This window comes from Ignavibacteria bacterium, assembly GCA_016707005.1.
GTDB lineage: Bacteria > Bacteroidota > Ignavibacteria > Kapaibacteriales > Kapaibacteriaceae > UBA10438.
Genome location: JADJIQ010000005.1, coordinates 461371 through 576713 on the forward strand (window position 1 = coordinate 461371; position 115343 = coordinate 576713).

Annotated in this window: 87 protein-coding genes (2 of these 87 only partly in view); 32 read left to right on the plus strand and 55 right to left on the minus strand. The window is 52.9% G+C overall.

The annotated features are described in order from the left end of the window. Together IPI29_10380 and dnaK are read left to right on the plus strand one after the other, a co-directional pair. Positions 1–248: the 3' portion of an Hsp20/alpha crystallin family protein gene (locus IPI29_10380; GenBank protein ID MBK7412947.1), read on the plus strand. It extends 193 nt beyond the left edge of the window; only the last 248 of its 441 coding nucleotides appear in the window; the start codon falls outside the window, past its left edge; its stop codon occupies positions 246–248. Between the two features lie 34 nt (positions 249–282). Further along, a complete protein-coding gene (gene dnaK / locus IPI29_10385) occupies positions 283–2190 on the plus strand; it encodes a molecular chaperone DnaK (GenBank protein ID MBK7412948.1) in 1908 nt (635 codons plus the stop codon). Positions 2191–2323: 133 nt separating this feature from the next. Here dnaK and IPI29_10390 read toward each other — a convergent pair whose 3' ends face one another. Next, positions 2324–3277 (minus strand): alpha/beta fold hydrolase, encoded by a 954-nt coding sequence (locus tag IPI29_10390; protein MBK7412949.1) that lies wholly within the window; start codon positions 3275–3277, stop codon positions 2324–2326. Between the two features lie 316 nt (positions 3278–3593). On the opposite strand from IPI29_10390, the gene IPI29_10395 reads away from it, so the two are divergent. The 4 genes from IPI29_10395 (at position 3594) to IPI29_10410 (ending at position 11534) form a co-directional block, all read left to right on the plus strand. Further along, positions 3594–5480, plus strand: coding sequence for a T9SS type A sorting domain-containing protein (locus tag IPI29_10395; GenBank protein ID MBK7412950.1), 1887 nt, complete (start codon positions 3594–3596; stop codon positions 5478–5480). 157 nt (positions 5481–5637) lie between these two features. Then, positions 5638–6666: a hypothetical protein gene (locus tag IPI29_10400; GenBank protein ID MBK7412951.1), complete on the plus strand. Its 1029-nt coding sequence runs from the start codon at positions 5638–5640 to the stop codon at positions 6664–6666. Then, positions 6663–8657, plus strand: coding sequence for an AAA family ATPase (locus IPI29_10405; GenBank protein MBK7412952.1), 1995 nt, complete (start codon positions 6663–6665; stop codon positions 8655–8657). Before IPI29_10400 ends, IPI29_10405 begins: the two co-directional genes overlap by 4 nt. Before the next feature lie 21 nt (positions 8658–8678). Continuing rightward, positions 8679–11534, plus strand: coding sequence for an exo-alpha-sialidase (locus IPI29_10410; GenBank protein ID MBK7412953.1), 2856 nt, complete (start codon positions 8679–8681; stop codon positions 11532–11534). Positions 11535–11572: 38 nt separating this feature from the next. Here IPI29_10410 and IPI29_10415 read toward each other — a convergent pair whose 3' ends face one another. From IPI29_10415 to IPI29_10430, 4 genes are all read right to left on the minus strand, one after another. After that, entirely contained in the window at positions 11573–11890 is a 318-nt protein-coding gene (locus tag IPI29_10415) for a T9SS type A sorting domain-containing protein (GenBank protein MBK7412954.1), read from the minus strand. After that, complete coding sequence (locus tag IPI29_10420) at positions 11890–14343, minus strand: hypothetical protein (protein MBK7412955.1); 2454 nt, start codon at positions 14341–14343, stop codon at positions 11890–11892. Before IPI29_10420 ends, IPI29_10415 begins: the two co-directional genes overlap by 1 nt. A gap of 858 nt (positions 14344–15201) precedes the next feature. Continuing rightward, on the minus strand, positions 15202–16230 hold the full coding sequence (locus IPI29_10425; GenBank protein ID MBK7412956.1) for a two-component sensor histidine kinase: 1029 nt from the start codon (positions 16228–16230) through the stop codon (positions 15202–15204). Positions 16231–16281: 51 nt separating this feature from the next. Continuing rightward, on the minus strand, positions 16282–16983 hold the full coding sequence (locus IPI29_10430) for a response regulator transcription factor (protein ID MBK7412957.1): 702 nt from the start codon (positions 16981–16983) through the stop codon (positions 16282–16284). A 103-nt stretch (positions 16984–17086) separates the two neighbouring features. On the opposite strand from IPI29_10430, the gene IPI29_10435 reads away from it, so the two are divergent. Next, positions 17087–20602 (plus strand): hypothetical protein, encoded by a 3516-nt coding sequence (locus IPI29_10435; GenBank protein MBK7412958.1) that lies wholly within the window; start codon positions 17087–17089, stop codon positions 20600–20602. 28 nt (positions 20603–20630) lie between these two features. Further along, a complete protein-coding gene (locus tag IPI29_10440; protein MBK7412959.1) occupies positions 20631–22745 on the plus strand; it encodes a TonB-dependent receptor in 2115 nt (704 codons plus the stop codon). Positions 22746–22835: 90 nt separating this feature from the next. Here IPI29_10440 and paaJ read toward each other — a convergent pair whose 3' ends face one another. The 11 genes from paaJ to radA form a co-directional block, all read right to left on the minus strand. Then, entirely contained in the window at positions 22836–23318 is a 483-nt protein-coding gene (paaJ, locus tag IPI29_10445; GenBank protein MBK7412960.1) for a phenylacetate-CoA oxygenase subunit PaaJ, read from the minus strand. Position 23319: 1 nt separating this feature from the next. Beyond that, positions 23320–24075 carry a phenylacetate-CoA oxygenase subunit PaaC gene (gene paaC / locus IPI29_10450; GenBank protein ID MBK7412961.1) on the minus strand — a complete coding sequence of 252 codons (756 nt, stop codon included), beginning with the start codon at positions 24073–24075 and terminating at the stop codon, positions 23320–23322. Continuing rightward, positions 24072–24467 (minus strand): phenylacetic acid degradation protein, encoded by a 396-nt coding sequence (locus IPI29_10455; protein MBK7412962.1) that lies wholly within the window; start codon positions 24465–24467, stop codon positions 24072–24074. The genes paaC and IPI29_10455 overlap by 4 nt, the downstream gene beginning before the upstream one ends. Positions 24468–24728: 261 nt before the next feature. Continuing rightward, a complete protein-coding gene (locus tag IPI29_10460) occupies positions 24729–27032 on the minus strand; it encodes a hypothetical protein (protein ID MBK7412963.1) in 2304 nt (767 codons plus the stop codon). Beyond that, the gene (locus IPI29_10465) at positions 27029–27862 is read right to left on the minus strand and encodes a hypothetical protein (protein MBK7412964.1); all 834 of its coding nucleotides are present in this window, start codon (positions 27860–27862) and stop codon (positions 27029–27031) included. The genes IPI29_10460 and IPI29_10465 overlap by 4 nt, the downstream gene beginning before the upstream one ends. A gap of 142 nt (positions 27863–28004) precedes the next feature. Beyond that, the gene (locus IPI29_10470; GenBank protein MBK7412965.1) at positions 28005–39959 is read right to left on the minus strand and encodes a T9SS type A sorting domain-containing protein; all 11955 of its coding nucleotides are present in this window, start codon (positions 39957–39959) and stop codon (positions 28005–28007) included. Positions 39960–40431: 472 nt separating this feature from the next. Then, complete coding sequence (obgE, locus tag IPI29_10475) at positions 40432–41457, minus strand: GTPase ObgE (protein ID MBK7412966.1); 1026 nt, start codon at positions 41455–41457, stop codon at positions 40432–40434. Continuing rightward, positions 41454–42635, minus strand: a complete 1182-nt coding sequence (locus tag IPI29_10480) for a hypothetical protein (protein MBK7412967.1) — start codon at positions 42633–42635, stop codon at positions 41454–41456. Before IPI29_10480 ends, obgE begins: the two co-directional genes overlap by 4 nt. Before the next feature lie 48 nt (positions 42636–42683). Then, entirely contained in the window at positions 42684–43055 is a 372-nt protein-coding gene (locus IPI29_10485; protein ID MBK7412968.1) for a hypothetical protein, read from the minus strand. A 2-nt stretch (positions 43056–43057) separates the two neighbouring features. Further along, positions 43058–43666, minus strand: coding sequence for a sigma-70 family RNA polymerase sigma factor (locus tag IPI29_10490; GenBank protein ID MBK7412969.1), 609 nt, complete (start codon positions 43664–43666; stop codon positions 43058–43060). A gap of 39 nt (positions 43667–43705) precedes the next feature. Then, positions 43706–45070: a DNA repair protein RadA gene (radA, locus tag IPI29_10495; protein MBK7412970.1), complete on the minus strand. Its 1365-nt coding sequence runs from the start codon at positions 45068–45070 to the stop codon at positions 43706–43708. A 17-nt stretch (positions 45071–45087) separates the two neighbouring features. Here radA and IPI29_10500 point away from each other — a divergent pair, with 17 nt between their 5' ends. Beyond that, entirely contained in the window at positions 45088–46035 is a 948-nt protein-coding gene (locus IPI29_10500; protein ID MBK7412971.1) for a squalene/phytoene synthase family protein, read from the plus strand. On the opposite strand, the gene IPI29_10505 is transcribed toward IPI29_10500, so the two are convergent. The 17 genes from IPI29_10505 to IPI29_10585 form a co-directional block, all read right to left on the minus strand. Continuing rightward, the gene (locus IPI29_10505; protein MBK7412972.1) at positions 46026–46868 is read right to left on the minus strand and encodes a hypothetical protein; all 843 of its coding nucleotides are present in this window, start codon (positions 46866–46868) and stop codon (positions 46026–46028) included. The two genes, IPI29_10500 and IPI29_10505, sit on opposite strands and share 10 nt — an antisense overlap. A 6-nt stretch (positions 46869–46874) precedes the next feature. Next, entirely contained in the window at positions 46875–48248 is a 1374-nt protein-coding gene (locus IPI29_10510) for a hypothetical protein (GenBank protein ID MBK7412973.1), read from the minus strand. Beyond that, entirely contained in the window at positions 48248–48751 is a 504-nt protein-coding gene (locus tag IPI29_10515; GenBank protein MBK7412974.1) for a hypothetical protein, read from the minus strand. The genes IPI29_10510 and IPI29_10515 overlap by 1 nt, the downstream gene beginning before the upstream one ends. A 13-nt stretch (positions 48752–48764) precedes the next feature. Next, the gene (gene atpG, locus IPI29_10520) at positions 48765–49646 is read right to left on the minus strand and encodes an ATP synthase F1 subunit gamma (GenBank protein MBK7412975.1); all 882 of its coding nucleotides are present in this window, start codon (positions 49644–49646) and stop codon (positions 48765–48767) included. Between the two features lie 30 nt (positions 49647–49676). After that, a complete protein-coding gene (rfaD, locus tag IPI29_10525) occupies positions 49677–50636 on the minus strand; it encodes an ADP-glyceromanno-heptose 6-epimerase (GenBank protein ID MBK7412976.1) in 960 nt (319 codons plus the stop codon). A gap of 10 nt (positions 50637–50646) precedes the next feature. Further along, a complete protein-coding gene (locus tag IPI29_10530; GenBank protein ID MBK7412977.1) occupies positions 50647–52200 on the minus strand; it encodes a F0F1 ATP synthase subunit alpha in 1554 nt (517 codons plus the stop codon). Between the two features lie 42 nt (positions 52201–52242). Beyond that, a complete protein-coding gene (atpH, locus tag IPI29_10535) occupies positions 52243–52782 on the minus strand; it encodes an ATP synthase F1 subunit delta (protein MBK7412978.1) in 540 nt (179 codons plus the stop codon). A 7-nt stretch (positions 52783–52789) separates the two neighbouring features. Then, positions 52790–53284: a F0F1 ATP synthase subunit B gene (atpF, locus tag IPI29_10540; GenBank protein MBK7412979.1), complete on the minus strand. Its 495-nt coding sequence runs from the start codon at positions 53282–53284 to the stop codon at positions 52790–52792. A 165-nt stretch (positions 53285–53449) separates the two neighbouring features. Beyond that, positions 53450–53680, minus strand: a complete 231-nt coding sequence (atpE, locus tag IPI29_10545; protein MBK7412980.1) for an ATP synthase F0 subunit C — start codon at positions 53678–53680, stop codon at positions 53450–53452. A 49-nt stretch (positions 53681–53729) separates the two neighbouring features. Further along, positions 53730–54158, minus strand: coding sequence for a F0F1 ATP synthase subunit A (locus IPI29_10550; protein MBK7412981.1), 429 nt, complete (start codon positions 54156–54158; stop codon positions 53730–53732). Next, entirely contained in the window at positions 54155–54763 is a 609-nt protein-coding gene (locus tag IPI29_10555) for a F0F1 ATP synthase subunit A (protein MBK7412982.1), read from the minus strand. The genes IPI29_10550 and IPI29_10555 overlap by 4 nt, the downstream gene beginning before the upstream one ends. Next, on the minus strand, positions 54760–55134 hold the full coding sequence (locus IPI29_10560) for a hypothetical protein (GenBank protein MBK7412983.1): 375 nt from the start codon (positions 55132–55134) through the stop codon (positions 54760–54762). Before IPI29_10560 ends, IPI29_10555 begins: the two co-directional genes overlap by 4 nt. A gap of 6 nt (positions 55135–55140) precedes the next feature. Further along, positions 55141–55392, minus strand: coding sequence for an AtpZ/AtpI family protein (locus IPI29_10565; GenBank protein ID MBK7412984.1), 252 nt, complete (start codon positions 55390–55392; stop codon positions 55141–55143). Positions 55393–55438: 46 nt separating this feature from the next. After that, on the minus strand, positions 55439–56797 hold the full coding sequence (locus IPI29_10570; protein ID MBK7412985.1) for a hypothetical protein: 1359 nt from the start codon (positions 56795–56797) through the stop codon (positions 55439–55441). A gap of 2 nt (positions 56798–56799) precedes the next feature. Beyond that, positions 56800–57798, minus strand: coding sequence for an adenosine kinase (locus IPI29_10575; GenBank protein MBK7412986.1), 999 nt, complete (start codon positions 57796–57798; stop codon positions 56800–56802). 161 nt (positions 57799–57959) lie between these two features. Beyond that, positions 57960–58973, minus strand: a complete 1014-nt coding sequence (locus tag IPI29_10580) for a D-alanine--D-alanine ligase (GenBank protein ID MBK7412987.1) — start codon at positions 58971–58973, stop codon at positions 57960–57962. After that, entirely contained in the window at positions 58970–59650 is a 681-nt protein-coding gene (locus tag IPI29_10585; GenBank protein ID MBK7412988.1) for a uracil-DNA glycosylase, read from the minus strand. Before IPI29_10585 ends, IPI29_10580 begins: the two co-directional genes overlap by 4 nt. A 121-nt stretch (positions 59651–59771) precedes the next feature. On the opposite strand from IPI29_10585, the gene IPI29_10590 reads away from it, so the two are divergent. Continuing rightward, complete coding sequence (locus IPI29_10590) at positions 59772–60287, plus strand: hypothetical protein (GenBank protein ID MBK7412989.1); 516 nt, start codon at positions 59772–59774, stop codon at positions 60285–60287. A 90-nt stretch (positions 60288–60377) separates the two neighbouring features. Here the strand turns inward: IPI29_10590 and IPI29_10595 are convergent, their stop codons facing one another. The 6 genes from IPI29_10595 to IPI29_10620 all read right to left on the minus strand — a co-directional run bounded on the left by IPI29_10595 (position 60378) and on the right by IPI29_10620 (position 70426). Further along, a complete protein-coding gene (locus tag IPI29_10595) occupies positions 60378–62891 on the minus strand; it encodes an ATP-dependent Clp protease ATP-binding subunit (GenBank protein ID MBK7412990.1) in 2514 nt (837 codons plus the stop codon). Positions 62892–63016: 125 nt separating this feature from the next. Next, positions 63017–63913, minus strand: a complete 897-nt coding sequence (locus tag IPI29_10600) for a hypothetical protein (protein MBK7412991.1) — start codon at positions 63911–63913, stop codon at positions 63017–63019. A 31-nt stretch (positions 63914–63944) separates the two neighbouring features. After that, entirely contained in the window at positions 63945–64712 is a 768-nt protein-coding gene (locus IPI29_10605; GenBank protein ID MBK7412992.1) for an enoyl-CoA hydratase/isomerase family protein, read from the minus strand. A gap of 15 nt (positions 64713–64727) precedes the next feature. Beyond that, a complete protein-coding gene (locus tag IPI29_10610) occupies positions 64728–66689 on the minus strand; it encodes a S8 family peptidase (GenBank protein ID MBK7412993.1) in 1962 nt (653 codons plus the stop codon). Further along, on the minus strand, positions 66607–67542 hold the full coding sequence (locus IPI29_10615; GenBank protein MBK7412994.1) for a S8 family serine peptidase: 936 nt from the start codon (positions 67540–67542) through the stop codon (positions 66607–66609). Before IPI29_10615 ends, IPI29_10610 begins: the two co-directional genes overlap by 83 nt. A 1-nt stretch (position 67543) precedes the next feature. After that, complete coding sequence (locus IPI29_10620; protein MBK7412995.1) at positions 67544–70426, minus strand: S8 family peptidase; 2883 nt, start codon at positions 70424–70426, stop codon at positions 67544–67546. A 23-nt stretch (positions 70427–70449) separates the two neighbouring features. Between IPI29_10620 and dnaX the strand changes: the two genes are divergently transcribed. The 5 genes from dnaX to IPI29_10645 all read left to right on the plus strand — a co-directional run bounded on the left by dnaX (position 70450) and on the right by IPI29_10645 (position 75169). Then, positions 70450–72162, plus strand: coding sequence for a DNA polymerase III subunit gamma/tau (dnaX, locus tag IPI29_10625; protein ID MBK7412996.1), 1713 nt, complete (start codon positions 70450–70452; stop codon positions 72160–72162). Positions 72163–72166: 4 nt separating this feature from the next. Continuing rightward, positions 72167–72637 (plus strand): thioredoxin-dependent thiol peroxidase, encoded by a 471-nt coding sequence (gene bcp, locus IPI29_10630; GenBank protein MBK7412997.1) that lies wholly within the window; start codon positions 72167–72169, stop codon positions 72635–72637. Further along, positions 72634–74238: a TatD family hydrolase gene (locus IPI29_10635; protein ID MBK7412998.1), complete on the plus strand. Its 1605-nt coding sequence runs from the start codon at positions 72634–72636 to the stop codon at positions 74236–74238. Before bcp ends, IPI29_10635 begins: the two co-directional genes overlap by 4 nt. Positions 74239–74244: 6 nt before the next feature. Next, positions 74245–74865 carry a uracil phosphoribosyltransferase gene (gene upp, locus IPI29_10640; protein MBK7412999.1) on the plus strand — a complete coding sequence of 207 codons (621 nt, stop codon included), beginning with the start codon at positions 74245–74247 and terminating at the stop codon, positions 74863–74865. A gap of 88 nt (positions 74866–74953) precedes the next feature. Continuing rightward, positions 74954–75169 carry a hypothetical protein gene (locus tag IPI29_10645; GenBank protein MBK7413000.1) on the plus strand — a complete coding sequence of 72 codons (216 nt, stop codon included), beginning with the start codon at positions 74954–74956 and terminating at the stop codon, positions 75167–75169. Here the strand turns inward: IPI29_10645 and IPI29_10650 are convergent. From IPI29_10650 to IPI29_10675, 6 genes are all read right to left on the minus strand, one after another. After that, entirely contained in the window at positions 75154–76287 is a 1134-nt protein-coding gene (locus IPI29_10650; GenBank protein MBK7413001.1) for an aminotransferase class V-fold PLP-dependent enzyme, read from the minus strand. The two genes, IPI29_10645 and IPI29_10650, sit on opposite strands and share 16 nt — an antisense overlap. Positions 76288–76330: 43 nt before the next feature. Continuing rightward, entirely contained in the window at positions 76331–78268 is a 1938-nt protein-coding gene (locus tag IPI29_10655; GenBank protein ID MBK7413002.1) for a hypothetical protein, read from the minus strand. Next, the gene (locus IPI29_10660) at positions 78265–81930 is read right to left on the minus strand and encodes a choice-of-anchor D domain-containing protein (protein MBK7413003.1); all 3666 of its coding nucleotides are present in this window, start codon (positions 81928–81930) and stop codon (positions 78265–78267) included. The genes IPI29_10655 and IPI29_10660 overlap by 4 nt, the downstream gene beginning before the upstream one ends. A 64-nt stretch (positions 81931–81994) precedes the next feature. Further along, on the minus strand, positions 81995–82774 hold the full coding sequence (locus IPI29_10665) for an ATP-binding cassette domain-containing protein (GenBank protein MBK7413004.1): 780 nt from the start codon (positions 82772–82774) through the stop codon (positions 81995–81997). Further along, positions 82771–84564 (minus strand): ABC transporter ATP-binding protein, encoded by a 1794-nt coding sequence (locus IPI29_10670; protein MBK7413005.1) that lies wholly within the window; start codon positions 84562–84564, stop codon positions 82771–82773. Before IPI29_10670 ends, IPI29_10665 begins: the two co-directional genes overlap by 4 nt. Positions 84565–84594: 30 nt before the next feature. Then, the gene (locus tag IPI29_10675; GenBank protein ID MBK7413006.1) at positions 84595–85887 is read right to left on the minus strand and encodes a hypothetical protein; all 1293 of its coding nucleotides are present in this window, start codon (positions 85885–85887) and stop codon (positions 84595–84597) included. Positions 85888–85903: 16 nt separating this feature from the next. On the opposite strand from IPI29_10675, the gene IPI29_10680 reads away from it, so the two are divergent. The 4 genes from IPI29_10680 to IPI29_10695 all read left to right on the plus strand — a co-directional run bounded on the left by IPI29_10680 (position 85904) and on the right by IPI29_10695 (position 91591). Continuing rightward, positions 85904–86410, plus strand: a complete 507-nt coding sequence (locus IPI29_10680; GenBank protein ID MBK7413007.1) for a hypothetical protein — start codon at positions 85904–85906, stop codon at positions 86408–86410. 104 nt (positions 86411–86514) lie between these two features. Further along, positions 86515–88359 carry a DUF839 domain-containing protein gene (locus tag IPI29_10685; GenBank protein ID MBK7413008.1) on the plus strand — a complete coding sequence of 615 codons (1845 nt, stop codon included), beginning with the start codon at positions 86515–86517 and terminating at the stop codon, positions 88357–88359. A 91-nt stretch (positions 88360–88450) separates the two neighbouring features. Continuing rightward, positions 88451–90397 (plus strand): hypothetical protein, encoded by a 1947-nt coding sequence (locus IPI29_10690; GenBank protein MBK7413009.1) that lies wholly within the window; start codon positions 88451–88453, stop codon positions 90395–90397. Between the two features lie 21 nt (positions 90398–90418). After that, positions 90419–91591: a hypothetical protein gene (locus tag IPI29_10695; protein ID MBK7413010.1), complete on the plus strand. Its 1173-nt coding sequence runs from the start codon at positions 90419–90421 to the stop codon at positions 91589–91591. On the opposite strand, the gene IPI29_10700 is transcribed toward IPI29_10695, so the two are convergent. After that, entirely contained in the window at positions 91588–93423 is a 1836-nt protein-coding gene (locus IPI29_10700; GenBank protein MBK7413011.1) for a TonB-dependent receptor, read from the minus strand. The two genes, IPI29_10695 and IPI29_10700, sit on opposite strands and share 4 nt — an antisense overlap. Further along, positions 93424–94398 carry a deoxyhypusine synthase family protein gene (locus tag IPI29_10705; protein MBK7413012.1) on the minus strand — a complete coding sequence of 325 codons (975 nt, stop codon included), beginning with the start codon at positions 94396–94398 and terminating at the stop codon, positions 93424–93426. 45 nt (positions 94399–94443) lie between these two features. On the opposite strand from IPI29_10705, the gene IPI29_10710 reads away from it, so the two are divergent. The 5 genes from IPI29_10710 to IPI29_10730 are packed head-to-tail and all read left to right on the plus strand — an operon-like array spanning position 94444 to position 97746. Then, positions 94444–95520 carry an AI-2E family transporter gene (locus IPI29_10710; GenBank protein ID MBK7413013.1) on the plus strand — a complete coding sequence of 359 codons (1077 nt, stop codon included), beginning with the start codon at positions 94444–94446 and terminating at the stop codon, positions 95518–95520. 9 nt (positions 95521–95529) lie between these two features. Next, positions 95530–96216, plus strand: coding sequence for an ATP-binding cassette domain-containing protein (locus tag IPI29_10715; GenBank protein ID MBK7413014.1), 687 nt, complete (start codon positions 95530–95532; stop codon positions 96214–96216). After that, positions 96213–96953, plus strand: coding sequence for a 4-hydroxy-tetrahydrodipicolinate reductase (gene dapB / locus IPI29_10720; GenBank protein ID MBK7413015.1), 741 nt, complete (start codon positions 96213–96215; stop codon positions 96951–96953). Before IPI29_10715 ends, dapB begins: the two co-directional genes overlap by 4 nt. Further along, positions 96950–97345, plus strand: a complete 396-nt coding sequence (locus IPI29_10725; protein MBK7413016.1) for a hypothetical protein — start codon at positions 96950–96952, stop codon at positions 97343–97345. Before dapB ends, IPI29_10725 begins: the two co-directional genes overlap by 4 nt. Further along, entirely contained in the window at positions 97342–97746 is a 405-nt protein-coding gene (locus IPI29_10730) for an EVE domain-containing protein (protein MBK7413017.1), read from the plus strand. The genes IPI29_10725 and IPI29_10730 overlap by 4 nt, the downstream gene beginning before the upstream one ends. A 152-nt stretch (positions 97747–97898) precedes the next feature. On the opposite strand, the gene dnaA is transcribed toward IPI29_10730, so the two are convergent. After that, positions 97899–99326 (minus strand): chromosomal replication initiator protein DnaA, encoded by a 1428-nt coding sequence (dnaA, locus tag IPI29_10735; protein ID MBK7413018.1) that lies wholly within the window; start codon positions 99324–99326, stop codon positions 97899–97901. Between the two features lie 417 nt (positions 99327–99743). On the opposite strand from dnaA, the gene tatC reads away from it, so the two are divergent. Genes tatC through IPI29_10760 form a run of 5 tightly spaced genes read left to right on the plus strand, consistent with a single transcriptional unit; the run spans position 99744 to position 104399 of the window. After that, on the plus strand, positions 99744–100493 hold the full coding sequence (gene tatC / locus IPI29_10740; GenBank protein MBK7413019.1) for a twin-arginine translocase subunit TatC: 750 nt from the start codon (positions 99744–99746) through the stop codon (positions 100491–100493). Beyond that, a complete protein-coding gene (locus tag IPI29_10745; GenBank protein ID MBK7413020.1) occupies positions 100490–101473 on the plus strand; it encodes a polyprenyl synthetase family protein in 984 nt (327 codons plus the stop codon). The genes tatC and IPI29_10745 overlap by 4 nt, the downstream gene beginning before the upstream one ends. A gap of 21 nt (positions 101474–101494) precedes the next feature. Next, positions 101495–102196: a Bax inhibitor-1/YccA family protein gene (locus tag IPI29_10750; protein ID MBK7413021.1), complete on the plus strand. Its 702-nt coding sequence runs from the start codon at positions 101495–101497 to the stop codon at positions 102194–102196. A 22-nt stretch (positions 102197–102218) separates the two neighbouring features. Continuing rightward, positions 102219–103055, plus strand: a complete 837-nt coding sequence (locus tag IPI29_10755; protein MBK7413022.1) for a tetratricopeptide repeat protein — start codon at positions 102219–102221, stop codon at positions 103053–103055. Positions 103056–103058: 3 nt separating this feature from the next. Beyond that, positions 103059–104399 (plus strand): LptF/LptG family permease, encoded by a 1341-nt coding sequence (locus IPI29_10760; protein ID MBK7413023.1) that lies wholly within the window; start codon positions 103059–103061, stop codon positions 104397–104399. Here the strand turns inward: IPI29_10760 and IPI29_10765 are convergent. From IPI29_10765 to IPI29_10790, 6 genes are all read right to left on the minus strand, one after another. Continuing rightward, the gene (locus IPI29_10765; GenBank protein ID MBK7413024.1) at positions 104387–105376 is read right to left on the minus strand and encodes a DUF4424 family protein; all 990 of its coding nucleotides are present in this window, start codon (positions 105374–105376) and stop codon (positions 104387–104389) included. The two genes, IPI29_10760 and IPI29_10765, sit on opposite strands and share 13 nt — an antisense overlap. Then, positions 105370–106533, minus strand: coding sequence for a 5-(carboxyamino)imidazole ribonucleotide synthase (locus tag IPI29_10770; protein ID MBK7413025.1), 1164 nt, complete (start codon positions 106531–106533; stop codon positions 105370–105372). Before IPI29_10770 ends, IPI29_10765 begins: the two co-directional genes overlap by 7 nt. Positions 106534–106590: 57 nt before the next feature. Next, on the minus strand, positions 106591–107082 hold the full coding sequence (locus tag IPI29_10775; protein MBK7413026.1) for a DUF664 domain-containing protein: 492 nt from the start codon (positions 107080–107082) through the stop codon (positions 106591–106593). Beyond that, positions 107082–107459 carry a holo-ACP synthase gene (gene acpS, locus IPI29_10780; GenBank protein MBK7413027.1) on the minus strand — a complete coding sequence of 126 codons (378 nt, stop codon included), beginning with the start codon at positions 107457–107459 and terminating at the stop codon, positions 107082–107084. Before acpS ends, IPI29_10775 begins: the two co-directional genes overlap by 1 nt. A 92-nt stretch (positions 107460–107551) precedes the next feature. Further along, positions 107552–108625, minus strand: coding sequence for a peptide chain release factor 2 (gene prfB / locus IPI29_10785; GenBank protein ID MBK7413028.1), 1074 nt, complete (start codon positions 108623–108625; stop codon positions 107552–107554). Between the two features lie 62 nt (positions 108626–108687). After that, positions 108688–111150: a carboxypeptidase-like regulatory domain-containing protein gene (locus IPI29_10790; GenBank protein ID MBK7413029.1), complete on the minus strand. Its 2463-nt coding sequence runs from the start codon at positions 111148–111150 to the stop codon at positions 108688–108690. Positions 111151–111332: 182 nt separating this feature from the next. Here IPI29_10790 and IPI29_10795 point away from each other — a divergent pair, with 182 nt between their 5' ends. The 3 genes from IPI29_10795 (at position 111333) to IPI29_10805 (ending at position 114323) form a co-directional block, all read left to right on the plus strand. Further along, entirely contained in the window at positions 111333–111929 is a 597-nt protein-coding gene (locus tag IPI29_10795) for an outer membrane beta-barrel protein (protein ID MBK7413030.1), read from the plus strand. Positions 111930–112040: 111 nt separating this feature from the next. Then, positions 112041–112661, plus strand: a complete 621-nt coding sequence (locus IPI29_10800) for an outer membrane beta-barrel protein (protein ID MBK7413031.1) — start codon at positions 112041–112043, stop codon at positions 112659–112661. 90 nt (positions 112662–112751) lie between these two features. After that, complete coding sequence (locus IPI29_10805; GenBank protein MBK7413032.1) at positions 112752–114323, plus strand: T9SS type A sorting domain-containing protein; 1572 nt, start codon at positions 112752–112754, stop codon at positions 114321–114323. Here IPI29_10805 and IPI29_10810 read toward each other — a convergent pair. Continuing rightward, positions 114307–115343, minus strand: partial view of a cation:proton antiporter gene (locus IPI29_10810; GenBank protein MBK7413033.1) — the 3' portion only. The gene runs 727 nt beyond the window's last position; only the last 1037 of its 1764 coding nucleotides appear in the window; the start codon falls outside the window, past its right edge; it ends in the stop codon at positions 114307–114309. The two genes, IPI29_10805 and IPI29_10810, sit on opposite strands and share 17 nt — an antisense overlap.

Below are 115343 nucleotides of genomic sequence, written 5' to 3' on the forward strand. Positions count from 1 at the left end.
TGAAGATCACGATCACCGACGGCAACGTTCTTACCATCCGCGGTGAGAAGAAGCGTGAAGAACATCACGAAGAGAAGAACTATATGCGCGTTGAACGCAGCTTTGGCACATTCGCACGGTCATTCACCTTGCCTGATAGCATGCGAACGAACTCGGTGAATGCAAGCTTTGAGAACGGCGTTCTCACGATCACGATCCCGAAAGAAGAACCTCTTGCTCCGCAGGAGCAAGAGATCACCATTCAGTAATTGAACAACACACTAGACCACACAAGGAACCTCAATGGGTAAGATCATTGGAATTGACCTCGGCACAACGAACTCGTGCGTAGCCGTGATGGAAGGAACAACTCCGGTTGTGATCGCGAATGTCGAAGGCATGCGCACCACACCGTCAGTAGTTGCCTTCACAAAGAGCGGCGAACGCCTCGTTGGCCAGTCTGCCAAACGTCAAAGCGTTACGAATCCGAAGAACACCGTGTATTCGATCAAGCGCTTTATGGGACGTCAGATGTCCGAAGTGTCGGACGAAGCCAAGAGTGTTCCGTATGCAGTTGTAGCCGGAGACAACAACACGGCGCGCGTTGACATCGACGGACGACTCTATTCGCCCCCTGAGATCTCGGCGATGACGCTCCAGAAGATGAAGCAGACCGCCGAAGACTATTTGGGCGAGAAGATCACAGAAGCTGTGATCACTGTTCCCGCATACTTCAACGATGCACAACGTCAGGCAACCAAGGACGCCGGCGAGATCGCAGGCCTTACTGTCCGACGCATCATCAATGAACCAACAGCAGCTGCCCTTGCCTATGGCCTCGACAAAAAGGGTCAGAACCAAGTTGTAGCAGTTTACGACCTCGGCGGCGGCACGTTCGACATCTCCATCCTGGAGATCGGCGACGGTGTGTTTGAAGTGAAGTCAACCAATGGTGACACACACCTTGGCGGCGACAACTTCGACCAGCGCATCATCGACTTCCTTGCCGACGAATTCCAGAAGCAAGAAGGCATCGATCTTCGCAAGGATCCAATGGCACTCCAACGTCTGCGCGAAGCAGCAGAGAAGGCCAAGATCGAACTCTCGCAGATGCTGCAGACCGATGTGAACCTTCCGTTCATCACCGCAACAGCAGACGGTCCGAAGCACCTCAACATCAACATCACTCGTGCTCGTTTTGAGCAGATGTGTGTTGATCTCTTCGACCGTTCCCTCAAGCCATGCGAAGGCGCTTTGAAAGATGCCAAGCTCACCCCGTCACAGATCGATGAAGTGATCTTGGTAGGGGGCTCCACACGCATCCCAAAGATCCAAGAACTCGTGAAGAATTTCTTCGGCAAGGAACCAAACAAGGGTGTAAACCCCGATGAAGTGGTTGCCGTAGGTGCTGCCATCCAAGGTGGCGTACTCTCCGGTGATGTGAAGGATGTGCTTCTCCTCGATGTTACACCGCTTTCGCTCGGTATCGAGACAATGGGCGGCGTGATGACACCGATGATCCAAGCCAACACCACCATCCCGCACCGCAAGACAGAGACCTTCTCCACGGCATCGGACAACCAGCCGTCGGTTGAGATCCACATCCTGCAGGGCGAGCGCTCCATGGCTGCGGATAACAAGACACTTGGCAAGTTCCACCTCGACGGAATTCCGCCGGCTCCGCGCGGTATCCCGCAGGTTGAGGTAACATTCGATATCGACGCCAACGGCATCCTTAGCGTAACTGCGAAGGACAAGGCATCGAACAAGGAACAGAACATCCGCATCACCGGCTCAAGCGGTCTGGACAAGAACGAAGTTGAACAGATGAAGCGCGACGCTCAAGACCACGCTGCAGAAGACAAGAAGCGCAAGGAAGAGATCGAGATCCGCAACCAAGCCGATCAATTGGTCTACAGCACAGAGAAGCAGTTGAAGGAATTCGACGAGAAGCTCGATGCCGACACCAAGGATCGTATCAACAAAGCCAAGGATCGTCTCGCAGACGCCGCCAAGAACAATGCCGCCGACATCCGTCCGGCAATGGATGCCCTCAACCAGATCTGGAGCGAAGCCTCCACAAAGATGTACGAGCAAGCATCCCAAGCCACACCACCAGACGGCGATCAACCAACTGACGGCGCAGCCCCTGGCGAACCAGACGGAAACAAGGTTGAGGATGCGGACTATACGATCGTTGACGAGAAGTGATTCGCGAATAGCGAATAGCGAATAGCGAATAGCGAATAGCGAATAGCGAATAGCGAATAGCGAATAGCGAATAGCGAATTCTAAGGAGCCTGTGTTGGAGAGATCCGGCACAGGCTTTTTTTATGTAGAAGCATCACTTTGTATGAACCCATCCGAATGCGCGTTGAATGGCGGCATCATATCGTTGCGGATCGGAATCCCTGAGACCTACGTGGCCTGCGTTAGGGAATACAACGAATTCTCGTTGATACGGCGATGGCGACATTGCCTGTGCAATGCGTTCACCATGAGCAAGTGGGACACGTTCATCCATGGATCCATGGAGAACGAGGAGGTGGCACTTCAGTTGATGAACAACATTCATTGGGGCTATTGAGACAGGCTCAATGCCTAAGATCTCGCAACTCCGGTCTAAAGCCCACGTGCCAACGAACGGGATACGATACCCTGTTTTCGATTTCACGAGGTCATCAGTAAGACTCCACACGTCTGAATATCCACTTTCCTCAATAACGAGATCCACGATGCGATGATCGGATCGTCCATCTAGATCCGCAGCTAGGATCGCGGTTACAGCACCCATGGAATTCCCCCACAATATCACAGGACGATTCTCCGGAAGCGGCTTTAACGATCTCATGATCGTGAGAAGATCCATACTCTCTCGATATCCATAACTGCAGGTGCTTCCACTGGATCTGCCATGACCTCGTTGATCGAACATTACTACCTCAAAGCCCTGCTCTAGAGACCAAGCCGCAGCACCAAGGCCCCCTTCCTTTTGACTGGCGATACCATGAACAACTATGACTCGCCCCACAGGCTCGCTTTCTATCGGTCTGAGCAATCGAATCTCAAGAATAGTGGAATCATCTGTCCGTAAAACAAATGTCGAATCGAATCTCGATTCAGGAAGTGCCGCTTCTGCTTGTGCTATCCATGTTGCCATCGCAACAGAGTCAGGCCTCATTGGGTGAACGATTCCCCATGGTAGTTCATTAACAGCATATGAATGGAGTTGAAACACCCCATAACCAATGAAGGCAACAATGATCCCGGCTATAGTGATGGCAGTTTTGTGTTTCATAGAAGTCCAATATGCTACTAGAAATCCACGAAATCTGCCATGAACCCCGTAACTCTGTAACTCCGTATCTCCGTATCTCCGTATCTCTGTTAAGGTTTTGTCAAGGTGCACCTGAGTTCCCAACCCCCGATGTTCATGTAGCAACATCTGTTCACACTCTCTTGGTAATGGTATGAATCAGTCGGTACGGTTGGTGATTTGTGTTTGTGCATTCGTTCTTGGGATGATCTCTCTTGGCGCACAAACGAATGATACTTTGGTTTACTTAAATATGTACCGAGTTTTTGAGTATGATTTTCGAATTGAGAAGGTGCGGATGAACTTTGCATATGTCGACAGTACGTTCATTTTTGGACTTTATGATGATGGGACCATCTTGTCCGGTCCGGCAGATGCTCGGGTTCAACGAACGTTACTCTCTCCAACTGCCTCGGTCTTCGTACCGGATACTGACACGCTCCTTGCCCTAGATTGTGGCGGTCTGTGGCTTCTGCCTATTGGATCCGATGAGCCCCGTACTCGCATCATGACCGTTTCAACAGACAGCAGGTTTGTGACGGCGATCGATCATGGTTTTGCATTGAGACGTGGGGGCAAGGTCTATGTCCACCACGGGTACGCTTCAGAACCGAGTGATTCAATTGAACATCCGGAGACCGATGACTATTGGTCTGTTAGTGCAGACGGGAAGAGATCTGCATCATGGGGGTTGGGGCCTACACCGGCAACCGTGCAGTGGTCTGTAGGTGATGTAGAAACTGTTGATCTGTCTACCAATGGATACACGAGATGTGCTGTGCTGTCGGATTCCGTGATCGCAGCCTGGAATTCGAACCTGTTTATCTCCCGCGACCGCGGGCTTACATGGCACCACTACAGAGCACCGGAGATCGATCCATCATTGCCAGCCGAGGAGATTACCTATCGATCGTTCCGCAGCATTGAAGTGAGAGGCACGGATATCTATGTGGGGTTTGTGCCGGAAAAGCTAACCGAGATGTATCACTACTTCTCTTCTGATCTTGGCCTCACATGGCGGAGATACACTCCTGCAACAGCGCCCGTCCACAACAATGCCATTCCATACAGGGCCGGCATTGCCTCTCCTCGCAATGCTGCAGGCGTCCGATTAGTTACCGATACAGATGGTACACGCATCGTAGAATCATTGTGTGAGATTCATGAAGCTGAAGGTGCCTGGAATGAGTACTCCATCGTGGAGCAGCGCGTGTCCGTAACGGACACACTCTATACCTGGAGCCACACACTTGACTCCTGCATTGCCTTTGACCCGGGTGCAGACAGCACAACGTCATGGATTTGGTTCAACAATGGGATACTCCTTACGAAACAACACTCTGAAACCATCTTCACTGAACGTGCCCTCCCAACTAGCCCCCTTCTCTCATGTTGGGTAGTTGATTCTGTAACAGCGATCATCAAGGGTGAGGAAGGGGCGTATGTAACACATGACGCAGGAGCAACGTGGACGGCAGATTCCACCTATGATGGACTGCTTGCCTTTACGCCACTTATGAACGAAACACAACTCAGTCTCTGGCGCACGGCAACTGCCGGACTTGAGATCCGCTCATCGGATTCGATCTCACCGAATGGCACTCTTGTTGCCAGCCTTCCCAATACCGAAGCATCACAATTCATGATATCCAGGAATGGGGCTTCTGGTTGTGTGGTTCAGGCCGTAGGCGGTTCTGAATGGACCAGTCTTTCCATCGAGAACTTCACAGATCCAGGGTCGAACGAGCAGTTCTCAGACCACATGGTCCGATTCGCAGACAGCCTCACATCCAGATTGGCCACCGGACCGCAGCTCAATGAAACAACCATCATCCCTCGGATCCACGAAGAACATGGATGGGTATTTGGAATCTCAAACGACGCCGAAGTCGGACTTCGGCAATACGCCATCCCCGTAGGAGTATCTGAATCAACTTCTATAGAGTCAGCATTGTCCATCTTCCCCAACCCAGCAAAAGACCTGTGTGTTATACGGTCCACGGACGGTACAGAGATCACATCGATACAGGTGTATTCTTCGATTGGCACCCTTGTGCTTTCTCAAACTCCTAACGGTTCGGAAGCACAACTTGACACCTCCACTCTTCCGGCTGGTGTATACCACCTCTCCGTCATCGGTCCGGTCATCGGGCACACCTCCTCCCGAATCTGCGTAACCCCGTAACCATGTAACCCCGTAACCATGTAACACCGTAACCATGTAACACCGTAACCCCGCCACATCCCAACACCGGGCGAGGCGGGGCCTCGCCCCTACGCCGTAACCCCGTAACCATGTAACCCCGTATCTCCGTATCTCCGTATCTCGGTATCTTCCCGATATGGCTACTACCCGTACGCGCGTTGTTGAACTCTCTGAGCACACACCTGCCCAGGTGATGCTTTTTGGACTGATGTCTATCACGTGTTCCGTCCTGCTGTTCACGCTTGTGGCGGCGCCGGCAATGGATGCATTCTTCGCTGCGTTTCTCCGAAGTGACGTGATCCGTGATGGGTCTCAGGTAACGTATCGGATAGCGGAGAACCGCGACGATGAGGTTGTCACAACCGGCACCTTCTCTACGTGGGCACTGGTCGATCCACGCGAACGTAAGACGATCGATGCAGCACGCGCCACGGTACCTGCAGGCACATCAACAGCCCGGTATCATGCAGAATATGTCTTCACTCCGGCCGTTGCTCTAGCACCATTGGTGATCGTAGGGGGCTTTGTGATCGCGGCCCTTCTCACAACGTTGTTCGGTGGCTTGGCCGGATTTGTCCGCCAGAAGATCGAACGCGAAGTGCTCAACGCCATGGATAGGCTTGCCATCAGCCAATACGGCGATCACACGCCGGAGGAGATCAAGTCCATCACACGCGACATCCTGAATGCTGATCTGCGAAGACTACATGATCTGGCGGACTCATATGAGATTCCGTTCTTCGATCTTGAGATGTTGCGTAATGCCCTTCGGTGGCGCGATTCAAAAGGTCTCACGCGGCTGATGCGCACACATGACGCCATCAAGTTCTACATGCGCGAGTATTTTACCGACCGTTACAGTAATGCTGTTCTTGGTTTGGTCTACATCGGCGCAGCCATCCTCATCATCGTCATCGGCATACGTGGTTTGAAGTTCCTCCCGGCAACGGATCCCTCGGTTGTCCTTGGTGCTCTTGGCCTTGAGTTCATGCTGCTCATCACATATGCGATGGTGCTCATGTATGGTCGGACGGAAGAAGATGTAGCAGATGCCCATCGCGAATCCCGTGGCCATGGAAGTGCAACGGATGCCGACGCGGAGCATCTGCTTCGCGCGTTCCTGGCCGTGCCTCGTGCGTCCAAAGACGAAGGGGAGCGTAAATGATCGCGGTTCCTGCCGGACGTGAGAACGTATGTTCTGCTCTTACCAAACGTATCGATGCATGGAGCACGGGCTCAGGCGGCGTAGTGGTGATCTCAGCTGAACCGGGCATGGGCAAGACAACCCTGCTCGATTGGATGGAATCAAAACTTGCCAGTGATCACCCTGGCGTTGTTGTCCGCGTTGATTGCCGTCCTCCTATTGGCGCTATCAATACAAGCGCCATACAGCCCCTTCAACCGTTCGGGGCAGCAATTGAGAAACTCTATCTTCAATCTGGTCAAGCAGCACGCAAACGTCTTGCCGTGAACATCGGCATGAGCGTTCTGGCTTCCATCCCTATCGCCGGCGATCTGTTCTACGCGGTTAAGGCCATCTCGCAGGATGTGAACGAATACAAGCGCGAAACGGCTGCGATGCAGGAGAAGAAACGTTCTGCTGTAGCGGAATGTGTGACCACTCTTCGCACTATCGCCGAGAAGTCGCCGTTCATTCTTCTGGTCGACGAAGCCCAATGGTCGGATTCGCAAAGTGTAGAGGTTATCCGCCAGCTCGTGAACACCCTGGGCTCAACGCCGCTGTTGATCGTCTGGTGCGTGTCACCTTCCATGGCACAACGGTCCAATCTTCCGTTATCCATGTTGCTTCGCTCCGATGACATGCGTGCAGCAACGATCAACCTAGAGCCGATCGGGCAGGAACATGTGGCCGCTGTTGTTCAACAGATACTCCCGACTGCACAGATACCCGACACTGTCCTCAAGACCATTTTCGATCGCTCGGGAGGCAACCCGGGTATCGTGACCGAATATGCTCGATTCCTGCAGGGGGCTGGCCATCTCCGCCCGGATGGGACGATCGATGAGCATGTGTTTGACTCGATCAAGATCGACAGTACGGATCACCCTGCAACGGATGTGATCCTGCGCGACATCACAGAAGACGATGCCGTCCTCCTCTCTCTCTGTGCAGCAGAGGGTCAGGAATTCACGGCGTTTCTGCAAGCAGCACTCTCAAACACTGATGTGCTGTCGATGATCCGCTCGCTTCGGCGACTACAACGAACCACCGGACTCATCCGCAGTATTGGCACCCGCGCGCGCTATGGCGTTAAGACCACAGCGTACGAATTCGAACAGAGCTTCCCGTATACCTACTTCCTGCACCGTCCGGAATACGAAGAGCGCAAGAACATCCATCAGCGTATTGCCGAGATCTTGTCGCGAGAATATGCGTCAACACAGATCGATGAGTTACGCGGACAACTTGCTGCGCACATCGCAGCACATGGCGCAGAAGCAGAGGACAACGTCATGGTAGAGCGTATGCTCACCGTGATGGCTGATGAAGCTGAACGTTCTGGTTCGCACGACATCGCCTCATACATCCACTCAGAAGTCCTGCCACCATATGCTGGACTGATGAGCAGCGCCGCTGTAAAGGGTGTGGACGTCAAAACAGGTGAAGATGATGCGGAAAGTGATGGATCTGCCTACTCAACCGGTCAGCCCCTTCCCGTTGTTGTTCGAGAGATCTCGGATGCCATCGTGCAAGGTAGGGCCAATGAGGCGCGAACGGCAGCCATCAGAACGTTGGAGACACACGGTGGACTCTCTCGTCACGAACGCGTATTGCTGACGTGTCTTGCTGCACGTGCATGTGTGGATCTTGGGATGCTTGATGATGCCGATACCTTCATGCGATCTGTGGCTTCTCTTTCCGACGTCTCTCCGTCAGATCACTGCTACATGAAGAACGTAGAGGGGGCTATCGAGCTCGCTCGTGGTAATAGTGCCGCTGCCTCTACCTGTTTTCATGAAGCTGCACGCCTTGCCGAGAATCTCCCGGTCAACGTGCGCGTGATGACGCTTGGCAATATCATTCTGCATCTGCGTGCAGCCAATGATCGATCCGTTGATCGATATGAACACACTGTGCGCCGTCTTGCATCCGTGCATGGCTGGCCCGGTGTTCGCGCAGATCTTGGTCTTTGAACGATAATCTTTGAGTTCTCTATGAATCGAACCCTGACGCTTCTTTGCGCCACCGTATTCCTCGTTGTCTCTGCATTGTCACAGACTGACAATCCACATGCACGGCATATGGAGCGCGCTCATCCAACGCCGCTTCGCAACGTGAACTACGATGGTCTCACGTACATGGTGCCGATGCTCACGGAGAAGGTCTATCCAAGCCTCTTCCTCAACGTGAACATGATCGTTGAAGAGACAGATCCGCTTCCGGCACAGAACGAATCGTCCATCGCCGTCAACCCACGCAACCCACGTCAGCTCATTGGTTCGGCTGTAGACTACCGGCTCAGCTCCTCTACATGGGCCTACTACTCAACTGACGCTGGTGCAACGTGGGAGAATATCACACTCGGCACTGCTCGTATCGGTTGGGCATCAAGCAATGACCCATCTGTGTGTTTTGATCATAACGGCAAGGGATACCTTGTCTACGGTGGTTTCAAACGCGAAGGCAATGTGCAGTTCGGCGAGAATGGCGTCTTCATCAGCTCCACTACGGATGGTGGAAAGACGTGGGGCATGAAACACACGGCCGTGATCATACACACCGGTCCACAGACGGCCGACTCAACATTCGAAGACAAGTACTACATCCACGCCGACACAGCTGCTACATCACCGTATCGTGGTCACCTCTACATTCCGTGGAAACGTGTTGTCAACCGCGACTCTTCAACACAGATCGTGATCTCGAAAAGCACGGATGAAGGGGCTACATGGTCCACCCCCACCTACGTTAGCGATCGGTTCCCGCGTACATCTGAAGACACTACTTTCGGACAAAGTTTTCCTCTTGCACGCACAGGTCCCGATGGTTCTGTGCACCTTGTTTGGAACAGTGGAACAGAAGACGCGCTTCGATACGCACGATCTGTAGATGGTGGTGCTACATGGTCAGCACCGCGGATCATTCACACCTACAAGCCCTTTGGTACAAAGAGCACGATCAACGGTCAAACCAACTCCCGTGTAAAAGGTGTTGTGCGAGCGGAGTGTTATCCAACACTAACCATTGACAACACCGGCGGCGCTCGCAACGGATGGTTGTATCTGACGTGGGCAGCAGACAACTACCCCAACGTCTACTTCTCGCGTTCAACAGATAATGGTACTACGTGGTCACCTGCTCGGATCGTGCATAGCGACACCACGAACGACCAATTCTGGTCATGGATCTCTCTCGATCCAACCTCCGGAGAGATCGCCATCATGTATAGTGACAGTCGCGATGACGTAGACAACATCCTCGTCAACACCTACGTGAGTTGGTCATCAGATGGCGGTACCACCTGGCTTGATCGTCGCATCGGCGATGATGTGAATGACCTACGTCGCAACCCATTCCAAGGCAACACCTTTGCCGGTGACTATTCCGGCTGCGACTTCTACAACGGCGTTGTCTATCCATCGTGGGTGGATATGCGCAATACGTATGTGAACCCTGCCGACAACGATGTCTTCACAGCCATTGTAGATACACGAGCACCAGGAGCCCCTTCCACTTTTGCTGCTACAACCATTCCCAACCGTCCAACACAGATCGACCTCACGTGGTCTGCTGTAACATCACTTGCGTATGGTCAGCCCCTTCCCCCCGATGCACGGATCATCATCCGCAGAGACGGATCACCGATCGATACACTCGGCGTAACGGCTGTAGCAATGACCGATACGGGGCTCATCAAGTACCAACTCTACACCTATACACTTACTGTTGTTGCAGGGGGCAGATCAAGCACACCACGCGTTGCATCGGCATATGCAGGGGGCTCCAAGGAACTCCAGGCGCCACGATTGGTCTCTGCGGTAGGAAGCACAAGTCGAGAGACCGAGATCGTTGTTGACCTGCCGAAACTTCGTCTCGACAATGTGACACAGATCATCAACCTCGCTGGGCTTGAGTCTGCGCTGACCGAGCAAAAGTTCGCAAAAGCACTTGCCGTGACCGACACCGGTACTCGCACAACGCATCTCGTTACGCCGTCAGAGGACGGTTGGTATCGCGTGCAAGAACGAGTCCTTGATTCAGAAGGCAATACGAGTCCGCTCAGTGACTCACTTTGGATCTACACCGGATCGTTGCAGAGCGATGCGCAGAACTTCACCACAGAACCGCGGTACCACAAGATCCTCGGCAATTGGGGCAATGCAACCAACTTCTATCGGTCTGCTCCGGCATCGTATGCGCATAGTCCTAGTGGTGCATACCTTCCAAACAGACGGGACACCGTGCAGATATTTCCGTTTGCCGTTTCGTCGGCCGTGATCCCTGAATATCCAACTCCGGCGCTAACGGTTTCCGTTGCAGCCTTCATTGATCCAAGCGACACGATGTTCCTTGAGGTATCAACCAATGGAGAGCGCGGTTCCTACTCAGTGCTTGAATGGTGGAACTCCTCGCGAGATGCGCGCTGGAGCGATACTACCAAGGGCGAAGACGCATGGCGGACATACACAATGGTTCTGCCATACGAGCAAAAAGACGACACACTTCACTTCCGCCTGCGCTTCCGAAGCAACGCATCACGGCAATCAGATGGCTTCTACATGGATGATCTTGCTTTTGACTACATCAACAGCGTCGACGAAGAACAGTCAGCTATCTCCACCATCGCCCCCATTCCAACCTCGGCATTTGTGAACGTCACCTTGCAGAACGATGCACCCGTCACACGCTGCGTGGTTGTTGATGCCCAAGGCACAACCCACAACGTTTCGTGGTATCAGTCGGGCCTCTCCCTTATTGCTAACGTTCAGCACCTTCCCCAAGGTGTCTATACTATCGCTATCGATCGTACTTCGTCTACGTCCCACTCCCCATTCCTCATTCTCCGCTAACCCTATCTAACATTCTAACACTCTAACCCTCTAGCACTCTAACGCACCTTCACCGTCTTAATTGTGTTCGTTTGCTTCCCATCAGACACAACAACGAGATACATTCCTTGTGCCCAATCTGCACAGTCGACCACATACTCCTGTCGCCCTTCAATAGGGCGGTATCGTGGAAGAAGGTCAACAAGGCGAACACCGCTTGTAGATACAACTTCGAGCTGTTTAACATCTTGTTCTGAACCGCGCATTACTGAAACCGAAACAATGAGTGTTCCGTCAAACGTTCTAGGCTGTGCATCAACTGCGATACCCGATTGAAATACCGTCATTGCCACGAGTATTTGCGTAATGAACTGCATTATTCTGCTCCATGCACCGAGATGAACGTTTCTCCTGTTCGTGAATTCGTAAGTAGGTAGATCCCTTGCATAGATGATTCTGGCGACACAACACTTCTACCGAGAACATCGTACATGGCAATGACGTTCTGATGCCACATTGAGAGGGCCTGATTCCACGGAATACAACGCAATACTACTTTGTTCAGCAACTCACTACTCTCGTTAACCGATGTTGAGTTTGATGATCGGAAGCACCCAGTAGTTGTATTCAAATACAAGATATCATTAGAGCCATTGTAGGTCATGCTTATGACTTCTCCAAGTGGCTGGGCAGAAGTAGGCTGAAAGTCTCGCCATGTGCTACCTAGGTCGTCGGAAGCGATGATGCCGGTAGGCATGGCGAGTAAAACTGTAGAGTCTGACAATACAACTCCATCCCCTCCCGTGAATGTTAGTCCTCTCGACAAGGACTGTCGATGGGTTTCATTCCAGTCGTTCCCATCTATGTCGAACACAGTGACAGCTGCATCGTCAATAGTGTGATTCACTGATTCAGGGTCAAGAGGGGTTGGTATGAAGGACGTATCACGAATAACACGAGAAGAAAGAGTCGCGATCTTTCCGTTCGGTAAGGCTACCGAAGTGACGAAGTAGGACAAGTCCCTAACTTCTTTGCGTAAACGCCATGTGCTTCCATTGTCTGAGCTTGCAAGAACGTATCCACTTAACACAATCTTGGCTTCAAGAGTCTCAGCATCGCGTACATTAAGTCCAGATACAAATGCTACCAGCCTTCCATTGCCCGCATTAATAAGAGACGAAACGTACCTCGATTCTGCCCGCTCATTGATTGGCAGAAGATCTCCAAGACTAAAGGATGAGGTTAGTGTCCGTCCTTCAATTCTCGATATGCCACCCTTTACACCAAAGACGATTGATCCGTCGTCACTAACAACCACTGACGACGTTGTGTCTTGGAAGAGAGTATCATACTGTAGCTCCATTGGCTCGATCATACGAAGTTTCGTTCCTGGAGTCAGAATCTTGCTGCCGAACGCTACCATTTGCCTAAAGCCAAGCGCAGTGTAGTCATATGGGCCATTAGTAGTTTTATCACGAACAAACCCGCTGACAGATCGGTCCTCCAACAAGCCCACACCATTAACAGATCGAAGCAAACAATCTGTTACCAACTTACAATGCACAACTCCATCTTCAGTGACAACAGAATTCAGGATCTGTTCTGGACCGAGCACATCAACGTCGTTTAACAATGAAGCTACACTCACATATCCGAATGGGTTAGCTAATACCAGACACCTACTCATTATTAAAAGTATATTCTGCGGAGCAAGCCTCCGCACATCGGTAACGTGCGGATACATAAGTTGAGAGGAATCCGCAATTCGAATCATTGGAGAGCTCGCTGGATCGATCTCTACTATACTATTACCCCAACGGCTATTGGATGAGGGCTTCAAGACCTGAGATTCTGCCACGTCAGATGGAGTGTAAGTGATATCTGGTGCACTTCCATACTCCATCGGTGTCATACTTGGTCCGAACTCACCCCCTGCAATCCATCGATGAAAACTAGCCGGGCTCGTAGTTGAGTTCCTCATAAAAACGATGCCATTGCCAGATGAAATGATTCTCATGCGGGAACGATTAAACTCATGTTGAACACCATCAATAGCAACACTTGTCTTGCACGAAACAGATCCTTCTGCCAATGATCCGAAACATAAGGTATCCGGTTCTTGCCCCTTTCCATTCTTCATCACTAATATGGATTCCATACCCAATAGTGCGATCGAATGAACACTGCCACTACCTGCATCTAGGTATGGGGCGTTGTAGACCTGTCCATTTCTGACGATCAGAAAGTCGCGCAATGCTTGGTTGCTCAATAGTATTGCACTTCGCAAGGATCGGTTACGATCACCGTAACCGTTCATCTCTATCCAATTGTCACCACAGTCTGTTGATATAAAGCTAATGGGCATTGTTGTATCTGGCGCTTCTTTGTGACGGCCGTACGCATACATAAGTCCCGCGCCATGCAGTACAACTTCAGTGATTACATACGGAGTATTCCGAATCTGTGTATGTACTGTGCCCGCTCCCGTACGTGGGATAATGACGTATCGCCGCGCATCAAAGCCCTCTTGAACGACAACAACGGAACCATCTTGGCAATCGGACGGCTTGTTTTTTTCGAAAGCAGGATCATTTACAATGCCATTAACCATTGAAAGCCTGAGGTGTGTTGCGTCAAGCCTCATTGGGGCGAGACGTTGCACAATCAACGGTATGTTATCATCAAACTGCGATGGCATTAACTCAACGGCTGTTCCCGTACCAACAATCATTCGTTGCTGGTAATGCACTTGAAAGTCAATTTGACTTACTACCGCCGTGTTGCCTATTGAGAGACAAGCAAGCACAGCGAGCGTCAGCCCGATGTTCATCGGGCTGACGCAAGCTTTTAGGCACATCATGGTGCACAATCCGGATCTGTGTTACAACATTCAAGCCTCCTCGGGCAACTTTCAATAAGGAAGCATGGCTCGTAGCAGGATGAGTTAGAATAATCACATTCATTATAATCTGAAACAAAGCAACAGCCATTCGCAGCCCTCTCCCAGCCAGTCTCAATAATACAACAGCCATCGCCGCACCTCTCAATGCAATTGGTGGTGCTATTGAAACTCACACATTTGGGGAAGATCACACTCCAGCAGTAAATCGATCCCGTTGCCAATGGCACGTTTGCACCTAGGTAGCCAGGATTCTTACACGGATCAAACCTGCACAGAATTGCCTCAAACACTAGCTTGACGTCCAAAGGGGAGGGAGGTGGATCTATAAAACACACCTTTGTGATGTGTGTGTATTGATTCATTTGCAGGTTGGAACAGAGACCAGGTAGCAATTGACCAATTCCAGGCCTTGTTAGACAACCAAAAATCTCAATCTCATAATCACGGCCATCAATGCAGATCGTCAACTGACCCATTGAGGCAGGTTCATCACAATCACAGGCACTTGTCATCGGAGATTCTACGGCAGATCTGATCCCTAGCCCAACTACACTTAATGCGCCTGGTTGGCTATGCCATGCGGCGGGGGGGGTAATAGAATACGCCGTCATTATGCACGACGTAGCAATGAATACGGCCAGAGTAGCTCTGGCTATTACATGAAACCCTTTCATGGGTCCCTCCTCAATAAAGTAGAAAATGTATAAACCGCGTTCAGCGGCATCTATCAATAAATTTCTAGGGTAGGCAAATACAAAATAGAAAAAACTCGATTCCATCAAACACCTAATTCTCCAACACAAACGATATCTCCGTCCCCCTGCCCACCCCGCTGTCTACTGCTATCGGCGCATGATGCGCTTCGAGAATATGCTTCACGATCGCTAGACCCAGACCGGTGCCGCCAACGGCTCGCGAGCGGTCTTTGTCAACGCGGTAGAACCGCTCAAAGATGCGTGGGAGTGACTCTTCGGGAATGCCGATGCCTGTGTCCCGAACGCTTATCCGCAGGGTAGTGTCAACATGTTTTGTGCTCACGTAGACATCTCCACCATCAACATTGTATTTGATGGCATTCTCAAGGAGATTGGTCATCACCTGCGTGAGACGTTCTTTATCGCCGTACACCGTTGAGTTCTCTGCGATGTCACAGTGCACGGTAACGTTGCGCTGCGCAGCGCGGATCTCCGTAGTGTGAACGATGTCGCGCAGGAGTTCTCCGATATCGAAATAGCGGAAGGAGAACTTGAGCTCACCGCTCTCGATCCGAGAGATATCGATAAGGTCGCTCAACAGAGCATTGAGACGGAGAGCATTGTTGTAGGCTTTTTCGAGGAACTGCAGCGACACCTGCGGATCGTCCATTGCACCATCGAGCAACGTCTCCAGATATCCCTGCACACTGAAGATCGGAGTGCGGAGTTCGTGAGAAACGTTGGCAACGAATTCCGAGCGGACGCGTTCGAGTCGACGCATTTCGTCGATGTCCTTCGCTGCCTTGTGTGCAAGTCTGTTGATCGCATCAGCAACACGGACAACATCAAGCAATGCGTTCTTGCCGAGTTCGATCCTACCGCTCACGGCACCGTCAGTGATGGCATGTGTGATCTCGATGATCCGATCAAGGGGCTCAACGATCCTTGTACGTTGGGACCGCAGGAAGATCCAGACACATGCCGCGCCCCCTCCCGAAACAAGGAGAATGAAGAGGAGGATCCGAGGTGCACCGATGCCGGAAACGTCTGTTCCGGTAATTGCCAATACCACAAGAGCTGCGAGGTTCACGCCGACCAATGAAAGGGTCAGCCAGAACATCGAAAACCGAGTTATCGTGGGTCTAATTGACGTTGGCGCCATGAGCGCAAGTTAGACCTGTTCGGAGAAACGGTAGCCAACACCTTTTACCGTTTCTATCCAGGCACCGTAGGTCCCCAACTTCTCGCGCACCTTGCTGACGTGCACGTCCACGGTACGGTCGATCACATAGACGCTCTCGCCCCAGATGCGACGCAGGAGCGCCTCGCGGGAGAACACCTTACCACGGTTCGACGCAAGGAAGGCGAGCAGTTCGAATTCCTTCTTTGGGAAGAAGATCTCCTTGCCGTCCACTCGCACCGTGTAGTTCTGACGGTTCACTTCCAGAGCACCCAGACGCAGGATCTCAGGGGCAGCAATGGTTTCGGTCCGGATCTTCTCTTGGCCGCGACGGATGATCGTTTTTACTCGGGCAAGCAAGACGCGGGGAGAGATCGGTTTCTGAATGTAATCGTCGGCGCCAAGCTCAAGTCCGAGGATCTGATCGATCTCACTTGACTTGGCGGTCAGAAACATGATAGCCGTTGTTGACAGCGAGGTATCCTGACGAAGGCTGCGGCAGACTTCAAAGCCGTCCATACCCGGCATCATGATGTCTAGGATGACCAGATCCGGACGTACGGTGGTAGCCACTTCAACTGCCTGGGTGCCATTGGAGGCCGTAAAGACCTTATAGCCCTCCTTGCTGAGGTTGTACGAGATCAGGTCCACGATGTCCTGCTCGTCGTCCACTACCAAGATCTTCTTTTCCATGGAACAAACTTACCCCCTCAAAGCTTTACAGGAAGGTTAAAATCAGGTAACGTCACGGGGTAGTGCGAGGGCGAACCTTCACTATCTTTCACGTGGACCCTCTATGTCCAAGCAACCACGATACGGCTCCGGGGGGAGATCGCGCGTCGGCAGCACCCTTGTGTACGCCGCGGTGGCATTGGTCTGTGTTCTTCTTCCGTCGATCACGGTAATTGCTCAGCCCCTTTCAACGATGAATTGGTACTTCGGTCAAAGGGCCGGAGTCACGTTTCGCAATGGATCCATCGAGGCCGTTGCGGACGGTCAGCTCAACACGAGCGAAGGGTGCGCAACATATTCCGACCCACTTACCGGTGAGCTTCTCTTCTACACAGACGGAGTGATGGTTTGGAATCGGATCCACGAGATCATGCCAAATGGTATGGGGCTTGCCGGCGATCCGTCAACCAGTCAAAGTGCATTGATCGTCCCGGCACCCGGACGTCCTAATATCTACTACGTCTTCAATGCTGCTCCGGTAACATCATCCAATGTTGGAACGCGCTGTCTTTGCCTGTACTACAGCATCATCGACATGCGAGCCGATGCCGGGTTCGGAGATGTTGTGAAGAAGAACGAGGTCGCACTCAACGATATCACAGAACATCTCACGGCAACGGCAGATTGTAATGGAGATGGATGGTGGATCGTTGTTCGAAGCAGATCAACGAGACATTTCTACAGTCTGCATCTCACAAGAGATCAACTCGCACCTACTCCTGTTGTTTCAGATGCAAGCAACCCAACGTTGATCGTACGAGAAGCGGGTCAGATGCACATCTCGCCCGACAGCCGACAGCTCGTGATCACATCCGCTACAGGCAACTCGCAGTTGTATGACTTTGATGCGCAGACAGGAAAGGTCACCAACGGCATCAATCTCTTCAAGACAGAGATCTTTGGCTCACACTACGGAGCAGCATTCTCTCCCGACAGCAAGAAGGTCTACATCTCTGTAGCGAATGAGGGTCCGATAACTCCCACGCGCGTCTACCAGTTTTCGATCGGCGTGAAGGATGCCTCTACCATCACGGCTTCGAAGTTTCTTCTTGGCGAGATCTCCGGTACCTATACCTGGACGCCAATGCAGCTTGCCCTTGATGGACGTGTCTACATCGGCATATCCGGTAAGCCCTGGCTGGCACTGATCGATGCACCAAACTCAGACAGTTCGTTGGCAGCGCTTCAAGACACAGCGATACGGTTGTCCGGCGTATGCAGATCCGGGTTACCAAATATCATCGGTTCAACGTTGATCGACCCGGCACTTCGGCTAACGGCGTGTAGCCTTCCTCGTGCAAGCTTTGACTACCCTGCCGACATCTGTGAAAAAACGTGCATTTCGATCCGTGATGCCAGCACCGGTTCTATCGATTCGTGGCAATGGTACTTTGAAGGGGGCTCCCCTTCTTCATCCATCGAGCGCAATCCGCAACGGATCTGTTACGAGAGTTCAGGTGTGTATTCTATCCGGCTCATCGTATCAAACGGATATGGCTCGGATACGGCCTACAGTTATGTGACTGTGATGCCTAGACCTAGCGTCAGCATCGATAGTGTTGCAGAGATCTGCCCCGGTACACCTATTCAGCTGCGGGCATACGGTGCCGATTCCTACGTATGGTCACCGGCCAATCAGGTCAGCGACCCGCTTCGTTCCGATCCCGTCGTTCGTCCGCGGTCAACGACACGATACACCGTGATCGGCACAAACTCGTATGGATGTAAGGACACAACAACCATCCTTGTTCGCGTAACGGATATGTCTGCAGGATCCGATGTCTCCATCTGTGTTGGCGCATCGGCACAGCTCACCGCACAAGGAGCTGAGTCGTATTCATGGTCACCCATAGACGGCTTATCCGATCCGCTATCTGCCGAGCCGATTGCCTCGCCGGACCGCACAACCTCGTATGTGGTTACTATGCAACGCGGACAGTGCATCGTTCGCGATACCGTTGTTGTAACGGTCGTTGACTCCTTCAACGTCAAGATCGTTGGCCCGGACAGAACCTGTATCGGGGATACCTTGATACTCTCGCCCTCCGTTGGTACATCGCACGTTTGGTCGGGCAATGGCGTTATCGACCCTACATCGACCGTTGCTCGTGTTGTAATGGGCAACTCTCCTACCATGATCCGTTTGATCGCACGAAGTGGAGATTGCCTTGCGTATGACTCACTTATGGTACAACCGGTGTTCGGTCCACCGATCGAACTTGGACCGGACGTGCGTGTCTGTCAGGGTGAATCAACCGTTCTAACGGCACAAACGGCGGCCACAGATGTTGTCTGGTCTCCGTCGGACGGCCTCGACCGCACTCTTGGCAACACGGTGATCTGCCTGCCATCCGCTACAACACGGTACATCGCTTCGGCAAGGGGCGATTCCGGATGTGTGAACTTCGATACGATCACCGTGGTAGTACTGCCTCGTCCAGATGCCCACGCCGGTGCTGATACATCGATCTGTGCCGGAAGCTCTGTACAACTCAACGCATCAGGTACTGCCGATCGATTTGAGTGGTCTCCTACCATTGGACTCGATGATCCTACAGCATTGCGGCCAATTGCCTCCCCAGTACAAACAACAACGTATGTCCTTCGTGCGTTGACCGGCACCTGTGAAAGCTTCGATACCGTAACGGTCTTCGTCTCAACACTCAACGTTGGCATCTCTGCCGATACGGTGATATGCAAGGGTGAAGCAACAATGCTTCGTGCGTCCGGTGCATCAACCTATCAATGGACTCCACCCGCCGGACTCAGCGATCCGAACAGTGATACGCCCCTTGCCAGCCCTCAAACAACAACCACCTACACCGTCCGCGGGATCGATCAGTTGGGATGTGAACAAACCCGTTCTGTTACGGTCAGGGTCCGGGACACGGCATCCATCAGACTCATCGCCGGCAGTGTAACAGCAGCAGCCGGTTCTGAAGATGTTGGCATTCCTGTGTTCGTTGAGGTGCCGGCTTCGTTGTTGCCACTCACGATCCGTGAGCTGCGCGCCACGCTTGTGAATAATGCCAGTGCATTCTTGCCGGATTCCACAGATCGCGGTGCGCTTCGCACGAGCCTACGTGGTGAGGATCGACTCTCATACCTGTTCGTTGAGAATGTGCAGGTGATCTCCACCCGTCAAAAGATCACAGAGGTCAGGGGGCTGGTCTTGGCCGGTACCATCGAGACAGTTCCTCTCACATGGGAAGATGTGTCGTGGCAAGGAGAGGCATGTCCTACTATTCGTTCGACGAACGGACTACTGTATATCTCGGGATGTAATCTCTCAGGGAGAGCATTGCGCAACTTCCTTGCGTCAACCGTTGGTGTCCGCGCCTTGCCGTCCGAAGATAGGATCGCCATTGATCTCCAGGCGAACATGCCGGGACCATATCATTTGCAACTCGTTGGTCTTGATGGTCGCGTATTGTGGACGCACACGATCACTCGCACCGAGCGTGATCTCGGTGCTGCTCCACTGCAGATCGATATGTCTGCAATGAGCACAGGAATGTATGTGCTGCATGTTGTACTTCCGGCGAACTCGGAGACCATTCCATTCGTATGGGTCCGATAATTCGAAGCACAAGCGGTACTTTTGTATGATGGATCGACGATATGCCCACCTCTTGTGGGCTTTTTTCATTGCGACAACGATCGTTAGTGCGCAGACCCCGAAGCGCGATACGCTTCGAACACGCCACGTAACCGATAGTCTCCGTACGTATCTCAAGTCACAGGTTGTTGTGACCGGGACGCGCAATGAAGTGCGTCTCAAAGACTCACCCGTTCGTGTTGAGGTGATCGGCAAGGAACGGATCTCCACAACGGCAATGACGGACATCGGAGATCTCCTCCGTGAGCAAGCCGGTATTGTGATCACCGGTGCCGTACGAAACGGGATACAGATGAATGGCCTTGGCCCTGACTACACACTCATCCTGATCGATGGACAGCCCGTAGTAGGACGTGTGGCCGGTGTTGTAGACCTCTCTCGTATCTCTGTTGGGAATGTAGAGCGCGTTGAGGTAGTGAAGGGGCCAATGAGCAGTATGTATGGAAGTGACGCCCTGGCCGGCGTTGTGAACATCATCACCAAACGTCCGGCCAACGGATTCAATGGGACCGTCATGGTTCAGGGCGTTACAAGAGGCCCCCTCGAAACTCGTATTGAAGGTGGCTGGGGCAGTGATTCGATAGAAGTCTCGGGATTCCTTGATTACAAGAACCAACCGCAGTTCTCACTCCCGCTTGATACAATGTCCATTCCGTATGCGGGGTTTCAGGATGGCACGCTGCACGGCAAGTTTCAATGGAAGTTTGCCAAGGGGTGGACCACTCGTGCTTGGCTCAGACTTTTTGGGTCGGAGACGCGCGGATCATTCATTGAAAGTGTTGCCGGACAGATCGCACAAAACACAGGATCGGTGCAACAGTGGGACGTTTCCAGTACGGTTGGCGTAGAGTACCAAAGCGGTCGCGCACGACTCACCATGAACGCCTACGGGTCTTCCTATAACGAACGATACAACTTCGATTCTTCTCAGGGGGCTGCTGGTTCAACTGATGATCTGTTGCGGCGCATTGGTCGACTCTATGCGCAATACGACGTGCAGCTTGGAGCTGCCAACAGACTCACGATGGGCGGAGAGTTCCTCTACGATGACATCGATGGATCTCGATACAGAGACTCAACCGGCGCACATCCGTTCTATCGCACCTATGTGGCGTTCGCCCAATGGGAGGGAATGCCAACGGATTGGATCTCGTATGTGGTGAGTGGACGATTTGACGGCAACAGTGTCTTTGGTTCGGCGCTGAGTCCGCGCCTTTCGTTGTTATGGAAGCCAGGCGAGAACCTACGCGCGTCCGGATCCATCGGTACTGGATTCAAAGCCCCCGACTTCCGTCAGCTCTACGTAACGTTCTCCAACCGGCTTGCCGGTGCAGGTTATGACCTGATCGGTGCCGAGCGCCTGGGCAATACGTTGGAACCCGAACGCAGCGTCTCGTATGACCTCAGTCTACGCTATGAAGATGGTCAGCGTCAGCTCACGGATGAGCTATCCCTTCTCTACAGTGCTGAGATCCGCGCCTTCCGAAACGATCTGCGAAACCTGATTGAGTTTTACTTCGTGGAGTCTGTTGAGGGCAGAGATGTGTACTCGTATCGCAACATCTCGCAGGCCTATACACAAGGGATCGAGTGCAACCTCCGTCTCGCACTTGCCATCGACAACGTTGGCGTCTTCAGTGCACTCGGCGGATATCAATTCCTCGATGCAAAGGATGTGCAGGTTCTTGAGGCGATCGACAATGGTGAAGCCGGCACCATCGATGGACTTCTCACGCGCGAAGACTACCATGGACTGTGGGGTCGGTCTCAGAACAGCGGATCGCTCCGCATTCAGTACGACTCTCCCGACCATGCTTGGAGCACCAACGTTCGCTTTCAATTCATCGGACGGTACGGCGATGAATCTCTGGACAAGAACGGTATCGTGATCTCTGATCCGCCGCGCAAGGTCCTCGACCGCGATGACGAATTCGTTCAAGGCTACGTTGTTGTCAACCTTGCTCTCACACGCTCATTCATGCTCAACGAACAACGTCTGCTCATCGGTACCGGCATCAATAACCTGCTCGATGAATTCCACCCAACACTCATTCCGGGATTGGTTGGGCGGCAGTTCTACGTGCAGGCAAGCATCAGCTTTTAGTTACGTAGTTACTCAGTTACATAGTTACTCAGTTACGTAGAAACTTTGATACTCTGTAACTCTGTAACTGCGTAACTGAGTAACTGCGAGTTAGACCGGCTTAAATCCTTCAAACGCCTGCAAGCACTTGTTGCAGTAGTGAAGGGAGCGGCAGAGAGTTGGTCCGAACGGGCTCTTGAGCGTGGTGTCACGTGAACCGCAGAATGGGCAGGCCACGTTGTTCAGCACATCAAGCTTCAGTGTGAGCGTATCAAAGGGCTCTGGTGGAGCAAGGCCATGTTTTAGCAGAGCGGCTTTACCCGCTTCGGTGAGGCGATTGGTAGTCCATGGTTGATCAAAGGTGACACTTACCGTCACGTTCGAAACACCAAGCCCCCTAACAGCCGATTCAACGTCATTACGCATCACAGTGATCGCCGGACATCCAACGAATGTTGGCGTCATGGTAACGTGGACCTCGTCATCACTACGCACATCAACGTTTGTGATGATCCCCATGTCCACGAGAGAGATCGTTGGGATCTCCGGATCGTGCACATTGAGAAGTGCATCATAAACATCTTGCTGCGTCATCTCACCACTCCGCAGACGGATCGATGCGATAGACTTCCGTCATCTCATCAAGAAGCGGTTTGAGGTGTTCTGTATGGTGTCCCTTACGTCCACCATACACTGGAGTGACATTTGTCGGGATCACGAGTGTTGACGTTTGCAGGAGTTCCTCAACAAGTTCAACCCAGCGTTGCTGAGCGGCTACTTCTCCAATGAAGATCCCATCGGCTATCAATGCATCCTCATGTTCTCCGGGCTCGAACATTCCCAACGCATATGGCCATGCGACATTCAGGGCCGACTGCATTCGTGCATGGGACTCTTCGTTGCCATTGGCACCAAGTTGTACCATCCATGTTTGAGCATGATAGAGATGGTACTTCAGTTCGCCGTGGATCTTGCGGGCAAGGTTGGCAAGGGGCTCTACAGAGCTCTGAACCAATGCCGTCCAACGAACATACTCTGCCACGTCAAAGAGGAAGTGTCGTACGAGTGAGAAGTCATATTCACCATTCGGCAACTCGACGAAATGCGAGCAGCGCATCTTGAGTTCATCGCGCATGAAGGCTGCGGTGTCCGCATCCGGCCCTCCGCCAAGTTCGTGCATGATGGTGTAGAGAGCTTGAGCGTGACCGAGTTTGTCTTGCGCGATCGAAGAAAATGCAATGTCTTCTTCCAAGAGAGGACCAAGTCCGGTCCACTCCGAATGCCTGTGCGCAAGGATCAGTTCGTCATCCGCCATGCGGTAACAAAGGTCGTTCAGTGCGTTCGTATTCATTCGGCAGAGCCTTCCGTATTCTGTTTCTTAAAGGCTTCCACCTTGTTGCGGACCATGTAGGCCGACACTTCCCGGTATTTCTTCTCGGGAGTTGTGGCGAACACATCGGCATCTTCTGCAGACATCGTGAACACGTCTCTTGTGTTCACCACCCACAGATTCACCGTTTGGCCACGCCGAGCATACTGCTCCTTTGCCAAAAGGAGAGCTAGCTCGTGGTTGGGTGCGTGAACACATCCAACGTGCATGTGGTGTGCACCACTCTTGCCCTGGTGGAAGACCTCAAAGGTCTGAAACTGATCGAGCTCCGGTTTTGGTTCCAGCGGGTCTTTCCGCTCCGGATCGATCTGCATCCGCGTAACACGCGGGTCGAGGGATATGATCGTCGCCATGAGGGCAAATTTACGAACTTTTCAGCCCCCATTGTCCTGATTAAGACAGACGGTATGAGAGGTAGAGAGAGTAGACGGGACGTTGACGTTATGACGGTATGACGGTATGACGGTATGACGGTTATGACGTTATGACTGGTAACTAAGTAACTGCGTAACTGAGTAACTGAGTAACTGAGTAACTAAGTAACTGCGTAACTCTGTAACTGAGTAACTGCGTAACTGCGTAACTCTGTAACTGCGTAACTAGTAACTGCGTAACTAGTAACTAGTAACTAGTAACTGACTTACCCCCACCATCTCCCCATTGGCCATTACCGTAAGCGAATAGGGTCCTGTTGGCAGACCGTTCACGTTGAGGGTGATGTCTATTTCACCGTCCGGAACGCTGCGGGCAGACGAGTAGCCCATCACGCGTCCGGCAACATCATGCAGGGTGGCTGTTAGGTCCGCAGAGGGCCCCTGAACGTGTTTTACTGTGATGGTTAGAGAAGTAGAGGCCGGAACAGGAAAAGGGGCTGAGAGTCGCCACGAGGAGCCCGCACTGATCACGAGTGCGGCCACACCTACATCGCAGCGAGATGAGCCGGTGAACGCGATGGGAAGCCCCTTACTTTGAATTGGGATCTTCCCAACAGAGCAGGTGTCGGGGAGGGCAAGAGTATCTTCTACAAGGCCTGTATCAATGGCCGAGGCACAGAGGGTGAGCTCGCCGATCTCACCGGGAGCGATGTTGATCGGGAATTGCGCTTGGGGCATCGAGAAGTAGACGTTGCCCACGAAGAACGGACGGGAGATCACCAGCGGTTCGTTGGTTGAGATGTTTCTGATGCGGACTGTGCGGCAAGCCAGGGTACCTACGTTGTGATCGTTGACGATGATCACGCCGCCGTCGCCGGGGCTGAATTGCACGTTCGCCTTGTTGCGGGTATCGAGCTTGACAACACGCGTGGTGTCCGACGTGCCAATACAGCCATTGTCGTCCACCACCGTCACCACATAATCGCCACCCTGATCCGTTGTGATCGAGCTGCTTGTTTCGCCGGTATTCCACTCATACTTGCGGAAACCGGGAGGTGCCGTTAGAGTGATCACGTCATCGAGACAGATCGTGAGTGACCGGTTTGCTTGGATTGTTGGTCTAGGACGGGGGTTAACGGTTACGGTGATCTCCGACGTGGCGGTGCAGCCGGCGGAGTCGAGGGTTACACAGGTGTACTTCCCACTTGTCTTCACCACCGTGGACTGTGTTTGGTCACCATTGGACCACAACCAGGAGTTGATCGGCCCATCCACACTGAGGGTGATAGAATCTCCCTCACAGACAGTCTTCGGGATGGAGGTGATACGCGGTTCGAATGTGCTTTTCAAAGCAACTCGTATGGTATCCTTGGATTCGGCACATGTTGCTCTGTCATAGACGGAAACGATGTACCTGCCAGGTTCAGTCAGGTACCTGCCCGGGGACTTTACGCCATCGCTCCATGAATAATTGTCAACGGCAGAACGCGCTTCTACAAAGGCACTATCTCCCTTGCAGATCATGATAACCTCATCAGCGGGGACGATGGCAACCTTTGGTCCGGCTGCATTGAAGTTACTTCTGTACACACCCTGACCAACGGCCCAGCCGAGCGTGTCGTTGATGAAGAAGATATCGTCGATGTTTCCTCGGATACCACAATTACGGTTGGTCCAAGACTCCCCCGCATCGTCGGTATACAACACAGCCCTATCGTTGCCCACGCCCCATCCGCGACGTTCATCGAGGAGGAAACTGCCGAACATGTTTGCGCCGGTCTGATATTCTCGCCAAGATCGACCAGCATCGTTGCTATATCTAAGAGAACCGATTCCGCTGGCATTACCATCACACGTGTTACCGGCTGTTGGGATCAGCATGGCATTGCCGGAAATGGCGAGCTCCTCTGACCAGACCTTGCTGCCTGTTCGGGAGTAGATGCTCCATGACCGACCGAAGTCTGTTGTGCGCCACAGAACTCCGCTGCTCACAGCGAATCCACTTCCGTTACGGAAGATGATCCCGTCACTCAGTCCGCTCATCGGCTCGGTCCCATAGGACACCGTCCAGCTCTGTCCGGCATCGGTCGTCCGGTAGAATGCCTGTATACCTGATGCGCAGCCACCAACGAAATACAGACCTTCGTTCTGATTGATCCAGTAGGAGCCCCATCCCTTTTCAAAATTGGGATCGAAGGGTGAGATGTCTCGCCAGGTTATCCCGCCGTCATCGCTGCGAAAGACGCCGGCATGACCTGACACGTAGCCGATCGAAGGCGTCAAGAACTGGACATATTCGAGAAATGCCCCTGGGATAGTAGAACCGCGCCACGTGGCACCGCCATCCGTGGTACGAATGATCTCACCATTCATCCCGCACACCCAGCCTAGATTCTGATTGCCGGGCAGGAAATAGACGTCGAGATAATACCCTTGATCATAGGGAGGTGGCAACAATGCTTCCTTCCATTGCGCAGCAAGCGGTGCCGTTAGCGAACAGCAGAGCAAGACCAATGTTGCGATATGACCAAAGGTTCTCTTCATCGGATGATGATCGCACGTCCCTTCATCAGTTTACGGTTGGAAGTGATCGCAACAACATACGCCCCTTGAGGCACTTGGGAACCATCGTTGCCTCTGCCATTCCACGTATAGCGGAATGATTCGCCGGAAGCAATTGCATTGTCCGATGCTACAATAGCACCCAGATGGTCAAGGACGGTGATCTGTAGTTGTTCGTTTGCCTGGGTAGGTACGGTCATTGACACCTGGTCGTGGGCAGGCACCGGTGAAACCACAACATCTACATCGGAGTACTCATCCACGGAATTGGGGAGTCCGACAACGACCTCCACCACAGGCATGCGATTCCATTGATCGATGGTGCCGGCACTGCCATCTCCGTTCACGGCATTGCCAATGGCCCGAAGATAATAGGTACCGGGTTGGGAGGGGGCTGTCCAGGTAAAGGTAAATGACGCCTCGTTGTCGACCAATGGTTTCGGCGTAGAATGAGTGAGTTCACCGGCAGAGAGTCTCAACCCCTGACCAGTCACGATCCCGAGGGTACCTGCGTTCGTGGTCCCTTGTTCGGTGGACTTTACGGCTATTCCAACTCCCGCAGCTTGTCGTGAAAGATGGGACACTACTACGGTGAGGGTAATGGTCTCCCCACTCACGGCAGAGAGCTTTCCGTCTACAGCTTGAACAACGCGCAATGTAGTGGCTGGGTTCGCTGAAGATGCGGCTCCATGACATCCCGAACCTGAACAACCGGGAGAGTTCAGGGCTGTGCGTCCTGCCTGACCAGAACCGCTGGCGAAAAGTCCAGTGGATGCAACGATCAAGATCACAAGAGTAGAGAAGATCCGCATTCAAAAGTTCCGTTTAGAAATGAACATCGTGGTGAGTGAGTATGATAGCTCAAAGAGGTCAACTGTTACGGACTTGGCCAAAATAAAAAGCGGGGACGCACTGACGTGCGTCCCCGCTGAAATGTGAAGCTGGCTGGTCGAATTAACGACGGACCAGACGGACCACCCAACGTTCGCTACCCGTGGTGACGACCACGTTGTAGACACCGTTGGCGAGGATACCCATGTCGACCGACGTGCGGAATGCACCGCCGTTTGCGGCCTCATTGAGTGTCATCACCAGCTCGCCGACTGCATTGACAAGTTCAATGCGAACCGGACCAGCTTGTGTGATCGTTGTTTCGATAGAGAACTGACCATTCGATGGATTCGGGAAGACGCGGAGTTCGGCTTGACGGCCGGCTACTACATCTTCATCGACATCCGTGAGGATAACATCGAATGCTTCAGAGACCGAGGCGCAGGTGTTGTTATCTGCGATCTCAACACGGTACGAGCCTGGCAGAGCCACTGTGTACGTCTTGGCCGTAGCTCCAGCGATCATTGTTCCGTTGCGGAACCACTGCCACGACTGAGCAACTGCTGAGTTCGCGGTGAGAACATCACCCATGCGGGAGATCGTAGGAATAACAGGCAAGCTGTTCACCGTTACCACTGTCTTAGTTGAGTTAGCAGGGCACGACGTGTTGTTCGTGACCGTAACCCAGAACTCGCCACCATTTTGCACCGTGATCGTGCGGCCAGTTGCGCCGTTCGACCAGATGTATGATGCGTAGCCAGCAGGTGCAGTAAGTGTTACAGCACCACCTTCGCAGAACGTGGTTGGGCCGTTTGCTGTGATGACAGGAGGAGCGACAGGAGCGACCGTGATACCAACGGTATCGGACGAACCAACGCAACCATTCACGTCAACAACTTGGCAATAGACCGTATCCGTTTGACGGATGATGATCGAGCGAGCTGTGCCGTAATTCGTGCCTGAAGTAGATACCCATGTGTACGATACGAAGCCAGCCGGTGCGCGTACTTCAACGCTGTCACCTGAGCAGAGATTCGCAGAACCAATGAGTGTAAGAACCGGTGCAGGTGTTGGATTCACAACTACGTCAACTTCCGTTGATGTGCCTGTGCAGCCATTGTTATCAGCAACAGTTACAGTGTACGAGCCAGATTGTGTGACCACGATCGATTGCGTTTGAGCGCCGTTCGACCAGAGGTACGCATTGAATCCGGAAGGAGCTGTAAGTGTTACGCTACCACCTTCACAGAACGTTGTTGGAGCATTGATCGCGATGATCGGCAGCGTGCTTGGGAATACGTTCACTTGGATCGTATCCGAGCTATTAGAGCAACCGTTTTCATCCGTCACTGTGCACCAGTACTTGCCCGTTGTGCGAACAACGATGCTACGTGCTGTTTCACCTGTGTTCCAGATGTACGAAGAGAAGCCGATCGGTGCGCTGAGAGTCACATCTCCACCTTGGCAGAATGTCGTCTGGCCAGAAGCCGTCAGAACTGCGTTTGGAAGAGCGTTGACTGTAACGTTGATCGTATTCAGAACCGTGCAAAGGAAGCCATTCACTTCTGTAACCGTCAGTGTAGCAGCACCCGGGAGTGTCCACTCAACTGTTACGTTCGGTGTGCCTTGACCAGCACGGATGATGTTGCCACCAGAAACTGCCCAGCTATAGGTGTTACCAGGGATACCCGGTGTGCTATAGTTCTGAAGCGAATTCTGGCAAGCAGACCTTGGACCAGAAATGACTGGGTTCGGAAGCGGATTGATCGTTACAGACAGCGATCCAGTTGCTGAGCAACCGAAGCTCGATGTATGTGTGACCGTGAGGTTACCCGTGATCGGTGTAAGACCAGAGTTAGCCCACTGAACACCGATCGTGAGTGTTCCTTGACCCGAGACGATAACACCGTTTGTTACAGTCCAGCTTGGCTGAAGGCTACCTGAGCCCGCTGTGATCACAGGGATGCTCGATGTATACGTTGCCGTGTTGATGGTTGCTGGCGAATCTGAAAGATCCGTTGCGCAGACCGGTGATGGACCTGTGATCGATGGTGTTGGAGGAATTGGACGGATTGTGACGTTGAGCGTGTTCACACCGAAGCATGTGCCTGCAGGGAGAACATCAGCAACATCTTCACGAACGCTAACCGTAGCAGCTGTCGTGTTCGGCCAAACCGGAGCACTCCACGTTACACGGATCGTGTTCGGAGCAAGGTTCACATACGTGCCGCCAACAACGGTCCATGTATATGCATTACCCGATACGAATGGTGTTGTGTAGTCTTGAACGCTGTTGCCACATGGATTGACTTGACCTGTAACGACCGGCGTTGGCGTCGGACGGATCAGGATCGTGTCAGTATCCGTTGTGATACAGTCAGAACCAGGAACAGTCTCGGTGCAAGCGATGGTACCGTTACCGGCAGCACCCCAAAGAACCGTGATCTGATTTGTGTTGCTACCAGCAGTGATCGTACCACCTGTTACAACCCACTGGAAGACATTTCCAGGTGTTGGTGTTACAGAGTAGACGTGTGTGCTGTTGTTGCAAACGATACCCGGACGGCGTGTGATCGGATTACCGTAGCCCGTTGCAGACTGGATGTCTGGCGTTGGGATCGGGTTAACGCGGATGTTCACCGTTGTTGTTGTGAAGCAGAAGCCACCAAGAGCTGTTTCTGTCACACTCATTGTGTGAAGACCAGGCTGGATCCAGCGAACTGTGATCGTGTTGCTTGTTGGATATCCTGCGATCGTAGCGAAGGCGTTCGTTGGTGTGATCACCCAGTTATAGGTGCTACCTGGAACGGCTGGCGTAGAATACGTGTGTTCCTTGTTGATACAGACAACTGTCGAACCTGTGATGTTCGGTGTTGGCGTGTAGCTCACAGCAACATTCTGCGTAACAGTCTTGAAGCACGGCGTTCCCGTCGTGGTTTCTGTTACTGTCAGCGTGTTGTTGCCGATCGTCTGCCACGTTACCGAAACAGTGTTAGCTGTTGCTGTACCGTTGATAACACCACCTGTTGCAGTCCAGAGATACGAGCTCGTGCCAACGAATGGCGTTGAGTACGTGATCGTTTGACCTTGGCAAGCTTGGTTTACAGCACCACCCGGTGTTACGCGGGAGATGGCTGTTGCTGTTGGTGTTTGCTGAACAGTGACGTTCAGTGTTGCACTGCGGAAGCAGTTACCAGAGACGTTTGTCTGCGTGACGCCAACAGCATATGTACCAGCGTTATTCCATGTGACGGTTACGCTCGAACCAGTGATGGAGGAGACGATCGTGCGATCGGCTGCCGTACCACCAATTGTCCAGTTGTACGTGTGACCAGGAACTGCTGTTACTGAATATGTCTGCGTTGTACCAGAGCAAACTGGTGTGCCACCAGAGATGACTGGGTTTGGCTGCTCTTCAACCGAAACGTTGAGCGATGTTGTGCCGACGCAACCGGTGTTAGCCGTTGCTGTCTCAACAACTGTCAGCGTTTGATTTCCGAGTGCTGTCCAGTTCACTGTCACTGCATTTGCATTGTTGACACCAGTGATCGTACCGCCCGTTACTGTCCAGAGGTACGTTGTACCGCCAAGGTTCGGAGTGGAGTACGTGATCGTCTCATCCAAGCAAGCTTGGTTAAGAAGACCAGCTGGTGAAGTACGTGTAATGACCGGAGTTGGCTTAGCAGTTACTGTAACGTTCGCTGTAGTTGTGACGACACAAAGACCAGCTGTTTCCGTTACCGTAAGTGTGCGTGTACCGGCTGTGAGCCAGAGCACTGTGATCGTGTTGTTCGTTGTACCAGAAGCGATCGTACGATCCGTTGCTGTGCCCGAAACCGTCCAAGCATATGTGCTGCCAGCTTGTGCCGGTGTGCTATACACTTCTGTTGAGTTCGAACATGCATTGAGATTGCCGGAGATCGTTGGCGTTGGCATGCGTGTGACAGCAACATTCTGAGTCACAGTCTTGAAGCACGGCGTTCCCGTCGTGGTCTCCGTCACTGTGATCGTGTTGTTACCAACTGTCTGCCATGTTACCGAGACAACGTTTCCTGTAGCCGAACCGTTGATCGATCCACCAACTACTGTCCAGAGATATGAGCTTGCGCCGTTCGCTGGTGTTGAGTAGGAGATCGTTTCACCGTTACATGCTTGATTGAGCGGAGTACCAGAGACACGCGAGATCGCAGTGGCTGTTGGTGTCTGCTGAACCGTCACAACAAGATTTGCTGTGCGTGAGCAGTTACCGGAGTTGTTCGTTTGAAGGACCGACACCGTGTAGGAACCGGCGTTGTTCCACGTTACGGACATGCTGCTACCAGTTACACTCGTGGTGATCGTGCGATCTGCTGCCAGACCGGTGATCGACCAGTTATATGTGTGACCAGCGACGGCTGTTACCGAATACGTTTGTGTTGAACCGGAGCAAACAGGTGTTCCACCTGAGATAACCGGATTTGGCTGCTCTTCAACCGAAACGCTGAGCGAAGTTGTTCCGACGCAACCGGTGTTAACCGTTGATGTCTCTACAACCGAAAGCGTTTGGTTTCCGATAGCTGTCCAGTTGATGGTTACAGCGTTCGCATTGTTTACACCAGTGATCGTTCCACCTGTTACCGTCCAGAGGTACGTTGTGCTACCACCGTTTGGTGTGGAATACGTGATCGTCTCATCCAAGCAAGCTTGGTTAAGAAGACCGAGCGGAGATACACGTGTGATGACCGGAGCTGGCTTAGCAGTTACTGTGACGTTCGCCGTGGCCGTTGCTGTGCAAAGACCAGCGGTTTCAATCACTGTAAGAGTGCGAGTGCCGGCTGTGAGCCATTGAACTGTGATCGAGTTGTTTGTCAAGCCCGAGGTCGTGCGATCTGCAACTGTACCCGACACAGTCCAAGCATACGTGCTACCGGCCACTGCTGGTGTGCTATATGTTTCGGCGCTATTCGAGCATGCGTTGAGATTGCCCGTGATCGATGGTGCAGGCATGTACGTTACAGCAACGTTGAGCGTAGAAGTAGCCGAGCAAAGACCCGTTGCTTCCTTCTCAACAACTGTAAGTGTCTGCGTGCCGATCGTTGTCCAGCGAACTTGAACTGCGTTCGTTGTTGCGCCAGAAACGATCGTTGCACCAGTTACCGTCCACTGATACGTTGCTCCAATGTTGTTAGCAACAGAGTAGGCAACGTTACCTGGGTTTGTGACCGCGTTGTATGCGCACACTTGTGTTGGACCAGTGATGGTCTGCACTTGTGGCTGATAACGGATCGTGACGAGCACTGTGGCCGAACCTGTGCAACCGCTCAGAGTATTCGTTTCTGTCACTGTAACGTTTGACGACAGTGTAGAACCAACACCTGGATTGGTGAACTTGATCGTGAGGGCATTAGTACCCGAGCCACTTACGATCGATCCGTTAGAGAAGCTCCACGAATACGTGTTGCCCACAACGTTCGGCGTGCTGTATGTAGCGATCTGCTCACCGCACACGTTTGTCGGACCAGTGATGGCCGGCGCAGGTGGGTTCGTGATCGTTACGTTCTGTGATACAGTGGTTGTGCACTGTGATGATGTGTGCCACTTAGCAAGAGTGATCGTGCCTGTACCTACAGTGTTCCACTTGACATAGACAGTAGTGCCATTGTCCGGACCAGGATTGTTACCTGTTACATCCGAGATAATGCCGCTTGTAGCTGTCCACTTGTACGAGAACGTACCAGCAGTTGGATCTGTCTGACCATACTGGATCACTTGGTTAAGGCATGAGCCACCTGTTGCACCACCTGGGGTGAGACGCGTGATCGTCGGAGCCGGTGTTGGAACGATCGTGATCGTGCGTGTTACCGTCTTCGAGCAAGTTGTAGCGTTTGTTGTTTCAACAAGCTGGAGCGTGAACGAGTTGCCACCGCCGATAGCGCCCGTAAGGACCGTTGCTGTTGCCTGATTGGCACCAGCTGTGATCGTTGCGTTACTACCGCCGAGCATTGTCCATGCATAGCTGTTAGCAGGAGCATTGTTTGCTGTGCTGTACGATGCAACGGCATTGTCGCACACTACGCCTGGGCCATTGATGACCGGGTTCGGCGTTGGGTTAACGTTGACGTTGAGAGTTGTACGGTTGAGGCAACCAACAACACTTGTTTGTGTAAGCGTGATCGTAGCATTCGGGTTAGGAGTTGTACCCCATGTTACCGTGATGCTATTGCCATTCACTGCTGTGATCGTCGATGGGTTACCAACAACACCTGTGCCTGTTGCACCACCTGGTGTTGTGATCGTTCCACCAACAACATCCCACTTATACGTGTCGCCCGTGAAGAGCGTGGCCGTGTAGATCGAAGTCGACGTTGGTGAACCAGTTGAATTCTGGCAAACCTGCGTTGGACCTGTGATCACTGGCTGTGGTTGTGGGTACACCGTCACGTCATACGTGAGGTTCGTCACGCAACCACCGTGTGACGGTGGAAGTGTTACAGCAAGCTGGATCTGACCGATGTTCGTGCCGCCCGTAGCGTGCCACTCTGTAACGATCGATGTTGTGTTTTGACCGCTGCGGATCACACCGACAACAGGACCAGTTGGCATGTTCCAGAGATACGTTGTTCCGGCAGGGAACACGCAACCAGGTGCACGTGCTACTGTGTACGTTGTGAGGTGCTCTTCGAAGCCACCATAGATACATGCCGTTGTTGGACCGCTGATCGTAGCATCTGCAACAGTTGGGTTGATCGTCACCGTCACAACCGCTGTGTCAGGGCATCCGAAGACGTTCGTTTCGATCATGCGGACCTTCACAGGCAATGGATTGTATACACCATTGCATGAAAGAAGGTGGGTTCCCCATGTTGTGACGAACGGATTAAGCGTACCAAAGCCTGTGTTGTTTCCAACGAGTGGAGTTGTACCTGTTGGAGGATTTGTTGTTACCGGAATCTCTACGGTGTTGTCGACAACACCAAGGATCTTCCAATCATACGTTGCAGCCCATCCACCGAAGGAAGGAGTTGCAGCCGTATATGTACCAACCGATGGACCACATGCTGGGTTTGAACCCGAGAATGAAGCAACCGGCTTAGGATTGACGGTAACGTCCGTACCCGGAGCATCTGATACAGGGCAAGCTGAAGCTGGGATCGGACGAGCATAAACTCCTGCACCGGTGCGCAGTTGAGCGCGCACTTCGAAGTTTACGATCGTTGGAACGGCTGGGTTTGTCGGAAGAACGCTGAGAGCTGGAATCGAGATCGGACCGATCGCGCCACCAGTACCATTGAAGGTAACAGCAGGAGCCATCGAAACACCGTTGCGGAGGATCTCATACGTTACACCGTCTTGTGAACCAGCCTGGGTGAAGATCACCGGCTGTTCCCAACAAACTGGGTTCGGTGTGTAGCTATTCGCTTGAACAAGCGGAAGAGCGAAGACCGTAGCTGTTGGATGCTGCGTGAGGATCACGAAGCAAGCAGGCGGATTCGTGTTCGACGTTGCAACTACTTCATACTCGTAGTTCGCAGCGGCAAGCAGTGGATAACCACCAACTGGGTTTGTGTTGTCGGCAAGGAGGAGTGCTCCACCTGTACCTACAGCGCTAATACCAGTTGACACGAATGCTGCCGGTGGCAATGCTGCACCGGTTGCATTGTCGCGGATCTGACGACGGAAGAGTTCATACGTTACCCAGTTCTCAGATCCAGCTACTGTAACGTTTACGAGGTCACCAAAGCACACAGGCGTTGGAGCGATCGTTACAGCAAGAGCTGCATTCGGGATCTGATGAACATTAACTGTGGCATCACCTGTCGAAACGATATACGGTCCGCATACCGGAGCAAGATTAGATGCTACAACACGGAACAGATACACCGTAGGTGCAGGAGCAACAGTTGTGAAGGCAAGATCTGCTGTAGGAACAACAAAGTTCAGAGCAGCACCAGTACCATTTTGAGCAGCAACCGTTGCGTTAGCCCATGTACCACCACCGTTGGTTGAACGTTGGACTTGATACGAGTAACCAACTTGCGAGTTTGCAAGCGTGAGTGGTGCCGTTTGGGCACCCGTGTTGCAGATGTCTTGTGGTGTAACACCAAGAGCATACTGAGTTGGGATAACATTGAGTGTGACGTTGTAGTCAGGTGTCGTTGCACCGCAACCACCAGGGTGCACTTCCGTGACCTTGATCTTTGCAGGTGACGCACCATAGAATACAACACGCACGCGTGATGCATTCAATGTGCCCGGAAGAAGCTGGCTAGCAACCGGAGCTACGTTACCAGCGATCGTTGTGTATGCACCACCATTGTTCGTTGAGTACGCAACGATATAACCATTCGATATCTGCCACGAGTACGTGTTGCCAAGTACTTGTGGAGTAGCGAAGTCATATGTGTACGTGAACGGACCAGCGTGTGGCATGCCAACCGGATCTACCAAGTTCTGGCAGACAACGTTTGGATTCAAGCCAGCAGTAGGAACATTGATAACGATCGATGGAGTTGGAACCGGGTCAACTACGAAGTTTGTCACTGTTGACGTTCCGCAACCCGAAATAGCATCAACCCCTGTCACTGTAATTGACTTCGGACCTGCACCACCAAGATTTGTGATCTGACGTGTGAGGTCGGGAGCTGGTCCAGCCGCATTCAGAACTATGCCACCACCTGGAACCCAAACATAGTTAACTCCCGGTTGGCCTGCCCCACCGTTTGTTGCCACTGCAACATTGATCGGTACCGGTGTATTGACGCAGAATGGAAGAACCGGAGCAAATGTGATCGGAGCCGGTGCAGGACGTGCATAAAAGGTTGTGTTGGTTGAACCAACCAAGCTGACGCAGCCTGCTGCCGATGTGAGTTGTGCATTGATCGTCACGACAACGCTCTGTGGTACAAGTGCCGCGTTTTGTGGCAATTGACCCCATGTGATCGTACGTGCGACGGCACCAACTGGCTGAGCAAAAGGACTGCCAGTTACAACTGTTCCAACCGGAGCGCCAGTTACGTTAACTGCAAGCGAACCAGCCTGAGCCGTTGTGATCGTGTAGTTCGTCGTAGAAACTGGGTTCTGCGGGGAAGCTGCACACGCTGTTGCCACCGGTGTGATGACCGGAGCTGAAGGCACCTGGTTGATCGTGAACGCCTGCGTCACAGTTGCTGCACAAGTGGTTGTTGTGTTTGTTACTGTAAGTGTAAGCGAGTACGAAGATGTAGCAGCCGGAGGATTCGTGAATGTCACGATCATCGTTGGATTGTTATTCACGCCAAGCGTACCGATACCGTCTACGTCAAGGGCTTCTGCCCACAAGTAGGTAGGAGCACCACCACCATTGACAAGTGCCAATGTTGAGAACGTATGCGCTTGATTACCGCAAAGCGTTGGAGCTGGTGCACCAATGCTGAACGTAGGATTTGGGTTGATCGTGATTGTGTAGGTCTTTACAGCCGCACAACCACCTTCTGTGTATTCATGAGAGATGGTACCGGTTCCGGCAGCACCCCACTGAACACTAAATCCACCAGGACCAACTCCAGTAACGCCCGGACCACCAAGAGCATAGCCACCAACGAATGGGGCTTGTGGTGTTCCACCTGAAATTGTAAACGAATGGGACCCAGCACCTGTTGCGGTATACGCGACTGGTGCTGCTGGTGACGCACACGTTGCAAGTGCTCCAGTGAGTACAAAGGCTCCTGTAGGAGGAGTCGCAATAACAGTCACATTAAGCGTCGAGCTAGCGTTACAGCCAAGGGCAGTACGCTCATCAACGGTAACTGTGCCTGCACCTGGGGCTGACCACTGAACAGTGATAAGCGATACACCAAGATTGACGTTTCCAGGTGTTGTTGTAGATGTTGCAGGAAGAGCAGTTGTTGTTGCTGCATTCGCTGCGACGATCGTTCCACCACCACCAGTGACCGCCCAACGATAGCTGTTGCCAACTGTGACCGTATTGAGCGTGTATGAATACTGAATTGGGTTTGGAGCCGATTGGTATGAAGGATTACCAAGTGTGGCAGGTACAAACTGACAAGGTGTGTTCGAACCAACGATCGATGGCGTTGGGAGCGGGTTAACCGTTGTTGTTGTGCTATACGTGCGTGTGCAACCACTAGCAGTTGTTTCAAGAACAGTCATTGTTCCTGTACCAGCTGCCGTCCAGTTAAGCTGACGCGACTGATTTGCAACAACGTTTGCCGCAAGTGGTGTTCCGTTTGGATATCCGGCTGAACCGCCAGTATATACAAATGGAAGACCTGAGGCCGTGTATGTATATGTATTACCCGCAACACCAACAAGGCCAGTTCCGCCATTGTTCGTGATGGAGTACGTCATATTCGTACCGGCACAAACACTCGCAACTGAACCGGCTACCGCATTTGTTGGCGGAAGTGGGTTAACAGTAAAGGATGTCTGCAACACCGGTCCTGGGCAGAGATTGCCCGGCCCGTTGAAAGCCTGCACTTGGACCGTTACTGTTGCAGCCGCGGCCGGTTGTACCGGTTGATTCGTTACGGTGACGACCTTTGTGTTCGTGCTACCTGCAGGGAATGTAGCTCCGATGGTGTTCGTTACGAACGCCCATGCATAGGAACCATAACCAGCAGGAGTCGAGTAAGTCACATTGTTCGAGCCTGTTGCCACCGCACAGATAGCACCTGGTGCTACTGTAAGAGGTCCAACCGGAACCGAATAGATCGTTACACGATTAACGAACGTGCTGATCGCTGAGCAGTTCGTTGGTGCCGGACCAGTTTCTGTTACCTGGATGTTGTAGCTCGTACCGGCGTTCGATCCGCCAGCAGGATACTGGATATCCGCGATCTGGTTCTGAGCACCCGAAAGGATGATCGTGGCACCAGGTGCTGTTGTCGACCATGCCAGTGTTGATGTAGCAATAGATGGTACAGCTACATATTGAACAGTTGCACCTTGGCAAATGTTCTGAGTACCTGTGATCGAGCCAATTGCTACCGGTTGGGCATTCGCAACAACTGCATAATCCGCAGTTTGAACCGTTGTACAGTTATTGAGCGTTGTGATACCATAATAGTACCACGTACGATCCACCGTTGCGGCAGGAAGGGCTGTAACGAGATCCCACGTAGGTCCAGCGCCGCCAATTGTTCCAAGTGCTGTTCCACCTGCACCTACGCAAGGCACATTTGGAGTTGGGCAGCGGAAGAAGGCTGTTTGTGTGCCAGCGAGTGCCAGCGGACCAGGAACCCATGAGTATACTTCATTGAGGAATGGACCGCCAGCGCCAGGACGTTGGTCTTGACCAATCGTTGCTTGCGGTGGCTGACAAAGCGAGAGAAGACCGATCGTGTGTTGGTCTTGAGCTGCTTGAACGTTCAGAGCGTTGTCGTCGATCTGCTCTACGAAGATGTCGATCTGACCAGCATCTGCGTCACCTTCAAGGTGAAGGACCAGCTGAACAGAGACTGTTGCAGGATTTGGAGCACCCGGTGGGATCGGTCCCGGTGGGTTTGGATAGAAGTACGGAACATCGTCAAACGTGACGATGAGCGTTGTACCTACGAGTTCATACCAGATCTGTCCGCCAACCTGTGGCGAAAGGTCCGTATTTGCCAGGTAGATAGCATCATATGTAGCACCTGCACCCGGAGCGGCCAGATTGCGCGGGGCGATCTGAACTGCGAGTGGGTCGTTGCGGAACGTGATGAAACCATTCGAGCCTACATAGAAGCCGTCAACCGCAAGGTCAATGAGGCGTCCATGAAAACGGAATTGGCCGGCAACGTTCTGCTCAGCAGAAACTTCGTCGTCGTCCAATGCCAGATTAACCTCGGCGCCGCCTGGTGCGGCGAATGCGTAGCCAGGTGCAGCACCGTTAACAGCATAACCGATATTGATACCGGGAGCTGTCAGGGTGGCCCGAAGTGTTGTGTTCTGTCCTGCACAGACCGGGTTCGGACCCGGACTGGCCAACAGATCAACGGTTTGCGCCTTCACCGAGATGCCTGTTAGCAACCCGGCGGTCGTAATGACCGTCAACAACAGAGCCTGGAGCCAACGCCCCACACTCCGTTGTCGCGAAGAGAACGCGGAATCGAATCGATTCATACGATCCTCCAAATGAGACTTTGAAATACTGTTACTCTTACTGTTATTCTTCATAGTTGACGTGGTCTGTTCCCCATTCACAAACACCAATTGGCGCCCGAGGCGCCTTGATTTTTCAGATTGTGCATTGTCGCGTAGAGTCATAATGTCCTTCCGAACCGTTGGATTGAAACGGCACGGCGCACAACACCCCCGTTGCCAGAGGCGTGTACATCGTCGCGAAAATAGGTCGACGGAGCGGTTCCACCAAACACGACTTTGCCACAAAGCATCATATATGCCATGGGACTAGCGTTTTTCGCGAATATGTTCTGCGTCGTCTGAGTCATTGTCTTCGATCAGCGTTGTTTTTATGTGTTGCTACGTGGTTCTACGTAGACAAACCTGTGAAACAGATTCCACACCACCAAGGACATTGGACCAGATCACGGTGGGTCACCCCCCGAAATCCAGCCCACCTTGATGGCAGGAGCTATTCCACAAGCCCCGTGCCAAATTCCTGGGAGTTACGCATATCGTGCACGTATTTCCATAGGTCTTCGATGAGTTCGGTGATGCCTTCTTGAGCAACGGCTGAGATGATCTTTGCCTTGTGCTTCTTTACAAACTTGCCTTTAGCCAGTTCTGCGAGCTCGTCAGGGGTGAGGGTGTCGGCCTTGGTGAGTCTCACAAGCCATGGTTTCTTGAGGAGCGACGCGGAATATTGGCCCAATTCATTACGAAGGGTCTTTAGGTCCTTTTCAGGATCCTCAGACATCACGTCGATCATAAAGAGGAGAACTGCGGTCCGTTCGATGTGACGAAGGAACTGGATCCCAAGCCCCTTGCCCTCATGAGCCCCCTCGATCAGTCCAGGGATGTCAGCAACGGTGAAGCTGCGATACTCACCTGCCCGCACAAGCCCAAGGTTGGGCACCAAGGTTGTGAACGGATAGTCTGCGATCTTGGGCCGCGCTGCCGAGATCGTGGCAATCAGCGTGCTCTTGCCGGCATTTGGGAACCCTACAAGACCAACATCTGCCAAGATCTTGAGTTCGAACTCAATGTCTCGCTCTTCCCCTGGCGTTCCGGGGTCTGACATACGGGGCGCCTGGTTGATCGATGTCACAAACTCGGAGTTGCCCCGACCGCCCATGCCGCCATGGGCAACAGTAACTCGCTGACCCTGCTGGGTTAGGTCGGCGATCTGCTCCTTTGTCACCTTGTCGCGTATCACGGTCCCTACCGGAACACGGATGACCACGTCATCCCCACTCCTGCCTGTACAGTTGCTCTGTCCGCCTCGTGCCCCACTCACGGCCTTGTAGTGCCTGCGGTACGTAAAGTCAAGCAGCGTACCGAGTTGACGGTCGGCCTCGATGATGATGGAGCCACCTTTCCCGCCGTTTCCGCCGTCGGGACCACCCTTGGGGACGTATTTCTCGCGTCGGAATGAGATGTGGCCGGGACCACCATCACCGGCCTTGACGTTGATCCAGGCGGTATCGATAAAGTTCATACAAAGCTCCTGTGCAGGGCCTGGGCAAATTCCATGGCTGCCGTACTGTCCGGCGCCACTCCCTGACGGGCAAAAAATCTGTCGACTACTCCGGCTGCTTCCTTCCACTCGGCACACCTGAGCACGTCGGAAACCACCCGTGAATACAACTCCGCGTCTTTATTGAAGACTTTCTTGATCACCCGTTCCTTTGAGCTGACATCGAGCATGGTTCTGAAACGCTCTTCCCTGCCGGCGTGTACATCCGGGATGTCTGGAACCTCGGGGATCTCGGCCGTTATCTCGGTTTCCACGAGTTCAGGAACCGGCTCTGGTAATGGTTCGGGTACAGGTTCGGGCACTGGTATCGGGTCAGAAGGCGCTGGTGTGATCGCTTCGGGAACGGTCTCTTCGATGTTGGCGATCACGGTATCGATCACGTCAAAGAACTTGAGGCGGGTAAGGGCGCGGAGCTCTTCCCGATACAGCAGGCGCTCCAGAGCTTGGGAGATCGGGACAGCCCCTTTATCATCGAGGAAGATGATCACGGCCTCGGTAGGGACGGATTCAGGTGGTAGGTCGGGGTCCGCCTCCGCAAAGAAGGCATAGATGCCATCGAGCAGGCGGACAAACTCGTCCTGAGACAGATCGAGGATGGCATCGTTGTCCACCTTCTCTACGATCCGCTCGAACTCCACAACGCTGAGGATCTCGTTGGCCGAGGACTCTGCCGGACGTGCCTTGGCCCATTGGCGGATGCCTTCCAGCAGGTAGGTGTTATCTGTGAGGTAGTTGAGCCGGAGAAGGATCTCGTAAAGGGGCTTGGTGGGCTCCCCACGGAAAACGAACCACTTTAGGGTGGTACGCGGCCGTACGAGAAAATTCAGTCGGGTCTTAACAGCAGCATCGATCGTGGCGGTCAGTTCCTCATGATCGAACCTGGCGGACTTGATGTAGAGATCATCGAGTTTGGGGAACATGGCACGCAACGCCTCATTCCCGGTATCGAACCGCGGATTGGACGAACGGATTGCCCTCTCTTCATGGAGCCACCACTCGGCTTCCGCACGGAAATACGCGCGGTAGGCGGGATGAACGTTCTCATTGGCCAAGATGGCCGAGAGGGGGATGCTGGGCTGACGCGTGTCGAGCTGTTGTTTCAGCTGTTTGCGGACACGGTCAAGTTCCTTTTCAAACATGGAATCTGTATCTCTGTGCTAGCACGCAAGATACGACATACCAAGCGCTCAATGCCCAGCTACGCCAAAGCGTGGCTCTTGGGTCTTCTTCTTTCGCAGTTTCTCGTAACGCTTGTCAACCTCCACCGGCACGGGCGGAAGATCATACAGATCCACGGTTGGGGACTCGATCTGGTTCACCGCACGAACTACCGTGATGTTGGGCTGAGATGTCCACCACACCACGCCTCCAAGCAACCCAAGAACTGTTGTGGCAACGATCAGCAACCTATAGACGGCCCCGCCGCTGCGGGCCTTCTTTAACACCTTGTCCTCAAAGGAGACCGGTGTTTCGATCGGCGGCAGTGAAGACAACAACGAACGCAGATAGACAACGCGCTCAAAATCGTCGGGAGGTTGAACTGGGGATAGAGTAGACATCACTATTCCTGCGAGGGAAAGACCTCATTGTAGAGATCGCGTAAGAGTTCCTGAAGCTGTGCACGACCTCGGTTGATACGGCTCTTCACCGTTCCCATCTCCGTTTTCGTGATCTCGGCTATCTCCTCGTAGGTGAGCTGCTGAACATCCCGAAGGATCACCATTTCACGATAGGTAGGAGACACACTCAATAAGGCACGTTGAACATCCTGAACGATCCGTGTTCTATCGACTTGATCATCAGGGCGATATGTTTCATCAGGGATGTCCCAAACTGAATCATCTTCGCCCACACTGAATTCCTCGCTTAGGCTTGTACCGAATCTTCTGCGATATCGCTTCAGCTCCGTACGAGCAAGATTGGATGCGATCGTATACAGCCACGTCGAAAACTTCACTTCGCCAACAAAGGTGTGGCCAAAACGATACAAGCGCACAAACGTCTCCTGCGCAACGTCGACGGCGTCGTCGTAGTTACCCAAGAATCGGTAGGTGTACGTCGTGATAGGCTCCTTATACCGGCGCATGAGTGCAACGAAGGCCGCTTCGTCACCCTCGAGATACCGTTTCAGAAGATCTTCATCAGTGGCGTTATGTCGGACCGACTGCATTGATTCTGCAGTTATACCATTACCTGACATGTTTGTTCCCTATCTGAACAACGCACTGAGTACATGCGACAATCGCTCTACTGGTACGATGTTCTTTGAAGGGGCTTCTGCAGACGTTGGAGCATAGATCTGATCCAGTCCCAACCGCACCGCTTCGCCCACTCTCTGATCAAGATAGGCAACCCTACGTACCTCACCCGTTAAACCTAGTTCCCCAACAAAGGCAACTCCCGAAGGAATAGGTCTATCAGTTACGCTGCTCGCAATGGCTACCGCCACTCCGAGGTCGATCGCAGGGTCTTGCACGGCGATCCCACCAGCCACATTGACAAACACGTCACTCTGACGCACCTGCACGCCCCCTCGCTTCTCAAGAACGGCAAGGATCATCTGGAGTCTCTTCGTATCGTAGCCAGTGCTCACACGCTGCGGAACGCTATATCCGGTTGGGGAGACCAAGGCCTGTACTTCTACGAGGAGTGGACGTGTTCCCTCCATCACAGCTACAACAGCAGTGCCGGGTTCGTCCATACTCCTGTTGGAGAGCAATACTTCACTTGGATTGTGCACCTCACGCAGACCGCTCGAGGTCATGTCGAAGACGCCGATCTCATTCGTTGACCCGTAGCGATTCTTCAATGCACGCAACACGCGATACGAATAGGTGCCTTCACCTTCGAACTGCAACACGGCATCGACCATGTGTTCAAGTACCTTCGGTCCGGCAATGAGGCCATCCTTGGTAACGTGACCGATGATGATGATCGGAATACCACTGCGTTTTGCGATCCGCGTTAGAAGCGACGTACACTCGCGAACCTGAGCCACACTGCCGGCCGATGACTCCATGAGATCGGTCGTGATGGTCTGCACGGAATCCACCACAACAAGCGATGGCGTTGTGTGTTCGATCAAGGCAACGATGCGTTCAACATTCGTTTCTGACGCTACAATGATGCCGTCACTCTTCACACCTAGTCGTTCAGCACGTTGCTTGATCTGATGCAGACTCTCTTCACCAGTCACATACAGACATGCACGGTCAGGTACAAGAGCTCCCGCATGGGCTGCAAGCTGCAACATGAGCGTACTCTTCCCCATTCCCGGATCGCCCCCTACCAGCACGATACTCCCTGGTACGAGTCCGCCTCCTAACACTCGATCGAGCTCATCCATTCCGGTGTGGATGCGGGGCGCTTGATCTGCCATCACACTTGTAAGGGGCGTAGCAGCTCCCGCAACAACATCGATCGATGAACGATTGGATCGCCCCTTACCCTTGGAAGTCTGTGCATCAACTTCTTCGATCATGGATTCCCATGTTCCGCAAGCCGGACAACGGCCAAGCCATTTCGGAGCTACATGTCCGCAGGACGAACAGCGATAGACGGTGCGTATCTTCATTGGTGTTTCGTTTGTGAATCTCAAAGCTAGGGAATGTTCGTCGCGTGAACTCTTCAAACATCTCCATACACGATGCCTACGAAGTGTGTCGCAAGGTCACCTACATCCATGCAAAGACCTTCTACTTCGCATCGCGCTTCATCCCGCTCAATAAACGGAATGCCTGCTATGCGGTGTATGCATTCTGTCGGTACGTAGACGATCTCGTAGATGTGGCAATGGAGCAGGGAAACGTGACGCGGGAAGATGCCGTGCGTCTTGTTTCTCAGTGGAAGGCGGACTTGGACTCCGTCTACGCCCGCTCTCTAACCACTATACCGGACGCAACCGAGCGCAGCGCCATCCTTCTTGCATGGGATGACACACTTACTCGCTTCCACATACCGCGCGGCTTACCTGATGAGCTGATCGAAGGCGTCTTAATGGATACGTCCATCACACGTTTTGATTCCTTCGATGATCTATGGACGTACTGCTACAAGGTAGCATCTGTTGTTGGACTCATGACGTCGGAGATCTTTGGGTATTCGTGCAAAACGGCTCTTCCTCGAGCAGTGGACCTCGGCATCGCTATGCAACTCACGAATATCATCCGCGATGTTGGCGAAGACGCGCAACGGGGTAGGATCTATCTTCCGCAAGAAGACTTGGATCGATACGACGTGAGTGAGGATGACATTCTCAGCCAACGATTCACTCCGAACGTACGATCACTGATACGCAGCTACGTAGAGCGCGCGCATGAATACTACGAAGCGGCGGAACCTGGCATCGCAATGCTTTCCAGCGACAGTCGGATCACGGTGCTGCTGATGAGCAGAAACTATCGACGCATCCTGCGCGTGGTGGAGTCCATGGACTACAACGTGTTCCTACGCAGAGCAAGTACATCGATGTATGAGAAGATCCTCGCCATTCCATCTGCGTACTTAGAGTCGCGCAGAATGCCACGTGTTCACTCGTAGTAGAACACAACGTCCGTAACGTTGAACTGGCCGTATTCAAAGTCCCCCGAGTCAAGATTCCACACGAAGTCAACCTCCGTTGGTATCATCACACCATCGATCTCGCGGTAGTTCCTGCAATGCAGCGTAAACGTTGCTTGTTCGAATCCGCTCTTATGATCGCGATACTTATCACCGGTAACGATTCGGTCTACTTCACCAATATCGTTCACATGGAACGTTGCCTGAACCTGCGTCTCCCCATCCGTGATAACAGCACGAGCAGTTGACGCGTCGATCTCTTCCCAACGCAAGGTGTTGGTTGGCAAGAGTCCGGTTGGCAACCATACAAGTTCGCTCAGGAATCGGAACAGCATTGAGGTATCTGTCTCGGGGCCTTCATACTCTTGCAGCGTGAGCGCTCCAAAGAGCTTCAAATGTCCGTGACCTGTTCCGTGCATGTAGCTGAGTTTTGCCGTGCGCCACCATGCGGCATTGTGTTTCAGAGTGGCGTCCCACACGAATCCTGGTTCCATACCCGACAACACTTCCTTGGCCTTCACAGTGAACCACGGACTGCCCGGGCGATGTCGGAATCGTGCCGTCTGCTGTAACACTGCATACCGGATGTTCGCCTGTCCTTCCTTCAGTGCATAATGCAGATATCTCCGCACCGGCTCCGGAAGTTTACGCGCTAGTTCCGATGAGAAATGCGGAAGGGGCTCCTTCCCAACCGAGTTGATGAGCTTGCGGATCGCACTTGCAACGAAGATGCGTGATACAAGTGCACTGAGTGACACCAAGACCACGATCGTACCGATGGAAGCAAGAAGGATGACGAGGATCTTAGGCATGATTCATCAGGACGTGCGTCCTGCCTCCCACTGCATCAGACTGCGTGATGCACGCTGAAGTAATTCTGTCCCTGCAACATACACGAAGATGAGTGGTATCACCTTAAAGAGTCCGCGGCGCAACGTCTGCTCAACTATCGCCGCACTGAATATCGTCCCCACAAACCAAAGTCCGAGGAAGACAACACCGATCCACATAAGTGGTAGCAATGGTCCTGTCTTGCGAGTTACAACCACATTGCCGACAAAGACCACAGCAAGCAAGAGGAATGAACCCGCCCATAGCCCCTTATCGATAACGACATTTGAGAAGGTGCTTGTGACAACCTGTATGAACCGAGCTCCATCAAAGCCGATAAGTTGTTCCGCCGTAGACGGGCGTACCGGGAGATAGGCATTGAAGAACAGAACATGCCAAATGGCAAAGACGCCAAGAGACGCAACAGCTGCCACCGCTGCATACGTTGCCGCCGAACGCCAAGAGAACGCGCGTGCCACGAATGGAAGAGAGGCAGCAACGCCGATCGCAACGAGCAGGATTGACTCCGTACGAGACCAGCATGCCCCGCAGAGCATGATCACTGACAACCACAACAGGGCTTGTTGATTCTTGGCGATGGCTTGCCAGATCAGAATGGCGCCAATAGCAAAGAATGCGGCGTTGATATGATCCGTCTGAACGAGATAGGAGTACCCCAGCATCTCAGGCGTGAGAATATAGAGGATCCAGAGAATGCCGGCGATGAATGGATGCGCAAGTTCACGTAGCACCGACCATAGAAACCACGCCAGTGCACATGCGACTATTGGGACCCACAGCTGACCATAGGCGAATCCAACAAGGCGGAACATCACCTGCAGCAACATGGCGAATGGGGCGTAGAATGGCTGGTTGGACAGTTGGCCCGCAAGAGAAGGATCAGTGAAGACACGATTGACGATCGTGCCTTCTTCAACCGTCTGACGAGCAACGAGATCGATGCCTGCCATCGCATCGAACGGTGTAACCGGCCAATACCATGCAGCCCATGTAGCGATGAACGCAACATAGAGGGCAACACCAAGCGGTATCATGTCATAGAGCGTGAGCGTCCAGGTCGGCTTCGAGAGGAGTCCGCTATAGAACGCTGAAACATTCTTCCACCACACATGCGGCAGCAATGCAACAACAGCACCGGAGATCAATAGCGTTCCGGTGGACAACGGAATGTTCAGCAGCTCACAACCAAAGAATGCGACCGTATGTAAGAACATGCCCACAAGCAAGGCCAGCGGGATGGACATTGACCTCGGCATGGCAACGCGCAATGCTCCCAGTGTAGCAAGTCCTGCTATCCACTGAAGGCCGATCATCATGAAGAACGGGATGCCGACGTTCATTATCGCCCCTTCCCGTATTCGATCAATAACGAATCGATGTTCGTTTGCCCACCGCGACGTGCGATCCAGATCTGGTTCTCATTGAGCACAACAAAAGCGTTCGCTGATGAACGACGTGTTGAATCCGCCCAGGTAACAATGTTCTGAAAACCAACCATCCAGGTGAAGATCCGCGCGTCGGTCCATATCGCGTTCGATGTCATATATCGTCCGGCATACGACATCGGAGGAAGAAGGACGACGTCCGTTGGACGCATGTGGTTGACGATGTATGTAGGGATCTCCACGTTCGCTACATGTCTCATGAAGAGACGTTCCTTCCACGAACGGATCTTGTTCAGCGAGTCGAGCTTATCTCCATAGAGACCGATACGAGCATCATACGCCGTAGCATACGTATTGAAGCCGTTGAATTCGGCTGATATCAATACTGTAATGATCACCACCATGATGATGGCGAGGATGAGACCACGCAGGGAGAAGATCGGCGGGCGCTCGTTCATTGCAACCTATGGATCAGTTGCCGGACAGTGCCTCGGCACCACCCACGATCTCCAACATTTCCTTGGTGATCGCTGCTTGACGTTCGCGGTTGTAGATGAGTTGCAGAGACTTGATAAGGTCGCGGGCGTTGGTAGTAGCATTCTCCATCGCCATACGACGAGCAGCATGTTCGGCTGCATTGGAATCAAGGAGGGAACGCCACACTTGAAGCTTCACATACATTGGGAGAAGCGTATCAAGGATCTCCGCACGTGTAGGTTCAAAGATGTACTCAACGTTGTGCTGGGACTTGTCAGGCTTCACATCAGGAATGATCGGAAGCAGCTGCATTCTCCGCACTTCTTGGCGCATCACAGTAACGAACTCATTGGACATCAACTCTACCTGATCGAAACGCTGAGCCAGGAATGAATCGGAAACGAGTTCGGCGATATCTACGGCAGTACTGTAGTCGAGCTTCGTGAATACGTCGTTGAACTCACGGACCACGTCCTCCGAGCCCTTACGAGCAGAGTTCACGGCACGCTTTCCAACAGGGATCACGTGAATGGTTGCAGCAGGATGCTCCTTATGCAACTCCGCCATGCGAAGTCCGGCGGCACGCAACAGGTTCGTATTGAACGCACCGCAGAGGCCACGGTCCGACGAGATCACGATGATCGCGATCGATGTAACGGTCTTGCGGGTCTCGAAGAACGGGTGCACGAACTCTGTATCTGCCGACGACAGATTACCAAGGATCTTCTGCACTTGTTTTGCAAAGGGGCGGGCAGCGATGATCGCATCTTGGGCACGACGAAGTTTCGCCGTTGCCACCATGCTCATTGCCTGGGTGATCTTCGACGTATTCTTGACCGAGGTTATGCGGTCGCGTGTTTCACGTAGGGTTGCCATCCGTCTGTTTCCGTTCTAGTCAGTTGGTTTTCACAAATACGGCCAGTCCTTGAGCAAATGCTCTTGGACGTAGTCGGCAACGGTTGATTCAAGGGGACCGAAGTGTACATCAGGCAACGCTCGTTGCATGGTGGACATATCGGCCAGCGTAAAGTTCTGGTACTGTTTCGCGAGACCTTCCGGCATATCCGTATACACGATGTTCGGTTCTCGACCCATGGCAGTGAACACTGCGGTCATGAGGTCATTCCATGTTCGTGCAACACCGGTCCCAAGATTCATGATCCCGTTCACATCAGGCCGTTCCAACAGCGTCATCATCACCTTGCAGACATCTTTCACGTAGACAAAGTCTCGCATCTGTCCGCCGTCTGTATAAGACGGATCGACACTCTTGAATAGGCTCACACTTCCCGATGCATGGATCTGAGATACGGCTTTGAATACCATGCTGGACATACTGCCCTTGTGATATTCATTTGGACCGAACACGTTGAAGAACTTCAAACCAACACAAGAATCTGTGAGGTTCTGTTCTCTGATCCAGCGATCGAACAGATGCTTCGAATACCCATACATGTTCAACGGACGCAGATCCGTTGAGCCGTCTGTATAGCCTCGTGAGCCACTGCCATACGTTGCAGCACTGCTTGCGTAGATGAACCGTGCTCCGCGTTCGATCGCGAATTCCGCGACGTCGATGCTGTAGAGGTAGTTGTTGTCATAGAGGTAGTCCGCATCTGTCTCCGTTGTGGAGGAGCAGGCACCCATATGGACAACAGCCTCAACGTCTTCTACGTCGCCAACGGCCATCATATCCCTGAATTCTTCCTTGCCAACTATGCCAATGAACGTCCGATCAACAAGATTCTTCCACTTGTTCCCGGTACCGAGAGAGTCCACGATCAGAACATCCTCACGTCCTGCGGCATTGAGCGAAGCAAGAAAGCAACTCCCAATGAAACCCGCGCCGCCAGTGAGGACGATCATCGTTGGAACCTTAGACGAGTGCCGCTGCGAAGCGCTCAGTGAAGCTCTTGAGCGTTGCATTGAGATTCGCAACGATCTCGTCTGTAAGGGCCTTCTTCACGCGCAGACCTTCGATGATGTCAGCATGACCGGCATGGACGAACTCAAGGAGTTCCGTCTCATACTTTTTGATGCTCTCCACCGGAAGCTCGTCCATGAAGCCTGTGGAGGCTGCATAGATGACAACGATCTGGTCTTCAACGGGAACAGGCGAATACTGTGGCTGCTTCATCACTTCAAGGAGGCGTGCGCCTCGACGAAGTTGCTGGAGCGTTGTCTTGTCGAGATCGGATCCGAAACGTGCGAATGCTTCAAGAGCACGGAACTGAGCAAGATCCAGCTTCAACGGTCCGGCAACCTTCTTCATGGCCTTGATCTGAGCATTACCGCCCACACGAGACACCGAGATACCCACGTTAAGAGCAGGACGTACACCGGCATTGAAGAGGTTCGGTTCGAGGTAGATCTGACCGTCCGTGATGGAGATCACGTTCGTAGGGATGTAGGCAGATACGTCACCGGCTTGTGTTTCGATCACCGGAAGTGCAGTAAGCGAGCCGCCACCTAGTGCGTCGCTGAGCTTAGCTGCGCGTTCCAGAAGACGTGAGTGGAGATAGAACACGTCACCCGGATACGCCTCGCGTCCTGGTGGACGACGAAGGAGCAGAGATACTTGGCGATACGAAGCAGCTTGCTTGGAGAGATCATCATACACCACGAGTGCGTGGCGACCTGAGTCGCGGAAAAACTCGCCCATCGAGCAACCGCTATACGGTGCGATGAACTGCAATGGTGCAGGGTCAGAAGCAGTGGCGCAGACCACTGTTGTGTACGCCATAGCGCCATATTTCTCGAGTGTGGCCACAACATTGGCTACCGTGGATCCCTTTTGGCCAATGGCTACATAGATGCAATACACAGGCTTGATGCCTTGATCGGCAGCTTCCTTTGTATGTGTGAAGCGCTGATTGATGATCGCATCAAGGGCAACAACCGTCTTTCCTGTTTGGCGGTCTCCGATGATCAACTCACGCTGACCGCGACCGATCGGGATGAGTGCATCGATGGCCTTGATACCCGTTTGAAGCGGTTCGGTCACCGGCTGGCGGTCGATCACACCAAGAGCCTTGCGCTCGATCGGATAGAAAGCGGATTCCTTGATCGGCCCCTTACCGTCGAGTGGTCTTCCCAGCGGGTCAACAACACGTCCGATAAGTCCTTCACCAACAGGCACAGATGCGATCCGGCCCGTACGGCGTGCTTGATCACCTTCCTTGATAAGGGAGTCCTCACCGAACAACACAACACCAACGTTGTCTTCTTCGAGGTTGAGAACCATGCCCATCACACCATTCGGAAACTCAACGAGCTCCGAAGCCATCACGTTGGTGAGGCCGTAGATGCGAGCAACACCGTCGCCCACCTGGAGAACGGTTCCTACTTCATAAATATCGGTCTCCTTTTCGAACCCCGTCAGCTGGCGACGGAGTATCGCAGAGATCTCATCGGGACGTACTTCAGACATCGTTGTGATTCCTTGAGAGTTTGTTCATGTTCGGGGAGAGGGTCACGCGCTGGCCAGTTTTTCCTTCAGCACACTCAATTGGTGCCGAAGAGAGCCGTCCAACACTTCATCGCCAACTCTCACAACAGCACCACCGAGAATGGTGGGATCTACGTCGTAGGTGGCGATAACGGTCTTGTTGAGTCGTTGGGCAATCGTCTTTTCGATTTGTACTCGTTCCGGGTCTGCAAGATCCACGGCCGACGTCACGCGGATGCGTTCGATGTTCTTCACATCATCGAGCATTGCTCCGTATTCCATGACGATCTCGCGCCAGAGATGCCCCCTACCCTTATCGAGGATCAGCATCATGAAATCGAGGGTCAGTGGGTTCAGTTTGGCGCTGAATATATCACGAACGACTTGCTTCTTGACACTCACATCGATAATGGGGCTTCTCAGCATTGCACGAAGATCCTTGGACGAGTCACCAACCTGACCAAAGTACTCCATGTCCTTTGCCACCTCATCTGCGATCTTTCGTTCCACCGCAGTTTCGAGGATGGCCTTTGCATACCGGCGAGCGATTTTCAGTGTTGACATTGTAGGCTCAGTTCTTCGAGAGTTCGTTCACATAACCATCAACGATCCGCTTGTGATCGTCGCCCTGAAGGTTGCGTCCAAGAAGCTTTTCCGTTGCATCAACAACAAGGGTTGATACTTCAGTACGAAGCGCCTTGATCGCATCGTCTTTCTGACGTTCGATCTCACGGGCAGACTCCGCAAGCTTCTGCTGCTTCACAAGTTCTGCCTCATCAGCAGCCTTGCGCACCATAGCTTCTGCTTGCACCTTGCCTTCGCGAACGATGGCCATCATTTCCTGTTGGGCACCGGCGATCTTCTCCTTGCTCTCACGCAAGATGGAGAGTGCCTCGGTGTTTGCCTTGTCGGCATTCGAGATCGCTTCAGCGATAGAATTCTCGCGAGCTTCAAGCCCTTGGCGCATCGGCTTGTAGAAGAACTTCGCAATGATAAAAACGAAGAATCCGAAGTTGATGAGGGTCCAAATGATGAGACCCGGGTTCATCTCTAAGAATGATGGCATGGTTTTTCAGTTACGGAGTTTGAGAGATACGGAGATACGGAGATACGGGGTTACGGGGTTCGTCATCTCGAGCGAAGTCGAGAGACGAAACTCATCGGTCGTAGTTCCCAAACATGTTGAGGACTACGACCGGCCCCGACGTGCGGGGCCGTGTAGTGTCGTCGCTTAGCTCTTGACAGCCAGCAGGATGCAGATAACGCCTGCGAGAAGGGCAACGCCTTCGATCAGAGCCGCACCGATGATCATCGTTGTGCGGATGTCGCCTGCATTTTCAGGTTGACGGCTCGATGCTTCGAGAGCAGCAGCGGCCAAACGGCCGATACCGGTACCAACACCAAAAACCGTAACGCCCACGCCGAGACCGGCAGAGAGCCATGCGAATGCTACTGGATCCATAGTCAAACCTCCTTGAATAGTGATGTGAATTGGTTTCGAAAGAATGACATCAATGTGCGTGAGCGTCTGCATGGTGATGACCATCGTCTTTGACGTGATCACCAAGAGCAAGACCCACGAACACGGACGTCAGCATAGCAAAGATGTATGCTTGAAGGAATGCAACAAGAAGTTCAAGGAGGTAGATGAAGACCGAGAAAGAAACACTTACCGGCGTCACCAACCATGACTTGAAGAAGAAAATGAGTCCTACGAGAGACATCAGCACGATGTGTCCGGCAGTCATGTTCGCGAACAAACGGATCATGAGTGCGAACGGCTTCGTGAACAGCGAGATGATCTCGATCGGCACCATAATCGGGAACATGTACCAAGGAGCGCCACCAAGAAGGTGATGCAGCCATGATTTGATACCGGCATCCTTGATGGCAACGTAGTTCACGAGAACGAACGTGGACAGAGCCAAGGCAGCTGTCACTCGAGTGCACCTGTTGCAGCGTGGCAACCCGGAAGTAGACCAACAAGGTTCAGCGTCAGAACAAAGAAGAAGATCCCAAGAACGAACGGCATGAGTCGATGCGTACGCTTGATCGTTCCAACATTCGGACGGACGATCTCATCACGAACGTAGAGAACCACGGACTCGATCACGTTCTGAATACCCTTTGGCGCTTCGAGCGGCTGCTTGATATATCTGCCGCGAGCGATCGCAAGCAGAATGGTCACGATCGCCATGGCGATCCACTCGTATGCCACGAAGTTCGTGACCGAGAGATCAAGCATTGGCGATCCACCATCAGACACGCGAACGGGATGGCCTGTGTGAAGCGAATACACACCGGCTTCTTCCATCGCGTGTTCGTTGGCGTAGACGTGTAGCCCATTATCAACGAAGATCACCGGCAAGACCGGCAGATGATTGAAGAAGATGTTCAACTCGTGGTGATCACCAAGCGAACCGAGGAGGGTGGTAAAGACCTCACTGCCTTGTGGGCTGGCATGCGGATCTGCGGCGTGTGCCGTAGTGTCATGCGCCCCGTGGCTGGTGCTGTCGTGAAGCGTTTGTGTTGTGTCGTGACTCATGGAGTGCTTATTGCGAACGTCAGGTCAGAGGTTTTTTTTTTAAGTAGGTCTGTCACCGGACGCCTGGTTTGGCGCTTGGCGACCTCGTACGATCGATGAAAAAAAAGGATCTCTCCCAGCAAGAGTACAAAACATGCCACTGCAAATGTGAGAGCGAATCCCACTTGATGCATCTGCACGATGCTGAGAAAGTACCACGCCGCAGCCATCACGAAGATTGATCGGATACCAAGACTACCGAAGACAAGTGCGAGAAAGACGTTCAGGTCCTTGCCAAATGCGGCACGCGAAACAACGTACCCAATAGCTGTGTTCACCACACAGATACCGAGTGCCGTTAGCACACCAACAAGTGGCCCCTTCACATCCACGCGTACTTACTCCCGTTCGTTCTGATCAAGCTTTCGTTGTTTTTCTTCGTCGCCCAGTCGTTGAACCGAGCGTAAGAACTGAACAAGGCCAACAACACTCCCTACCGATGCACCGATGATGAGGATCACCGGTTCCGTTGAGGCAATGGAATCGATCCACCACCCTATTCCGCCAAGCACTATCACCGTGGCCGCCATCTGGGTTCCCAGAAGGAGGTAGGGTGCAGCCTGTCGCATGGCAGAATCAGTAGACTGCATTATTGAGCCGAGTTGAAATGGCGCGCAAAAATAGGTCGATATGGGGCTAAAAACCCAATTCTCGCAGTGCATTTAGCACTGCATCCGTGTAGATGTTGGATGTTTCGCCATACCACTTCCCCTCGGGCACGAATCTGATGGCTCCGTAGGTTGAGGGATTAAGGGGCTGAATAGGACTTGTGGCTACGACAGTTGTCTCATCGATTCGGAATTCGTTGTCAACGTCGTAGAGGGCGATCGTACACCCCAACTCGGTCAAACTGCGCTCGTCAATTGGAGCCTTTTCGTACCCAAGGAGTACAAAAGGAACTCGGACCTTGACGACGTAACCGTCTACGCGGGGCGCAGTTACCACTCGAACGAGTTGCACGGCTTCTTCCTGGGCAGGGTCGAGTTCATCGGTGGTTTTGACCTTGATACTTGGTCTGCGATCGGCAAAATCACCGATGCGAACGGAGAAGGCGAACAGGCCAGAATCGCTGCTTGACCGAACAACAAGTTTGTTCCGATCGACCTTTGAGATGTACCGATTGCCCCCTACTTCCTGGGCCGGGGTCACATCCAACCAAATATCAAGTTTATCTGCGGCGCAGGTGTCGCACCACCCGGTAATGATGCTGGAATCTCGAACGGCGATGCGGAAATACAGAAAATCGTCATCGTATACCACTCGCGCACGGAATGATGCATCCTCCTCACCTTGCCACCAGAAGGCTCCATTCACAACGTTTCGAACAGCTCCGATCCCTACTTCAGGGACGAAACCTGCAAAGACCTGCCGGCCTCTGCTGTAACAGGGAATGGTTAGGTACTCTGCCGCAAAGGCCGGATCACCCTCGGAGGTGAGGAATCTCTCGCGCGTCTCGAGGGTCTTATAGGATCGGAATGTTTCGTGACCGAACGATTCGATACGGTCGCTCACAAACTCGTCAACGAGGATCACACTTCCCTCTGCAAACCGATATCCGCGGATGGTCCAATCCTCTGCCCTGCGCTTCTGGGTAACGTACGCCGTTACCTCCTTGATGACCACGCCGATCTCGAGCGGGAGATCGATGTACTGCAATGGCATCTTCGAGATGTTTACAAGGAAGCCCTCATTGTCAACGAAAAGATAGACCACACACTCACGTTTTCGAGTGCCGAGGATATTCACGGACATGGCAAGATCGTAGAAGCCATCTCCGCTGAAATCACCAACGTCCCATCCCCAGATCCGGTACTGGGAGCCTTGTGGCATTGATGACCGAACGTCCGCGATAAGGTCTTCAGCAAAGTATGGATCGATCTTACGGGCGAACTCATCAAACTCCATCCCAGACTGCGCTGAGAGAGAGAGGGGGCTTGCCATGGTTATAGCAAACACACTGAGAACAGAGGCAAGAATGATCGGCAGAGATTTCACGTTCAAATGGTATCGGCTGAAGAGAGGACGATGTCCCTCACTTCGATATGGTCTGCCTTAAGCCGTGCACCATATTGAGCAACGACCTGTGCAGACGCATACGATGCCAACCTACCGGCATGTTCCGGATGATGGCGATGAAGCACACCATAGAGGAAGGCACCGGCATACATGTCTCCGGCACCGGTGGTATCAACGGAGGTAACCTTATAGGCCGGCACTTCAACATCGAGTCCATTCCACCGTACCCGAGATCCATGGGGTCCGGCCGTCAGAACAACATTCGGATACCGATCGATCAACTCGCGGTATGCTTCGTCCACAGTCTCTGTGCCGGCAAGAGAGGTCCCCTCGCGTTCATTGCAGAAGACGAGGTCCGCATTCTTGAGAACACTGCGCAGCCTATCTCCGAATACATCAATGATGAATCCGTCAGAGCAGCTCACAGCAACGTTTGTACCGTGCTTACGCGCATAGAACATCGCAAGGTCCACTGCCTCAGCACCGTTGTCATCGGTGAGTTTGTAGCCTTCTACATAGATCCACTCGCTCGCCTTGATCAGGTCTTCGCTGATGTTATTGCGAGAGAACTCGGTATTCACTGCAAGAGTGGTATTCAAAGTCCGCTCACTGTCTGGCGTAATGAGAACCAGGCACGATCCCGTGCTTGCCCCCTTCACCTGTTCAGCAGCAAGAACGATTCCCAGGTCCTTGAACTCCGAAGCGTAGAAGTCACCGAATCGATCTGCACCAAGTAAGGAGCTGTAGGCACCACTTCCGCCGAATTGGGCGAACGCAATGATGGTGTTTGCGGCCGATCCACCACTGCAATGATGCGCTTCCCGGTCACCCAGGGCCGTGATCATCTCTTGCTGACGAGCGGTGTCTGTTAATGTCATCGCGCCCTTTGTCACTCCGAACTGTTGAAGCTCGGCATCGGTAACGCGGTATTCGAGGTCTACAAGGGCATTTCCAACCCCTGTGAGAAGGATGTTTTTCACAGTGCGAAAATAGCTATTCCTGAATAGCGAATTCAGAATAGCGAATAGCGAATTCAAGATTCGTTCTCTTGATGTTACCTCTCTGAACTCAGAACTCGCTATCCGCTATTCTGAATTCGCTATTCGCTATTCGCTATTCGCTATTCGCTATTCGCCATTCGCTATTCCGAAAGGCGTATAATCTCCTCGCACAATTCCCCGAACTCAATTCCGGCGGCACGGGCGGCCATGGGGACTAGGCTTGTCTCGGTGAAGCCAGGGATGGTATTCACTTCCAGGCAGTAGGGGATGTTGTCTTCGGTCAGACGGAAGTCGATGCGGCTGTAGGCGCGACACCCAAGGATGTGGTGGGCAGCTACTGCGAGATTCTGGACGTGATCCTGAACTTCCTCTGACAGGTCTGCGGGGCAATGGTACTCTGTCTTGCCCTTGGTGTACTTGTTCGCGTAGTCGTAGTACCCTTCCTTCGGCTCGATCTCGATGATCGGCAAGGCTTCGTTCCCCAGTACGGCAACAGTCAGCTCTCGACCCGGGATATACCGCTCCACAAGGATCGATCGTGTGAACTGTCCGGCAAGCCGAATGGCAGCGGCCAGATCGTCCTCGGTCACGCGATGGAGGATCGTCATCCCGACAGTAGATCCCTGGTCATTTGGCTTTACGACCATAGGGCCGTTGATCTCCTTGATCACCTCGCCGAGCAGATCGCTATCGTCAGCTTGCTCCGGCGTTACACTCACCCAATAGGGGGTTGGAATCCCCGCAACTTGGAACAACATCTTGGATAGCCCCTTATCCATAGCGGCTGCACTGGCAAGCATTGTGCTCCCGGTGTAGGGAATACCGCGCAGATCGAGGAGGGACTGTACATAGCCGTCTTCGCCGTATTGCCCGTGTAACAGGAGGAAGACGAGGTCGATGTTGTTGAACTGGTCAGAAGTAATACACTCCATCAATCGGATCGGACTGAAGGACGCTAACTCGTCGGATGTGACCTCGCGAGCGGTAGCTGCCTGAAGCTCATCATCGGTCACTATGCCGTTTGCACCGCGGGCAGGGTCGATCGCCACAACGGTATGACCACGGCCCCTCAACGCAGACACAGCTGCACGACCACTGAGGAAGGAGATGTTTCGCTCGGGACTAAGCCCGCCAAGGAGAACGGCTATGTTCATGGTGCATCATATAGGTTTCGAAGAAGCTTCACGTCTTCCCATGCGAGCTTCTTCCATTCTGGATTTCTGAGAAGGGCTGCAGGATGATAGGTCACGAGCATGCGAATGCCTTGATAATCGTGGATCTTCCCGCGCAGGTTCGTCATTGATTCTTTGTTTTTCAACAAGGTGTTGGCTGCTGTAAGACCCAATGCAAGGATCAGCTTTGGTTTCACGAGCTCGATCTGTTTCCAGAGATACGGCTCGCACTGGTCCGTCTCCATTACAAGGGGCTTACGGTTATTGGGTGGACGGCACTTGAGGATGTTGCAAATGTAGACCTCATCCCGACCAAGTTCGATGGCTTCGAGGATCTTTGTGAGCAGCTGTCCGGCCCGCCCAACGAATGGCAGCCCCTGCTCATCCTCATCTGCCCCAGGTGCCTCACCAACGATCATGATATCAGCGTTCTCATTCCCACTGCCGAACACAAAGGAGTTTCGTGTGTGTCCAAGGGGGCACTCTAGACACGTGTGGATCTGGTCATGCAAGGATGCAAGCGAGCCCGCAGATCGCCAAGCTGAGGGATTTGATCGAATGGGCATTGGTTCAGCCTCTACGAATTGCGGTATTTCTTGACCTATGCGTTCCGTCATGACAGTTTCTGCAGGAACGACGTACATTTCGGTGCCGTACATCTGTATCTGTTGTTTGAGATACCGGACGAGTATTTCTTGTTGCGTAGACACAGCGCGAAGATACCGGTTCATGGCGTTAGGTTGTCCACGATTCACTCATTCACCTTGAAGGGATATTCACATGAACATTGTTTCGCGCCTTCTTTCGATGGTATTGATCGCTGCATCCGTCATCGCGGTGTCCTGCTCCAGCAGCGACAGTCCAAGTGACCCGAACACCTCTTCAGGAGAAACGTTTACATTCACAAAGAGTGGCGGTCTCACCGGCAACTCGAACTACTCGTCGTACACTCTTGCAAGCTTCAGCACAGAGAACAACGTCACATATGTCCTCGGGTCCGACGTAGCCGTTACAACGGGTCCATCGGCCAATATGGTCGTTATCACCGTACCGGGGAAGACCACAGGCACGTACGCACTTGGCGATAGTGAGTGCACTCTCACGATGTTCGCAAACTCCGTCCCCTACCTCGCTACATCCGGTACTGTTGTGGTTTCCTCGTTCGGAGCCGTGGGTTCACAGATCAAGGGCACATTCTCCGGCACAATGGTCAGCGCAACGGGCGGAGCCGGTGTGACCATCACGAACGGCGTCTTCGACGTCAAACGTGATGCCGATGACCTATACACAGAGTAAACTCTCTCTCCTTCGCTATTGAACCATAAACGAAAAAGCCTCTCCCGTTCATTCGGGAGAGGCTTTGTTTCTTGTAGCGATGTTTGAGTCTCACTCCTCGTGAGCTTCGGCCTCTTCGGGTTCCTCTTGGGTGTCACCGCCCTTTGACTTGCCTGCGGTGAAGACAAGGAGCCCCGTTTTTTTATCGAGCTTGCCCTTGATTATAGCCCCATCCGTGAAGTGACCTCTGAGGAGTTCTTCTGCAACCGGATCTTCAACGAAACGCTGGATCGTTCGGCGAAGGGGGCGAGCACCATACTTCTCATCAAAACCCTTGTCTGCGAGATACTCTTTAGCAGACTTCGCAAGTTCAATGGAAATGCTACGAGACTCGAGTCGCTTGAGAACACGTTTCAGCTGCAGATCGATGATCTTGTACATGTGCTCCTTCTTGAGGGAACGGAAGATCACATACTCATCGATACGGTTGATGAATTCAGGATTGAAGAGACGTTTCATCGTTTCTTCGACCGTGGACTTCATGTTTTCATAGTCATCCTCAACGGCGTCCGTGGTGAAACCGATCTTTCCACCGGCTTTCACGTCTCGCATACCAACGTTCGAGGTCATGATGATGATGGTGTTCTTGAAGTCAACGCGCCTGCCAAGACCATCGGTCAATTGGCCATCGTCAAAGACCTGCAGGAGGATATTGAAGACATCAGGGTGCGCCTTTTCGATCTCATCGAGCAGGATGATGGAGTATGGCTTGCGCCGCACTTTTTCCGTGAGTTGTCCGCCCTCTTCATACCCAACGTATCCCGGAGGAGCACCAACAAGTCTGGAGACGGAGAACTTCTCCATGTACTCGGACATATCGATGCGGATGAGAGCATCTTCGCTGTCAAACATGTACCGAGAAAGTGCCTTGGCCAATTCCGTCTTTCCAACTCCTGTTGGTCCGAGGAACATAAATGAACCGATCGGACGATTTGGATCCTTAAGTCCGGCACGAGCTCTGCGGATGGCCTTTGCAAGGTGCTCCACAGCTTCGTCCTGACCGATCACCTGCGTCTTGAGTTCTTCGGCCATCTTCAAGAGTTTGGCGGTCTCCCCTTCTGCGATTCGGTTCACAGGGATCCCGGTGATCATGGCAATCACGTCGGCAACATCATCTTCCGTTACATCAAAGACAACATCTCCAGCCTTATTCTCCCAATCTTCCTTTGCGAGCTCAAGATCAGCTTGATGCTTCTTCTCGAGGTCGCGGAGACGAGCGGCTTCTTCAAAGTTCTGAGACTTCACAACGCTGTTCTTTAACACGCGTACTTCTTCGATCTTCTCTTCGAGTTCCAGTACCTCTTTCGGTACATGGATGTGCGCCAGGTGTACACGTGCGCCAGACTCGTCCATTACATCAAGAGCCTTATCCGGCAGGAAACGGTCTGTGATATACCGGTCTGCCATAAGTACACATGCCTTAACTGCCTCATCAGAGTACCGCACGCCATGATGCTTCTCGTACCGATCCTTCACATTTGTAAGGATCTGTACAGCCTCATCTGGAGTAGGGGGCTCAACGATGATCTTCTGGAACCGCCGGTCAAGCGCTCCGTCCTTCTCGATGTACTGGCGGTACTCATCAAGCGTGGTGGCACCGATACATTGGATGTCACCTCTGGCCAGGGCCGGTTTGAACATGTTTGATGCGTCGAGAGAGCCACTGGCGCCCCCTGCCCCAACGATGGTATGCAACTCATCGATGAAGAGGATCACGTCCTTTGCTTTCTCGAGTTCGTTCATCACGGCTTTCATGCGCTCTTCGAACTGGCCGCGGTACTTCGTGCCTGCCACAAGAGCAGCAAGGTCAAGAGTGACGATACGCTTGTCAAAGAGAACCCGTGAGACCTTGCGGTCGATGATGCGTAAGGCAAGACCTTCAACGATAGCTGTCTTGCCAACACCCGGTTCACCGATGAGGACGGGGTTGTTCTTTTTTCGACGTGAAAGGACCTGAGCCACCCGCTGAATCTCCTTCTCACGGCCGATGACCGGATCGAGTTTACCTTCGAGAGCTAGCTTTGTAAGATCCCGACCAAAGTTGTCTAACACGGGTGTTTTGGCCCGTTCCGGTGCGGATTTTGCGCGACCGGCACCCTTTTCTGGGCGCTGAGGACCAGAGCTCGGCTTCCCGCTGAGGTAGGCATCGAGTTCCTTGCGCACTGCATCGTAATTCACTGAAAACTGGCCTAGGATCTGGGCGGCGATGTTATCCTCGTCTCGCAAAAGCGATAGTAGAAGATGCTCTGTGCCGATCACGTCAGATTTGTAGAGCTTGGCCTCGAGATACGTGATCTTGAGTACCTTTTCAGCCTGCTTGGTAAGCGGGATATTCCCGATCGTTAGAGGTCCACTCATGGACCGTACGGTATCTTCAACCGCACGTTTGAGCTTACTGAGGTCTACGCCAAGGTTGCGAAGGATCTTTACCCCAATACCTTCGCCTTCGCGAATGATACCGAGGAGCAAATGCTCCGTACCGATGTAGTCATGTCCGAGTCTCAACGCTTCTTCCCGGCTTAGCCGGATAACGTCTTGAACACGGTTGGAAAAGTTGCCTTCCATGGCGGATGTCCTTGGAACGTGATCTGTTCCTCTTAAAGACGAACACCGCGGTGTTCTGTTACTTTTTGCCCGAGAAATATACTGCCGCTGACCCTCGCCCATGGGGAGAGGTTATTCACAGGCACTCAATCGTAGAGCTTCTTCACCTTGCCGATCTTGACGGTCAGCGTAGGGATATGTGCCGCTGATGTGACTGGGATCTCCGCCGGCGTGGTTGCCTTGGAAGCCCCCTTCTTTGACTTCTTCGATTTCTTGTCGGTGGCTGCAACAGGTGCCGCAGCAACAGGTGTTGCTGAGATCGGCAGAGGAACGTAGACATACGAAATGCGAACATCTCCGGACTTAACGTCTTTCAACATTTGCTTGACCGATGAGATGCGGTCCTGAACTAGTTGAATGTTCGGATCTGCCGGATCAGCAGGTCGAATAGGTTCTTCAGGTGGTGTTTGCCCCTTCTTCACCTTCTTGACGGCCTTTGCCCAAGCGTCGTGCTTTTTTTTGAAGTCAGCGTCGGATGCTGCCTTGATTGCTGCAAGCTGATCTTCATCAGGAGCAATGTTGACAACGACATTCATTTCCTGATTAGCGCGCAGAATATCAGCGAGTTCCGTGATCTGTTTCCGTCCGGGCTCTGAGAGCGCGGGAACATTCTTTTCAAATCCGTGCTGAACAACGCCTAAAGAAGCCCCTTCTACGAGTGTCCGCACGGTGATGTCATTCTTGATGATGCGATACTTCTGTGCTACCGGGATCTCAACATTCACTTCCTTGCGGTAGATGTTGTATCCGGAGAGCGCAAGCTTGTGTGTACCTGCTTCTGATAGCGTTTGGAGGTATGACCCGTCCTTGGAGTTCGAGGAGATCGAGATGCGCTTACCGGATGGTGTAAAGATGAAGATCTTACACCCTATCGGTTGGCCAGTGACCTCATCTCTCACAAAACCTTCGAGATTGAGATTGGCTTGCTGTGCCGAAGCAATGGATGAAGCCAAGGCGCACACGGCCGCGGTTACAACGAACATTCGTCGAATTGATGTTTTCCCTACCACAACTTCATCCCTTTGGTGATTTCAGAAACGTTGCGATACCTTGTTTACAGTCATCCGTCTGACGTGCCAAGGCGTTCATTACTGTTGCATAGTGTAATCCTGCATCGAGCGACATGCCTTGCACGGCACCCAGCATCATCTTGCTCATGGCCATCGCAGAACTGCTGTTCTTTGCGATCTGACGGGCCATCAACATTGTTTCGGCCTCCAGATCTTCGTCGTTCACAACCTTCGTTATGAGACCGAGGCGCAGAGCCTCTTCAGCATTGATATTCTCGGCTGTAAGAACCAATCGTCGAGATTGAGTGTCCCCGATCTTCCGCACGAGGTAGACAAGCACAATTGCGGGAATGAAGCCGATGCGCACTTCAGAATAGCCAAAGAGCGACTTCTCACGACCAGCGATCACAATGTCGCATACCGTAGCTAAACCGCATCCGCCGGCAATAGCGGCACCATGAACCTTGGCGATGACGGGTTTCGGACAATCCACGATCGACTGCAGCATGTCTTTCAAGGCTGTGGAATCAGCCAAATTCTCCAACGGCGAATTCTCCGTGATCTGCTGGAGATAGGCCAGATCCGCTCCGGCGCAAAACGCTGATCCCTCGCCTGACAGAACGATGACCTTGACCGACTCGTTGGATCCCATCTGCAGAAAAGCCGCATGCAGACCTGCCACGAGCTCAGCGCTGAGAGCATTTCGCTTGTCCGCACGATTCATCGTGATCGTACCAACGCCATCTGCTGCCGATGTAAGAACAATATCCATACCGTCAAAGATACTCTACCGAACAACAACGAATGACCAGGTCCAAGATCGAAGATCGTCTGAGAGACGGATCTCATAGGTCCCAGATGCCAGTTCACTCACATCGATCGGCTGAATGAAGACAGAGGTTGCAGTCTCCGCATCGAATTGGCGCACGATCTGACCCAACGAGTTGTAGATGGTAAAGACCGCCGTGCCCACCGGAACGTCTTCAACAGGCACATAAAGCACCGTAGACGAAGGGTTCGGAAAGACACGTGTTCCCGTCGACGTGAAGAGAGTGTCCACCGGAACAGCATCGAGATCACTCTGAGAGGCGATATCCATTGCCAGCTCAACAGTTGTGTCGATCGCAATAACATGGCGGAATGACCTGCGATGTCCGGTTGGAATGGGGCTTGTGAATCTCATACCCACGATGGCCGACACATCATTCTCACCGTCATACTGCACTGTATCGGGATTCCGGAAGATGTTGAGCTTCATCTCCGTGGTGAATCCGCCATAGGTGGTTGTATTGTCCAGACCGCAGTGGATCGGCCTAGCATCTTGATATCTCGACGCAGACCGCAGGACCACTACGGGTTCGGAACCTTGCGTTGACGCAACGATCTGTGACCCATCACCGCCGAGCCAGGTAGTGTTCTTGGCGGGCTGTGTGCCCAGATCCCAATCATAGAACCATGCAACCGAGAGATCATGCAAGGTCTCTGCGCTGGTATTGGTAACTGTGGCATCGATGACGAGTACCGATGTCAATGTATCGAGAACAATGTTCAGCTCTACCTCAACACCGATCTTCAATGAATCCGGAGCATCATCATCACGCACGATCCCGCGATGTTCATCCGGTGCAACGAATCGTTTTACCGGTCGGAAGTGGTCGTTCACTCCTCGCCGCGCCCGCACGGCGTCTACAACGCGACCATTGGCATAGACCATCAAGCCCCCTTCATAGAGCTGACCGCAGAACTGGCCGTAGGTAAGCCCTGCACCTTGACCGCGTTGTAAGTCTGTGTTGCCGATACGCCCCCTATCGCCGATGCTCACAAGCATACGCGGATTGTACAACGTGCTGAATGCGGGAGACGGTGTGATGGAGAATGAAAAGCGTCGTTGGACATCACGGTCATCGGCGTCAACACCAAGCAGGTCGAGCACTGCATAGGTAGCGGTATCGGTCTGCCTCTCTACAACAAAGGCAAGGGGCGGTAGGGTAACATCAGCTCCGCTGCCAGCCGAAATGTTGAGAACTGAAGACGTTGTGATCGGTCGCACGCCGGGAATTGCAGTACCAGCCAACGTCACATTACTTCGTTGGGAGAGGGTCCACGGTGCAAGGGCATTTCGCATCGAGACCGCTGCCATCAAGGTGTCTCCCACCGTCCAGCGTTGTGATCCACTGGCTGCCCGAAAGGCAACGGTATCGAGGGCAATGGAAACGACCGAGTCTGGATCGTTCGTTACAGCAAGGAGTGCATTGACGCGTCCACGGGGTAACAGGAGAGAGTCGATGGTTGCCGGAATGTCCTTCCATGGGCGCTCATCAACAGCCTCGCGGACCATTGCACATGCCTGCAGCGGGTCAAGTCCCGGATACTTCGAACGGACTAGTGCAACAAGTGCAGAAGCGATCGGAGCGGAGCCGCTTGTGCAGCAGAAGCCGAAATAGAGTCCGTCGTTGCCCGTGGTCCATGAGTCGTGTCCGGGCGCCATTACATCTACCTGTGGGCCGTGACCGGACATCGTGATCACGTTGTCGTATGGATCCACAACACCAACACTGAGCACTCCCGGATAACTGGCCGGATAGAACGGAGCTGCACTACCATGATTTCCGGCAGCCGCAACCACGGCCGTCCCGCGTGCGATGGTATAGGCGATCACATCTTCATCAATACATGACGGAGATTGACCTCCCCACGAACAGTTCACAACATCGATGCCATTTACGGCGCAATAGAGGATCGACTCCATACCCATAGACGATGCCGGTGCTATTATCTGGCATTGTGCGAAGCGGGAAGATCCTACAGTTTCGTGCGATACCTGCGATGCCAACGTTGTTGTCAACAGCTGCTCCGCAGATACCTCCTACACCCGTGCCGTGACTGTTATTCGGATTGAAGGTGTTACCAAAGGTGCTGTCACCGGGCGATGCACAGAAATTGTACCCTTGTTTATCATCAACATATCCGTTGTTATCATCGTCAACACCGTTGTTCGCCACCTCACCAGCCCGATCAAAGAGGACACTTGCAAGGTCTTCGTGTTCCTGACGCAGACCACTATCGCTGATGCCGATCACAACCGTGTCGGATCCTGATTCAATGTCCCATGCATCGAAGACATTGATCGTGCGAAGCAGCGCTTGTTTATCGCGTTGCGGATCATTCGGTTCGCCGGTAAGCTCCATCACGCACCAAGGAGCAGCACACTCGATAGGACCACACCCAACACGCAGCATGCCGATAAACCGCTCTGGGGGAATCGTTGCGGCATCGTACTGCACCACATAGGAACGCAGCAGCCGCTCCTCGATCTGCAGTGCACGCGCATAGTCTTTTGCTGTTGTGCGTGTGGAGCGATCCATCACATCACGATACGTGAGCGAGTGTTCAATGGGGAGGAGGGGGCGCACCACTCGCAGTCCCATGGACGCAAATACAGTCTGAGCCGTACTCGCTGCCTCAGCGGTGAGACGCACCTTCAGCATACCGGCAACTACGGGCTGCGGTCGACCGGGCGGCTCGGCAGGCAGGTACGTCATCTGCGCTACACAAACGTGGGCAACAACAGTCCAGACAATGACAAGGGTGAGTAGCCGCATCTTAATGCATCACCAGAAGTGTTCGCACCATCATTGAGCGATCGGTCTTTATGACCGCTGAATAGGTTCCTGAAGGGATCAATGTAACGTTGAGAACGGCATTCATCTCGCCCCCTACTTCAACTGACAGCACGGTCCTGCCTGTGATATCCGTGAGCTCGATGGAATTCATTGGAACCGTGTTCACAAAGGTCACATTCTCTGTTGCAGGATTTGGCATCACGAGCAACGCGGCCTGGTTGTTGCTCTCCGAAACACTATTCGGTGAGGTCAGCGTCTCGCGAACCACTCTTGCAGCATCTGCCTCCGTTGCCCCAACACCGATCACCACGATGTAGGTGTGGAAGTCTTGGCTCGCCATCGATCCCGGGAAACGCATTCCGATCACGCTGCAGAGATCACCGCTGGCTGTGGTCTGGATATCTTTTCCGCCTTGCAGCAGCGTGGTGATATCAGCATCGGAGAGTCCGTCACTATCGTCGATCCGTTCGCTGTAGAGCATTGCCGCGGATTGGGCGATGGCGCTGGACGTGCTGCTGTATACGGCTTGACAGATCGCAAGAGGGTAACTCACACGTGTGAACATCTGCGCTGCGGCATTCTGCCCTAGGAGATTGGCCGGGATGGCCTCTGGCGCCAGCCTCGAAAGATTGCTCGCACCGCCGGACCCGATATCCCAATCCAGGAAATACCCGGAAGACACATTGGTGAGAGCCGTGCCTGCTACATTCTGCACACGAACACTGAAGACTGTGGCAGCCACGTCGAATCCCGGGAACGTACATTTCTGGGAAACGTTCATTCCTATCCTGCGAGATCCTGCATTCTCATCTGTCATGATATTGGTGTTCTGCTGCGGGGCACTGAATGGCTTTACCGTGCTGAAGTCTGATTCATACGGTTCACTGTCCTTGTAGCCGGAAATGGCTCTACTGTCTCCTTCAGAGAGAATGAAGCCGCTCGGGGAGATAAACGTGTAGCCTTGTTTCCAGCCGAAACCCGATCCTTGACGAGTGGTAAGGATCGAATTATAACCAACGGTACCATTGTCGCCCATTGAGTACACAAGCTGCCCATTTTCAAACTGGGCCATAAAGGCAGGTTTGTTGAGGTACCATAACGCTCGGTCTACGTAGTCTCCATTCGTAATATCGAGCGTGAAGATCAGTGGGCGATCCGGACTGATCACGTCGATGATCAAGATGAAGTCTGCGGTCCGTTTTGTCTCCCCCGTTGCCATTGAACCCACTGTTGAAACATCCTGCAGAAAGCGAATCGTCCAGCCGTTCTCTTCAGCGATGGAAAGCTTTGTGGTAAGATCTGCAACCGGTCCGAGATCATTCACGAGGTCGAATGCTACGTAGAGAGTATCACCAACAAAGAAGCGATCTGCACTTCTGCCGTTCGACCGTTTCGTGATGGTTCGCGAAATGCGCACCGCGGGGATCGACATTGGGGCCGTCTGAACGGCTTTCAGCATGTTCATTCTGCCAAAGAGGACCTGTGCATAGTTCACATTTTTCGCAGAGATGTCATCTGCGGTTCGTCGGATCAGCGCTGCCGTCTGAGCAGCCGAAAGCTGAGGATACTTCCCGCGGACAAGTCCGGCTAGACCCGTCACCATCGGAGCAGCAAACGAGGTACCGCTGATCCCATTTGACGTATATCCGCCGCCAACTTCGGTGGTATATGCACCATTTCCCGGCGCCATCACGTCAGCATTGAGACCGAGACCGGAGCTGAACTCCACATTGTCAAAGCGGTCGGTTTCGCCAACACCCATCACTCCTTCGTAGGCTGCCGGATAGTTCAATTCGCGCCAACCTGATCCGCTGAATCCATCCCCGTGGTTTCCTGCGGATGCCACAATCAGAACGTCGTTCGCGGTGCAGTAGTCGATCACGGATTGATCAACGGCAGATGCCGGCTTTACGACGCCCCAACTGGTGTTGACAACCTTGAATTTTCGTTGTGCCGCATAGATCAGTGACTGATAGCCGTAGATGATACCTGTTGAATTGCGCATTCCAGCTTTCATCGGAAAGAACCTTGTGCGGAACCCTGTGCCGATGATGCCAATACTATTGTTGGTGGCGGCTGATGCGAGGCCTGCAACCTTGGTGCCATGACCGGCATTCGACGTATTGAAGGTGTTGCCTGGGGATGTCCCATCCAGGGCACTTGTCAGATTGCATCCGAGGTAATCATCTACGTAGCCGTTCTGATCGTCATCTACTGAATTGTCAGGGATCTCAGCTGTATTGGGTGCAATGTTCGGAGCTAGGTCCTCATGGATCTGTGAGACTCCGTCATCACTGATACCGATCACGATGTTGGCGTTACCTTCATAGACAGCCCAGGCCTCTAGAGCCTTGATCACGGAAAGGTACTGTTGGTTGGTTGTTTCAGGGTCATTGGGTGCGGCAAATACATCTGCCACATACCACGGTTCGGCCAATTCTACAACATCACTGTATTTGGAGAGCAAGAGACTCACCGCGGCCATTGGGTGACGTCCACCTTCAAGTACGAGGGTGAACGTTCTCGTAAGTTTTTCTTCGGCATTGTAGAGAGCAGCGTTTTGCGGAGATGTTTTCAACAGCTGCTGGACATCCCTACCCAGGGGTTGGAAATAGACCGTTCTTTCCGGCGCCAGATATTGACCATCTACCTTGAATCCTTGGGGGAGAATGGCCGAAACTTCGTTCACAGAGCGTAGCTGGCGCATGCGTACGATGATGTGGTTGGCCCGGATCTTCAGATCTCTGCCGTTCCATGGGATGGTGAGCTGCGATTCGGAGAACTGAGCAAGGGCAGGAACCACGCCGTAAACGGCAAGTCCGATGATAACGTGGACAAGTAGATGCCTCATGAGTTTGCCCATGGCGGTCCTATTTCGCAGTTTGGATGGTTGCATCACAGAAGACTATGTCAGAAGAACAACGTTACATCGTTACAGCTCGGAAATGGCGTCCACTTCGGTTTTCCGACGTGGTTGGTCAGGAGCACATCACCACAACCCTCAAGAACGCGATTGGAACGGGGCGCATCCATCATGCATACCTCTTTACCGGACCGCGTGGAGTTGGCAAGACCACTTGTGCCCGGATCCTTGCTCGCGCGCTGAACTGTACCAATAGCGTCGACCACGAACCGTGCAATGCCTGTCAGTCCTGTACGGACATGCTCGATGGCCGAAGTGTGGACATCATTGAGATCGACGGGGCATCGAACAATTCGGTGGATGACGTTCGCAAACTACGCGACAACGCGAAATACGCGCCGATGTCGGGCAGATACAAGATGTACATCATCGACGAAGTACACATGCTGTCCACGGCCGCGTTCAATGCGCTTCTCAAGACGTTGGAAGAGCCCCCTGAACACCTCATCTTCGTTTTTGCGACCACTGAGATCCATAAGGTACCGGCCACCATCCTGAGTCGATGCCAACGTTTTGACTTCCGCCGGATGGAAATCGAGACCATAACAGGTCATCTTCGACATATCGCCGAAGCTGAAGGGATCAACGTTGACGAGGCATCGCTTGTTTCCGTAGCCAAAAAGGCCGACGGGTCGATGCGAGATTCACAGTCCATCTTTGACCAGGTGGTGTCCTTCTGTGGGAAGACGATCACGATCGCCGATGTGAGTGCCGCCCTCCATCTCATTGATCTTGACTTCTTCTTTTCTCTGAGTGAGGCTGTACGTCTTCACGATGTGCCCAAAATGTTCTATCTGGCACGGCAGGTGGTACAGAGGGGCTACGATCTGCAAGAGTGTTTGATCGGACTACTCGAGCACTTCCGCAACATTCTCACCGTGATCACAACCCAGGGTACGGGTCTTATCGAAGAATCTGCCTCAGACCTAGCCCGGTATTCGGAAGAGGCCGCGCTGTTCACACAAGCCGATGTGCTCCGGATCATGACGTTCATCACGCAGGGAGAGGCTGTCCTGCGTCAGAACCCGCCGCAGCCACGTGTTCGTTTTGAATTCACGCTTGTGCAGCTGGCTTCCATGGATTCAGCGGTTGACCTCGGTAAGGTCTTAGCCCAATTGGGATCGGCTGGACCTTCTGCGCCTCGTCCGGCAGCACCACCGTCTTCGCTGCCAAGTACGGCATCGCAAAGTATTGTAGGGGGCGTGGCAGCTGCTCAGCCCCTTCCCATACGGATCGGGAACCCGGTGGTGGTGCGATCACATCAAGCGCCTGTGAATTCGATGTCGTCCGGTAATCTGGCCAAGCGTTGGAACGACGTTCTGGAATCTCTTCCCGAGCATCTGACCTTTGTGAAGTCATCTGTGAAGCAAAACATGCTCACCGTAGACTTTACGGATGTAGGCATCGTTCTTCGACCGCTGGCCGAGATCGTCCATCATCGTTTGGAAGATAAACTTGCCGCGTTAAAGGCTCATCTTGTTGCAACCTACGGAGTTGCACTTGGCGTACAACTCGTAAAGCCGCGCGGTGTAGATCGTGGTTCTCAGGCCAACGATAACGTAGCCACTCCTTCGTCTTCGTCGGCAACTCCGGCAACAGACGAAGATCTGCTGCCAATAGAACGCACGCTCATCGAACTCTTCAAAGCACGCAGGGCATCAACGCCCGGGAACTGAACACATGGCACTCGCAGAAGGAACAAAGGCACCCTCATTCAAGGGGGCGACGGACAGCAATGGGTCATTCGCAACTAAGGATCTGAAGGGGCTCTGGACGGTTTTGTATTTCTATCCCAAAGATGATACAACTGCCTGTACGGCCGAAGCATGTGATTTTCGTGATTCCATGAAGCGTCTTACACGAATTGGAGTTCAGGTAGTAGGGGTTAGCCCGGACGCTATTCCTACCCACGAAAAGTTCAAAAAAAAATATGACCTTACGTTTCCGCTTCTTTCTGACCCCGATCATTCGATCTGCGAGGCATTCGACGTGTGGAAGGAGAAGTCCATGTATGGTAGAACGTACATGGGCGTGATCCGCTCTACCTACCTCATCGATCCAAAGGGCATCATCGCTGCCGTGTTCGACAAGGTGAAGGTAAAGGGGCATGTTGATGCAGTGATCTCAGCGCTAAAGGAGCTCGGAGCGTGATCGATACACACTCGCATATCGATGCAGATGCATTTGATGAGGATCGCGATGCGATGCTCCGCCGCGCCCATGATTCTGGTGTTGAGATGATCGTTGTACCGGACATTCAGCCATCGAGACGGGCAAAGCTCAAGGATATCGTTGATTCGTATCCCTTTCTCGTGCGTGGCGTAGGCATTCATCCGCACCATGCGGGCGAGTGTACTGAAGAAGATCTGGTCAACCTAGAAGCACAATGCACCGAACCCAAGGTTGTGGCCATCGGCGAGATCGGCCTGGACTACTACTATGACTTCTGCAGTCCCGACGTTCAGAAGTCGTACTTTCGCGAGCAGATCCGCATCGCGAAACGGCACGATCTGCCCATTATCGTGCATAATCGCGAGTCGGATCAGGACGTTCTCAACATCATTGAGGAAGAGCAGGACGGAACTCTACGGGGTGTTCTCCACTGTTTCTCAAGTGATGTCTCGGTCCTTGAACGGGCACTTTCCTTGAACATGCACATCTCGTTCACTGGGAACATCACGTTCAAGAAATCTACACTCAACGAAGTGGTACAACGTGTACCGATCGACCGGGTGATGATCGAGACTGACGCCCCGTACATGACCCCTGTGCCGCATCGAGGCACCAGAAATGAACCATTCTACGTCCGCCTTGTAGCGGAGAAACTAGCGGAGATCAAAGGTATGTCCCTGAAGGAAGTGCTGACCACAACAACATCAACGGCGCGGCGGTTCTTTGCCTTGATGGCCGTTCTCCTTCTGTGGTCGATGACCGCATCGGCGCAGCCCAAGAAGCCGATCGACGAAGAGTACGAGAATGACACGGATTGGGAGATCGCTCTTGAGAACTATGAGATCGACTCGATAGGGTGGTCCAAATTCGTCAAGCCACGTAGCTTTGGTTTTGGCTTCACGATCGGTTCGAACACCGTTGTTGAGCAACAGACCTACACACAGCGATACTATCGTGCTATTCAAGGAACAACAACACCTCAGAGCTGGGTAACCTTCCCCCAAGACAGCGGTCCATCTCGTTCCTTTTCCTACGACGGACTTCTCAGCTTTGGCGGCACGGCGATGTATCAAGCAACGGACCGTATCCTTCTCGAAGCCACCTACATTTATACAAAGAATGTTGGTGATCGTGAGCTCTATGGCCTGCCCCCTATTGTAACGAACATCATTGAAGGGTCGTTCCTGTATACGCTCAACCCGTATAACAAGGTAAACTTCGTACCGCAAGCCGGTGCTACGTTTGCGGCTCAAAGTGACGGCAATGTTTCTAGCACTCAAATTGGTGTGAACGTAGGCATGGGCATCGGAGTGAACATCCCTACACCTATCGGCCTCTTCTACCCGATGATCAACGTTCGCTTCAATTTCATGCTTGGAACCAGTCGCGATGTGATCATCGGTACCTATCCTGTGATCGAGGGCGAGGACGCTACATATACAGTCGAGGATCCGAACAGCCCCGGCGTATTGCTACATTACAACCCAGAGAATCCGTCTCAATATTCGGTGGATAAGGCAGACGTTACAACGATCTACTCAATCCCGCGACTATCGATCATGTTCTTCCCGCAATTCTAGCGCAAGATGTCCATCATCCTCTCGGGCACTGCCTTGTCTACGGATCTTGCAACGATCCGGAATAGCGCTGCACCGATAGACGTGTTTCGAGCCGCCGTTCATCGCATCGGTCTTCACCTTGCCGTAGAAACGTCTAGGCACCTGCCCGCAAAGGAGATCACGGTTACGACGCCGATCGAAGAGACACAATGCAATGTGATCGACGGTTCTGTGGTGATCGTGCCCATCCTTCGAGCGGGCCTCGGTCTTCTCGATCCGTTCCTTACGATCTGTCCGGATGCCTCTGTTGGATTCATTGGTCTCAAGCGAAACGAGGAGACTCTGGCACCTGCGGAATACTACAGGAATCTGCCGCCTTCGGACCAGTCTACCACCTTCATCGTCATCGACCCAATGCTTGCCACGGGCGGGAGCATGACGGCTACCTTGACACTCCTTCGGCAACTGCCGCACCAACGCATCATTGCGGCCTGCCTCATAGCGGCGCCGGAAGGCATCAAGCGCATCCAAGACGACCATCCGGATGTGCTGCTCGTATCCGCAGCCCTGGACCGCGAGCTCAACGCCGTGGGATACATCATGCCGGGCCTTGGAGATGCCGGCGACAGACTTTTCGGCACACTCTGACAAAAGTCAGTGTCGAAAATCTCAAACCTTATTATGTTACTGGCAGTTCATTCATCTAGTACGATCTTCCACTTGGAAGGAGGCCGATATGACAACAATATTTCGTTTTGGCAAGCATGTGGTGCCATTCACAGACATCCACGACATCAATGTGGAATACAAGTACCACGATATGGAGGTCTACGTTGATCTCGAATTGAACGGTGGCGCACAGCTTAGCCTCAACCTGCCGGACTCTTTGACCTTCATGGAACAATTCCTGAAGAAGATCCGCGAGGAAAAGAACATTCAAGTGCCTGCGTAAGGCATCTCGCGTTGGTACATTTGCACCGCATTCACTAGTCGATCGATATCCGATGATGTAGTGTGGGCGTGAGTGCTACAACGAAGGATCGGACGGCCAAGCCATCGATGGACAACAACCTCGATGGCTTGTTCTGCATACAGCCATTGTTTCATGTGATCCGTGTCTGTTGAATGCGGAAGCAGGACGGCTGCCATCTGCAGCTGAGGATCCTGCCCATCTGCGCATAGTGGTTCGATCCCGTTGATGGCTATCAAGCCTTGCATCGCCATCTGCGCCAGCGCGCGACCATGCCTCTGAACGTCATGCCACTGCTGCTGCCTCATCCATTCTATCGCGAATGGAACACTAAGGAAGGGGCTCACATCTCGCGTACCGAGATATTCATGCTCATCCACAAAAGCGCCATCACCGGCCGTTGGGATCTCATTCCCCCAGCTTACAATTAGCGGCGGTATCAAAGGTTGCAGATCGGGTGAGACCCATAAGAACGCAGATCCCTTTGGTGTACACATCCATTTGTGACAATTGGCTGTGTAGATATCTGCATGTAGGGTTGACAGGTCAAGCGGGATGTGTCCGGGTGCATGCGACCCGTCCACTACGGTTCGTATTCCGGCTTCGCGCGCGCGCGCGCAGAGGACCTCTACCGGTATGCGTACTGCCGTTGGAGAGGTGATATGGCTGAGAAAGAGAACCTTGGTACGAGGCGTCACCATACTCCATATCAGCTCCGCGATCTCTTCGGAACTCGGAACCGGAAACGGTATCTCGGCACGCACATATCGTACCCCTTTTGATACACAGTACTGCTTCCAAGCGCGATCACATGCACCGTACTCATGATCGGTTGTCAATATCTCGTCACCAGGTTGCAGTATGTTGCCAAATGCGTGAGCCGCGACATTCACACCGAAGGTTGAATTCGTGATGAACACAAGATCTTCGGGCTGCGCACCTATGTAATCCGCAAGCGCCTCGCGCGACGTTCGCATCAGTCCCGTGAGTTCACGGAAGAACAGAACGGGTTCACGTTCAAGTCTTTCGATCCATTTCCGTTGCTCATCAAGGATGACACGCGGGCATGCCCCGAACGATCCATGATTCAGAAACACGATATCGTCGCGAAGCAAGAAGTCCGAGTGCGAAAGCATGAGATCCCTATCGAATGATAGCACGCACACTTCGGTTGGATACACGATCCATCGGAGTGGTATTGGCTTCTGCCGTGGTGCAGATGGTAGTGATGAACACATCTTGCTCTCGAACACCGAGGAGTTCAACCGCTGCACGCGCTCTGCGCTGAACAAGATCGGCATTGTAGTCAGCAAGGCCACAGTTGTCGGCACTTGCGAGCAAGGAGACCTTCTTGCCATCCTTCAGTGCCTTACGCACCTCAGCCACACCGTCAGTATTCGTGGTGATGAACGTTGTGCCGTCGAATGCAAAATGACCGAGGAGGATCGGTTCACCTTCGAGACGTTGCGGAGTGACCGTTGTTCGGACCTCCGAGCGCGACTTCACGCGTGGTGCAATGATGACCACATCGTTGGACGACGCGATCCGTCCGGTTGTGTCCTTCGCAGTTCCCTGCGCTTCAAGGACCTCTGTCTGGCCTTCAGTAAGGAGCAGTCGCTGTGGAAGGACCACAGAATACACCGGACCTGAACCCTGAACGGAGAGATCGGTTCCTGCAAACCGGGCTCGGAGCTGCGTTGCGCAAGGTCCGGCTTCACACGTAACGAGGTGGGCAACCGGCAGGATGATATCCGAAGCAGACCTTGTGGTGTCTCGCTGGATCACCGGGATCACCATCGCACGATCATTGATAAGGAAGGAGACCGATCGTTGTTCGTCGAGCAGCTCAGGATACTTCGCTTCCGTTGCTCGTTCCGTGCGCACCGTCATTCTTGCATCGATCAAGCCAAGCTCTCGAACAACCCATGAAACACGCTCGCGGGCCAACGGTGCTGCCTCGTCAGAGGCAGACGAGCCGATGATCGTGATGCGATCATTCGGATGGCTCTGCATGTATGATCGCACGGCCGTAAGAACATTCTGTTGGTACATCCCGAGCTGAGAGCTCGAGGCAACAGGTATCGTACTGTTCTTCTCAAAGAAGAGCACAGGTGCTGCTTCATAACTCACGGTAGCTACTACCTCGTTGATAGCAGCAACATCGATGGTATCGCCCTGGGCTGATCTTCCCTCAATGCGTACCTGTGATCGCAGTTCTGCTATGACCGGAGGAGGAGGTGGTGGTGGTGGCGGTTCCGGGGCAGGCGGTGGCGGAGGAGGTGGTGGTGGCTCTGATTTCGGCAACCGATACTGCACAGTTGCACCGCCTCTGAAAGTGCTGATCGTCCACGGAACGGACGAGACAACATTCGTAAGGCCAAGCTGATAGCGGATCTCCGGGGATACTGTGAGACCGTCACCGAGGTTGATCTCGTATGACAGTCCAAGAACGATCCCTGCGTACAAACCGGACGCATCCGGAAGAGCCCCTTCCGAGATATTGCGCTCACGCGACCCATTCTCAAACGTATACCCTGGGTCGGATGGCGATGTCAGTGCTTGCTTCTGAGCATAGGATGCACCCAACGGAATACCCGCCAACACTCCGATATGGGCACTCAGCGGGATCGAAGGTAGTATGGGAAGGGAGACATAGGGTTCAATTCCGATCACGCCGTACGATGCATCGAGCTCGTGCTCAACCAGACCTTGGGTCACCGTTGATCCGTTGATGATGTTTCCTACGAACTCGGACTCTGTGAAGGTACCAGAGAGCATTTGATACGACGCCGCGATTCCGACGTACATAGGCCTATCGAACAGTCCGGCAGAGAGCTGTGTTTCGATCCCTGCATTGATCGTGAGGCCGAAGCCACTTCCCGACGAAAAAGACACACAACAGTTCGGTACAACCGGCAATGCAGAAAAATCACCGCTGTGCATATTCATACCAGCAAAGGCACCACCGAAGAGTCGCAAGGATGTTCTGCCGGTATCTGCAGTCTGAGCCGCAGTAGTTCCAGAACCGATAACGAGAGCACTGATCAAGGCGCACGTGCAAAGAAGAGGACGTACGCTCATCGGATAACGACCACTGATGATGATGTAATATTCGTACCAACATGAAGGAGGATCATGTGGACGCCAGGAGGTAGATCGTGGGTGTCGATCATCAGATCCGTTGTACCGCGAGTCAGCTGTACTTGACGCGCACGATGAACAACACCTTGTTGATCACTCAATGTGAATGTTGCTAAACCATCGAGATCCGTAACAACCGTTACCCGAACATCATCTGATGCCGGCTGTGGAGAGACCGATGTGATGGCCAAAGCGCTCGGATGAAGGATATGTCGGTTCGGGTCGGGATTGAGGATCCTGAGGAGCCCCTTTTCATAGGTCATGGAAACGGCGGAACCGTAGGCAATGGCCGTTGAGTCAAATGTGAGTTCCGAAGAATCGATCTCCGCAAGTCCGGCCGGGCCTACCAAACGAGCTATCTCTTGCGTACGCGAATACGACCCTGTTACGCGGAACCGTATGTGACGAAGTCCGCCAATGATATCCTGAGAAACGATCTCTGTGGGTCCCAGATCACTGTTGATCGAACGGGCGATGAACAGTCTGGGATTCACCTGCATCGTTCCCTCGAAGGTTCGCTGTCCATTGTACGTAATGCTCTCTACAGTTGTGGCTGTTATCGGTATCACGACGTCACCGCGCGGATCGGCACTCACCGTTGGGGCCGTGATCGTTGATGATCCTGTATACGCCGCGAGTTTGATGTTCAAGGACGAGGCACATGGAGTAAATGCCAATGCCAACGCATCGTTCACACCGATCACTCCACCATCATATCGTACACGCAGGACGATCGAATCATTCCCTCTGATCGTGATCGGAACAGGTGTGAGAAGTGTGAAAGGGGCTCCTGCATTGACCACAGCAGATCCGAGCACTACATCATTCGATGAGCGGTTCGCGAGAACAACATCGCGTTCGGTGATCTCAGGAATAAAGGCGAGTACCGGGTGCGACAGAGCGATGTCTGCACCGGAACCATATCCTGTTACGCGAATGCTTCGTGTTACACTGATCTGACCGGCATACGTGATCACTACCTCGTCTGTATCTCTCCCTGCCGTTCTTGGAACGAACAGGATCTCCACGTTCAGCGTAGCACCGCTTGCAAGGGTAGCACCCGGTGTATAGCCACGAACTCTGAACTGCGAAGCAACACCCTTTCGCATTGCAATACCATCGATCGTAACTCCGATCGGATCATTATTGCGAACAAGCGGAACGGAGCGGACAGATGTGTCTCCAACACAGATGTTTCCGAAGTCCGTCATGTCACCGCCAAGCGTCAGATCACGATCAATGGAACGCACAATCACCGGCACAGCGAAGCGAACGCTGCATGCAGAAAGGATCAGCGAATCAACCAGGAGCCCCGTATCTCGTGGCATCGCTGTGAATCGGACGCTGAGGCACTGTCCCGGCGGGAGTGTGTCATTGGCGATCGTTTCGTTGAGTGTGAGCCAGGAACCTGCAAAGAGCACTCCGCTTTCGAAAACTGCTGGAACAATCCCGTTGTTGCAGATGGTTGCTGTTACTGTGGTATCGAGGTTGGTTCCGATGTATCTGGTACCCATGGTGATGGTCACAGAGGAAAGATCCAACGGAAGGATACGGAAGACTCCGTCGCTCATATCATTCTCCGGGGTGATGATACGGCGGAGAAGAAGATTGTCTTGTTTGTCTACTGAGCATGAAGCCAGTGTCGAACCGTCCGGACCGTATTCGATGTCGGTCATGATATCTCCATGACCTGGCATGTTTGCGATCGGGCCGGCCATGGTGCGGTTGAGGATGTCGTACTGCTGCACCTGCGGCTGACCGGCAAATCCAAGGGTTAAGAAGGTCTCACTTGGATTGAACGTAAGGCCTACCGAATTGCTTCCTTCACGATAGACGACACGAATGAGCGTCTCAGCTTGCGTGTCATAGATCATCGTACGTTGCTCTTGCGGATTGTTGCCTGCTCCCGGATTGGCGATCCCGGCTAGTGCGATCAGGCGTGTGGTCCGCGAAAGGCCAACGAAATTCGGAGCCGGACCGCCGGCGTTTGGCAGATCAGTAGCATAGCGGGAGATCTCGTTCTTTGTACTCGGGTCTATCCGTACGACCATTCCATCGATCTGAGCAACCGTAAGAACGTTGTCTGCCAGCTTTGCGGCGGCGGATGGTGACGAGAGAAGGATAGGAGCCTGCTCTATAAGTGTAGCCGCATCATAGACACGGATACGTCCGCCCATGGTTCCAACGGCAAAGGCACTCAAACCAAGACTATCAGTACCTATCTCGATCACATTTGGCAGATCAACATCCATTCGAGCATCTGGACTTGTGTTCCCGAGGGTGAAATGTTGGAGCTGGTCTTTAGCCGGACTTTGCCGATCGATCACGGCAAGGATGTTGCGTGATCGTCCCACGAATGCGAGTCCGGAGATCTTTGTTGCCGGTGCAACAACTCCATCTGCAACGTAGGTGTTCACGATCGTTGATGAAACGATATCCCATTCAGCGATAGTACCATCCGCATAGGCAACGGCGAGGAACCGTCCGTTGGCACTGAAGGCAAGGTTCGTAGCTGATTGAGCCAGACCGCGAAGCCAGCGAGCACCGGAAGCCCCTTGCTTCTGATAAACGCGGATCCGTGCACTGTCTGAATATTCAGATGGGATCCGCCATACGATCACGGAGTCGAGAGTTGAGTCAATGAACTTCCAGGACCTGCCGTTGTCCGTTGTGTATTCTGCGTGTGTATGGAATCCTTGAATGGCTCCGGTCCATCGAATGTTCACACTCTGACACGGTGTTAGGTTCTCTCCGCCATTCGGTGAAGTAACCTGAAGCACAGTGGTTGCTTTGTATGACGGTGCATTGGCGAACACCATCACGTCGAAACGTGCGCCACCTTCATATACAACCGTTAGCACGTCGCTGATCGGTCCCGTGGCCTTCGGCGAACAATACAGATCGAATCGATAGTCACCTCCTGCCTCCACGGAGACGGGAGGGGGCTTTGTACCATACGAACCCTTCCAGACGATCCGGAAGTTGTTCGTTTTTGTCATGATCGTATCAATGCGAAGATTCCGTTCGTTGCCATTTGCTGCACGTGTTGCTTCAAAGGCCCGCACATTGAGTTTGCGCATGGAGTCAACGCCCACAGGTACATCGCCGAAATCGATATACAGCGGCACGCGTTTAAACGAACTGTCCATCACGAATACCGACCCGCCACGATCCGGAGCAAGGTTCCACGTTACGGGCAATGATCCTACGTCCCCATTGTTTACGGCGTAGAGAAAAATGCCGCCACTTACCGTAGTTGGAATGGAATTGAGAACAGGGTTGAATTGCGATGTTGCGTATTCGGCGATATAGGTTCCGTTGCTCTCTTCAATGAGCTTTGAGACACCTTTGTAGGCATTTACTTCCAGGATGTAGACATCTGTGGAACGCAAGGTTACAGGTTGCCCGGCTCTGGTGGCACGGAACCTAACGCGAAGCACAGGATACTCGGAAGCGTCTATGAACGACCCAACACCAGGGATCGAAACACCGGTAAGTGTAAGCTGTGCAACAACTTCTTGCCTTGCAAAAGCGAAGAGACCCGCCAGAAGGCAGGCCAGAAGAAGGTTGCGAGTAATGACGTTCGTTGTCGGTTGAGACATCAAATGGGCTTTCCTGTGAGCCGTAGAGACGCCGCAGCGCCCAATACTGTTACACGGTAAGGGGTTAGGACGTGACAAATCGAGCCAGGAATTCAACGACCACGGGGTCGGTAGAGGCCTGTAATTCGGGTACGGTTCCGGAGAACTGTACCACTCCACTGTCGAGCATGATCACGTGGTCTGCGATGTTGTAGACACTGAACATATCGTGGGTGATCACCACGGACGTCACATTCTGCGAATCCGCAACATATCCCAACAGGTCATCGATCTGCTGAGATGTAACGGGGTCGAGCCCGGTAGTGGGTTCATCATAGAAGATGTAGGTAGGCTGACCAACCAGCGCGCGCGCAACACCAACACGTTTCTTCATTCCGCCGGAGAGGTCGCTTGGCTTCTTTGTTGCAAGGATCCTGTACTCACGTTCAAAGGTCTCTGCATCCGTTGTGGATGGATCCGGCACAAGGCCAACTGCACTGAGGACACGACGTCCTTCAGCATCAAGCATGGACTCATCTGTTTCTCCATGTTCAACGAGACCGATGACCACGTTGTCGAAGACCGACATTGAGTCGAACAACGCAGCGGCTTGGAACACGTATCCGATACGCCGGCGCATCTCAAAGAGTTGATCCTTTGTGAGCTTGCTCACGTCATTCCCATCGATCGTCACCGTGCCGGCATCGGCATGCAAGAGGCCAACGATGTGTTTCAACAGAACACTCTTACCGCAGCCAGATCTACCGATGATACAGGTAGTCTTGCCGTTGGGGATCGTCATGTCTACGCCGCTAAGCACAACCTTCGATCCAAAAGCCTTCTTGATGCCACGTAGTTCGATCATGCTATCGGACGCTCCTTTGTTCGCGCACGGATCGCATCAAGCGTTCCTGTAGGAATGGCGTTGATAAGCTTGCGTGTGTAATCGTCCTTCGGAGCGTCGTACAATTCATTCGACGTGTCCATCTCCACGATCTTACCGGCATTCATCACTGCGATGCGGTCGCTGATGAACTTCACAACCGAGAGATCATGCGAGATGAAAATGTACGTCAGCTTGAATTCATCACGCAGATCAACAAGCAGATTGAGCACCTGCGCCTGCACCGACACGTCCAAAGCACTCACACTTTCGTCGCAGATCAAGAGCTTCGGTTTCAGTGCCAGTGCGCGGGCGATGCATATGCGCTGACGTTGCCCACCGGAAAATTCGTGCGGGTAATTCGAGAAGTGTCGAGGTAGAAGGTTCACCTTATCGAGAAGATAGAGGACGTGTTCCTTCCTCTCAGCATCATTGGCACCGATGTTATGGACAGACAGAACCTCCATGATGGCACTGCCAACACTCAATCGCGGGTTCAGCGAGGAATACGGATCCTGGAAGATGATCTGGAAGTCTTTACGCATGGACTTGAGGTCGGTGGAAGCAAGCGCTCGCACGTCTTTCCCATCGAACATCACACTTCCGCCCGTTGGCTCTACTAGACGCAATATCGCGCGTCCGGTGGTAGTCTTCCCACATCCGGATTCGCCAACGAGTCCCAGTGTTTCACCCGGCTTTACGTTGAAGGTGATGCCGTCCACTGCCTTTACATGTCCTGATGTGCGACCAAAGATCCCCGACTTGATCGGGAAGTAGACCTGGAGATCTTTTACATCGAGAAGGGGCTTCTCTGTTGCCAATGCAGCGTTGCGCGCGGCGATCTCCTCACGCGAGAACTCCAGTTCATGCACGAGCTGATCTACAGACTCTTGCGAACGAAGCGTGATCTCGCCAGTCTCCGATTCGTCCATGAAGTCGCGGACGGTTGGAAGGATCTTCAGTTTCTTATCGAGTCGAGGGCGGCACGCCAGGAGCCCCTTCGTATACGGGTGCTGAGGGTTCTCAAAAATCTCTTGCACTGTACCTGTCTCAACGATCTTTCCTTTGTACATCACGATCACATCATCGGCGATCTCAGCGATCACACCAAGGTCGTGCGTGATGAACATCATGGACATTCCATGCTGACGTTGGAGATTCCTCATGAGGTCGAGGATCGTAGCCTGCACGGTCACATCCAGCGCCGTTGTTGGCTCATCGGCGATCAGCAATGACGGATTGCACGACATCGCCATGGCGATCATCACGCGCTGCTTCTGTCCGCCGGAGAGTTGGTGCGGATACGATGTCATCATCGATTCCGGACGAGGAAGTTTCACTTCCTTCAACAGCTGCAGAGTGCGTTCGCGGGCCACGTCCTTGCTCACGTTCTGGTGCAGCCGAATGGCTTCGATGATCTGGTCGCCGCAGGTGAACACCGGATTGAGAGACGTCATCGGCTCCTGGAAGATCATCGCGATCTTGTTGCCGCGGTAGGTGCGCATCTTCTCTTCGGAGATCGTCAGCAGGTCGGTGACCAAACCGTCGTCCTCATGAAAGAGTGCCTTGCCACCCGTAATGCGTCCGGGAGGGGTTTGGATGAGCCGCATGACACTCAAGCTCGTTACCGATTTGCCTGAGCCGGACTCACCAACGATGCCTAGCGTGCGACCCTTGTGGACCGTGAAGGAGACATCATTCACCGCCTTGACGTCATAGATGTCAGAGCGGAATTCCGTTACGAGGTTGCGAACCTCAAGAAGTGGTGCCATAAGGGGTCAAAGATACCGAACCTCTGCATCCTAACGGTGGGCTAGAACGGCTCCGGCACTCCATTTCAGGTAGACCGTTGAGGCTATCCGTCCAATGGCCATGGAGATCGCGGCCGAAAGAGCCCCATTGAGCTGGGTGAATGCCACGAGCACCACCATGGTGAGGACTATGCCCCCTACTTCCAAGATGGTGGAAATGGTGACCTTAACGTTCTGGCGTGCCGTGATCAGCACGGACCGATACACCGAATAGGCAACGGCGATGGTTGGCAAAACGATGAGGATCATCGTGGGATAGGTGGCAAAATCAGCCAATTCCGGGCGGAGTCCATATGCCCCTTCATAGATCAGTCCGAGAAGGGGCGTAAAGGTGATACAGGCCAAAAGCACCGTCGTAACCAAAATGATGCGGTTACCAACGCTCCTCACAACATCGTAGTTCTGTTGTCGGTCCCCAATGAGTGCAATTCCCACCTCCTGATACGAAAACCCGAAGCTCCGGAAGAAGAAGACGAACGAATCCACAACGGGCAGGACAGCAAGGGATGCCAAGGGGTCTGGGGCGCGGCTCATAAAGAATGCTAACAGCGGTGTAACGGCAAAACCAATGGCCGACGTGGCAGCCAGAGGCAGCCAGAACCGCACGATCTCGGCATTCGTGAGTGCTACATGTGATGGGTCGGATGTACGTTCATACATCCGTAAAACATCGCTCACCATGTAGCGAGTTGCGGCCGCTTCGAAGATCACGCCAATGGTAAGGCTCAGCGTGCCAACAACGACACCAGAGAAGCCCCCTATCATCACGAGAACGACAGCGGAGACGAGCATTCCAATGAGACGAACCACCGTACCATAGGCCACCAATCTCGTCCGTCCGTTGCGTATCAACAATCCCTGATAGAACCGTCGGTACCCAATGGCAGCAGGCCACGGGATCATGCACACAAAACCCCAATACATGAGAGCGGCCACATCCGTAGGCAGATGGATCAGGTCGTAGGCCACCCTGTCATAGACCCACGGGATCGACACCAAGCACATACCAAGCGTTACCAGTGCGTTGATGCGGAGCGTAAAGGACTTCAACGCCATCACCGATGCTTTGTCGCGCGCCAATGCCACAGACGTGCTCAGCAGATGGATCACCGGCGACTCGATGAGCATGGCCAGCGCAACCGCTACGCCGTAGGCTGCCAGGTTGAGCTTGTCGAATGGAAGACGCGCAACTACCGACGTGAGAATGGGGCCTTCGATAGCCATCATCATCCACGTCAAACTCAACGGCATCCAGAATCGTAGTACATCGCGCTTGGTGATCATTCCGCAAATTAGGGTCATGGAACATCTAGAGATTCAACCAGCTCCTCGTACCCTTACAAAGGTCCTATTCTGGACCTCTATAGCATCTACACTTTTTGTCTCGCTACTGGTCTTCATCCCTGCCCTTGATGCGAACGAGTGGGTGATAGCACCGAGTGCCATAGTGAGCATCGTACTAGTACAATTGTTGATTTTTGTTCCTCTTTACAAGGCAACAAATCTTACGGTTCGTATTGATGCTCGCGGGATATTTGTCCGTCTCAGGCCGTTTCATTTCAATGGCCGACTCATACCTTGGAATGAGATCCAATCTGTGGCGATTCGCAAAGTCCGCCCGATCGGAGAATTCGGTGGCTGGGGCATCCGGTGGGATCTCGGAAGAAAGAAGGGGTATATCTGGAACGGCGAGCAAGGACTTGAACTATTCCTCACAAATGGTAAGATCGTGGTGATCACGATCATGGATGTTGAGGGGGCTAGACAGGCCGTTAACACATACGTAACATCCGGTAACATACCGTGACGTAAGCATTACGTGGTTCTAATACTCTGGTGACGTGTGCCACCTAGGTTCGCGTGCTGATTCTGCACATCGAACTTTATCACACTTCATTTCGGAGTTGATCCATGAGATCACTGATCCTCATTGCAGCCCTCGTTGCTGCTGCGTTCGCCGTGAGAGCGCAAGATTTTCCGGTTCGTATCGAACCCGTAACCATGATCCCGTATCTCCAGGGTCGCGTTGTAGTGCCCCCTTCCCCGCTCAAGTATCAGAACATCTTTGTTGGTGGTGTTGATACGGTTGAAACAGGTACCGGACGTGCCGCAGCCAAGCAATGGCATGACTATATCGGTTATGTATCTGATCCTTCCGGATCGTCGCTCGGCTGGGCCATCGTGAACCACGAAATGATCGAGTCCAATGACAAGATCGGCGACGGTGGTGGTATGACGATGTTCAAGCTTGGGAAGAAGGCCGACGGAACGATCGAGGTCCTTCCACAAACACTTTCAGATGGCCGCAGTGGCAAGTTCTTCAATGTGGACTTTGCCAACACGGTTGGCGAAACTGGAATGAACTGCGGCGGTATCTCCTGGAGCGGTCGCGTTTGGACTGCCGAGGAATGGTATCAGACGAGCAACAAGGCGATCAATGCTGATGGAAAGGGATTCCGTGATACAACGGACTTCGAGATCGGCAAGATGATGCCGTCCGGCTTTGCTGGACTCGACGGAAAGAAGATCAAGCGCTACGAGAATCTTAACTGGATGGTTGAGATCGATCCGAAGAATGCCAAGGGCGTTCGTAAGCAGTACAACTGGGGACGCCAAGGCTTTGAGGCCGGTGTTATCATGGACGATCAAAAGACCGTCTATCTCTTCGAAGACGGTGATGCCGGGAAGTCGCTGCTTTCGAAGTTCGTTGCAGAAACACCGGGCGACTTCACAAAGGGCGATCTATACTTCTACAAGCAGAATGCCGGACAGTTCACAGGCACATGGGTAAAGGTTCCAAACAACCCTGCAACGGATTGGGACATTCTTGTTGCTCCACATGCTTGGGCAAAAACACAGGGCATCACGGGCTTCACACGTCTTGAATGGGGTCAGATCAACAAGACCGATGGCAAGATCTACATCACAGAAACAGGCAATGACAAGCCGGGCAGCCGCTACAAGAGTGCAATGGCTGAAGGATGGACAATTCCAAAGCACACCTATGATCGTGCAGCAGCCCAAGGTTTTGCGGTTGATAGCTCTGCATACTGGGACTATTATGGCCGCGTGCTTGTCTTTGACCCAACAGACAACTCTGTGAAGTCCTACATCGAAGGTGGTCCGTACATCACCGATGCACAAGCAGTTCCCGGACAATACCCAGAAAAGCACCTTTCGAATCCTGATGGCATTGGTTTCCTCTACGTGAATGGCAAGACATTCATGGTGATCGAAGAGGATCTCAACGGTATCAACTTTGGTCGTATGCCGAACACGGGTATGCGCGGAACGAACTGCGAAGCATGGTTGCTTGATATGTCCAAGGCACCAACAATTGACAACCTCTACCGACTTGCGATCTCGCCGTACGGATCTGAAATCACAGGCTTTGCCTCATTCGACGATGGTAACACGGTTCTCATCAACTCCCAACACCCAGACAATGCAACGATCGGCGATGCAGCAGCAAAGAACTCGCTGACCTTTGCGATCACTGGCATGAAGCAACTCGTGAGCAGCATCGATAAGGATCAAGAGGATCGCCCACAGGGTGTGGTAAACGTCTTCCCGAATCCAACGTCATCCCAACTCAACTTCTCTGAGCCAACAGACGCAGCTCTCTATGATGCATCCGGTGCTCGCGTGCGTGTTGTTCGCAATGCCACTACGGTTGATATCGCAGATCTTGCAGCCGGAGTGTACTACATCCGCACAACGGGCGGCGCAACACAACAGGTTGTGATCCAGCGCTAAGTCACACGCTTCCCTTCTTCGAAGAGTGCGGGACCGATGGTCATTAGACCGTCGGTCCCGTCTTTGTCATCGGCCTTATCCGATCGTTCCCATGAAACAGTCTCTCCTCGCCCTTCTCACCATCGCCGCCATCCCGTTCCTAATAGCATGGCTTGTTCCGGATGAACATGTCATACGTCGTGAGTCCATTCGATCACTCCTCACCGAGATCTCTTCGAAGCTTCGGTCACGTAGTGTTGAATTCGACGATGTGTGTTTGGTTGCGCAATCAACATCGGATCTACTCACGCTCAGAACGTCATACGCTGATCTCCGCATAGCGTACAAATCAGCAGAGCCCCTTCTCGAATACATTGACCCGATATCTGTTACGACCTATATCAACGGGGCGCCCCTTCCCAAGCTCGATGTGAAATCGCAATTCGTTGATGTCCTTGAACCTCAAGGACTCCAGGTGATCGATGAACTACTCTATGGCGATGACACCCTTACAAGTGAAGACCTACAACAACTACGAGTATTGTCATCGAGTCTGCGCACTTCATTGCAAGCAGTTACGGGATTGATGATCACGGCACCATGGACAGACAGAATGATCATCGAGGCGGCACGTTCGGGTGTGATGCGTATCACAACAATGGGCATCACGGGGTTCGACCGCCCTGCTTCCGACCCAAGGATCATAGATGATCTCCCTGCTCTTGAGACTGTCAGACGTATGGCCGAACTCTTCCGTCAGGCTTTGGCGTCCCGTGGAGGAAAGGTTGCTCTTGTTGACATCGTCACGGAACTCATTGATTCCGCATCCTTAACCCTGAGATCATCCACATTCGATGACCTCGACCGAGCCGAGTTCATCCGCACTACACTCGATCCGCTCTATGGACGGCTCCTGAGCATCCAATTGGCATTGGAGATCGAACTATCCACGGAGATCGGTCCATCCGAGATCATCGTCAACCCTACAGCGAGAAGCATGTTTGCAACAGATGTGCTCTACCCTTCGGCATCAAGTGGGATCACACGTGCTTCGATCACGCCGAACCTTGTTGAACTTGGAAGAACGTTGTTCTTCGATCCCATTCTCTCGGCAACAGGAGAGCGTGCCTGTGCATCATGCCATGATCCGGCGCATGGGTTTACCGACGGACGACGAGCAAGTATGGCTATGGGTCGGACCGGAACACTCGATCGCAACACACCAACGCTCATCAATGCAGTTCACTCCCGACGGTTCTTTTCTGATCTTCTGGCAATGCGCGTACGCGACGTGATCGCACATGTTGTGACCAATGAAAAGGAATTCAACTCTACGTTATTGGAGATGGTTGGCAGACTCCGCACGTCTGATGAGTACATCTCACTCTTTTCGCAGGCCTTTGGCGGTAAAGGTCCGGCATCGGTTGATGCAACTAATGTGGGCATTGCTATAAGTGCATACCTAACAACATTGGTCTCATTTGACTCTCGGTTCGACAAGTATTTGCGAGGTGAAGCGGTATCTATTTCCGCATCGGAACGGCGCGGATTCTCCCTCTTCACTGGCAGGGCTGCATGTGCATCCTGTCACTTCCCACCAACCTATGCAGGATACGTTCCACCGTCATTCATCGATAGCGAATCCGAGATCATCGGTGTGCCACTTCGACACGATACGGTGAAGGCCATTGCTGATCCCGACCCGGGAAGGGCAGGCGGGATCGACCGCGAGAATGCTCTTATTTATCGCGGCTCATTCAAAACGCCAACCGTCCGCAACATTGCACTGACTGCCCCCTACTTCCATAATGGTGCCTATACGAATCTTGAGGATGTTGTGGATCTCTATGCTCGAGGTGGTGGACGTGGGATCGGCCTTGATGTGCCCTTTCAAACTTTGCCATTTGACAACCTGAACCTCAGCACTCAGGACCGTACAGATCTCATTGCATTCATGAACGCTCTCACAGATACTACAGGGCTTACAAGGCGTCCGTCGCGTCTCCCCAAGGTCTCCACTCCCTCATTACGCGATAGAGTGATAGGGGGCGAGTACTGAGCGTTCTTCCTAACTTGGAATATGAAACGCCTCCTTGTTGCTCTGTCCTTCGTGGTGATGCTCGCTCTACCTGCACATGCGGTAGATACCGTTCGGGTCTGCACATACAACATCCTGAAATTCTCCCAGGACAACGAAGACGGTAGGATACCGCAGTTCAAGAGAGTTCTCGACAGCATCCGACCTCACATCATGCTGAGTCAGGAAGTAGAGGACAACACGGCCGGACCCCGCTTTGTATCGGAAGTATTCACATGGGCTCCCTTCGCTTCGATCCCCTTCGTAGATGGTCCGGACACGGACCACATGGTCTTCTACAACCAGTCGATGTTCGATCTTGTTAGCTCACGGGTGATCCCTACAGAGTTGCGCAACATTCAAGAAGTAGTACTTGCACTGCGTCCACACGATCAAACCTTGGCAGATACAATCGTCCTGTATTCTGTCCACTTGAAAGCATCAGATGGCTCAGCAGAGGCAGCACAGCGATTGCGGGAGATCAACACATTGATCGCTACACTCACTACCAGACCTCACGTGATGATCTGTGGTGACTTTAATATTTATGGTCCAACTGAAGCTGCCTACACTGCCCTTGTTGGCCCAACAGCAACCAGGCGTTTTGTAGACCCACTTGGTAACTCGTGGCGCCGCAACGATGCCTCGTTCTCCAAGATTTACACACAATGCACACGCAAAACAACACTTGGCTCATGCGGCGGTGGTGTTGATGGAGGCGTAGATGATCGGTTCGATCTCTTGCTAGCGAGTCAGGAACTCAGCTCGCGAGTACTTCCTCAGACGTACACGTCATTTGGTAATGACGGACTTGCTCGACTCAATGAGTCTATCGACGAACCAACGAACACACTTGTCAGTGCTGAGATGGCCGCCGCTCTCAAGTGTGCCTCGGATCATCTACCGTCCTACGTAGACGTGATCCTGGGAGATGTTCAAGCAGGTGTGGATGAAGGCGAGAATGCACTACTCACTGCGCACTGGCAAGCCCCCTACCTAAAGGTGGGAGGAATGCAGATCGGTGAACAGTATCGTGTGTTTTCGTCGACAGGAGTTCTGATAGCCACGATCACAGCACAGAACACTGAACAGCGGATCATGCTTTCAACAGTAGCAAGCGGTGTCTATTCGATCGTTGGTCTACGATCGCAGATCCGTTTCGCTGTCACTCGTTAGTAGATCGACGCTTCGATACCGGCCCTGAACCAACGTGGTGCGATCGGCACCCATCCGGCCTCGATCATGGAGGTGTTCCAAAGATTGGATGCCTCGGCAAGAATGCGAACGCCGCCAAAAGCACGTTGAAGTCGGAGATCACCGATACTCCGCATTACGCCATCTGTATAGCGCTCTACGATTCGCACAGTGAACGTACACAAAACGTCCAGTGGCATCGTAACATCTGCTCGGATGATGCTCTGCCACCGAAGTTGATCACGTGTATAGCGGGTTTGAGCATTGGCCGTTGATTCCACGGATGCAAAGTTCACGGTCCACTGAAGCATGGTAAGGGGCGATGCATTCCACAGACGTTGCACGGGGATCGTTACAACACCTTCTATCCCTTGGATATCTACTGACTCAATGTTCTCAGCCACATAGATGTTTCCGGTATCCAGTACGTAGTCGATAAGATCACGTCCATTGCGTATGAAACCCGATGCACGAAACTCAATGTTCTCGACCAATACGCTGCCACCAAGTTCTGCTGTGATCGCATGCTCAGGAAGCAGCGCTGCATTGCCGCGCGTTGTTGGATCCTTGTAGTAGAGCTCTGTGTACGTTGGGATGCGGAAGGAGCGATTCACAGTAGCGAAAACCCTAAGGTCTACTGTAGGACGCCACTGCAGATCCGCGCCATATCCAACGCCGGGGGTACGGTCGCTGAAGCCCGTGATGTTGGCACCAACCGTAGCAAAGACATCTGACGTCAAAGGTGCACGGATCTCAGCGGACACACCTCCGCGCACGCGATCGTGGTCGCCAAGGTTGGAGCTGACGATGTTGTCTGCTCCGCCTTCTGCCCCTAACGTGAGTGTTGCGAACGAGTAGGTTCCAGTTACAAGGGCAGTAACCGTGGCTGAGTGCGTAGTGTGTGTGTTACGGTAGAACGCCGGATCATCTCTCTTGAGGAGGAATTCATCGGTGTTCGTTCTGTAGAGTCCAGCTACGCTCATAGTCCAGATTTCTGAAAGGGGCGTTGCAACCCGCAGACCGGCCAACCATGTAAGCGTGTGCTCCCAAGCATCCGGAAAGCGAGGAGAATAAAACAACCCCGCACCAAAGCTCTTATCAACGATGCCACCCAACCAGTTCACTGTTGTTTCAGCGGTTGTCAGACCGCCGCTCAAAAACGCCGAGCCGAGTTTGAGGTCGGTGGACTGACGATATCCATTGTGTTTCACGTATTGTCCGGAAAGCACGTTGTGAACATCTCCTGTGAGAAGCGCAGCAGATGCACGACCTTCCAGATATCCGAAGTCTCCGCCGATCACCGAACCTGTTGACGATGATGCCGTAGGTATCCGTGGAATGATATTCACCACACCGTCCATTGCACCCGGACCAAAGAGTCGAGATGCGCCCCCTTTCACCACCTCTATCCGATCAATGTCTAAGGGGGCCAATGGCAGATTCAACTGATGATGACCCGTTTGCGGATCGGTTAGGCGCATACCATTCAAGAGCATTGTTGTCTGCTCATACGATCCACCACGAATGGAAACGTCCGATTGAGCGCCGTATGGTCCACGTGTGCGTAAGTCTACACCCGGGACAAAGACAAGTGCATCTTGGATACTGCGTACCGGCAGACGCTGAAGATCGTGGGCATGCATCACATCCACGGTACGTGCCACGTTGCTGAGTTCCAGTGGGACGCGTGATGCGGTGACAACCACCGTTGGACGTGTTGGGATGGTGTCCACCCTTGTTGAATCAACAACAAAGGCGGAACACACAGAAGCAGACGATAGGAGAAGCGCGAAAAGTGGTGATAGTCTGCGCATCTATTGACCCAACAACCAGGCGAAGATCAGAGGAGCAACGATGGTGGCATCGGACTCGATGATGAACTTCGGTGTATTGATGTCGAGCTTACCCCATGTGATCTTCTCGTTCGGTACAGCACCTGAATACGATCCATAGGATGTGGTGCTATCCGAGATCTGGCAGAAGTACGACCAGAACGGCACATCGTGCCATTCGAGGTCTTGATACATCATCGGAACAACGCAGATCGGGAAATCGCCGGCGATACCGCCACCGATCTGGAAGAAGCCCACGCCTTTGCCCGTTGAGTTCGCACGATACCATTCGGTGAGCCACATCATGTAGTCGATGCCACTCTTCATCGTGGTCGAAACAAGCTCGCCCTTGATGCAGTAGGAGGCAAAGATGTTGCCCATAGTGGAGTCTTCCCACCCCGGACAGATGATGGGGAGGTTCTTCTCGGCTGCGGCAAGCATCCACGAGTTCTTTGGATCGATCTCATAATACTGCTCCATTTCCTTGCTGAGCAGCATCTTGTACATGTATTCATGTGGCAGATAGCGTTCTCCGGCATCTTGTGCATTCTTCCACTGCTTGAAGATGTGCTTCTGGATCCTTCGGAATGCTTCTTCTTCCGGGATGCATGTATCTGTTACACGGTTGAAGCCCCCTTCAAGAAGGTCCCATTCATCCTGTGGAGACAGGTCTCGATAGTTCGGAACCCGTTTGTAGTGCGAGCGCGCTACAAGATTCATGATGTCTTCTTCAAGGTTGGCACCGGTACAAGAGATGATCTGCACCTTGTCCTGGCGGATCATTTCTGCGAGGGAGATGCCCAGCTCGGCTGTGCTCATGGCACCGGCAAGGGTCACCATCATCTTGCCGCCTTCGGCAAGGTGGGTTTCATACCCCTTGGCTGCATCCACCAAGGCTGCTGCGTTGAAGTGTAGGTAGTTCTTTTCGATGAACTGTGAGATAGGTCCGCGTTGCATGGGGTGTCTCCAAAAGTGGCGTGCAAAACTAGGTATATTGACTACATGGACATCGTTCAACCTTGGCAACGACTTGTTGCCATCTCCTCACTCCTTCTGGCTATTGTAGCCGGCGGGTTCATCCTGCATACGCTCAATGGCATTCTTTTGCCATTTGTTCTGGCCGGATTCCTGTCAATGGTCTTCAAACCGCTGGTGCACAAGCTTCGAGCCTGGCGAGTCCCGTTTCCCCTTGTTATGCTCACGGTGATGCTCATTGCCGCCGGATCCTTATGGCTTATCTATCTCATCATCTCCCTCGGCGTTGAGCAATTCGCGTCTACCTCCGATTACTACCTCCAGCAATTGAAGACCGTCACCTCTGATATTGAACACTCGGTAGGTTCACTCATGCGAACGGTAGGGGGCAAGGGGTCCTTCAAACTCGGAAGTCTTCTTACGCCGGAGTCGGCAACGAATTTTGCAACGGGACAGGTAGGCACGCTCCTTACCATTGTGAGCGACGGAGTGATGGTGTTGCTGTACCTGCTCTTCATGCTCGGCGCGAGCGAAGCATTTCCCGGCAAGATCGCTTCGGCTTTTCGTGGCGAGCGGGCAACTGTTGTTCTGCAGCTCTTTGAAACGCTGAATACACGCGTCCGCACGTACCTCGTGATGAAGACGGTCTTTAATCTCATCAATGCGGTTATTGCCTACATCATTCTTCTTGCATTCGACGTCGATTTCGCCCCCTTGATTGCACTGCTCACCTTCCTGTTTCATTACATACCCAACATCGGTTCACTGTTCACAACGATCCTCCCGGCATTCGTGTACCTTCTGCAGACCGGAAGCGTTCCGCAGGCATTGATACTCGCGTTGATCCTTGTTGTGATCCAGAACATCATCGGCAACGTGATCGAACCAAAGGTGATGGGCGATCGCTTGGAGCTAAGTCCAGTAGTTGTTCTCTTCTCCCTTCTCTTCTGGGGCTGGATGTGGGGCATTGTTGGAATGATCCTTTCGATCCCGATCATGTCTGCCCTGAAGGCACTGCTAGAGACAATTCCATCTACAAGGCCACTAGCGATCCTCATGGGGTCCGGGGCAACACCGACGGTCGTTACTCCACCTACACCGTAACTTTGCACGATGCGAATTGAAGTCCGTAACGTGACCGTATCCTATGACGGTATCCCGGCACTCAACGATGCCTCGTTGACCATTGACGGAAGCGGCGTTGTGATGCTCACGGGGCCTACCGGAGCCGGTAAGACAACACTCCTGCGTCTGTTGTATGGAGACCTGTTACCAACACAGGGCACAGTACTCATCGATGATGCGCCGACGGCATCACTGCGCCCTTCACAAAAGCGCGCCATTCGCAGACGTCAGGGCATCGTTCAGCAGAACTGCAAACTTGTCTCCGACTATTCTGTCTTTGACAACGTTCTCATGCCCTATGCACTAGCAGGTCTCTCAAAGGCCGATGCAACGAGGGAGTGTCTCGGACTGCTGGCAGACATGAACATCAGCTATGTCCGACACAAGTTCCCCCATCAATTGTCCGGCGGAGAACGTCACCTCGTTGCCCTTGCACGAGCCATCGCCACCAAACCCGAGATCCTCATCGCCGATGAACCCACCGGTACGCTTGATGACGTTACCAGTGCAAGTGTGGCCAAGACCCTCCGATACTGTGTTGAAGGTGGAATGGCCCTTGTGATATCCACGCACAGCAGCGGGCTTGTGTCTGCGTTCCCCGAAGCAACGATCTGCTCGATCAATGACGGAGTTATCAAGATCCACGATCCACAGATCCAGGAGACAATCGCATGACGCGGATCGCTCTTATCGGCTATGGAGCCATGGGTCATGAGATCGAACGGCTCGCCCCCTCCCTTGGATGTGATGTGACGAGGATCTTTGATGAACATCGACCGCTCACGGTAGATGGTCCCAACGAATTCGATGTAGCGATAGATTTCACTCAACCGGACGCCGTCCTTCAGAATGTTCGTACCCTCTGTGCTATGAAGAAGTCCATTGTGATCGGCACAACGGGCTGGTACGATCACCTTGCAGAGGTTAGGGGGCTAGTTGAATCCGCCCAGATCGGATGTGTATGGGGCTCGAATTTTAGCGTCGGCGTCCAAATGTTCCTACGCATCGTGCGGGCCGCGGCGATCATGGCACACGATGAACCCTCGTACGACGTTATGGTACACGAGTGGCACCACCACCGCAAGAAAGACAGTCCAAGTGGCACTGCACTTACAGTTGCCAATGTCATCCTTGATGAAATGTTGCGTAAGGACCATATCGTGAGCGAGACACAACACGGAAAGATCGACCCATCGGCGCTGCATGTTACGTCAACCAGAGGCGGTGAGGTGGTTGGCAAACACGTTGTGGTGCTCGATAGTGCCTTTGACTCCATTGACATCGTTCACAATGCAAAGAACAGAAGCGGATTTGCTCATGGTTCGCTTGTTGCAGCCAATTGGATAGCAGACAAGAAGGGCTTCTACGATTTCTCTGAGGTATTTCCTCAGATAACCGAGAGTCGGTCATGATAGCCCCTTCCTCCTTCCTCTTTGCTTTGATCGTTGCACTTGGTGGGTATACTCCCCAACAGACCAGGCCCACCCCATCAGTTCGTTTCGACCCTCCCGTGGTGAGTGTTGTGCGAGACTCAACGGGTTTTGTGCAGGCAATGGTGAACGTGTTCAGTGTTAAGGGGGACAGCATCCGCATCACGGGCATAAAGGGCTCTTGCGGCTGCGCCAACGCGTCTGTACAACGTCCGGTGATGACAGACAGCATTCCCGGCAAGATCTACCTCGCGATCAATGCCGGACACTTCACCGATTCCTTGAACTACGTTGATTACACCATCACCCATACCGGTTCTGGATCTCCATCCGGTTATCGTGTGGTTGTTCGTCTACCAAAGGATAAGCGATGAAGTACTGGCTCGTGAAATCCGAACCGGAGGTTTACTCCTGGGACCAGTTTGTGAAGGATAAGAGAACATTCTGGGACGGCATTCGGAACTATCAAGCTCGCAACAACATGCGCGAGATGGACAAGGGCGACCAAGTGATCTTCTATCATTCCGGAGATGAACGTTCAGCTGTAGGGATCGCCGAGGTGGTCAAGACCGCCTACCAAGACCCCACAACAGAGGATGAAGCCTGGGTGGTTGTTGATCTCAAACCCGTACGTCCCCTCAAGAATCCTGTCACGCTTGCAACCATAAAATCCACAAAGGGATTTGAGAACATCGCCCTGGTAAAGCAAGGGAGATTAAGCGTGTTGCCGTTGACGAAGAAAGAGTTTGAGTTAATTCAGAACAGCGAAGAGTGAACAGCGAACAGTGAACACAGAACAGCGAATACAGAGAGAGCCCTTACCGAATTAGTGGTGAGGGCTCTCTTCATTTTCTGTGTTCTGTGTTCTGTGTTCGCTGTTCTGTGTTCGCTGTTCTGTGTTCTGCGTTCGCTGTTCTGCGTTCGCTGTTACCCTCGCAGCGCCTTCTTCAAGAACTCCACATCTTGGCGGACCTTTTTATCCGTGTCGATGTAGTTAAGGATCTGCTGGCAGGAGTGCAGGACCGTAGTATGATCACGACCGCCGAAGTGCATGCCGATGCTCTTGAGCGACGTTTGCGTGAGTTGCTTGGAGAGGTACATGCACATCTGGCGTGCAAGGACGATCTCGTGTTTGCGGGTCTTTGCGGAGAGAAGTGCTTGGTCGAGGTTGTAATAGGCCGACACTTCCTTCTTGATATCGTCGATGGTCATGGTCCGCGATGATGCAGAGTTCGACACACCGCGAACAACTTCCTTTGCTAGTTCGATCGTGAGTTCACGATTATCGAGCGAGACCTTGGCGAGGAGTGAAATCAGGCAGCCTTCTAGTTCACGAACGCTTGATGTTACGTGTCTGCCAACATATTCAAGGATGTCGCCCGGAAGGTCCATGCCTTCTTCCATGCTCTTCTGCTGAAGGATGGCGATCCGCGTTTCGAGGTCAGGGGGCTGAATGTCTGTGGTCAAGCCCCATTGGAAACGCGAGATAAGTCGTTCATCCAAGTCCGCGAGATCCTTTGGTTGCTTATCACTGGTAAGGATAAGCTGACGTCCATCTTGATGCAGGGCATTGAAGGTATGGAAGAACATATCCTGCGTCTTTTCCTTACCACCCAGGAACTGGATATCATCAACGATCAGTACGTCCACTCCACGATAAAAATTCGTGAAGTCAGGGATCTTATTCGTCTGGATCGCATTGATATACTCCATCGTGAACTTCTCTGAGTTCGTATAGAGTACACGTGCATTGGGATTGCGCTGGAGAACTCGATTACCAATGGCCTGCACAAGGTGCGTCTTCCCAAGTCCTGTTGGACCGTAGATCACCAGTGGATTGAACTTCGTTCCGCCCGGATTGTCTGCCACTGCGATAGCGGCCGACGTTGCGAGTTGATTGTTCTCTCCGCGAATGAAGTTCTCGAACGTATAGCGAGGATTGAAATACGTTGGGTAGTGAGCTGTTGGGCCGGTCTTCGGCTGCGAAACCTTTGATTCAGAGAACGGAAGTGACGGCTGACTTGCGCCACGCAGGCCGGGGAGTTTCACCGTGCGTTTCTCCGGTGTGGAAGCCCCTTCATCAACAAGGACTTCAAACTGCAGTTTTGCTTTCGGACCAAGGACCTTTTGAACAGTCTTTTGGAGAAGCGATGCATAGTGCTGTTCGATCCACTCGTAGAAGAAATGGCTCGGGAGTTCCAAGGTGAGTTGGATACCGTCCCACTTAATCGGACGCATCTTCTCGAACCAGGTCTTGAATACCTGATCGGAAACGTTATCGCGTATGATGCCTAAGCATTGAGACCAGAGTCCTTCTGCATCCGACGCGCCGAGGTGTGCAGTGCTCCGGCCCATCCCCTTTGTACCTGCTATTGTCGTCATACTACCGGCAGATGTATCTGCCGCAAACAAGTTCAGCGTCTCAGTCTTTTTCACCCAAAAATTCCTCCACCGCAACGTGCGCTTACTGAACACTTTGTTGCGGCGATGTGGACCGCCCCGTTTCAGATCCTCATAGATCGTCGACTATTTGGCTTTTCCACACCGCCGTCCCTTTTTCGAGGGGGTGCAAAATTGAACGCCGGAGGCCATCGCTACAAGGGAAAAAGTTGGTCGGTGTGAACTTTTTTCCCTTGCTTTTCTGCGTTATGCGTTAAGTGGGAGTAAACATTGGGCCTTTGCGCATTCGGCACGGCAATTGCGCCTGATCGAGCCCGAAATGAGCGTTGGTCCTGCGTATCTTCGTCACTTCATCGCACACAGCACAACAATATGTCAGAAACGGCAGAACCGAACGCAAAGGTTGGACACGAAATGGGATTTCTCGATCATCTCGAGGAATTGCGTTCCCGTTTGTTCAAAGCAGTAGTAGGCATTCTGATCGGCTGTGTGATCGTTGGGTTCTATGGCGACGAAGTGATGAACATCATCCTTCTTCGGCCTGCACTTGAAGCCAACGTAAAACTTCAAAACATCGAACCGTTCGGTCAGGCCTTCCTATACTTCAAAGTGATCTTCCTTTGTGGGATCATTCTCGCGTTTCCGTGGGTGTTGTATCAGGTATGGGGCTTTGTGGCACCGGGGTTGTACATGACAGAGCGGAAGTGGGCTGGACGGATCACCGTGATCACGTCTCTGTGCTTCCTAGCGGGCGTGGCGTTTGGGTACTTCCTTCTCGTTCCCAGCATGATGTCCTATGTGTCACAGTTCGCCAATCCGAACATTGAGAACAACATCGCTGTTGGCAACTACTTCAGCTTCCTCGTGAACATGCTCCTGGCTTCCGGACTGATCTTTGAACTGCCGATGGTGACCTTTGTGCTAGCGCGCGTTGGTGTTGTCTCGGCGAAGCTCATGTCCACCTATCGCAGACATTCAATCGTTGTCATCCTCATCCTGGCAGCCGTCATCACACCTTCACCGGACCCAGTCTCGCAGCTCATGGTAGCTGTTCCGCTTTGGATCCTATTCGAGATCAGTGTGGTGATAGCGAGATTTGCCAATCCGAAACCCAAACCATGAACGCCACGTCGATCAAAGACATCAGCGCCTCTGTTTCGTCTGAGCTTGAACAGTTCGACGGGTATCTGCGCGAGCAGATGCGCTCAAAGGCAGCCTTGCTCGATACGGTGATCCGCTACATCCTTCGTCAACGTGGCAAACGTGTCCGCCCGGCACTGGTCTTCCTTGCCGCCGGCGCATGTGGCGGTATCACAGACCGCGCCTACGTTGGTGCGGCAATGGTTGAGTTACTGCATACCGCAACACTTGTTCACGACGATGTAGTGGATCAGGCCGATGAGCGCCGTGGAATGGCGTCCATCAATGCTGTATGGAAAAACAAGGTAGCCGTTCTTGTTGGAGATTTCTTTCTCTCCAAGGGGCTCCTCATCGCCGTTCACAGCAATGAATTCGATTATCTGCGCGTTACCAGCGAAGCAGTACGCAGAATGAGCGAAGGCGAATTGCTTCAGATCCAGAAGAGCAGACAAAAGACATTGGACGAAGAGACGTACTTCAAGATCATCTCCGATAAAACAGCGTCACTCATCTCCACCTGCTGCGAGATCGGCGCAATATCGGCCTCTACAGACCCCGCCATTCGAGCTGCCCTTTCTCAGTTCGGCGAACTGACAGGCCTTGCCTTCCAGATCCGAGACGACGTATTGGACTATACCTCCAGGAGCAGCATTCTCGGTAAGCCTGTTGGAAACGATATCCGCGAAGGCAAGATCACACTGCCACTGCTCTACGCTGCGAAGAACGCTCCTGCCTCCGAAGCGAAGGCAGCTATCAAGATCGTGAAGTCCAAACGCGGCAATCGAAAGGATATCGATGCCGTACAGAAGTTCGTAGCAACGTATGAGGGAACGAAACTGGCGCAGGAAAAGGCAACGGAGTTGCAACAACAGGCGGTCTCGTCCCTCGTCATTCTCCCCGAATCCGTTTTCAAGACGGCTCTCATTGACTTTGCTCATTTTGTTGTCACACGTACGTCGTGACCTTTCTTTCGAGGTGAACTCATGAACATGCCATCCTCACAATCATTTGCCGGTGTGGTCTCTACCGAGGTCGTACGCGCCTATGTGCAACGCGTCTATGCATGGATGACAGGCGGATTGCTCCTGACCGGCCTAACGGCATTCGGCGTTTCCCAATCACCGATGATCTTGAATGCGATCTTCGGAACGCCACTCTATTGGCTTGTCCTCTTTGCTCCGCTGGGCTTTGTGTTCTTCCTATCGGCCAAGATCGACACCATGAAGCCGAGTACAGCGGCTGCAACATTCATCGCCTATGCACTCACCAATGGCCTTGCGTTCAGCGTACTGTTCCTCATCTATGAGCTGGGCAGCATCTTCCAAGTCTTCGTGATCGCCGCAGGCATGTATGGGGCTGCTGCTGCCTATGGCTTCTTTACTAAGCGTGATCTGCGCAGCATGGGTTCGTTCCTCTTTATGGGGCTTGTTGGTGTGATCATCGCCTCAGTCGTGAACATCTTCCTCGATAGCTCTGCCCTTGAATTCGCCGTCAGCTTGATCGGTGTAGGCATCTTCACCGGGCTCACAGCATATGACATGAATCGCATGAAGGATCAAGCGATCGTGATGTTTGCCGGTGAAGGACTCGCACAAAAGCGAGCCATCGTTGGTGCACTCTCGTTGTATCTCAACTTTGTGAATCTCTTCCTGTTCCTGCTTCGCCTTCTTGGCGATCGCCGTTAACAGTAGAGCCCCCTACCAGATCATGTCCGAACGCCCAGCACCATCATTCGCGGTCACGGCAGCATCGTTGCTACGCAATGAGAGAGCTGTAGATGCGGCACGTCTGTGTGCGAGCGGACTTCAGTACTATCCGGATTATGCCGGTGGCTACGTTCTTCTGGCTCAAGCCTACGATGCCCTTGGTCAGCCCGAGGACGCACGACTGATACGGGAGGAGATCGGAAGGCGTTTTGCCTATGTAGTGGCTGAGACAGCGCCTGTTGTAGCGCCTGTTCCAGCGCCTGTTCCAGAGCCTGTTCCAGTGCCTGTTGCAGCGCCAGTTCCAGTGCCTGTTGCAGCGCCTGTTGCAGCACCAACGCGGGTGCCGTTGTTGGTGCTGATCGATACTGCGCCGCTTTCCAACGACCAGCGGATCATCAAGAGTTCTAGTGTTCGATTGATCCCGGGATTAGAGTATACATCGTTACGATTCGAAGGAATGCGTTCGCGAGGAAGAAGGGAGATCGCACATCTGAGTGAGCCACCTGCGTTTCGAGAGTTCCACACAATGCGGCGCACAACTCGTCCGGCAGAGCAACCAAGAGAGCCGAAGCGCTCTGTGTCTCTTGAGGAACTAGCGCATCGACTCGAGAAGGCACGTATGCCGCGCCAGCCGGTGGAGGTTGCACAATCACTCGCTCCGGCTCCACAACCGGGGAGCGGGCCAACGGTTGTTACCGAGACCATTGCTCGGATCTACATGCAACAAGGCAACTTTGAACGTGCCATTGAAGCATTCAGAACACTTCAGGCAGCGAAGCCGGAGAAACACACACATTTCGAGCAGCTCATTGCCGAATGTGAACGTGCGCGTGCGTAACCGATGATCCTCTTTCGGTACATCCTCAGAACCCACATCGCCCCCTTCCTCTTTGGAACGTCGGTGATCATGGCCCTCTTCCTCCTTCAGTACATCATGCGATGGGTGGATCAGCTCACAAGTAAGGGGCTTGATATTCCCACGATCGGAGAGTTTCTCCTTCTCAATCTGTCGTGGATCGTGGTTCTCGCCATACCGATCGGAGTACTCTTCAGCACGTTGATGGCCTTTGGCGCGATGTCATCTGCCCACGAGATCACTGTGATGAAGGCAAGCGGAATGGGACTCTTCCGAATGATGATACCCACGATGATCGTTGGTATGATGTTATGGGGCTTCTCATTCTGGTATACGGATCAGGTACTGCCCGACACCAATCTGCGGTTGAGCGGGATGATGCGAGACATTACACGCACGAAGCCAACGTTTGCGTTGGAGTCTGGTCAGTTCACAACACACATTGAGGGATTTACGATCCTTGCTCGACATGTTGACTCCACGGGCCTGATGACGGGGGTGACGATCTATGACCGTTCGAACAACGATCGAAGAACTGTTGTCTCAGCGGATACCGGACGGATGGCCTTCTCACCATCACTTACGCGTCTTGTAGTACACCTCTTTCATGGCGAGATCCACCAAACATCTGTTCGACAACCGAACGACTACCGTGTGATTCGTTTTGATCGACATCAGATGGCGATGCAAGCCGATCGATTCTTCTATGAGGAATCCGATGTTTCGGGCTCCTCACGAAGCGATCGCGAGATGAACATCGACGATATGTTTGTTATCGTGAATCGCGCACAGTCCGAAGAGTCACAGGCAACCCGAGAATTCGACTCTGTTCTCACCTCCCATATGTCCTACCTTTTCGCACCGAGCTCGCTTCCAACTTTTCATCCAACGCAGCGTGAGGTGCTGGACAGAGCTTCCGCAACGGTCTCCGGCGTTCGTTCAACATTGGAAGGCCAGGCGTACCGGAGAAGCAGCGAACACGAGGTGGCCAACAAGTATCTCGTAGAGATCTACAAGAAATATTCGATCCCATTTGCCTGCGTGATCTTTGTGCTCGTTGGCTGTCCGCTTGGAGTTGTGACAAAGGGCGGCAACTTCGGCGTAAGCGCCATGTTATCACTTGGGTTCTATATTCTCTATTGGGCTACGTTGATCGGCGGAGAGAAGCTTGCTGATAGGAATATCCTCAGTCCAGCCATCGCCATGTGGTCGGGCAATATCCTGATCGGCATCATTGGCATTGTAGTAGCCATCAAGGTGAACTACGAGACAACGCCTGTCAAGGGGGCTCTCCTCTGGTTCCGACGTCGATTTCAGCGACACTGATTCTTTACCTTAGCCTGCTTGACGATCGCAAGCACCTTCCGGTCGATATCATAATCTCGATCATCGCTCCCAGACGCAAAGGACAGCGTCATCTCGAGCCACGATCTCAGCTCCTTCAGCTCAACGCAAGAAAGCCGAGCGATCCATGCATGGTCTGCAGACATGATCGCGCGCTCATACAGCGATAGGCCGCTGTGAAGCGTCACCATCAGATCCTGTCTCGGCGCAAAGTTGAATTGCACAAGAACGAGAACGCCGTTCTCAACTGACCACACCACATCGGGCTGACGTGGTCCGTCGTCATAGTAATGATCATAGCCAACGCTGTCTGCACGCACCGCACGACCTGTTGGCTTCCATGGTAGTTGGGTAACAGTATCACCGATGAACGTTGCAGGAACGCCAATAAGCCGCCCCTTACCGCCATCCACCGTCAACCGGAATGTATCGATCGACCCACCTTGCCAATGCGTTCCTGTGGTAAGTCTGTAGGGCACATGGATGGGCGCATCAACACTGCTTCCAGCGTTGAAACGATACGAGTGTTTTACACGTGTTCTGCCGCGAGGGAACGTAGCATCGAAGAGATAGACAAAGTCCTCAGCATAGAGATGCAAGTTCTGCGAACGTTCAGCGGGAGTGACCTTGCGGATCTTCCAGACAAGCTTCTTCCCATTGACAACAACGGTGAAGTTCTTGATCTGTGGCTTGCTTTGAAGATTCTCCGACACATCACCAAAGGCAGGGGGCGTTACAAATCCGACAGTGATGGTCTTCGTCGGACCATCGTTGACGAAGACATACTCCACATCGATCCGTGCTTCCTTACCCCGGATGGTGATCTTCAGATCTTCTCGCACCATGCGAATCGTACTGTCGCGAAGAGGAAGAAGAGTACTGCCCGACGCTTCAAAGGAACTGTCGTTAGCATAGGCCGAACAACAGGAGAGGAGAAACAGCAGGACAACCGCTACCATACGAAACGTTCGAGCGCCATGTTCGCCCGAGCGAATGCATCATCCACCGTTGAACCGGTTGCGGTGAGGTGGCCCATCTTGCGGCCCATCCGCACGTCCTTCTTGCCATAGAGATGGAGTGCAACATCATCGATCTTGAGCATCTCCACCACGCTGTCCGGAATGCCACTGCCTGTTCTCTCGCCAAGAAGGTTGATCATACACGCGGCTGGCACGCGCATGGCCGGTGATCCAAGCGGCATATTGGTAACTGCGCGGACGCAATTCTCATATTGCGACGTGATGCAGGCTTCGATGGTATAGTGTCCGCTGTTGTGCGGTCGAGGAGCGATCTCATTGAAAAGGATCTCGTCATCGGTGGTGAGGAACATCTCCACACCAAAGACCCCAACACCATTGATCGTTTCTACACATTTCAATGCGATCTCTTGTGCCCGCTTCTGTAAATGCTCTTCGATAGGAGCCGGAGCAAGCACCGTTACGCAAATGTGTCCTTGTTGAATGGTCTGCACGCATGGATAGACGGCAACTTCACCGCGCTTGTTCCTCGCTACCATCACAGCGAGTTCCTTGGTGAACGTCACAAAGGACTCTGCAAGCAACGGACGGGGCTCCTCCCCTTCCATGAACCTCCGCCAAACCATATCGATCTCTGTATCACGCTTGATGGTGGCATTGCCATATCCATCATATCCGAAACGCCGCGTCTTGGCAACGAACGGATATCCGTGCTTCTCTCCGAAGTCGAAGAGATCTTGTTTTGTTTCGATGACTGCAAACGCCGGAGTTGGTACGCCTACAGAAGCAAAGGTCTGCTTCTGGGTGTACTTATCCTGGACCAACCGCATCGTATCTGCTGTTGGGAATACATACCTGCGCTCTGCAATGTGATCGAGGATCTCAGGATCGATGAACTCATTCTCAAGTGTAATGATGTCCGATGCCTGAATGAACTTCTCCAACTCTTCCGGATCCTTCCATCCGCCCGGGAATTCGAGCTTGGTCATCACGCCCGCCGGGGAGTTCTCGCCATGTTCGATCACGGCAACACGAAGCCCCATTTGATAGGCTGCCTGCGCCGTCATCTTGGCAAGCTGACCACCGCCGAGTAGGCCGAGGGTGAAGGGTTCCGAGGGGGTGTAGATGGAAGGAAGCATTGAAGAGAGATACAGAGATACAGAGATACAGAGTTACGGGGTTACGAGGTTACGGGGTTACGGGAGGGGTTGCATGCCCATGAGGGCCCATTCTTCGCGTGCGGGTCCATACACACCAGTAACGGTGAGACCATGGTGGCGCATCATTGCGGTCATTTGACCGCGGTGATGAGCTTGATGGAGAACAAGTGCATGGAGCCCCATACTCACACTCCATTGCTCTCCATACATGTCGCGCATTTCTGGAAGTGAGGCATCGGTCAAGGTTGCGTTGATAGCAGCTACCAATTCATCCGACTTCTTGCGGTAGTCAGCTACAAGATCTGCAACCGTTGTATGAGCGGGAAACTCTTCTGTAAGGGGCAGCCCAAGCTTGTGAGGCATTTCCGTAAGAGTCTCGATGAGATGATTCGCGAGCCTGCCTAAGGTGCGGCCTTCGGGATCGACCTTTGCAGACAGACTTTCGTCCGTAAGGTGTTCAAAGATCTTGACCGTTGATTCTGATTCATACTTCCACGTGGAGAGGAAGTCTGCGATTGATCTGAACATTATACTGGCTCCTCAATGACAACAACTGCAAGACCAATGCTCCCTGTATGGGAGAGTGTTACGTGTAGCGTGTGTTTGCCCCAGCGTTCCGCCATTTCACCAAAGAGCTCAATGACAGGTTCACCCGATGGCATGTTCTTGATACCAACCTGCTTGAAGGACATCCCGTTGCGCATACCGGTCTTGATGGCCTTTGAAAACGCTTCCTTTGCTGCGAACCGCGCTGCATAATGCAGAAACCGCGTCTCACCAAAACGTTCACAGTACTCGATCTCTGTCTCCGTAAAGACACGCTTCAGAAAGCGCTCCCCATACTCATCAAACGAATGTTTGATGCGCGGTACGTCAACGATATCGGTGCCTATGCCGTGAATCATGTTAATGTGCTAATGTGCTAATGTGCTAATGTGCTAATTCTAACTAGTAACTGATAACTGGTAACTAGTAACTAGTAACTAGTAATTAGTCATTAGTCATTAGTCATCAAACTGTCTTCCAACAACAGATACGCCTTGATCAACTCATCCAGATCGCCGTCCATCACCGATTGAACGTCTGTGATCTTCGTTTCCGTACGGTGGTCATTGACCATGGTGTAGGGTTGGAAGACGTAGCTACGGATCTGGGAGCCCCATTCGATCTTCTTCTTCGTGCCTTCGATGGCGGCTTTTGCGGCTTCTTCTTCTTCGCGACGTTTTTGGTAGAGTCTACTCTTGAGCATCTTCATCGCGTGTTCGCGGTTGAGGAGCTGTGAGCGTTCCTGCTGACAGGCAACAACGATGCCCGAGGGAATGTGACGGAGGCGAACAGCAGTTTCAACCTTGTTCACGTTTTGGCCTCCCTTACCGCCGGAGCGGAAGGTATCCATCTCTACGTCCGCCGGATTCACAACGATCTCAACATCGTCTTCTACTTCTGGGTAGACAAAGACCGATGAGAACGACGTGTGACGTCGGGCATTGGAATCGTACGGGCTGATGCGAACCAAACGGTGTACACCATTCTCCGCCTTGAGATAACCATAGGCGAACGGACCGCGGACCTCGAGCGTGCAGCTCTTGATTCCGGCAGCTTCGCCTGGCTGTTCATCGGCGAGATAGACCTCGTATTCGTGCTTTTCTGCCCACCGCGTGTACATGCGCATGAGCATCTCTGCCCAGTCCTGTGCTTCCGTTCCACCGGCACCGGCATTGATCGTGAGGATCGCGTTGCGATTGTCATCGGGGCCGGCAAGGATCTTGCGAAGCTCCAGCTCGTCAACGGCTTTCTGGCATCGGTCGAGCTCGGCTACGATGTCGGACTCCATCGACTCGTCCTTGGCTTCTTCTGCGAGCTCGATAAGAGCTTCTACATCACCAACGGACTGTTGAGCAGACTCCCACGTAGAGACCCAGTCTTTCAGGGTAGAGGATTCCTGCATCGTCTTTTGGGCCTTTTGGGCATCGTCCCAGAAATCTGGGGCCTGGGACAACATCTCACGTTCGGCTATTTCGTCGCGCTTACGATCGATGTCAAAGGAACCTCCGAAGTTGGTCCACACGATCGCGGAGTTCGGAGATGCTGGTTTTTTGGGGTTCGAACATCCACAAAGATACGTTTTACACGTTACAGGAGTGGACTGCTCAACGTGATGGCCCACCCAAAGGAACCCTTAGGAGCAAGCGGGCCAACAGGCCACATGGCATCGAATCGAAGCCAGAACAGGTCGCTCACAAAGGTAGGGATGCGTCCCACAGCAAAGCCGGCTTCCATATAGATGCCGGGGGTGGAGTCAAACACCTGGCCGGGAACAACTGGTTGGGCGCGCTGAGTAACGTTAAGGGCTGCGAACCGACCGATGAGGTCCACGCCCCGTCCGGAGGAGAACGTTGGCAGGCCAACAAGGCGCCACCACATATCAGAGAAGTTGTGTTCGGTCACAACCGAAGCGAACTCTGTTCCGGCAAATGCATTGATGCTTGCCGTTGTGAAGTCGAGGCGAGAACCAAGGATCGGGAAACGTCGAGCTGTCACAAACCGACCTTGTGTAGGAGTTTGCGTGGACTGAATGCCGGCGTGCACCGTTACATCCAACTCCATGGGCATGTAGCCCGTAGTAAACGTTGGAATACGCGCATCGATGGCGGCATCTACGCTCCAGAAGTCAACATCGGTCTGTGTTTCGCGACCAAGAAGCCCGTTCACTCGCATCGTGACGGGAGAAGCGGTTCCCATGAAGGCATCAATGATCCCCGGTTCGAGAAATGTCCCAGCGAGCTGAAGCATCTGATAGTCGCCGGCAACGGCAGGGATGGAAACCCTGTCCACTGTTTCAACGAGCGGCATATTGATGTGTCGAGTCCATGAGCCGCTCAAAGCGATGTTTACGTCGTCTGTCTTGAGAGAGGCACCGGCCTCCCATCCGTCGCGACGGAAGAAGTCAAAGTTGTCGGTGTAGAGCAAACTCGAAAGGTGGAGGAAGTCGAGTCGCTTTACGATAGTGCGGGACTCCTGGACCGTTGCCAGAGACGACATCACCGTCCCAAAGAGCTTCACGTGGACATCGTCGTTCTTGATTGCGCTGATCTCTAGATCCACGCTACCCACCTTGGTGTCCTTATCTCCAAAGCCCCCTCCAACAGAAAGCTGTATGGGGCTCCAAGACACGTTGAGTGTACCACCGTAGATCACTCCGGTGATCGAAGAACGGTCGAGCATGGGGTCCACACCAACGGTTACCCCACCAACGGTGAAGAGATTCCACAACGATGTCCGTACACCATCACTGCCTTGACGTGTGGTGTCCTTGTTATTGCCACCCTCCCTCTTCACACTGTCCTGTCGTTGATAGATCCTGCGTTCTTCATCTGATGGTTCCGCGAATGCATGCTCTTCCCAGAACTCTGGCTTGGTTGAGTCAGCTGCGGCGTCCACGGTGACAGTGCTGTTCTCTTTCTCGATCCGAACTGTTGCGCCCCCTGCCTCTGTTCTTGAGGTTGCTTTACCGGAGATCGGCGGAGACAGAAGAGAGTCGTCGATCGGGACATTGATGGCTACATCCGTCACATACGTCTGTGCGGCAACATCTGCCGAGATCTCCATGAGTCCGGCGATGATGCGGATCTTTGCCAAAGCGGTAACGTTCTGATAGGTAGGCGCCCAAATGGTATCGTTCACCTTTTCATACCGTTGTTCATAGGTGAGATCCTTCAGGAACGGAAAAGCTGTTTCGTCGGTAGGGGAGAATTTTGCTGCCACAACCTGATAGGTACCTTCCACGATAGTCAGTGTACCCTCAAAACCCGGGAACACTCGTGCTTTTGGTTCAAAGGCCAACTCATAGACCATCTGATCGCCAAGGGGCTTCTTGCCGAGTAATGTGTAGGTGTATTCGTCAAGCGCATCCTTGCCAAGGGGCGTCACCATTGTTGTCTTGATGAGCGTTATCTCGTCCTGTGTGAAGTCAAAGAAGTCATCGAACACCGCCAGATTATCCTGTGCACTCACGTTGGCCGTCTGCCGGCGCTGCAGGATACGAACGTGTTTCTTGGGGTTGGGACTGCGTCTGTCGTAGATCTTGGAGAATGTTTCGGTAATGCTGTTCTCCGGGCCGGAATTCCCCTCATCCAGCCCACCCATATCGATGTTCACTTTCAGCTTTGAATAGGTAGTGCTAACGATCGAGGTGATCCTCTTTGCGTTCGCTTCCTTACGCTCTACAGCACGTTTGATGATCTCTTCAGGTGTGATCTCTCCAACAACTTTCACGCCGGTCAATGACGTTGCAGATGAAGGCAGCGTGATCGTCATCACCGTCTGACTCAGGTCGATCCGAACAACCTTCTCTCGGTATCCCACGCTTCGAACTCGAAGAGTAGTAGCTCCTTTGGGAAGGGGCAAGCGGAATCGCCCACCTGAGCGGGTGTACGTTCCCGTTGTAGTGCCTTCTACCCGAATTGAAGCACCATGGATCGGCTCCATCGATGCACTGTCAACAACGGTTCCCGTTATGACCGTCGCTGACTGGTTCTGCGAAAAACACATGCCCACTTGGAGGACAGATGCGAGTATTAGGATGGCGATCTTCATAGAACACTGTGTACGCTGCAGAAGGGGTTTCAGTTGCACGAGATCTGGCTAATGGGGTTTCGGCGATACGAAGAATATTTCGCTATGTTCGTCGGTGATACGTGCCCAATGCATGTGGGGCACAACGATTGTTTATCAACACGGGGGACGAATCTATGTACCGACTCGTTGCATTTTTTGTCATGGGGCTAATCACCATTTCCACCACGTATGCAAATGGGGACACCACTGTTCGCTACAAAGAAGGTTCAACAGCGATGCTCTTTACGTTGAATGGTCTCGGAAATCTCGGTGCTGACAACTATCAGGGCGGGATAGGAGCCAATCACTACATCAGCAATGATATCGCACTACGAGTTGGTTTGGGTTTTGGGTTGAATTCGTCCACTGTTAGTCAGAACGACGGTACCGGCGAAGAAGTGTCAAAATCTTCAACGATCTCTGTTTCACCAGGAATTCGATTCAATCTTGCGCACAATCGAAACATCGTGATGTACACCGGTGGCATGGTTAACCTCGGCCTCACGAACGGATCGAGCACTGTTGACGGATCTGAGACCTCTTCCTCCTCAAGTACGGAGATCGGGGCAGGTGTGTTTGCCGGCGCTGAATTCTTCCCATGGGAAAACGTAGCTCTCGGACTTGAATACCTCCTCGGCTTCTCCACTAGTAGTGGGTCAACAACAACCGGTGGTGTAGAGTCAAATCTGCCAAGCAACACCGATATCGAACTCTCGCTCAGTACGCTTCAGTTTACCCTTTCATTCTACTTCAATTAGGAAGATCAGGCCGAGAACGCATCGCCGTGATAAATTACGTATGTTCGAAAAACCTCCCTTGCAGCAATTGGGGGTTGGATCGTTCACATCCATTTTCATAGGGGAAGTCGTATGAAACGACTAGCAACATTCGTGATGGCTGTTGTATTGGCAACAGCAGGGGTGTCGGCACAAGACGATGTATTGTGTCGTGCAAAAGCTGGAGACGCTCTGATGCTGTTTACATTGAACGGCCTTCAGAATATTGGAGCTGGTAGCTTCAATGGTGGGGTTGGCATGGGATACTACATTAGCAATGGCCTGCAGATTCGAGCTGGGGTTGGTTTCGGAACGAATTCCGAGACCGCCGGCGAAGGTGATGCCGAGGCAAAGGAAACGAACGGTTCTTTCTCGATCGTTCCGGCCCTCCGCCTTAACCTTGTCAATAGCAGCACTGTCTGTGGCTACACAGGCCTTCAGGTGGGCTTTATGTCCACAAGTGGATCAACCTCGGTTGGCGGCACTGAGACAAGCTCTTCGTCGAGTTCAACCATCTCGGCCGGACTCATCCTTGGAGCTGAGTGGTTCGCTTGGCGTAATGTGTCTCTCTCACTTGAGTACGGATTTGGCTATTCCAGCCAATCCGGAACTGAAAAGAATGGACAGGGCACTGAAACCGACCTGCCAACCATCTCTGGGATCAACCTCGGCCTGAGCACGGTACAGTTCGCGCTCGCTCTGTATTTCAACTAAGACTCAGCAAAAAAAGTTAAACCTTTTTGTTTTGGGAACATCTCGGGTGCCATCTTTGGGTGGCACCCGTTCCTTTTTTGTAGGTCCAGCATGACATTCAGATCCATTCTTCTTGCCGTTTCTGTTCTTACAGTAACCTCCTCGGCGCTAGCACAGACACCGTCGTGGTCCACGGACATTGCATCCATTGTGTATTCAAAGTGCACGCCCTGTCACCGTACCGGCGAGATCGCACCCTTCACCCTTGAGTCGTATGAAGACGCGGTGAATGTCTCTGGGTCTATCAAACATGCCGTTCAAACGCGCGAGATGCCACCATGGCCGCCAGCAGCTGGACATGGCACCTTTATGGGCTATCGATCACTCTCGGATCAAGAGATCGCCACGATCGCAGCATGGGTTGATGGAGGAGCTCCGTCCGGAGACCTCTCGCAAGCCCCAAAGCCCCCTACCTTCCCTACCGGATCTCAACTCGGCACGCCGGACTTGGTTCTGGAGATGCAAGAGACTTGGCAGGTTCAAGGAAACAACAAGGATGTCTATCGATACTTTGTTCTTCCCACGAATCTGCCCGCAGACAGATTTATCTCGGCCATTGAGTTTCGTCCGGGAAACGCGAAGGTAGTCCATCATGTGTTGTACTACCTCGATACTACTGGCACGGCTCGCGCAAAGGACGGTGCGGATCCAATGCCTGGCTATTCAGGATTTGGCGATCCGGGATTTGAATCCGCAGCGTCATTCCTCGGATGGGTTCCGGGTGCACAGATGCGATTCTACCCGCCGGAGATCGGCGCTAGGTTCCACAAGAACTCAGACCTCGTCATTCAGGTCCACTATGCTCCTTCGGACGAACCACAAACGGATCGTTCGCATGTGAACATTTTCTTCCATAAGAATCCGGTCACCCGTTTGGTACAGGAGTTCTCACTCAATCCCCTGAACCTCCTCCCCGGCCAGAATTTTGTGATCCCGGCCAACACCACAAAGAATTTCACCACGCGGTTCACTGTACCTCTCGATGTAAGTCTCGTTGGAGTTGCCCCGCATATGCACCTGCTTGGAAAGAACGCACGTGCCTACGCCGTAACTCCTCAAGAAGACACTATCAATCTGGTGAAGATCAACGATTGGGATTTTCATTGGCAAGGGGGCTATGCATATCGCAACCCGGTAAGAATTCCGCGAGGCTCAACGTTATACTACACAGCCGAATACGACAACACGATCAACAATCTCGAGAACCCGAACTCCCCGCCTAAAACTGTACGATGGGGAGAGAGCACAACCGACGAAATGCTGTTGTGCTACTTCCATTGGATCCCGTACTTGCCTGGCGATGAGACGCTGAGCATGGAAACAAGCACGCCAACTTCAGTCTCTGAAGGAGTAGAGAACCTATCCCCACACGTCTCTGTCTATCCAAATCCATCAGCAGAGCGCGTGAATATCTCTATCGAACTCTCTGCCCCGGCTCAATATTGGCTCGTGATCGTTGATGCATCAGGCAACGTTGTTCGAACTGAATCCCAGCCTCGTGAGATGACTTCAGGATTGAATGTGATCTCCGTAGACACACGATCACTATCCTCCGGTGCATACATGGTGCGGCTTCTTCGTGACAACATCTCGCACACGTCTGCGTTCATTGTGCAACGTTGATTCTTCGCTCGGATCGCACCTTCATGTCTTCTCGCATCGCCTCTTCTTGTTGTTCGATCATCGAGACATCTACTCCGAGGTGACTCAGTACAGCCGTAAAAACCTTTATACTTGATTCGAATTCTTCAACAACAACTTCATCAGCTCCTCGTTGCAGGGCAGATTCGCTATCGCGAGCATACCTGCATCGAACGATGATCAATACGTCCGGCCGAATTTTGCGCACAAGTTGGACACCCTGAGTGATGGCTGTTTGATCACTGATGCCGATGATCACAACAGAGGCATTAGCCACACCTGCTGCCTGAAGAGCGTGTTCATCAGTGACATCACCGGATATCACTGGTTCACCAACAGCTCGTTGCGCAGCAACATTTTCACGGTCGAGCTCAAGTATTCGATAACTGATGCCAGTCTCACGAAGGACCGTTGCTACGTTTCTTCCTAAGATCCCGGCACCTACTATCATTACAGTTGGCCCATCAATGTCCTTCTCGGCATTGGTTCCAAGCCGAATAGCCCCATTCGTATCGTCAATATCCCATTTGCGGAAGCGCGGAAAGAAGCGCGTGAGTGGTGTGATGCGCTCGGCAATGACCGGTGCGAGTGTCACGAGGGTTGGCGTGACGATCATCGTGAAGATGATCGAGACCAGCATATTCTGGAAGTCCGTAGAAGTGATCACCCCGTACTCCACACCAACCGTAGCAAGAACAAACGAGAATTCACCCACCTGCGCCAAGATCACTCCGGCCATCACCGCTGTCCTAAGATTGACGCGAATGCTGGCGAGAACGATCATCACAACGATTCCATTGGCGATAAGCACGAGCATGGCTGTGACCATGTTCACCGGAAGCCACGTCCAGGAAACCTGCACAAGCAGTCCAACGGAAAGGAAGAACATACTCGTGAACGCGTCGCGCATTGGCTCCATTACCTTACCGATGGCATGACCCTCTTCGCTCCCGGCTATGGCCACACCGGCAATAAAGGCACCAAGTGCCATGGAGATCCCCG

Bases quoted from the DNA above. Each gene is read 5' to 3' on its own strand.
- IPI29_10675 (MBK7413006.1), bottom strand. From the start codon at position 85,887: ATGATCACCAAGCGCGATGTACTACGATTCTGGATGCCGTTGAGTTTG.
- IPI29_10670 (MBK7413005.1), bottom strand. From the start codon at position 84,564: ATGGCACCACTTCTTGAGGTTCGCAACCTCGTAACGGAATTCCGCTCT.
- IPI29_10420 (MBK7412955.1), bottom strand. From the start codon at position 14,343: ATGAACATCGGGCTGACGCTCGCTGTGCTTGCTTGTCTCTCAATAGGC.
- atpE (MBK7412980.1), bottom strand. From the start codon at position 53,680: ATGGATCCAGTAGCATTCGCATGGCTCTCTGCCGGTCTCGGCGTGGGC.
- IPI29_10485 (MBK7412968.1), bottom strand. From the start codon at position 43,055: ATGTCTACTCTATCCCCAGTTCAACCTCCCGACGATTTTGAGCGCGTT.
- dapB (MBK7413015.1), top strand. From the start codon at position 96,213: ATGACGCGGATCGCTCTTATCGGCTATGGAGCCATGGGTCATGAGATC.
- IPI29_10790 (MBK7413029.1), bottom strand. From the start codon at position 111,150: ATGAAGATCGCCATCCTAATACTCGCATCTGTCCTCCAAGTGGGCATG.
- IPI29_10590 (MBK7412989.1), top strand. From the start codon at position 59,772: ATGAACATTGTTTCGCGCCTTCTTTCGATGGTATTGATCGCTGCATCC.
- IPI29_10515 (MBK7412974.1), bottom strand. From the start codon at position 48,751: ATGAACGAGCGCCCGCCGATCTTCTCCCTGCGTGGTCTCATCCTCGCC.
- IPI29_10600 (MBK7412991.1), bottom strand. From the start codon at position 63,913: ATGTTCGTTGTAACCGCGGCCGTGTGCGCCTTGGCTTCATCCATTGCT.
- IPI29_10555 (MBK7412982.1), bottom strand. From the start codon at position 54,763: ATGAGTCACGACACAACACAAACGCTTCACGACAGCACCAGCCACGGG.
- atpF (MBK7412979.1), bottom strand. From the start codon at position 53,284: ATGCCATCATTCTTAGAGATGAACCCGGGTCTCATCATTTGGACCCTC.
- acpS (MBK7413027.1), bottom strand. From the start codon at position 107,459: ATGATTCACGGCATAGGCACCGATATCGTTGACGTACCGCGCATCAAA.
- IPI29_10480 (MBK7412967.1), bottom strand. From the start codon at position 42,635: ATGTTTGAAAAGGAACTTGACCGTGTCCGCAAACAGCTGAAACAACAG.
- IPI29_10745 (MBK7413020.1), top strand. From the start codon at position 100,490: ATGAACGCCACGTCGATCAAAGACATCAGCGCCTCTGTTTCGTCTGAG.
- radA (MBK7412970.1), bottom strand. From the start codon at position 45,070: ATGAAGATACGCACCGTCTATCGCTGTTCGTCCTGCGGACATGTAGCT.
- IPI29_10795 (MBK7413030.1), top strand. From the start codon at position 111,333: ATGGGGCTAATCACCATTTCCACCACGTATGCAAATGGGGACACCACT.
- dnaX (MBK7412996.1), top strand. From the start codon at position 70,450: ATGGTTGCATCACAGAAGACTATGTCAGAAGAACAACGTTACATCGTT.
- IPI29_10565 (MBK7412984.1), bottom strand. From the start codon at position 55,392: ATGCAGTCTACTGATTCTGCCATGCGACAGGCTGCACCCTACCTCCTT.
- paaC (MBK7412961.1), bottom strand. From the start codon at position 24,075: ATGAATACGAACGCACTGAACGACCTTTGTTACCGCATGGCGGATGAC.
- IPI29_10770 (MBK7413025.1), bottom strand. From the start codon at position 106,533: ATGCTTCCTTCCATCTACACCCCCTCGGAACCCTTCACCCTCGGCCTA.
- IPI29_10760 (MBK7413023.1), top strand. From the start codon at position 103,059: ATGATCCTCTTTCGGTACATCCTCAGAACCCACATCGCCCCCTTCCTC.
- rfaD (MBK7412976.1), bottom strand. From the start codon at position 50,636: ATGATCGTCCTCACTGGCGGCGCGGGTTTCATTGGGAGTTGCTTTCTT.
- IPI29_10605 (MBK7412992.1), bottom strand. From the start codon at position 64,712: ATGGATATTGTTCTTACATCGGCAGCAGATGGCGTTGGTACGATCACG.
- IPI29_10690 (MBK7413009.1), top strand. From the start codon at position 88,451: ATGAAACAGTCTCTCCTCGCCCTTCTCACCATCGCCGCCATCCCGTTC.
- IPI29_10750 (MBK7413021.1), top strand. From the start codon at position 101,495: ATGAACATGCCATCCTCACAATCATTTGCCGGTGTGGTCTCTACCGAG.
- IPI29_10660 (MBK7413003.1), bottom strand. From the start codon at position 81,930: ATGTCTCAACCGACAACGAACGTCATTACTCGCAACCTTCTTCTGGCC.
- IPI29_10465 (MBK7412964.1), bottom strand. From the start codon at position 27,862: ATGCGGATCTTCTCTACTCTTGTGATCTTGATCGTTGCATCCACTGGA.
- IPI29_10700 (MBK7413011.1), bottom strand. From the start codon at position 93,423: ATGCGCAGACTATCACCACTTTTCGCGCTTCTCCTATCGTCTGCTTCT.
- IPI29_10400 (MBK7412951.1), top strand. From the start codon at position 5,638: ATGGCTACTACCCGTACGCGCGTTGTTGAACTCTCTGAGCACACACCT.
- IPI29_10620 (MBK7412995.1), bottom strand. From the start codon at position 70,426: ATGGGCAAACTCATGAGGCATCTACTTGTCCACGTTATCATCGGACTT.
- IPI29_10725 (MBK7413016.1), top strand. From the start codon at position 96,950: ATGATAGCCCCTTCCTCCTTCCTCTTTGCTTTGATCGTTGCACTTGGT.
- IPI29_10680 (MBK7413007.1), top strand. From the start codon at position 85,904: ATGGAACATCTAGAGATTCAACCAGCTCCTCGTACCCTTACAAAGGTC.
- IPI29_10655 (MBK7413002.1), bottom strand. From the start codon at position 78,268: ATGAGCGTACGTCCTCTTCTTTGCACGTGCGCCTTGATCAGTGCTCTC.
- IPI29_10470 (MBK7412965.1), bottom strand. From the start codon at position 39,959: ATGAATCGATTCGATTCCGCGTTCTCTTCGCGACAACGGAGTGTGGGG.
- IPI29_10505 (MBK7412972.1), bottom strand. From the start codon at position 46,868: ATGCCTAAGATCCTCGTCATCCTTCTTGCTTCCATCGGTACGATCGTG.
- IPI29_10615 (MBK7412994.1), bottom strand. From the start codon at position 67,542: ATGCGGCTACTCACCCTTGTCATTGTCTGGACTGTTGTTGCCCACGTT.
- IPI29_10765 (MBK7413024.1), bottom strand. From the start codon at position 105,376: ATGGTAGCGGTTGTCCTGCTGTTTCTCCTCTCCTGTTGTTCGGCCTAT.
- IPI29_10775 (MBK7413026.1), bottom strand. From the start codon at position 107,082: ATGTTCAGATCAATCGCAGACTTCCTCTCCACGTGGAAGTATGAATCA.
- IPI29_10610 (MBK7412993.1), bottom strand. From the start codon at position 66,689: ATGGAGTCGATCCTCTATTGCGCCGTAAATGGCATCGATGTTGTGAAC.
- IPI29_10510 (MBK7412973.1), bottom strand. From the start codon at position 48,248: ATGAACGTCGGCATCCCGTTCTTCATGATGATCGGCCTTCAGTGGATA.
- IPI29_10805 (MBK7413032.1), top strand. From the start codon at position 112,752: ATGACATTCAGATCCATTCTTCTTGCCGTTTCTGTTCTTACAGTAACC.
- IPI29_10755 (MBK7413022.1), top strand. From the start codon at position 102,219: ATGTCCGAACGCCCAGCACCATCATTCGCGGTCACGGCAGCATCGTTG.
- atpH (MBK7412978.1), bottom strand. From the start codon at position 52,782: ATGTCAACACTGAAAATCGCTCGCCGGTATGCAAAGGCCATCCTCGAA.
- IPI29_10530 (MBK7412977.1), bottom strand. From the start codon at position 52,200: ATGTCTGAAGTACGTCCCGATGAGATCTCTGCGATACTCCGTCGCCAG.
- IPI29_10410 (MBK7412953.1), top strand. From the start codon at position 8,679: ATGAATCGAACCCTGACGCTTCTTTGCGCCACCGTATTCCTCGTTGTC.
- IPI29_10455 (MBK7412962.1), bottom strand. From the start codon at position 24,467: ATGGCGACGATCATATCCCTCGACCCGCGTGTTACGCGGATGCAGATC.
- atpG (MBK7412975.1), bottom strand. From the start codon at position 49,646: ATGGCAACCCTACGTGAAACACGCGACCGCATAACCTCGGTCAAGAAT.
- IPI29_10595 (MBK7412990.1), bottom strand. From the start codon at position 62,891: ATGGAAGGCAACTTTTCCAACCGTGTTCAAGACGTTATCCGGCTAAGC.
- dnaA (MBK7413018.1), bottom strand. From the start codon at position 99,326: ATGGGCCGGAGCACTGCACACCTCGGCGCGTCGGATGCAGAAGGACTC.
- IPI29_10425 (MBK7412956.1), bottom strand. From the start codon at position 16,230: ATGTTCTGGCTGACCCTTTCATTGGTCGGCGTGAACCTCGCAGCTCTT.
- dnaK (MBK7412948.1), top strand. From the start codon at position 283: ATGGGTAAGATCATTGGAATTGACCTCGGCACAACGAACTCGTGCGTA.
- upp (MBK7412999.1), top strand. From the start codon at position 74,245: ATGTCCATCATCCTCTCGGGCACTGCCTTGTCTACGGATCTTGCAACG.
- IPI29_10705 (MBK7413012.1), bottom strand. From the start codon at position 94,398: ATGCAACGCGGACCTATCTCACAGTTCATCGAAAAGAACTACCTACAC.
- IPI29_10415 (MBK7412954.1), bottom strand. From the start codon at position 11,890: ATGCAGTTCATTACGCAAATACTCGTGGCAATGACGGTATTTCAATCG.
- IPI29_10460 (MBK7412963.1), bottom strand. From the start codon at position 27,032: ATGAAGAGAACCTTTGGTCATATCGCAACATTGGTCTTGCTCTGCTGT.
- IPI29_10405 (MBK7412952.1), top strand. From the start codon at position 6,663: ATGATCGCGGTTCCTGCCGGACGTGAGAACGTATGTTCTGCTCTTACC.
- IPI29_10710 (MBK7413013.1), top strand. From the start codon at position 94,444: ATGGACATCGTTCAACCTTGGCAACGACTTGTTGCCATCTCCTCACTC.
- IPI29_10580 (MBK7412987.1), bottom strand. From the start codon at position 58,973: ATGAACATAGCCGTTCTCCTTGGCGGGCTTAGTCCCGAGCGAAACATC.
- IPI29_10390 (MBK7412949.1), bottom strand. From the start codon at position 3,277: ATGAAACACAAAACTGCCATCACTATAGCCGGGATCATTGTTGCCTTC.
- IPI29_10715 (MBK7413014.1), top strand. From the start codon at position 95,530: ATGCGAATTGAAGTCCGTAACGTGACCGTATCCTATGACGGTATCCCG.
- bcp (MBK7412997.1), top strand. From the start codon at position 72,167: ATGGCACTCGCAGAAGGAACAAAGGCACCCTCATTCAAGGGGGCGACG.
- IPI29_10435 (MBK7412958.1), top strand. From the start codon at position 17,087: ATGTCCAAGCAACCACGATACGGCTCCGGGGGGAGATCGCGCGTCGGC.
- IPI29_10800 (MBK7413031.1), top strand. From the start codon at position 112,041: ATGAAACGACTAGCAACATTCGTGATGGCTGTTGTATTGGCAACAGCA.
- IPI29_10440 (MBK7412959.1), top strand. From the start codon at position 20,631: ATGGATCGACGATATGCCCACCTCTTGTGGGCTTTTTTCATTGCGACA.
- IPI29_10665 (MBK7413004.1), bottom strand. From the start codon at position 82,774: ATGATCGAACTACGTGGCATCAAGAAGGCTTTTGGATCGAAGGTTGTG.
- IPI29_10395 (MBK7412950.1), top strand. From the start codon at position 3,594: ATGAACTTTGCATATGTCGACAGTACGTTCATTTTTGGACTTTATGAT.
- IPI29_10430 (MBK7412957.1), bottom strand. From the start codon at position 16,983: ATGGAAAAGAAGATCTTGGTAGTGGACGACGAGCAGGACATCGTGGAC.
- IPI29_10645 (MBK7413000.1), top strand. From the start codon at position 74,954: ATGACAACAATATTTCGTTTTGGCAAGCATGTGGTGCCATTCACAGAC.
- IPI29_10685 (MBK7413008.1), top strand. From the start codon at position 86,515: ATGAGATCACTGATCCTCATTGCAGCCCTCGTTGCTGCTGCGTTCGCC.
- IPI29_10585 (MBK7412988.1), bottom strand. From the start codon at position 59,650: ATGTACGGCACCGAAATGTACGTCGTTCCTGCAGAAACTGTCATGACG.
- paaJ (MBK7412960.1), bottom strand. From the start codon at position 23,318: ATGACGCAGCAAGATGTTTATGATGCACTTCTCAATGTGCACGATCCG.
- obgE (MBK7412966.1), bottom strand. From the start codon at position 41,457: ATGAACTTTATCGATACCGCCTGGATCAACGTCAAGGCCGGTGATGGT.
- IPI29_10730 (MBK7413017.1), top strand. From the start codon at position 97,342: ATGAAGTACTGGCTCGTGAAATCCGAACCGGAGGTTTACTCCTGGGAC.
- IPI29_10490 (MBK7412969.1), bottom strand. From the start codon at position 43,666: ATGCAGTCGGTCCGACATAACGCCACTGATGAAGATCTTCTGAAACGG.
- IPI29_10695 (MBK7413010.1), top strand. From the start codon at position 90,419: ATGAAACGCCTCCTTGTTGCTCTGTCCTTCGTGGTGATGCTCGCTCTA.
- tatC (MBK7413019.1), top strand. From the start codon at position 99,744: ATGTCAGAAACGGCAGAACCGAACGCAAAGGTTGGACACGAAATGGGA.